Annotated in this window: 95 protein-coding genes and 1 pseudogene (2 of these 96 cut by a window edge); 49 read left to right on the top strand and 47 right to left on the bottom strand. The window is 59.6% G+C overall.

Annotated elements, in window-relative coordinates:
• A protein-coding gene (locus ACIPL2_RS00585; RefSeq protein WP_401351887.1) for a hypothetical protein crosses the window boundary here: on the top strand, positions 1-140 show its 3' portion. The gene continues 55 nt to the left of window position 1, outside the view; the window shows 140 of its 195 coding nt (coding positions 56-195); its start codon lies beyond the left edge, outside the window; its stop codon occupies positions 138-140.
• Positions 141-310: 170 nt separating this feature from the next.
• Here the strand turns inward: ACIPL2_RS00585 and ACIPL2_RS00590 are convergent, their stop codons facing one another.
• Positions 311-712 carry a hypothetical protein gene (locus ACIPL2_RS00590; protein ID WP_401351890.1) on the bottom strand — a complete coding sequence of 134 codons (402 nt, stop codon included), beginning with the start codon at positions 710-712 and terminating at the stop codon, positions 311-313.
• A gap of 115 nt (positions 713-827) precedes the next feature.
• Between ACIPL2_RS00590 and ACIPL2_RS00595 the strand changes: the two genes are divergently transcribed.
• Complete coding sequence (locus ACIPL2_RS00595) at positions 828-1,145, top strand: helix-turn-helix domain-containing protein (protein WP_401351893.1); 318 nt, start codon at positions 828-830, stop codon at positions 1,143-1,145.
• 228 nt (positions 1,146-1,373) lie between these two features.
• On the opposite strand, the gene ACIPL2_RS00600 is transcribed toward ACIPL2_RS00595, so the two are convergent.
• From ACIPL2_RS00600 to ACIPL2_RS00615, 4 genes are read right to left on the bottom strand one after another with little or no spacing between them, the layout of a single operon-like run.
• Complete coding sequence (locus ACIPL2_RS00600) at positions 1,374-1,805, bottom strand: hypothetical protein (RefSeq protein ID WP_401351895.1); 432 nt, start codon at positions 1,803-1,805, stop codon at positions 1,374-1,376.
• Complete coding sequence (locus ACIPL2_RS00605; protein ID WP_401351898.1) at positions 1,798-3,858, bottom strand: integrase; 2,061 nt, start codon at positions 3,856-3,858, stop codon at positions 1,798-1,800. The genes ACIPL2_RS00600 and ACIPL2_RS00605 overlap by 8 nt, the downstream gene beginning before the upstream one ends.
• Before the next feature lie 4 nt (positions 3,859-3,862).
• Positions 3,863-5,530: a site-specific integrase gene (locus ACIPL2_RS00610; RefSeq protein WP_401351901.1), complete on the bottom strand. Its 1,668-nt coding sequence runs from the start codon at positions 5,528-5,530 to the stop codon at positions 3,863-3,865.
• Complete coding sequence (locus ACIPL2_RS00615; RefSeq protein ID WP_401351904.1) at positions 5,527-6,738, bottom strand: tyrosine-type recombinase/integrase; 1,212 nt, start codon at positions 6,736-6,738, stop codon at positions 5,527-5,529. The genes ACIPL2_RS00610 and ACIPL2_RS00615 overlap by 4 nt, the downstream gene beginning before the upstream one ends.
• Positions 6,739-6,858: 120 nt before the next feature.
• Here ACIPL2_RS00615 and dnaQ point away from each other — a divergent pair, with 120 nt between their 5' ends.
• From dnaQ to ACIPL2_RS00630, 3 genes are all read left to right on the top strand, one after another.
• Entirely contained in the window at positions 6,859-7,635 is a 777-nt protein-coding gene (gene dnaQ / locus ACIPL2_RS00620) for a DNA polymerase III subunit epsilon (RefSeq protein WP_401351907.1), read from the top strand.
• A gap of 224 nt (positions 7,636-7,859) precedes the next feature.
• Positions 7,860-10,115, top strand: coding sequence for an Orn/Lys/Arg decarboxylase N-terminal domain-containing protein (locus tag ACIPL2_RS00625; protein WP_401351910.1), 2,256 nt, complete (start codon positions 7,860-7,862; stop codon positions 10,113-10,115).
• Positions 10,116-10,129: 14 nt separating this feature from the next.
• Positions 10,130-10,744, top strand: a complete 615-nt coding sequence (locus ACIPL2_RS00630) for a GNAT family N-acetyltransferase (RefSeq protein WP_401351912.1) — start codon at positions 10,130-10,132, stop codon at positions 10,742-10,744.
• Here the strand turns inward: ACIPL2_RS00630 and ACIPL2_RS00635 are convergent.
• Positions 10,710-11,603 (bottom strand): LysR family transcriptional regulator, encoded by an 894-nt coding sequence (locus ACIPL2_RS00635; RefSeq protein ID WP_401351915.1) that lies wholly within the window; start codon positions 11,601-11,603, stop codon positions 10,710-10,712. The two genes, ACIPL2_RS00630 and ACIPL2_RS00635, sit on opposite strands and share 35 nt — an antisense overlap.
• Positions 11,604-11,691: 88 nt before the next feature.
• Positions 11,692-11,952: a hypothetical protein gene (locus tag ACIPL2_RS00640; protein WP_401351918.1), complete on the bottom strand. Its 261-nt coding sequence runs from the start codon at positions 11,950-11,952 to the stop codon at positions 11,692-11,694.
• A gap of 177 nt (positions 11,953-12,129) precedes the next feature.
• Here ACIPL2_RS00640 and ACIPL2_RS00645 point away from each other — a divergent pair, with 177 nt between their 5' ends.
• A complete protein-coding gene (locus ACIPL2_RS00645) occupies positions 12,130-12,690 on the top strand; it encodes an NADPH-dependent FMN reductase (RefSeq protein WP_401351920.1) in 561 nt (186 codons plus the stop codon).
• Between the two features lie 144 nt (positions 12,691-12,834).
• Here the strand turns inward: ACIPL2_RS00645 and ACIPL2_RS00650 are convergent, their stop codons facing one another.
• Complete coding sequence (locus tag ACIPL2_RS00650) at positions 12,835-13,494, bottom strand: TetR/AcrR family transcriptional regulator (RefSeq protein WP_401351922.1); 660 nt, start codon at positions 13,492-13,494, stop codon at positions 12,835-12,837.
• 55 nt (positions 13,495-13,549) lie between these two features.
• On the opposite strand from ACIPL2_RS00650, the gene ACIPL2_RS00655 reads away from it, so the two are divergent.
• The 3 genes from ACIPL2_RS00655 to ACIPL2_RS00665 all read left to right on the top strand — a co-directional run bounded on the left by ACIPL2_RS00655 (position 13,550) and on the right by ACIPL2_RS00665 (position 16,551).
• Positions 13,550-14,653, top strand: a complete 1,104-nt coding sequence (locus ACIPL2_RS00655) for a DUF2855 family protein (protein ID WP_401351925.1) — start codon at positions 13,550-13,552, stop codon at positions 14,651-14,653.
• 237 nt (positions 14,654-14,890) lie between these two features.
• On the top strand, positions 14,891-15,238 hold the full coding sequence (locus ACIPL2_RS00660; RefSeq protein WP_401351927.1) for a metalloregulator ArsR/SmtB family transcription factor: 348 nt from the start codon (positions 14,891-14,893) through the stop codon (positions 15,236-15,238).
• A gap of 29 nt (positions 15,239-15,267) precedes the next feature.
• Positions 15,268-16,551 carry an arsenic transporter gene (locus ACIPL2_RS00665; RefSeq protein ID WP_401351930.1) on the top strand — a complete coding sequence of 428 codons (1,284 nt, stop codon included), beginning with the start codon at positions 15,268-15,270 and terminating at the stop codon, positions 16,549-16,551.
• 105 nt (positions 16,552-16,656) lie between these two features.
• On the opposite strand, the gene ACIPL2_RS00670 is transcribed toward ACIPL2_RS00665, so the two are convergent.
• A complete protein-coding gene (locus ACIPL2_RS00670; protein ID WP_401351933.1) occupies positions 16,657-17,607 on the bottom strand; it encodes a DUF1853 family protein in 951 nt (316 codons plus the stop codon).
• Positions 17,608-17,719: 112 nt separating this feature from the next.
• Between ACIPL2_RS00670 and ACIPL2_RS00675 the strand changes: the two genes are divergently transcribed.
• The 8 genes from ACIPL2_RS00675 to ACIPL2_RS00710 all read left to right on the top strand — a co-directional run bounded on the left by ACIPL2_RS00675 (position 17,720) and on the right by ACIPL2_RS00710 (position 28,994).
• Positions 17,720-18,610, top strand: coding sequence for an NAD(+) kinase (locus tag ACIPL2_RS00675; RefSeq protein WP_010459816.1), 891 nt, complete (start codon positions 17,720-17,722; stop codon positions 18,608-18,610).
• Positions 18,607-19,581, top strand: coding sequence for a metallophosphoesterase (locus ACIPL2_RS00680; RefSeq protein WP_401353316.1), 975 nt, complete (start codon positions 18,607-18,609; stop codon positions 19,579-19,581). The genes ACIPL2_RS00675 and ACIPL2_RS00680 overlap by 4 nt, the downstream gene beginning before the upstream one ends.
• On the top strand, positions 19,578-20,447 hold the full coding sequence (locus tag ACIPL2_RS00685; protein WP_401351936.1) for a rhomboid family intramembrane serine protease: 870 nt from the start codon (positions 19,578-19,580) through the stop codon (positions 20,445-20,447). Before ACIPL2_RS00680 ends, ACIPL2_RS00685 begins: the two co-directional genes overlap by 4 nt.
• A gap of 34 nt (positions 20,448-20,481) precedes the next feature.
• Complete coding sequence (locus ACIPL2_RS00690; RefSeq protein ID WP_090183249.1) at positions 20,482-20,742, top strand: YeaC family protein; 261 nt, start codon at positions 20,482-20,484, stop codon at positions 20,740-20,742.
• Positions 20,739-21,569, top strand: coding sequence for a DUF2797 domain-containing protein (locus tag ACIPL2_RS00695; RefSeq protein WP_401351940.1), 831 nt, complete (start codon positions 20,739-20,741; stop codon positions 21,567-21,569). Before ACIPL2_RS00690 ends, ACIPL2_RS00695 begins: the two co-directional genes overlap by 4 nt.
• Positions 21,570-21,581: 12 nt before the next feature.
• The gene (gene pepN, locus ACIPL2_RS00700) at positions 21,582-24,239 is read left to right on the top strand and encodes an aminopeptidase N (protein WP_401351943.1); all 2,658 of its coding nucleotides are present in this window, start codon (positions 21,582-21,584) and stop codon (positions 24,237-24,239) included.
• Positions 24,240-25,528: 1,289 nt separating this feature from the next.
• Positions 25,529-26,581, top strand: coding sequence for a WD40/YVTN/BNR-like repeat-containing protein (locus ACIPL2_RS00705; RefSeq protein ID WP_401351945.1), 1,053 nt, complete (start codon positions 25,529-25,531; stop codon positions 26,579-26,581).
• 28 nt (positions 26,582-26,609) lie between these two features.
• Positions 26,610-28,994: an RND family transporter gene (locus tag ACIPL2_RS00710; RefSeq protein ID WP_401351948.1), complete on the top strand. Its 2,385-nt coding sequence runs from the start codon at positions 26,610-26,612 to the stop codon at positions 28,992-28,994.
• Between the two features lie 165 nt (positions 28,995-29,159).
• Here the strand turns inward: ACIPL2_RS00710 and ACIPL2_RS00715 are convergent, their stop codons facing one another.
• Together ACIPL2_RS00715 and ACIPL2_RS00720 are read right to left on the bottom strand one after the other, a co-directional pair.
• Positions 29,160-29,891: a FadR/GntR family transcriptional regulator gene (locus ACIPL2_RS00715; RefSeq protein ID WP_401353318.1), complete on the bottom strand. Its 732-nt coding sequence runs from the start codon at positions 29,889-29,891 to the stop codon at positions 29,160-29,162.
• A gap of 185 nt (positions 29,892-30,076) precedes the next feature.
• The gene (locus ACIPL2_RS00720; protein ID WP_401351949.1) at positions 30,077-31,813 is read right to left on the bottom strand and encodes an IlvD/Edd family dehydratase; all 1,737 of its coding nucleotides are present in this window, start codon (positions 31,811-31,813) and stop codon (positions 30,077-30,079) included.
• Positions 31,814-32,006: 193 nt separating this feature from the next.
• On the opposite strand from ACIPL2_RS00720, the gene ACIPL2_RS00725 reads away from it, so the two are divergent.
• The 8 genes from ACIPL2_RS00725 (at position 32,007) to ACIPL2_RS00760 (ending at position 37,416) form a co-directional block, all read left to right on the top strand.
• The gene (locus ACIPL2_RS00725) at positions 32,007-33,329 is read left to right on the top strand and encodes an MFS transporter (RefSeq protein ID WP_401351952.1); all 1,323 of its coding nucleotides are present in this window, start codon (positions 32,007-32,009) and stop codon (positions 33,327-33,329) included.
• A gap of 159 nt (positions 33,330-33,488) precedes the next feature.
• On the top strand, positions 33,489-34,481 hold the full coding sequence (gene araD1 / locus ACIPL2_RS00730) for an AraD1 family protein (RefSeq protein WP_401351955.1): 993 nt from the start codon (positions 33,489-33,491) through the stop codon (positions 34,479-34,481).
• Positions 34,482-34,704: 223 nt separating this feature from the next.
• Entirely contained in the window at positions 34,705-35,001 is a 297-nt protein-coding gene (locus ACIPL2_RS00735; RefSeq protein WP_401351957.1) for a DUF5629 family protein, read from the top strand.
• On the top strand, positions 34,994-36,163 hold the full coding sequence (locus tag ACIPL2_RS00740; protein WP_401353320.1) for a lactonase family protein: 1,170 nt from the start codon (positions 34,994-34,996) through the stop codon (positions 36,161-36,163). Before ACIPL2_RS00735 ends, ACIPL2_RS00740 begins: the two co-directional genes overlap by 8 nt.
• Positions 36,164-36,318: 155 nt before the next feature.
• Positions 36,319-36,498: a hypothetical protein gene (locus ACIPL2_RS00745; RefSeq protein WP_031318838.1), complete on the top strand. Its 180-nt coding sequence runs from the start codon at positions 36,319-36,321 to the stop codon at positions 36,496-36,498.
• Positions 36,499-36,708: 210 nt separating this feature from the next.
• A complete protein-coding gene (locus ACIPL2_RS00750; protein ID WP_255141673.1) occupies positions 36,709-36,834 on the top strand; it encodes a hypothetical protein in 126 nt (41 codons plus the stop codon).
• A 115-nt stretch (positions 36,835-36,949) separates the two neighbouring features.
• Entirely contained in the window at positions 36,950-37,162 is a 213-nt protein-coding gene (locus tag ACIPL2_RS00755; protein WP_401351961.1) for a hypothetical protein, read from the top strand.
• Positions 37,159-37,416: a hypothetical protein gene (locus tag ACIPL2_RS00760; RefSeq protein ID WP_401351964.1), complete on the top strand. Its 258-nt coding sequence runs from the start codon at positions 37,159-37,161 to the stop codon at positions 37,414-37,416. The genes ACIPL2_RS00755 and ACIPL2_RS00760 overlap by 4 nt, the downstream gene beginning before the upstream one ends.
• 100 nt (positions 37,417-37,516) lie before the next feature.
• Here the strand turns inward: ACIPL2_RS00760 and ACIPL2_RS00765 are convergent, their stop codons facing one another.
• The 10 genes from ACIPL2_RS00765 to ACIPL2_RS00810 all read right to left on the bottom strand — a co-directional run bounded on the left by ACIPL2_RS00765 (position 37,517) and on the right by ACIPL2_RS00810 (position 50,622).
• Entirely contained in the window at positions 37,517-38,113 is a 597-nt protein-coding gene (locus ACIPL2_RS00765) for a glutathione S-transferase (RefSeq protein WP_401351967.1), read from the bottom strand.
• Positions 38,110-41,751 carry an AAA family ATPase gene (locus ACIPL2_RS00770; protein WP_401351969.1) on the bottom strand — a complete coding sequence of 1,214 codons (3,642 nt, stop codon included), beginning with the start codon at positions 41,749-41,751 and terminating at the stop codon, positions 38,110-38,112. Before ACIPL2_RS00770 ends, ACIPL2_RS00765 begins: the two co-directional genes overlap by 4 nt.
• Complete coding sequence (locus ACIPL2_RS00775) at positions 41,748-42,992, bottom strand: exonuclease SbcCD subunit D C-terminal domain-containing protein (protein WP_401351972.1); 1,245 nt, start codon at positions 42,990-42,992, stop codon at positions 41,748-41,750. The genes ACIPL2_RS00770 and ACIPL2_RS00775 overlap by 4 nt, the downstream gene beginning before the upstream one ends.
• Positions 42,993-43,171: 179 nt before the next feature.
• Positions 43,172-44,812, bottom strand: a complete 1,641-nt coding sequence (locus tag ACIPL2_RS00780; protein WP_401351975.1) for a BatD family protein — start codon at positions 44,810-44,812, stop codon at positions 43,172-43,174.
• Positions 44,809-46,539 (bottom strand): tetratricopeptide repeat protein, encoded by a 1,731-nt coding sequence (locus ACIPL2_RS00785; protein WP_401351978.1) that lies wholly within the window; start codon positions 46,537-46,539, stop codon positions 44,809-44,811. The genes ACIPL2_RS00780 and ACIPL2_RS00785 overlap by 4 nt, the downstream gene beginning before the upstream one ends.
• Complete coding sequence (locus ACIPL2_RS00790) at positions 46,536-47,615, bottom strand: vWA domain-containing protein (protein WP_401351980.1); 1,080 nt, start codon at positions 47,613-47,615, stop codon at positions 46,536-46,538. The genes ACIPL2_RS00785 and ACIPL2_RS00790 overlap by 4 nt, the downstream gene beginning before the upstream one ends.
• Positions 47,608-48,102, bottom strand: a complete 495-nt coding sequence (locus ACIPL2_RS00795; protein ID WP_401351982.1) for a DUF4381 domain-containing protein — start codon at positions 48,100-48,102, stop codon at positions 47,608-47,610. Before ACIPL2_RS00795 ends, ACIPL2_RS00790 begins: the two co-directional genes overlap by 8 nt.
• Entirely contained in the window at positions 48,099-49,043 is a 945-nt protein-coding gene (locus ACIPL2_RS00800) for a DUF58 domain-containing protein (RefSeq protein WP_059403501.1), read from the bottom strand. The genes ACIPL2_RS00795 and ACIPL2_RS00800 overlap by 4 nt, the downstream gene beginning before the upstream one ends.
• Before the next feature lie 5 nt (positions 49,044-49,048).
• Positions 49,049-50,008 carry a MoxR family ATPase gene (locus ACIPL2_RS00805; RefSeq protein ID WP_008150800.1) on the bottom strand — a complete coding sequence of 320 codons (960 nt, stop codon included), beginning with the start codon at positions 50,006-50,008 and terminating at the stop codon, positions 49,049-49,051.
• Positions 50,009-50,268: 260 nt separating this feature from the next.
• Positions 50,269-50,622 carry a hypothetical protein gene (locus ACIPL2_RS00810; protein WP_401351986.1) on the bottom strand — a complete coding sequence of 118 codons (354 nt, stop codon included), beginning with the start codon at positions 50,620-50,622 and terminating at the stop codon, positions 50,269-50,271.
• Positions 50,623-50,794: 172 nt separating this feature from the next.
• Between ACIPL2_RS00810 and ACIPL2_RS00815 the strand changes: the two genes are divergently transcribed.
• From ACIPL2_RS00815 to pelG, 11 genes and pseudogenes are all read left to right on the top strand, one after another.
• Complete coding sequence (locus tag ACIPL2_RS00815) at positions 50,795-51,865, top strand: RHS repeat-associated core domain-containing protein (RefSeq protein WP_401351989.1); 1,071 nt, start codon at positions 50,795-50,797, stop codon at positions 51,863-51,865.
• Positions 51,866-52,353: 488 nt separating this feature from the next.
• Positions 52,354-57,246: an NAD-glutamate dehydrogenase gene (locus tag ACIPL2_RS00820; protein ID WP_401351990.1), complete on the top strand. Its 4,893-nt coding sequence runs from the start codon at positions 52,354-52,356 to the stop codon at positions 57,244-57,246.
• A gap of 68 nt (positions 57,247-57,314) precedes the next feature.
• Positions 57,315-57,483, top strand: a pseudogene (locus ACIPL2_RS00825) (type II toxin-antitoxin system HipA family toxin); the annotation flags it as partial.
• Positions 57,484-57,769: 286 nt separating this feature from the next.
• Positions 57,770-58,702, top strand: a complete 933-nt coding sequence (locus tag ACIPL2_RS00830) for an NAD-dependent epimerase/dehydratase family protein (protein ID WP_401351992.1) — start codon at positions 57,770-57,772, stop codon at positions 58,700-58,702.
• A gap of 62 nt (positions 58,703-58,764) precedes the next feature.
• A complete protein-coding gene (locus ACIPL2_RS00835) occupies positions 58,765-61,578 on the top strand; it encodes a bifunctional glycoside hydrolase 114/ polysaccharide deacetylase family protein (protein WP_401351994.1) in 2,814 nt (937 codons plus the stop codon).
• Positions 61,556-65,194, top strand: coding sequence for a tetratricopeptide repeat protein (locus tag ACIPL2_RS00840; RefSeq protein ID WP_401351996.1), 3,639 nt, complete (start codon positions 61,556-61,558; stop codon positions 65,192-65,194). The genes ACIPL2_RS00835 and ACIPL2_RS00840 overlap by 23 nt, the downstream gene beginning before the upstream one ends.
• Positions 65,195-65,222: 28 nt before the next feature.
• Positions 65,223-65,741, top strand: coding sequence for a penicillin-binding protein activator LpoB (locus tag ACIPL2_RS00845; protein ID WP_401351998.1), 519 nt, complete (start codon positions 65,223-65,225; stop codon positions 65,739-65,741).
• 5 nt (positions 65,742-65,746) lie between these two features.
• A complete protein-coding gene (locus ACIPL2_RS00850) occupies positions 65,747-67,111 on the top strand; it encodes a PelD GGDEF domain-containing protein (protein WP_401352000.1) in 1,365 nt (454 codons plus the stop codon).
• Entirely contained in the window at positions 67,089-68,078 is a 990-nt protein-coding gene (locus tag ACIPL2_RS00855) for a HEAT repeat domain-containing protein (protein WP_401352002.1), read from the top strand. The genes ACIPL2_RS00850 and ACIPL2_RS00855 overlap by 23 nt, the downstream gene beginning before the upstream one ends.
• Complete coding sequence (gene pelF / locus ACIPL2_RS00860) at positions 68,075-69,589, top strand: GT4 family glycosyltransferase PelF (RefSeq protein ID WP_401352004.1); 1,515 nt, start codon at positions 68,075-68,077, stop codon at positions 69,587-69,589. Before ACIPL2_RS00855 ends, pelF begins: the two co-directional genes overlap by 4 nt.
• On the top strand, positions 69,590-70,960 hold the full coding sequence (pelG, locus tag ACIPL2_RS00865; RefSeq protein ID WP_056854942.1) for an exopolysaccharide Pel transporter PelG: 1,371 nt from the start codon (positions 69,590-69,592) through the stop codon (positions 70,958-70,960).
• Positions 70,961-71,062: 102 nt separating this feature from the next.
• Here the strand turns inward: pelG and ACIPL2_RS00870 are convergent, their stop codons facing one another.
• The 6 genes from ACIPL2_RS00870 to ACIPL2_RS00895 form a co-directional block, all read right to left on the bottom strand.
• Entirely contained in the window at positions 71,063-71,326 is a 264-nt protein-coding gene (locus ACIPL2_RS00870; RefSeq protein ID WP_401352007.1) for a hypothetical protein, read from the bottom strand.
• A 43-nt stretch (positions 71,327-71,369) separates the two neighbouring features.
• Positions 71,370-71,567 (bottom strand): hypothetical protein, encoded by a 198-nt coding sequence (locus ACIPL2_RS00875; protein WP_401352009.1) that lies wholly within the window; start codon positions 71,565-71,567, stop codon positions 71,370-71,372.
• A 334-nt stretch (positions 71,568-71,901) separates the two neighbouring features.
• Positions 71,902-72,612 carry an ATPase gene (locus tag ACIPL2_RS00880; RefSeq protein ID WP_401352011.1) on the bottom strand — a complete coding sequence of 237 codons (711 nt, stop codon included), beginning with the start codon at positions 72,610-72,612 and terminating at the stop codon, positions 71,902-71,904.
• A 230-nt stretch (positions 72,613-72,842) separates the two neighbouring features.
• Positions 72,843-73,262, bottom strand: coding sequence for a cupin domain-containing protein (locus ACIPL2_RS00885; protein ID WP_401352013.1), 420 nt, complete (start codon positions 73,260-73,262; stop codon positions 72,843-72,845).
• A 187-nt stretch (positions 73,263-73,449) separates the two neighbouring features.
• On the bottom strand, positions 73,450-73,746 hold the full coding sequence (locus ACIPL2_RS00890; protein ID WP_401352014.1) for a putative quinol monooxygenase: 297 nt from the start codon (positions 73,744-73,746) through the stop codon (positions 73,450-73,452).
• A gap of 122 nt (positions 73,747-73,868) precedes the next feature.
• Entirely contained in the window at positions 73,869-75,302 is a 1,434-nt protein-coding gene (locus tag ACIPL2_RS00895) for a PLP-dependent aminotransferase family protein (protein WP_401352016.1), read from the bottom strand.
• A 206-nt stretch (positions 75,303-75,508) separates the two neighbouring features.
• Here ACIPL2_RS00895 and ACIPL2_RS00900 point away from each other — a divergent pair, with 206 nt between their 5' ends.
• The 3 genes from ACIPL2_RS00900 (at position 75,509) to ACIPL2_RS00910 (ending at position 77,797) form a co-directional block, all read left to right on the top strand.
• Positions 75,509-75,949 (top strand): carboxymuconolactone decarboxylase family protein, encoded by a 441-nt coding sequence (locus tag ACIPL2_RS00900; protein ID WP_401352018.1) that lies wholly within the window; start codon positions 75,509-75,511, stop codon positions 75,947-75,949.
• 74 nt (positions 75,950-76,023) lie between these two features.
• Complete coding sequence (locus tag ACIPL2_RS00905; RefSeq protein WP_401352021.1) at positions 76,024-77,004, top strand: LysR substrate-binding domain-containing protein; 981 nt, start codon at positions 76,024-76,026, stop codon at positions 77,002-77,004.
• A gap of 271 nt (positions 77,005-77,275) precedes the next feature.
• A complete protein-coding gene (locus ACIPL2_RS00910) occupies positions 77,276-77,797 on the top strand; it encodes a GNAT family N-acetyltransferase (protein WP_401352023.1) in 522 nt (173 codons plus the stop codon).
• Between the two features lies 1 nt (position 77,798).
• On the opposite strand, the gene ACIPL2_RS00915 is transcribed toward ACIPL2_RS00910, so the two are convergent.
• The gene (locus ACIPL2_RS00915; RefSeq protein ID WP_401352025.1) at positions 77,799-78,491 is read right to left on the bottom strand and encodes an aspartate/glutamate racemase family protein; all 693 of its coding nucleotides are present in this window, start codon (positions 78,489-78,491) and stop codon (positions 77,799-77,801) included.
• A gap of 78 nt (positions 78,492-78,569) precedes the next feature.
• Between ACIPL2_RS00915 and ACIPL2_RS00920 the strand changes: the two genes are divergently transcribed.
• Both ACIPL2_RS00920 and ACIPL2_RS00925 read left to right on the top strand, forming a co-directional pair.
• On the top strand, positions 78,570-79,346 hold the full coding sequence (locus ACIPL2_RS00920) for a helix-turn-helix domain-containing protein (RefSeq protein WP_401352027.1): 777 nt from the start codon (positions 78,570-78,572) through the stop codon (positions 79,344-79,346).
• 70 nt (positions 79,347-79,416) lie between these two features.
• Entirely contained in the window at positions 79,417-79,911 is a 495-nt protein-coding gene (locus ACIPL2_RS00925) for a hypothetical protein (protein ID WP_059403489.1), read from the top strand.
• A 130-nt stretch (positions 79,912-80,041) separates the two neighbouring features.
• Here the strand turns inward: ACIPL2_RS00925 and ACIPL2_RS00930 are convergent, their stop codons facing one another.
• Positions 80,042-80,263, bottom strand: a complete 222-nt coding sequence (locus ACIPL2_RS00930) for a cbb3-type cytochrome c oxidase subunit 3 (protein ID WP_401352029.1) — start codon at positions 80,261-80,263, stop codon at positions 80,042-80,044.
• 15 nt (positions 80,264-80,278) lie between these two features.
• Positions 80,279-81,706 (bottom strand): cytochrome-c oxidase, cbb3-type subunit I, encoded by a 1,428-nt coding sequence (ccoN, locus tag ACIPL2_RS00935; protein ID WP_401352031.1) that lies wholly within the window; start codon positions 81,704-81,706, stop codon positions 80,279-80,281.
• Positions 81,707-82,008: 302 nt separating this feature from the next.
• On the opposite strand from ccoN, the gene ACIPL2_RS00940 reads away from it, so the two are divergent.
• Entirely contained in the window at positions 82,009-83,682 is a 1,674-nt protein-coding gene (locus ACIPL2_RS00940) for a nitrite/sulfite reductase (RefSeq protein WP_401352034.1), read from the top strand.
• Positions 83,679-84,161, top strand: a complete 483-nt coding sequence (locus tag ACIPL2_RS00945) for a DUF934 domain-containing protein (RefSeq protein WP_401352037.1) — start codon at positions 83,679-83,681, stop codon at positions 84,159-84,161. The genes ACIPL2_RS00940 and ACIPL2_RS00945 overlap by 4 nt, the downstream gene beginning before the upstream one ends.
• A gap of 50 nt (positions 84,162-84,211) precedes the next feature.
• Here the strand turns inward: ACIPL2_RS00945 and ACIPL2_RS00950 are convergent, their stop codons facing one another.
• Positions 84,212-84,712 carry a hypothetical protein gene (locus ACIPL2_RS00950; RefSeq protein WP_401352039.1) on the bottom strand — a complete coding sequence of 167 codons (501 nt, stop codon included), beginning with the start codon at positions 84,710-84,712 and terminating at the stop codon, positions 84,212-84,214.
• 337 nt (positions 84,713-85,049) lie between these two features.
• Complete coding sequence (locus ACIPL2_RS00955; protein WP_401352041.1) at positions 85,050-87,410, bottom strand: tetratricopeptide repeat protein; 2,361 nt, start codon at positions 87,408-87,410, stop codon at positions 85,050-85,052.
• Positions 87,411-87,623: 213 nt separating this feature from the next.
• On the opposite strand from ACIPL2_RS00955, the gene ACIPL2_RS00960 reads away from it, so the two are divergent.
• Positions 87,624-88,295, top strand: coding sequence for a DUF3313 domain-containing protein (locus tag ACIPL2_RS00960; RefSeq protein WP_401352043.1), 672 nt, complete (start codon positions 87,624-87,626; stop codon positions 88,293-88,295).
• 107 nt (positions 88,296-88,402) lie between these two features.
• Here ACIPL2_RS00960 and ACIPL2_RS00965 read toward each other — a convergent pair whose 3' ends face one another.
• The 14 genes from ACIPL2_RS00965 to ACIPL2_RS01030 all read right to left on the bottom strand — a co-directional run bounded on the left by ACIPL2_RS00965 (position 88,403) and on the right by ACIPL2_RS01030 (position 105,974).
• Positions 88,403-90,916 (bottom strand): fused MFS/spermidine synthase, encoded by a 2,514-nt coding sequence (locus tag ACIPL2_RS00965; RefSeq protein ID WP_401352046.1) that lies wholly within the window; start codon positions 90,914-90,916, stop codon positions 88,403-88,405.
• A 183-nt stretch (positions 90,917-91,099) separates the two neighbouring features.
• Positions 91,100-92,686 (bottom strand): arylsulfatase, encoded by a 1,587-nt coding sequence (locus tag ACIPL2_RS00970; protein ID WP_401352049.1) that lies wholly within the window; start codon positions 92,684-92,686, stop codon positions 91,100-91,102.
• Positions 92,687-92,761: 75 nt separating this feature from the next.
• A complete protein-coding gene (locus tag ACIPL2_RS00975; protein ID WP_401352052.1) occupies positions 92,762-93,790 on the bottom strand; it encodes an HAD family hydrolase in 1,029 nt (342 codons plus the stop codon).
• Complete coding sequence (locus ACIPL2_RS00980) at positions 93,787-95,202, bottom strand: hypothetical protein (RefSeq protein ID WP_401352055.1); 1,416 nt, start codon at positions 95,200-95,202, stop codon at positions 93,787-93,789. The genes ACIPL2_RS00975 and ACIPL2_RS00980 overlap by 4 nt, the downstream gene beginning before the upstream one ends.
• The gene (locus ACIPL2_RS00985) at positions 95,199-96,779 is read right to left on the bottom strand and encodes a VWA domain-containing protein (RefSeq protein WP_401352057.1); all 1,581 of its coding nucleotides are present in this window, start codon (positions 96,777-96,779) and stop codon (positions 95,199-95,201) included. Before ACIPL2_RS00985 ends, ACIPL2_RS00980 begins: the two co-directional genes overlap by 4 nt.
• 1 nt (position 96,780) lies before the next feature.
• The gene (locus ACIPL2_RS00990; protein WP_401352059.1) at positions 96,781-97,773 is read right to left on the bottom strand and encodes a vWA domain-containing protein; all 993 of its coding nucleotides are present in this window, start codon (positions 97,771-97,773) and stop codon (positions 96,781-96,783) included.
• Positions 97,760-98,341, bottom strand: a complete 582-nt coding sequence (locus tag ACIPL2_RS00995; RefSeq protein ID WP_401352062.1) for a DUF4381 domain-containing protein — start codon at positions 98,339-98,341, stop codon at positions 97,760-97,762. The genes ACIPL2_RS00990 and ACIPL2_RS00995 overlap by 14 nt, the downstream gene beginning before the upstream one ends.
• Positions 98,338-99,276, bottom strand: a complete 939-nt coding sequence (locus ACIPL2_RS01000; RefSeq protein WP_401352064.1) for a DUF58 domain-containing protein — start codon at positions 99,274-99,276, stop codon at positions 98,338-98,340. Before ACIPL2_RS01000 ends, ACIPL2_RS00995 begins: the two co-directional genes overlap by 4 nt.
• Positions 99,277-99,284: 8 nt before the next feature.
• Positions 99,285-100,265 carry an AAA family ATPase gene (locus tag ACIPL2_RS01005; RefSeq protein ID WP_401352067.1) on the bottom strand — a complete coding sequence of 327 codons (981 nt, stop codon included), beginning with the start codon at positions 100,263-100,265 and terminating at the stop codon, positions 99,285-99,287.
• Between the two features lie 14 nt (positions 100,266-100,279).
• Positions 100,280-101,323 carry a hypothetical protein gene (locus ACIPL2_RS01010; protein WP_401352070.1) on the bottom strand — a complete coding sequence of 348 codons (1,044 nt, stop codon included), beginning with the start codon at positions 101,321-101,323 and terminating at the stop codon, positions 100,280-100,282.
• Positions 101,324-101,336: 13 nt separating this feature from the next.
• Entirely contained in the window at positions 101,337-102,284 is a 948-nt protein-coding gene (locus tag ACIPL2_RS01015) for a transporter (protein WP_401352073.1), read from the bottom strand.
• Between the two features lie 12 nt (positions 102,285-102,296).
• Positions 102,297-103,700, bottom strand: coding sequence for a DUF1254 domain-containing protein (locus ACIPL2_RS01020; protein ID WP_401352076.1), 1,404 nt, complete (start codon positions 103,698-103,700; stop codon positions 102,297-102,299).
• A gap of 26 nt (positions 103,701-103,726) precedes the next feature.
• Positions 103,727-105,178: a DUF1254 domain-containing protein gene (locus tag ACIPL2_RS01025; protein WP_401352079.1), complete on the bottom strand. Its 1,452-nt coding sequence runs from the start codon at positions 105,176-105,178 to the stop codon at positions 103,727-103,729.
• A gap of 10 nt (positions 105,179-105,188) precedes the next feature.
• Positions 105,189-105,974, bottom strand: a complete 786-nt coding sequence (locus ACIPL2_RS01030) for a hypothetical protein (RefSeq protein ID WP_401353322.1) — start codon at positions 105,972-105,974, stop codon at positions 105,189-105,191.
• A gap of 448 nt (positions 105,975-106,422) precedes the next feature.
• Here ACIPL2_RS01030 and ACIPL2_RS01035 point away from each other — a divergent pair, with 448 nt between their 5' ends.
• Positions 106,423-107,256 carry a DNA/RNA non-specific endonuclease gene (locus ACIPL2_RS01035; protein WP_401352081.1) on the top strand — a complete coding sequence of 278 codons (834 nt, stop codon included), beginning with the start codon at positions 106,423-106,425 and terminating at the stop codon, positions 107,254-107,256.
• 133 nt (positions 107,257-107,389) lie between these two features.
• On the opposite strand, the gene ACIPL2_RS01040 is transcribed toward ACIPL2_RS01035, so the two are convergent.
• A complete protein-coding gene (locus ACIPL2_RS01040) occupies positions 107,390-107,812 on the bottom strand; it encodes a YciI family protein (protein WP_401352084.1) in 423 nt (140 codons plus the stop codon).
• Between the two features lie 379 nt (positions 107,813-108,191).
• Between ACIPL2_RS01040 and tpx the strand changes: the two genes are divergently transcribed.
• The 4 genes from tpx to ACIPL2_RS01060 all read left to right on the top strand — a co-directional run.
• Positions 108,192-108,692 (top strand): thiol peroxidase, encoded by a 501-nt coding sequence (gene tpx, locus ACIPL2_RS01045; RefSeq protein ID WP_208668605.1) that lies wholly within the window; start codon positions 108,192-108,194, stop codon positions 108,690-108,692.
• Positions 108,693-108,870: 178 nt separating this feature from the next.
• On the top strand, positions 108,871-110,187 hold the full coding sequence (locus tag ACIPL2_RS01050; RefSeq protein WP_401352087.1) for an MdtA/MuxA family multidrug efflux RND transporter periplasmic adaptor subunit: 1,317 nt from the start codon (positions 108,871-108,873) through the stop codon (positions 110,185-110,187).
• Positions 110,184-113,288, top strand: coding sequence for an MdtB/MuxB family multidrug efflux RND transporter permease subunit (locus ACIPL2_RS01055; protein ID WP_401352090.1), 3,105 nt, complete (start codon positions 110,184-110,186; stop codon positions 113,286-113,288). The genes ACIPL2_RS01050 and ACIPL2_RS01055 overlap by 4 nt, the downstream gene beginning before the upstream one ends.
• On the top strand, positions 113,285-115,343 hold the 5' portion of the coding sequence (locus ACIPL2_RS01060; protein ID WP_401352092.1) for an efflux RND transporter permease subunit. It continues 1,049 nt past the right edge of the window; the window shows 2,059 of its 3,108 coding nt (coding positions 1-2,059); its start codon is at positions 113,285-113,287; its stop codon lies beyond the right edge, outside the window. The genes ACIPL2_RS01055 and ACIPL2_RS01060 overlap by 4 nt, the downstream gene beginning before the upstream one ends.

The raw sequence follows: 115,343 nt of genomic DNA on the forward strand, positions 1-115,343 counted from the left end.
GTCTACAAAAATCATCCAAGTATCGTAGTTTTTTTAACGTCGATGCTGTTGATGCTTTTAGTAAGGTAGAAGGTACCGCCTTCGCCGGCAATCCCTTGAAGTTCACGAAGATTTTGAGCGATCCATCGCCACGTGACTGATAACCGATGATGTGAAACATCGGAACTAGCTTGGTTCAGGTGGCGAATTTTTGTGGTCGCATCACTGCGGAAAGATTACGTTGTATACCGCATCCGAGTAAGTCAGAGCTGAACGAGCAAGGCAGACCTCCACGACTGAGGCGCAGCCCACCTACAAAAAATCAGTCATATCAGTCCGTTTTGTGGGTGAACAATACCTTAACGTTCGTGAAGTCTATCTCGGTGCTGATGTCCATTGGCGAATACGTCCGCCCCGCAACTGTCAAAATGGGTATTTTCTCTCCACTCTGACCGATCGCTTCGCTCGCCTCCAGAAGAGGCTCCATGCACCACTGACCAGTTTTGTTGACAAAACTAGGGGTGACATAGTGGATAGACCGGATTCGAAAGGAGTCATGCTGCTGTTCAAGGATATCTTTCAGAGAGTCAAACGAAGGGACCATGAGCATCTCACCCACGATCTCCTTGCCTTCACGAACCTCCGCTTGCAGATAAAACCATGGACACATTACCGTCTGTCGAACGAAGGGGCGGGCAAGAAAATCGTCGTTGAATAGGCTGGAAAAGATCATCGATCGTCCATGGTCCCGTTTCATAGCAAACCTCTCCGCATCACAAATGACCAATATATGTTGTAGTCATATATTGTGCAATGAAGCCTTATCGTTCCTTTTGTGAGATTGCAAAATGGAACTGAGAAAAGCATTTGGGGCAACGCTGAGGCAGGTTCGCCTTCAGAAAAGCCTCACGCAGGAGGATTTTGCGCTTGTCAGTAGTCGAACTAATGTCAGCTTGCTCGAGCGAGGTGGCACCAGTCCGACGCTTGATAAGCTCGAAGAGCTGTGCAGCGTTCTAGCCATCCATCCGGTCAGCTTGGTGGCGGCATGCTATATGCGGAAAGAAAACACCGGGGATGTCAGGAGATTCCTATCCCGCGTGCAAGAGGAGCTTCAACTAATGGAGCTGCCATCAAACGTTGACAAAGGGGGCAGGGGTGACATTTGAATCTTTCGTCGTAGGGCGATGGAGTCGATCAATTAGGTAGCAATTTATTCGAATTATCAAAGTGCTAACGGCGGGTTCAAAAATTAGCACCTAGGCCTCCCTCGCGGTGTATTAGTGATGCGGCTATGTCTAAACGCTGTGTGCGAAACCTTGAGGCTGCCTCACTTCGAGATCCAGACGGCGTACTAGGTCAGAAAATACAAGAGTTACTTTCAACGATCACTGAATTCACATTTTGCGTGGCTGTGGTTCACGAATTGTCGGAAGGGGCGCCATCAGTCGCTCTCGTGTAAGGCCTGCAATGGTTGCGTTGTAGATGAGTCTGTTTGCGATTTCGGCCATCCTAGCAAGCTCTGCCTTTAATTCATCATTCTCTGCCTGAAGTCTAGAAATCTTTTTCATGGCATCCAGCGTGCTCCGTGGCCTTGGCATGTCCGAGAGCTTCTGTTTTTCTATCTTAAGATATTGTTTCTTATTTTTATAAGCGACTTTTATCGCTATTTTTTTGTCGAGTGCCTGACGTGTTGGAGGTTTATCCCACCCCAATATGCTTTGTGCAGCAGTGCAGACAGCATTCCAATCCAGCGCATTCTCGACTGCCCAATTACGGATCGTCTGAGCAATTTTTCTTTCATGCTGCTCTGTGATAGTTTTAGGCATTATCGGAACTCCTAAGTAACTCCAGGCAAGCCAGTAGACCATCGCCGTAAGTAATGCGTAGTTTATTCTTGTCTAGCAACTTTACGCCTGCTGCTTCAGCTTTCTCGGACACAATCAATCTTTCATGACTGAAGTCTTCTCCGGCCATTTCGATAGGGCTGCCGTCAGGTATTTCAGGGTTGTGCAGGATGGCAAGCAGTTGGTTGAGTCTATCAATCTGCGGTCCTGCCTTCTCAGTCCAGAGCGAGGCAGCCCGCTCGCCTTCCGCTATCGCCTGTTGTGCGGCCGTGTAAGTCAGTACGAGATTGTCCCGATCCAATTTGATAATTTTGGCGGCTATTCTGTCGCCCTTGCACATAAGTAGTTCTGAGCAATTGAGGCAGTCGGCGAATTTGTTGCAGGGCCCAGCTCTCCAGCTTCGTCGACATATACCATAGCGGCTGCGATGGAATGGCCCTTGACCATAATGCTCTACTTCTTCATTGGAAACAGGTTCCATGGGGGCCTGCTCTTGAGCGGTCCCGAGCAGAACAGCTCCTTTCGAGGCCGCTTTAATCGGGTCGTCGTGCAGGTAAGTGCGTGTCTGCTGTGAATGGGCGCGACTACTCCATTCGGTAAGCATGTCTACTGAGATGCCGCTGCTGCGCCCGAGCCTGTTGAGAAGGTGGCGGAGGGTATGAGATAAAAGCTTTATGTTGCCATAGCCGTTCCTGTTGAAGAAATTCATGGACTCAGCAGCCTTGCCCTCGGTCGCTAAGTGTTGCCCATAGGTGAGATTGGTGTACGGCGCCAATAATACAGGGCTAGTCGTAAGCTTCGCCAACTGTAATCGCCTAAAGCACATCAGGGAATCTGACATTCTGAGAGGTAGTTGCACTGAATTGTATGGAGCTTCTTGGAATGGAAAATGTGGGTTACGTGCGCGGTGTTCGATCAGCACTATTTTCCACAAGGAATCCAGAGTGAATCCTGTCAACGAGTAGCTGTTGGTGTGCTTCTTTATAAAATCCTCACTACTTTTCCGGCTTGCAAAGCCAAGCGCTTTGGCCACTTGATCGCGGCTAAGTTCTTGGTCATCAGGGACATTGGGGCAATCGGTGTGTCGGTAGAAGTGGAGTGGATCAGTCTCCATATAACGCGCTAATAGGCGCCCATCCATGGTGATTTCGCTGAGCCGTTTAATGGCCTCTTTGGTGATCGCAGACATTGTCTTCGGGATAGCCTTGCGGGCGAAGTGTCGCGACTTCGGTACCCAGTATGCCAGGTAGTATTGAAGATCCCCATTTTTGTCCATGGCCTCGTGCAAGCAATCAGTACGAAGGCGCAGAGTCTCACCAATTCGCATAGGTGCGCTTAATAGAATCCCTGTTACGCAAGTAACCATTATATCGCTGTCCTCTTGCGATGCATTTGTGCCTTGCGAAAACACCTCGGCAATGGCCAATAGTGTGTCTTGTTCCGGTGCTTTCTTCGATCTCGCTTCGTTCGGTGCATTTGTCCCGTTCGCGGCGTTATAACCATTCAAGCGCCGGTAAGGATGCTTCCAGAAGCTCGGGTCGACCGTTAGTATGCAAAAATCTGCAAGTGTCTTCAAAATGGTGAGGATGAAACAACAGGTTTCTTGGCGAGTGGTTAAAGGTTCAAGGGTGCTTACCGCCGCTTCCCAGTGACGTTGCCCAAACTTAGTGATATCGGGCACTAACATGTCTTGGCGTAATACGTATTCTATCGTCCGAAGCGCTAGCATCTCGGCCTGGCCTCTTTTTTGTGGGCGCAGAGTACATTTATAGCGTAAATAAGCTTTGGCAACCTCGGCAAATTCAGGATGCATCACTTGGTGCTTTTCGGGGTATCTGCTGGGATGCAAATTTCGGTGTTCAAAGCAAGTGAAACGGATGGCAGTATCTGTTGTTGGCCATCTGACTGAGTCCCAAGCGAAACCTTCCAGATCAGCCCAAAGCGTCAGGCTTTCTCTTGCCATAACAATGAAGTCGCGAAGATTCTGCTGAGCAGACAGCTCGTGTTTTGGAGTGAAATTAACGATTTTGCTCATAGGTTCATCGCCCTTTTTCGATAGTGCGCGCATTGCAACGGGCAATGCAATTTTCTACAGCGTGGATGTCAGCTGAGAGATCTATAGGGATTAGAAGATTTCTCGAGCCTCCAATTTTAATTACTTGTTTTTCGGCTGCTTGTCGCTGTATCAGCGCCTCTAGTACCTCCTGATGTGGCGCATCGACAAAAGGTTCGAAATGTTTGCAGCGGTAGCAGGGAATAGGTATTGAGGTTGTTGCGCAAAAGCTGAGTTTTCCACAGTGACCTACACTTTTGAGTTTCCCTTCGTGGTCGAACTCCAACTTGCTAGATTGATCTCTAGGTCTAGAAACCTGATCGGTGGAGTCGATTAAAGTTCCTGCAAACGCCATTGCAAATGGTGCTAATGCTGGTGCCATTGCTTCGTCCAGTTGCCGCGCTTGTTCGGCAGGATCGTTGTAATAGGCGGCCAGAGAATGCTCAGACGAATGCCCCAGCCAGTGAGAAAGCATGTGATGGGGTATGCCCTGTCGAGCGAGCTGTCTTGCACGGGTATGGCGCATTCGTGTGGCACTCACAACCATTGCTTGGCCAGTGCGAGCGCTGATCGGTGGCTTTGCAGGTAACAATCGGTAGGATTTTGATGCACCATAGCTGCTAATCGGAGAGTTACCTGCCCATCTGAGAATGTAAGAAATACAAGACTTCCGCAGATGAAATAGCTCGCTGTCTAGGTTTTCTAAAATATTGATTTGAAGTTGACCTGCAATTATTTTTAGAGCCTGCTTGGCGCGCGGCTCGCTGCAAAATAGAGGTAGTTTGTTAAGTTGATCGTGCGTGAGAGAAAATCCCAAGATATTCTCGTAGAGGGATTTGACCTCCCGACATTGAATATGGCATAGATCCCACAAGTGGTCGGCGAGAGGATGGGGTTCGAATTTACTGTCGCGAAAACCTGTTACTGAAGTTGAGTCTTTTGCACCCGGAAAAAAAATGAATTTTCCCTTAAGTCCAGTGTTGTTCGATTCAGCATGTTTCCGGATATCTCCGATTTTAAGATATGCGATCTGTATAGGTCTTCGTGCGTACTGCATCGATAGCAGTTTGATGAGCGTCACCTGCGTGCCGGAAATACCCTTGTCATAATTATTCCATACAGCTCCCAGCAAGCATTCATACTCTTGTTCGGTAAGCCAGCTTTTTGTTGGGTCGTCTGAAAGTACGTTACGTGGTCCTGCGCGCTTGGGATTAGTGTCCTTTAACAATCGCAGCGCATCTGTACTGATCACCGTATTATCACGTTCTTGCCATAGCAGGAAAAATTCAACGATTGCCCACTTGCTTCTATGAAACGATGGGCAGGTCAAGGCTTTTGCTATCCAGTTAGTGTCAAAGGAACTGGTGGGGTATGTTTTTAATCCTCTTGCCAGCGCTGAGATGATCCCTCTGTAAGTGCATTTCGCATAACAGCCATTGCTCGAAAATAATATTAAGTGCTGTTTGAATGACTCTTTTAGTGATGGGTTGAGTTTCATTAGTGCCTTGGTGAAAATAAATCTATCCTGACCTGTATGAACAAGAACATCGCCACCCCAATAAAGTTGCATATTTTGCAAGTCTGAACGCTCAGTGCGCGTGAGATCGGAATCAAAAAACATAGGTGTGTCTGTTAACGAAGCTTTAATTTTCATTTTGAAATCCGTGAAGTGTCAGACGCGATTTTTCGGCCTATTTCATTTGATTTTTCTTCAATATGGCGGCTGTCGTAGCGCCTTGACATGGGCGAACCTGGTACCCAACCCATCAGTTGTTCCCTAATAACCCTCTCTTCCTCAAATGGGATGCCTTCTCTATCTGCTAGCTGAGAAAAGCGATAATTCCAGTCGTGTCGTAGGAGATGAGGATGAATAGGAGTAAGTGCATAAAACACTTGTTTGAGGTTGGCAAGTCCTGTGCTGAATGATGTCTTGGGAAGCGCATTTCCCTGGCTGCGCCCACCGCGATGGACGACAAAAATAAAGCTTTCTTCCAAGAATCCTACGTTTAATATTTCTGCTCGCCAGTTGTCTCGATACTCAATCAGCTGCTCTTCGAGGCACTTCGAGATCGGTACCCTGCGGCCCATAGTTTTAGCAACTGGTTGATTTAACCGAGTATCTAACTCATCATGGTGGTTGCGCTCAATGTCTAAGTACGCGCTATCACCGCCACCGGCTTCGATGAAATGCCTGAGTTTCAGGCTTAACAGTTCGCCGAATCGCATTCCAGTTTCGTATAGAACACGCAGCATCAAAACATTGCGAAGTCTAGCGCCTGAGTTTCGTACTTGCTGAAGGCTCTCAAAGGGGCTGTCGAACAGATCTAGTAGCCGATTATGAGTTTCGGCAGGTAGTTTCAACGCGACAATCCGTTGCTCCCTTCCGGCTCTCGATCCTGCCCTGCGCCTTTTTCTTCGGAGAAGCATGGTGTGTTGCTCCTCAACGGCATTCCTTACCTTGTCTGTGTTGGAGTCGGTTATAACTTGCTGCGTGAGCCAGCGAATGTATCCAGATGCATAGGAAAGATACGTGTTGTACTTAGTGCTGCTGATGACCTCTCCCTTACCTCGAGACTTACTGGCACGCAGATAACTCGTTAGATCATCAATCTCCGCAGCGCTGAGAAATTTGCGGTTGTGGAAATTCATGGCCAGGTCGATTTTCCTGCTGGACTCCCATTCACAGACTCTTTTGAGCGCTGCAAGGTATACCTTTTGAGTTTCGTGAGTAGTGACGGACCTGAGCGAGCGGACAATGAAAGCGGTTGGGTAAAATAAAGGAAAGCCTGGGGCATCTGCTTCGTAGAGTTGAGAGAACCGTTCGCCGCCACTCGCAATGAAGGTCTTAACCGTATAATTCATATTTACACCTCGGCGTAGTGGAAGAGAATGTCAACTGCTGTTTACGACTGATCGTACGTTCGTGCGGCGATTTTCTGACGATATGTTAAGATTTAACGCGTATTTAGAGGCGACGATGCGATGACGGTTAACAAAACTATAGCTAACAGGATGGTAGTACTCGATACCGAAACCACCGGCATGCCGGTGACCGACGGCCACCGGATTATCGAAATCGGTTGTGTCGAGTTGATCGGTCGGCGCCTGACGGGCCGGCATTTCCACGTTTACCTGCAACCGGATCGCGAAAGTGACGAAGGCGCCATCGGCGTCCACGGCATCACCAACGAATTCCTGGTGGGCAAACCGCGTTTCACCGAAGTGGCCGATGAGTTTTTCGAATTCATCAAGGGCGCACAGCTGATCATCCATAACGCGGCGTTCGACGTTGGTTTCATCAACAACGAATTCGCCCTGATGGGCCAGCACGATCGCGCGGACATCACCCAGCACTGCTCGATCCTCGACACCTTGATGATGGCCCGGGAACGTCACCCCGGGCAGCGCAACAGCCTCGATGCCTTGTGCAAACGCTATGGCGTCGACAACTCCGGCCGTGAACTCCACGGCGCCTTGCTCGACTCCGAGATTCTCGCCGACGTTTACCTGACCATGACCGGTGGCCAGACCAGCCTGTCCCTGGCCGGTAATGCGTCCGATGGCAATGGTTCCGGTGAAGGCGCGGACAACTCGGCGACCGAAATCCGCCGCTTGCCGGCTGACCGTCAGCCGACTCGGATCATCCCCGCCAGCGAAGACGACCTGGCGCAACACGTGGCCCGTCTGGAAGCTATCGCCAAATCGGCCGGCGCTCCGTCGTTGTGGCAGCAATTGGCCGAGGCCAAGGCTCAGGCGTAGACCCTTCGAAAAAGATCGCAGCCTCGTTTCACTCGACAGCTCCTACAAGGGAATGCGTAACCCTGTAGGAGCTGTCGAGTAAAACGAGGCTGCGATCTTTTGATCTTAAGCGTGCCGCCCCCCAACGACCCATTTCAGTGCATGACACTCGCCACATCCGCCTCAACCCTCTACCCTGAGGTGATTGGCAGGCCACAACCTGCCGCCTCAGGACACTGAGCCTCATGTATAAAGATTTGAAATTCCCGGTCCTGATCGTCCATCGCGACATCAAGGCCGACACCGTTGCCGGCGATCGCGTGCGTGGCATCGCCCGTGAGCTGGAGCAGGAAGGCTTCAGCATCGTCTCGGCGGTGAATTACACCGAAGGGCGCCTGGTCGCGTCGACCCATCACGGCCTCTCCTGCATGTTGATTGCCTCCGAAGACGCCAGCACCCACTCGCATTTGTTACAGAATATGGCCGAATTGATCGGCCTTGCGCGGGTTCGAGCGCCGGATTTGCCGATCTTCGCCCTGGGCGAGCAAGTGACCCTGGAAAACGCGCCCGCCGACGCCATGGCTGAACTCAATCAGCTGCGCGGCATCCTTTATCTGTTCGAAGACACCGTGCCATTCCTCGCCCGTCAGGTAGCCCGCGCCGCGCGCAAATACCTGGACGGTCTGTTGCCGCCGTTTTTCAAGGCGCTGGTGCAGCACACCGCCGACTCCAATTATTCGTGGCACACGCCCGGGCATGGTGGCGGCGTGGCGTATCACAAGAGCCCCGTGGGGCAGGCGTTTCACCAGTTCTTCGGCGAAAACACCCTGCGATCGGATTTGTCGGTGTCGGTGCCGGAACTCGGTTCGCTGCTCGATCACACCGGGCCGCTGGCGGAAGCGGAAGCCCGTGCGGCGCGCAACTTCGGCGCCGATCACACCTTTTTCGTGATCAATGGCACCTCAACCGCGAACAAGATCGTCTGGCACTCGATGGTTGCTCGCGACGATCTGGTACTGGTGGATCGCAACTGCCACAAGTCGGTGCTGCACTCGATCATCATGACCGGCGCGATTCCGTTGTACCTGTGCCCTGAGCGCAATGAACTGGGGATTATCGGCCCGATCCCGCTCAGCGAATTCAGCCGCGAATCTATCCAGGCCAAAATCGACGCCAGCCCGCTGACCAAGGGCCGGGCGCCCAAGGTCAAACTCGCGGTGGTGACCAATTCGACGTATGACGGCCTGTGCTACAACGCTGAGCTGATCAAGCAGCAACTGGGCAACAGCGTCGAGGTGCTGCATTTCGACGAAGCCTGGTACGCCTACGCGGCGTTTCACGAGTTCTTCGCCGGGCGTTATGGCATGGGCACTTCGCGCAGTGACGATGGCCCGCTGGTGTTCAGCACCCATTCCACGCACAAACTGCTGGCAGCGTTCAGCCAGGCCTCGATGATTCATGTCCAGGACGGCGGTGCACGGCAGCTGGACCGGGATCGCTTCAACGAAGCGTTCATGATGCACATCTCGACTTCGCCGCAGTACAGCATCATCGCTTCGCTGGATGTGGCGTCGGCGATGATGGAAGGCCCGGCGGGGCGTTCGCTGTTGCAGGAAATGTTCGACGAGGCCCTGAGTTTTCGCCGGGCGCTGGCCAATCTGCGTCAGCACATCGCCGCGGACGACTGGTGGTTTTCCATCTGGCAGCCGCCATCGGTGGAAGGCATCGACCGTGTGATTACCGAAGACTGGCTGCTGCAACCCGATGCCGACTGGCACGGCTTTGGCGGCGTAACGGACGATTATGTGCTGCTCGATCCGATCAAAGTCACCCTGGTGATGCCGGGCCTGACCGCCGGCGGTGCCTTGAGCGAGCGCGGGATTCCGGCTGCCGTCGTCAGCAAATTCCTTTGGGAGCGTGGGCTGGTGGTCGAGAAGACCGGTTTGTATTCGTTCCTGGTGCTGTTTTCCATGGGCATCACCAAAGGCAAATGGAGCACGCTGCTGACCGAATTGCTGGAGTTCAAACGCAGCTACGACGCCAACGTCAGCCTGGCGAGTTGCCTGCCGTGCGTGGCGCAAGAGAACGTTGCGCGTTATCAAGGCATGGGCCTGCGCGATCTGTGCGATCAATTGCACGCCTGTTATCGCAGCAATGCCACGGCCAAACACCTCAAGCGCATGTATACCGTGCTACCGGAAATCGCCATGAAGCCAGCGGACGCCTATGATCAGTTGGTGCGTGGTGAAGTTGAAGCCGTGTCGATCGATGCCCTGGATGGGCGAATCGCCGCGGTGATGCTGGTGCCGTACCCGCCGGGGATCCCGTTGATCATGCCCGGCGAGCGTTTTACCGAATCGACCCGTTCGATCAACGATTACCTGGCGTTTGCCCGTACGTTCGACAGCAGCTTTCCAGGGTTTGTCGCCGATGTGCACGGCTTGCAACACGAAGATGAGGGCAATGGGCGGCATTACACCGTCGATTGCATCAAGGAATGAGGACCTTTCCCAGTATGCAACCGGTTATGAATCCGAAATACCCAGGGCTGTCGGTGCGCGTTGCCGACGACGGCTTCGCAGCCTACATCTGGGGCAGTGATTTCAGTTTTGAAGTCGCCGCCTATGGCGCCGCCGAAATCGGCAGGCCGGTGGAGCAGTGGCCGGTCACGCCGATCACCCCTTATCGAAAGTGCTACGGCATTGATCCCGAGGAATTCAGCAGTTTCCGCGATGCGGCCGACAGCGAGATCTTCATGGCGTATCTCGATGATGAGCCGGTGGGTCACCTGGTGGTCAGCACCAACTGGAACGGCTTTGCTCATATCGACGAACTGGCGGTGCATGCACCGGCTCGCCGGCATGGCGTGGCCAAGGCGTTGCTGGACGTGGCGCAGTTCTGGAGTCGCAAGAAAAAACTGCCGGGGATCATGCTCGAAACCCAGAACAACAACCTGGGCGCCTGTCGATTGTATGAGCGCTGCGGTTACGTCGTGGGCGGGGTCGATCATCTGCGTTATCGCGGCATCGACCCAAACACCGCTGAAGTGGCGCTGTTCTGGTATCGCTTGTTCGATAACCCGCTGGAAAACCCGTTCAGCTCGCCAGCATCGCCGCGGCTTGTTCCGTAACGATGTCGAGCAAGGCCTGAACGGCCGGGGTGGGTTCGCCGTTCTTCAGGGTCAACGCATAGAGGCTGATCTGTACTGCCGGCGCGAGTGGGCAGGCATCCAGTCCGGCCGATTTGGCGCCAAGGGCGGTGAAGGGGTCGACGATGGCCAGGCCTTCGCCGGCCTCGACCATGCTGCGCATCATCTGGTGAGTCTGGACCCGGGTCTGGATGACCGGGGCAGGGCGCAGGGTGTGCATTTTGTGGTCGAGCGCCGGACTCAGCGGATCATGACCTTCCAGCCCGACCATCGACTGGCCGGCGAGGTCTTGCAACGAGATGTACTTCTGTTTCGGTTGCAACCAGCCGTGGGGCGCCAGCAGCTGCAATTTGCCCTGGGCAATCACCTGGCAGTGAATGTCGGCGTGATCGGGATCGTGCAGGCTCAGGCCCAGATTGCTTTCACGCAGCAGCAGGCTTCTGACGATGTCGCGGGTGGGTTGGCTCAGGAGGCTGCAAGGTACGTCGGGCAAGCGTCGACGTAGCGCAGCAATGCTCTGTGGCAACAGCTGTTGTGCCAGAGGCGGCGTGCAAATGATGCGTAGCGGCGGGGCCTGATATTGCTTGAGGCTATTGGCCAGGCGCTGCACCGGTTCGAGCGCGTCATAGACGTGGGCGATTTCAACCTGCAATTCCCGCGCCTCGCGCGTGGCCTGCAGGCGTCCACGCACGCTGGAAAACAGCATGAAACCCAACTGATCCTCGGCGTCGCGCAGAATGCGTTCGACCTCGGCCACCGGCAACTGCAACCATTCGGCAGCGGTGCCCAGGTGACCGGTCTGCAAGAGAGCCTGGATCACTTCGATATGACGTAAACGCATGCGTGAAGTCCATGTTCAGCAGGTGAGGGAGTCAGTGGCTGAATCCTACCCCAAGTCCGCGCATATGACTTCTGCTCATAACACTGGGTTATGAAGCGACGTTGGTTTCCGGCACACCCGTAACGTAGGTATCGGGTTCACGCACGATCGTGACGTCCGATTGGACCAGCAGGAACTGGTTTTCATCGAGCTTCTTGACGCGATCGCCAATGGCCAGCTTATAAGTGGTGACAGGCACCGAGCCGGTGAGACCGTCTGCCGACGGGATGGATTCCTGGAACTCATGCACGGAATAAACGCGGCCTTCCGCGTCTCTTGCATGGAACTGACCGACGAGTACTGCTGCCATCTGTTTAGAACCTCTGGAGATAAATCACTCAATTTGCGGCTCTGTAGACCGTGGTTGGGCGAGGTAAGTTTTCCTACAGGAAAAAAATAGTCAGGGGCGGTGATTTTAAGCCGTCCGCTGGGTGAATCGTCATCTATAACTACAAGTTCTTTCTATTCGGACAGTCGAGAAACTTCCATGAGCAACGTCTATACGATCGCCGTTCTGGTCGGCAGCTTGAGAAAGGAATCGATCAATCGCAAGGTGGCGCTGGCCCTGGCCGACCTGGCGCCTGCCAATCTTAAGCTCAATATCGTCGAAATTGGCGATCTGCCGCTCTACAACGAAGACATCGATGGTGCTTCACCGCCGGCAGCCTACAGCACTTTTCGGCAACAGGTGAGTTCATCCGACGCGGTGCTGTTCGTCACGCCGGAATACAACCGTTCGGTGCCGGCGCCCTTGAAGAATGCGATTGACGTGGGTTCGCGCCCCTACGGCAAGAGCGCCTGGAGCGGCAAGCCCGGCGCGGTGATCAGTGTTTCACCGGGGGCGGTCGGCGGTTTTGGCGCCAACCACCACCTGCGCCAGTCGATGGTTTTCCTCGATGTGCCGTGCATGCAGCAGCCGGAAGCGTACATCAGCGGCGCCGGCACAGCGTTCGACGAAACGGGCAAGTTGTCCGAGTCGCTCAAGCCGTTCCTGCAAAAATTCATCGATGCTTACGGGCAATGGGTCGAGCAGCACAAGAAAGAGTGAACAACCGCTGTACCTGTACCTGTAGGAGCAGAGCTTGCTCGCGAAGAGGCCATCACATCCAACATCCATGTGGACTGATACACCGCTTTCGCGAGCAAGCTCTGCTCCTACAGGTACAGGTACAGGTACGGGTGGGGCGGGGGATTACGGCGAGTTCAGCAATCGGCTACAGATCATCGTTTGCATTTCCGACAACCATGCGGCGGCTTGCTCTGCCGTCGCTTGCGTCATGACGCAATACCGACGCCCGCCCCACGCCATGATCACCCAGGCGTCAATGGTTGCTGCTGACGGTTGTGTGGGCAAGTCGCTACAGGCCGCAAAGGCTTCACGCCATTTTTGCGACAGCTCCTGGTACACCCGTCGATGATGTTTGGATTCGGCGATCTGGTGTTCAAGCGCCAGCACTTCATGGTTAAACAGCGGTTGCCCGGCATCGCCAGGGTCGCAGGTCAGGCGTATCAGGCGTTCGATTCGGGTTGGCCAGTCCAGGTCGTTCGCTTGTATGACCTGTTCATCCAGGCGCGCTAGCAACGCATCCAGACAACGTCGGATGTAACCCGACAGCAAGGCTTCCTTGCTCGGGAAATAATCGTACAGCGTGCCAATGGCAACGCCGGCTTCCAGCGCCACCTCGCGAGTGGTCAACTCCGACCAGCCATCGCGCTGCCAAATCCGAACAAAGGCCTCGTAAATGGCCTCGACGGTAAAAATCGCCCGCGCCTGACGCGGCCGTTTCAGCGGCTTTGCGCGGGGATTAAGGGTCGGGGCGTTGCCCCTGGAGTTTCCGAACCCGCTCTTCATCGGCTGCCACTACTCTGGTGCTACCCGCCACATCGTCATAGCAGGAGTCTGAAAGATGCAAAGCCCAGGCACGGTAACACGGCTGATCACGCGCAAAAACGCCCTCGATGAAAGCCGAATCGAGCAGGAGCAACGTAGCCTGATTGCGAATCCCGGAGAGGTGATCGTCAAGATTGACCGGTGTGCATTGACCACCAACAACATTACCTACGCCGCTTATGGCAACTCGATGAACTACTGGGGGTTCTTTCCTACAGGGTTGGCAGACTGGGGCCACGTCCCGGCATGGGGCTTTGCCGATGTCATTGCTTCAACGGTTGAGGGCGTAGAAGTCGGAGAGCGCTTCTACGGCTATTTCCCGATTGCCAGCCATCTGTGGATGCGCCCGGAGCGGGTGACTGAACGTGGGTTTTACGATGCTGCCGAGCATCGGCAAGGTTTGACCTCGGCTTACAACCAATACACCCGTTGCAGTTGGGATTCGTACTACAGCCCCGCGACCGAAAACCTGCAGATTTTACTCAAACCGCTGTTTCTGACCTCGTCGATGCTGGCGGACTTCCTACAGGACAAACAGTTCTTTGGCGCGACTCGACTGGTGTTCTCCAGCGCTTCAAGCAAAACCGCCTACGGCACGGCGGTGTGTCTGGACAACCATCCCGGCCTGGAGCGCGTGGCGCTGACGTCTGCGGGGAACAAGGCGTTTGTCGAAAAGCTCGGTTGTTATGAGCGAACGGTGTCGTACGCGGAATTGGCGAGCCTGGAAAATGACCGTCCAACCCTTTATGTGGATTTTTCCGGCGACCTGGATCTACGTGACCGGGTGCACCAGCATTTTGCCGGGCAGCTGGTTTACAGCTGCTTTGCCGGATCGGCGCAAAGTACCGGTGAAGCTCGGCTGACAGCCATCGAGGGGCCTCAACCGGTGTTCTTTTTCGCGCCGATCCAGATCCGCAAGCGCAATGCCGACTGGGGCCCGGAAGGCGTCAGTCGGCATATCGGCGAGGGCTTGCAGCAGTTTTATCGACAGGTGACTTCGGTAGAAAACCCATTGCTGGAAGTGGTTGAGAGCAAGGGCTATGAAGCGGCGCAGAAGGTCATTTCCCGACTGTTTCATGGCCAGGCCGCCCCGATGGAAGGGCATGTAATCCGTTTTTAAACCCACCAAAGACCTCTGTAGCAGCTGGCGAAGCCTGCGTTCGGCGGCGAAGCCGTCGTAAAATCAGGCCGCGCGGTGTATCAGGAAAACCTCGCGAGCAGGATTTACGACGGCTTCGCCGCCGAACGCAGGCTTCGCCAGCGGCTACATAAGGCGCGGTGTTTTTCAGTCTTTGCTTTACTGCATATTCGAAATTCCATATATTCACGCCTCGTTTGTCCAGAGGCGTGTTCCCTCATGTCCGATCCTCGTGGTCCCGTCGATGTTTTCAAGGCCCTGGCCGATGACACGCGCAGTCGTATCGCGCTGCTGATCGCCCGTGAAGGCGAGTTGTGCGTGTGCGAGCTGACCGCCGGGCTCGACCTCAGTCAACCGAAGATCTCGCGTCATCTGGCGCAATTGCGCAGCAACGGGTTGCTGGCGGATCGTCGTCAGGGCCAGTGGGTTTTTTATCGCCTGCACCCACAACTATCACCTTGGGTCATCACCCTGTTGCAGGGCGCGCTGGCCGCCAACGTTGAATGGCTCGCCGCCGATGTCGCCCGTTTGCAAGCGATGGCTGATCGGCCGGTTCGCTGCTGCTGATTTTCTCCACTCTTTAAAGGCTGCCCCGGATGCTTGTCGCGTCGTTGATTTTCCTGCTGACCATTACGTTGGTGATCTGGCAACCCAAAGGCCTCGGCGTTGGCTGGAGCGCGGTGCTCGGCGCGGTGTTGGCGCTGATCTTCGGGGTCGTGCACCTGACGGACATTCCGCTGGTGTGGCAGATCATCTGGAATGCGACCGGCACCTTTGTCGCGCTGATCATCATCAGTCTGTTGCTGGACGAGGCCGGTTTTTTTGCCTGGGCGGCGCTGCATGTGGCGCGTTGGGGGCGGGGCAGCGGACGTAAACTGTTTGCTTATATGGTGCTGCTCGGTGCGCTGGTTTCCGCATTGTTCGCCAACGACGGGGCGGCGCTGATTCTCACGCCTATCGTGATTTCCATGCTGCTGGCGTTGCGTTTTTCCCCGGCCGCGACCCTGGCGTTCGTGATGGGTGCCGGCTTCATTGCCGACACCGCAAGCCTGCCGCTGGTGGTGTCGAACCTGGTGAACATCGTTTCCGCCGACTTCTTCCACATCGGTTTCAACCGTTATGCGGCGGTGATGGTCCCGGTCAACCTGGTCAGCGTCGCAGCAACCCTGGCCATGCTGATGTGGTTCTTCCGGCGTGACATCCCCAAGGCTTACGACCCCGAACAACTCGAGCACCCGGAAACCGCGATCCACGACAAAGCCACGTTCTACGCCGGTTGGGCGGTGCTGGTGATTCTGTTGCTCGGCTGCTTTGCTTTGGAGCCGTTGGGCATTCCGATCAGCGCGATCTCGGCGGTGTGCGCCGCGTTGCTGTTGGCCATCGCCGCCCGCGGTCACAAGATTTCCACGCGCAAGGTGATCAAGGAAGCACCGTGGCACATCGTGATTTTCTCGCTGGGCATGTACCTGGTGGTCTACGGCCTGCGCAACGCCGGGCTCACCGGGTATCTGGCCGGTTGGCTGGACGGTTTTGCCGGTTACGGCATCTGGGGCGCGGCCATGGGCACGGGCGTGCTGACGGCGCTGCTGTCGTCGATCATGAATAACTTGCCGACGGTGTTGATCGGTTTGCTGTCGATCGATGCCAGCCAGGCGACGGGTGTGGTGAAGGAGGCGATGATTTACGCCAACGTCATCGGCAGCGATTTGGGGCCGAAAATCACCCCGATTGGCAGTTTGGCGACGTTGCTGTGGTTGCATGTGCTGGAGCGCAAGAGCATTCGGATTGGCTGGGGGTATTACTTCAAGGTCGGGATTGTATTGACGGTGCCGGTCTTGTTGGTGACGTTGGCGGCGCTGGCAGTGCGGTTGTCTATTTGAACCGAGTTGGCCCCTTCGCGAGCAAGCCCGCTCCCACAGGGGAATGCATTTCAAATGTGGGAGCGGGCTTGCTCGCGAAGAGGCCCGTCCAGCCACCACAAAACTTCAACCATTGCCCGGCACATTCGGCCAAAGATCCGCCACCAGAAACAGCCGCTCCGCTTCCTCCCAATCACCATCGGCATTCTCGGTCAGTCGCACCAGCAATTGCGCCGGTGCCAGCGGTTCCAGATCGCTCAGCCAGGCATTCAGCTGTTGCGTGCTCCAGGTCTGCTCGGCCGGATAGTGCGCCGGCGCCAGCCAGGCGTGGCGGGGCAGGGGCTGCCAACGGCCGAAAGGTCGCTGCACCACAAACGCCGCCCAGTCTTTCTGATGCAACCAGCTGCCGCGCAAGTGCTGCGGATGCGCGCCGTTCGGTGGTTCGGCCGGTCCCGGCCATGGATAGAGTAAATAGCCGCCCAGCCACAAATGTGCGCTGAACTGCTGGATGTCCAGCGCCGCCAGCACCTCGCGACTCTCCGGGCGAGCGGAAATCGGCAGTTGATGCTGGGCCAGGTGCGCCAATTTGCGATCCAGCCGGTCATGGCAGCCGGGGCCGAGCCATTGCGCGGTGTCGTGGCCATCGCCGTTTTGCGGCCCGAGGTAAAGCTTGATCGCCAGTTCCAGGTGATGCACGCCGTCACGGTCACGCAGCAGCATGTCCAGCTCGCCCAGCGTGTGACCTTCGCGGCGGATCGGCATGTTGGCGGCAATCAGGTCGATCCCCGGCGCGTGGCGCACGGCGTATTGCCATAGCCGTTCATAGTACAAACCCAGGCGCCGGGTCCTGGCCTGCGCCAGCCAGTGCAGCAGGTCATAACTGTCGCGGTCGAGCTGCCGAAGCCAGTGTTCCAGCCGCTCCGGTGCCTGCACCCAGTCACTGCCGGCCAACGGATGACGCTGCGGCCACGGGGTTTCGCCAAGCATCGGCGGTGCGAGGATCACCCACGCCAGGTCACGCACTTCGGGATGGCGTAACTGGTGGGGCAACTGCAGCAAATCTGGAAATAGGATCATCTTGCGAGCATAGCCTCAATCGTGAGTACACCGTTGTGGCTGAAAGGATTTTGTCTATCCCGCGCTTTCGCCCATAATCGTGTTTTTCGTCGCCGCAGACTGTAGGGACACCATGGAGCAATTTCGTAATATCGGCATCATCGGTCGCCTGGGCAGTTCCCAGGTGCTGGATACCGTCCGCCGACTGAAACGGTTTCTGCTCGATCGTCACCTGCATGTGATCCTCGAAGACACCATCGCCGAAGTGCTGCCGGGCCACGGCCTGCAAACCTCGTCGCGCAAGATGCTCGGCGAAGTGTGTGACATGGTGATTGTGGTCGGCGGTGACGGCAGCCTGCTCGGCGCCGCTCGCGCACTGGCTCGCCATAACATTCCGGTGCTCGGGATCAACCGGGGCAGCCTGGGCTTCCTGACCGATATCCGCCCGGATGAACTGGAAGTCAAAGTCGCCGAAGTGCTCGACGGCCACTACCTGGTGGAAAACCGCTTCCTGCTGCAAGCCGAAGTCCGCCGCCACGCTGAGGCCATTGGCCAGGGCGATGCGCTGAACGACGTGGTGCTGCACCCCGGCAAATCGACCCGGATGATCGAGTTCGAACTGTACATCGACGGCCAGTTCGTCTGCAGCCAGAAGGCCGACGGCCTGATTGTCGCCACGCCCACCGGTTCGACGGCGTACGCGCTGTCGGCGGGCGGACCGATCATGCATCCCAAGCTCGACGCTATTGTGATTGTGCCGATGTACCCCCATACCTTGTCGGGTAGGCCGATTGTGGTCGACGGCAACAGTGAGCTGAAAATCGTCGTGTCCAAAGATATGCAGATTTACCCGCAAGTCTCCTGTGACGGGCAGAACCACTTCACCTGCGCGCCCGGTGACACCATCACCATCAGCAAGAAGGCGCAAAAGCTGCGGCTGATTCATCCGCTCGACCACAACTACTATGAGGTCTGCCGGACCAAGCTCGGCTGGGGCAGTCGGTTGGGTGGTGGAGGCGACTGATGCTCGATCCCGCGCGTAGCTACGACCTGATCGGTGACGTGCACGGTTGCGCTCTGACCCTTGAGCACCTGCTCGACCGGCTCGGTTATCGCAAACAAAGCGGCGTCTGGCGGCATCCGTCGCGCATGGCGGTGTTTGTCGGCGACATCATCGACCGCGGCCCGCGGATTCGCGAGGCGCTGCACATCGTCCATGACATGGTCGAGGCCGGCCAGGCGCTGTGCATTATGGGCAACCATGAATTCAATGCGCTGGGCTGGAGCACTCCGGCGCCGCCGGGCAGCGGCAAGCAATTCGTGCGCGAACACACCCCGCGCCACGCCCGTCTGCTGGGGGAAACCCTGACTCAATTTGAAGATCATCCGGGCGACTGGCATGACTTTCAGCAATGGTTCTATGAATTGCCCTTGTTTGTCGATGCCGGACGCTTCCGGGTGGTGCACGCCTGTTGGGATTCCGGCCTGATCGAACCGCTGCGCGCGTTGTTCCCCGATGGCTGCGTCGATGAGCATTTCCTCCAGGCCTCGGCGGTGCCGGGCAGCTTCGCCTGCACCGTGTTCGACCGCCTGCTGCGCGGCACCGACATGCGCTTGCCCCATGGCTTGACCATGACCAGCGGCGATGGCCTGACGCGGTCGTTCTTCCGCACCAAGTTCTGGGAAGACGACCCGCAAACCTACGGAGACATTGTGTTCCAACCCGACGCCTTGCCCGATCCGGTGGCCCGTACGCCGCTGTCGTCCACCGAAAAAAATACTTTGCTGCGCTATGGCGTCGATGAGCCGTTGTTGTTCGTTGGTCACTACTGGCGCAGCGGCAAACCGGCCCCGATCCGTCCGAACCTGGCCTGCCTGGATTACAGCGCCGTGCTCTACGGCAAACTGGTGGCCTATCGTCTGGATCAGGAAACCCGTCTCGATCCGCATAAATTCGTCTGGGTCGATGTCGAGCGGCCGGAGGTGCTGCAATGAGTGCCGTAGCGGTGTTGCGCCTGCCATTGGCGGTGGACTTGAGCGGGTTCGTCAAACTGCTGCAACGCATGCAGGTGCCGCATCGGGTCAGCGAAGAGTCAGGCGAACAAGTGCTCTGGGTGCCGGCCGATATCAGCGAAGACGTTCGTTCGTTGTACGAGCGCTTTCCGGCTGGCGATCCCGATCAGCAACTGGACATTCCGGTGGCGCAAACCCAGCGCCGCCCGGGATTTGTCGAGCAGTTGCGCTACGCCAAGGCGACCGCACTGGTGCTGTTGCTGAGCGTGATTGTCGGCGCGGTGACGCTGCTGGGCGAAAACCTCGACACGATGCGTTGGCTGACCTTCCTCGATTTCCGCGTTGTCGGCGAGTACATCCACTTTGTGCCCTTGGCCGACAGCCTGGCGGCGGGGCAGTGGTGGCGCCTGGTGACGCCGATGCTGATTCACTTCGGCATCCTGCACCTGGCCATGAACGGCATGTGGTACTGGGAACTGGGGCGGCGCATCGAGTCGCGTCAGGGCAGCATCAACCTGGTTGGCCTGACCTTGCTGTTCGCCCTGGTGTCCAATTACGCCCAGTATTATTTCAGCGGCCCGACCTTGTTCGGTGGGTTGTCCGGCGTGCTGTATGGCTTGCTCGGGCATTGCTGGATCTTCCAGGTATTGTCGCCAAACCCGGCTTATCGCCTGCCGCGCGGCGTGCTCGTGATGATGCTGGTGTGGCTGCTGCTGTGCCTGTCCGGGCTGGTCTCGATGATCGGCTTCGGTGAAATAGCCAACGCCGCCCACGTCGGCGGGTTGCTCGTCGGATGCTTGACCGGTTTGTTGGGCGGTTTGTACAACCGCCGTAAACTGGCCGTCTAAACAGTTACGTCAATCAAAGAGCGCGGAGCCCTTGATGTCCTCTTTTAATGAAATGATCCAAAACATCACGCCCGATATCTACCAGAGCCTGAAGCTGGCGGTGGAAATCGGTAAATGGTCCGACGGTGGCAAACTCACCGCCGAACAACGCGAACTGTCGCTGCAAGCGATGATCGCCTGGGAAATCCAGAACCTGCCCGAAGAAGAGCGCACCGGTTACATGGGCCCGCAGGAATGCAGTTCGAAGTCGATCAGCGTGCCGAATATTCTGTTCAAGTCGGATGCCGTCCATTGATTGAGATTGGCCGCGGTGCAATCAGCAAAATGTCGGCGCGCCTTGACGGGCCGAACGTGCAATACGCGTTTCGTCTGGGCGATACCGAGGTTCCGGTCAATCCGTTGATCGGCAGCACGGTGCGTCTGGAATACCTGGGGGCGATTTTTTGCTCCCATTGCGGGCGCAAGACCAAAACCAGTTTCAGCCAGGGTTATTGCTACCCGTGCATGACCAAACTGGCCCAGTGCGACCTCTGCATCATGAGCCCTGAGCGTTGTCACTACGACGCCGGCACCTGCCGGGAGCCGGAGTGGGGCGAGAAGTTCTGCATGACCGATCACATTGTGTACCTGTCCAATTCGTCGGGGGTGAAGGTCGGGATTACTCGCGCTACCCAGTTGCCGACCCGCTGGATCGATCAAGGCGCCCGTCAGGCCCTGCCGATCATGCGCGTCTCGACCCGTCAGCAGTCGGGTTTCGTCGAAGACCTGTTCCGTAGCCAGGTGGCCGACAAGACCAACTGGCGTGCGTTGCTCAAGGGCGAGGCGATTTCGGTGGATCTGGCGCAGGTTCGCGACCAACTGTTTGAAAGCTGCGCCGAAGGTTTGCAAGGTTTGCAGGAACGATTCGGCCTACAGGCGATCCAGACCATTGCCGATGTCGAACCGCTTGAAATCCGCTATCCGGTCGAGCAGTACCCGGCCAAGATTGTCAGCTTCAACCTGGACAAGAACCCGATTGCCGAAGGCACGCTGTTGGGGATCAAGGGCCAATACCTGATTTTCGACACTGGCGTGATCAATATTCGTAAATACACGGCCTATCAGCTCGCCGTGCATCAGTAGAAGGATTCCAGCATGCGCACCGAACAACCGAAGATGATCTATTTGAAAGACTATCAGGCGCCTGAATACCTGATCGACGAGACGCACCTGACCTTCGAGTTGTTCGAGGACCACAGCCTGGTCCATGCGCAACTGGTGATGCGCCGCAATCCTGAGCGGGGCCCGGGCCTGCCGCCGCTGGTGCTGGACGGCCAGCAACTCGACCTGCTCTCGGTCATCTTGGCGGATCGTGAACTGAGCGATGCCGACTATCAGCTGACCGAGAATCACCTGACCCTGCACCCGACCAGCACCACCTTCACGGTCGACACCAGCGTCAGGATTCACCCGGAAACCAACACCGCGCTGGAAGGCCTGTACAAGTCCGGCACGATGTTTTGCACCCAGTGCGAGGCCGAAGGCTTCCGCAAGATCACTTATTACCTCGACCGCCCGGACGTGATGAGCACGTTCACTACCACCGTGGTCGCCGAGCAGCACAGCTATCCGGTGTTGCTGTCCAACGGCAACCCGATTGCCTCGGGGCCGGGCGAAGACGGCCGGCACTGGGCGACCTGGGAAGACCCGTTCAAGAAACCGGCGTACCTGTTTGCGCTGGTGGCCGGTGACTTGTGGTGTGTCGAAGACACCTTCACGACCATGACCGACCGCTCCGTGGCGCTGCGTATCTATGTCGAGCCGGAAAACATCGACAAGTGCCAGCACGCCATGAACAGCCTGAAGAAGTCCATGCGCTGGGACGAAGAGGTCTACGGTCGTGAGTACGATCTGGACATCTTCATGATCGTCGCGGTCAATGATTTCAACATGGGCGCCATGGAGAACAAGGGCCTCAACATCTTCAATTCCAGTGCCGTGCTGGCCCGCGCCGAAACCGCGACCGATGCCGCGCACCAGCGCGTCGAAGCGATCGTGGCCCACGAATACTTCCACAACTGGTCGGGCAACCGCGTGACCTGCCGCGACTGGTTCCAGTTGTCGCTGAAGGAAGGCTTCACCGTGTTCCGTGATTCGGGTTTCTCCGCCGACATGAATTCGGCCACGGTCAAGCGCATCCAGGACGTGGCTTACCTGCGGACCCACCAGTTCGCCGAAGACGCCGGCCCGATGGCTCACGCCGTGCGTCCGGACAGCTTCATCGAAATTTCCAACTTCTACACCCTGACCGTGTACGAAAAGGGTTCGGAAGTGGTCGGCATGATCCACACCTTGCTCGGGGCCGAAGGGTTCCGCAAAGGCAGCGACCTGTACTTCGAACGCCATGACGGCCAGGCCGTGACCTGCGACGATTTCATCAAGGCGATGGAAGATGCCAACGGCGTCGACCTGACCCAATTCAAACGCTGGTACAGCCAGGCCGGTACACCGCGATTGGCGGTGAGCGAGTCTTACGACGCCGCAGCGAAAACCTACAGCCTGACCTTCCGCCAGAGCTGCCCGGCAACTCCGGACAAGGTTGAAAAACTGCCATTCGTGATTCCGGTCGAGCTGGGCCTGCTGGACAGCAAGGGCGGCGAGATTGCCCTGCGTCTGGACGGTGAAGCCGCGGCTGGCGCTACCTCCCGCGTGATCTCAGTGACCGAAGCCGAGCAGACCTTCACCTTCCTCGACATCGCTGAAAAGCCACTGCCGTCGTTGCTGCGTGGCTTCTCGGCACCGGTGAAACTGAGCTTCCCGTACGACCGCGACCAGTTGATGTTCCTGATGCAGCACGACAGCGACGGCTTCAACCGCTGGGATGCCGGTCAGCAACTGTCGGTGCAGGTGCTGCAAGAGCTGATTGCCCAGCAGCAGAAGGGCGAGACGCTGGTACTGGATCAGCGTCTGGTGTCGGCCTTGCGTACGGTGTTGGCTGACGAGACGCTCGATCAGGCCATGGTCGCGGAAATGCTTTCGCTGCCGGGTGAGGCGTATCTGACTGAAATCAGCGAAGTGGCTGATGTCGTTGCCATCCACATTGCCCGCGAGTTCGCTCGCAAGCAGTTGGCCGATGGTTTGTTCGAGGCGCTGTGGCTGCGTTACCAGGCGAATCGCGACCTGTCGAAGAAAACCCCGTATGTGGCCGAGGCCGAGCACTTCGCCCGTCGTGCGTTGCAGAACATTGCGCTTTCTTACCTGATGCTGAGTGGCAAGCCGGAAGTATTGGCCGCGACCCTTGAGCAATTTGAAACCAGCGACAACATGACCGAGCGCCTGACGGCGTTGGCGGTGTTGGTCAATTCGTCGTTCGAAGACGAGAAAGCCAAGGCGCTGGCCAGCTTTGCCGAGCACTTCAGCGACAATCCGTTGGTCATGGATCAGTGGTTCAGTGTCCAGGCAGGCAGTGTCTTGCCGGGCGGCCTGGATCGCGTGAAGGCGTTGATGGCGCATCCGGCGTTCAACATCAAGAACCCGAACAAGGTGCGGGCACTGATCGGCGCGTTTGCCGGGCAGAACCTGATCAACTTCCACGCCGCGGACGGTTCCGGGTATCGCTTCCTGGCGGACCTGGTGATCGAGCTGAACGGGTTTAACCCGCAGATCGCCTCTCGCCAACTGGCACCGCTGACGCGCTGGCGCAAGTATGACGACGCTCGTCAGGCGTTGATGAAAGGCGAGCTGGAGCGGATTCGTGCTTCGGGTCAGCTGTCGAGCGATGTGTTTGAAGTGGTGAGCAAAAGCCTGGCCTGATTCTGCTTTGCTTCTGCGGGGTTCACTCGAACCCTGTAGGAGCTTGGCTTGCCAGCGAAGGCGGCCTGATAGCCTGTCTGTTTCTTGCAGATGTACGCCGATCAAATTGTGGGAGCTGGCTTGCCTGCGATGGCGGCCTGGTAGCCGACCTGTTTTTTTGACTGAGTACATATCCATTGCTGCGGTAACGGCTGCTTATGGTTTCGCTCTTACAGCGACTCCCTTTTGCAGACGCCGGAATGCCGGCCCAGCCAAAAGGAAGCAAAACGCTTTGCCCCTCCATTCGGTGCCTCGCTTAGGCTCGGCATGCCCTCACTCCGGCATTGCTCCGGGGGCCCGCCGCCATCGGCCATCCATGGCCGGGGGCGGCTACCGCGGCATCCTTGCCGCGGTGCCCCCTGCGCAACGCCTGCGTTCGGCCTCTGGGAAAGGGGCAACAGATCAAGATCAAAAGCCGAAGCAACGGCAAGATCAAGGGCGAACGTAACGTCTGAGATCACCGTTCCCCCTGTAGGAGCGAGCTCGCTCGCGAAGGTTTTGAATGCGTGGTGTTTATCCCGTTGAAACGCGTCATCGTTAACGTCCATCGCGAGCAGGCTCGCTCCCACATTTGGGCCGGGCTCATCTGCGGGAGATGGGTTGGCTGTCAGGCCGTCTTCGCGGGCAAGCCTCGCGCCTACAGAAAATCAGAAGCAGGGCGGCGTACGCTTTGGCTTCTCACCACTCATCAGGCCGAGCGTTAGCTCGCCTTGGCTTTTGATCTTGATCTGAGCGCCCCATCGAGAGGCCGAGTGGAGGTTCTGCGCAGTGGGCAACCCGGCAGGGATGCCGGGTTAGCCGCCGCCGGCCATGGATGGCCGATGGCGGCGGGCCCACGGAGCAGGACCGGAGCGAGGGCATGCCGAGCCACAGCGAGGCACCGAACGAAAGGGGCAGAAGCCCTTGGTTACTTGGGGCTCTTCCAAGTGACTCGCCGTAAGGGCGAAACCAATAGCGGCCATAACCCAAAAAACGGATATGCACCCAAACCCCAAACCCCAAACCCCAAACCCCAATCACCCCACCTGATACCCAATCATTCACCCACCCCCCAACCTCGCCGGGTTAACAAAACATAACGTGGCGTTGATTGTCAGACCTTTGAAAACCCCGATAGGATAAGCCAGCTTCCGAAGGGGCTCTAGATTGCGCGTTTCAGGACTATGCTTCAGAAAGGTCAATCGCAATGAACACCCCTTACGGCGCCCTGAAAGGTTGAACGACCTAACAATAATAATGGGGGAAGGTCTATGAGTGAGCCTGTCATGGGTGTGGGTATCTGCCGCCCGCCGGCATTACGCAAATTCGCGTTGCTGGCTACAGCGCTCTCGCTGTTGGGCTGTGCCGCGTTGTCGGCGCCTGTACTGGCTGCCGCCGCGCCGGCATCCGATGTTGTTTATTCCGTTGAATCCGCCAAGGCCAGCAAAAGCCTGATGCTCGATGTCGTGCACGCCGGCAAGCGCCTGGTCGCGGTCGGGGATCGCGGGCACATTCTGTATTCCGATGACCAGGGCGCAACCTGGACCCAGGCCAAAGTACCGACCCGGCAAATGCTCACGTCGGTGTTTTTTGTCGACGACAAACACGGCTGGGCCGTTGGCCATGACGCACAGATCCTCGCCAGCGAGGACGGCGGCGTCACCTGGACCAAGCAATTTGAAGACCTGACACGCGAATCGCCGCTGCTCGACGTCTGGTTCCAGGACGTCAACAACGGCTTTGCCGTGGGCGCCTACGGCTCGCTGATGGCAACCACCGACGGTGGCAAAAACTGGGAAAACGTCAGCGACCGCCTCGATAACGAAGACCAGTACCACCTCAACGCCATCGCCGCCGTCAAGGACGCCGGGCTGTTCATCGTCGGCGAGCAGGGCAGCATGTTCCGCTCCGCCGATGGCGGCCAGACCTGGGAGAAACTTGAAGGCCCGTACCAAGGCTCGCTGTTCGGCGTGATCGGCACGGCTCAGGCCAATACGCTGCTGGCCTACGGGCTGCGGGGCAATCTGTTTCGCTCGACCGACTTCGGCACCACCTGGGAGCCGGTCGAGTTGAAGGCGGCTCGCGGTGCACTGGAATTCGGCCTGTCCGGCGCCACGCTGCTCGACGACGGTTCCATCGTGATCGTCGGCAACGGCGGCTCGGTGATCCGCAGCAACGACAACGGCGAAACCTTCAGCGTGTTCAACCGCCCCGATCGCATCTCCGTTTCGGCAGTCACCGCGGCGGGCAATGGCAATCTGATTCTGGCAGGACAGGGCGGCGTTCGCGCTACTTCGCCAACCGGCGCTGAGCTGGCCAAATGAGCCGGGCAAATAATAAGAAGGCGGGTCTATGACATCCCTAAGCAGTCATCACCAAGACAAGGCGACGTTTCTCGAACGCCTGATTTTCAACAACCGCCCGGCAGTGATCGTCATCTGCCTGCTGGTGAGTATTTTCCTGTTCTGGCAGGCAACGCTGATCCGGCCATCCACCAGCTTCGAAAAAATGATCCCGCTTGAGCATCCGTTCATTCAAAAGATGATGGAGCACCGCAACGATCTGGCGAACCTGGGCAACACGGTCCGCATCTCGGTTGAAGCCACCGACGGCGACATCTTCTCCAAGGAGTACATGGAGACCCTGCGTCAGATCAACGACGAGGTGTTCTACATTTCCGGTGTCGACCGTTCCGGCCTCAAGTCGCTGTGGAGCCCGAGCGTGCGCTGGACCGAGGTGACGGAGGAGGGCTTCGCCGGTGGTGAAGTGATTCCCCAGAGCTATAACGGCTCCCAGCAAAGCCTCGACCTGCTGCGCAACAACGTGCTCAAGTCCGGTCAGGTCGGGCGTCTGGTGTCCAACGATTTCAAATCGAGCATCGTCGATATCCCGCTGCTGGAGTCCTACCCGGACCCGCAGGACCAGGGCAAGCTGCTGGCGCTGGATTATCGGAAGTTCTCCCACGAACTCGAAGAAAAGATCCGCGACAAGTTTGAAGCACAGAACCCGAACGTGCAGATCCACATCGTCGGTTTCGCCAAGAAAGTCGGCGACCTGATCGATGGCCTGGTGATGGTGGTGATGTTCTTCGGCGTTGCCTTCATCATCACCCTGATCCTGCTCTACTGGTTCACCAACTGCATGCGCAGCACCGTGGCGGTGTTGAGTACGACGCTGGTGGCGGTGGTCTGGCAGCTCGGCTTGATGCACTTCTTCGGCTTTGGGCTTGATCCGTATTCGATGCTGGTACCGTTTCTGATCTTCGCCATCGGTATTTCCCACGGCGTGCAAAAGATCAACGGCATCGCATTGCAGTCCAGTGAAGCGGACAACGCGTTGACCGCCGCACGACGGACGTTCCGCCAGTTGTTCCTGCCGGGGATGATTGCGATCCTCGCGGATGCGGTGGGTTTCATTACGCTGCTGATCATCGACATCGGTGTGATTCGTGAACTGGCCATCGGTGCGTCCATCGGCGTGGCGGTGATCGTGTTCACCAACCTGATCCTGCTGCCCGTCGCGATTTCCTACGTTGGCATCAGCAAGCGCGCGGTCGAACGCAGCAAGAAAGACGCGCACCGCGAACACCCGTTCTGGCGCCTGCTGTCGAACTTCGCCAGCCCGAAAGTCGCGCCGGTATCGATCGTCCTGGCCTTGCTGGCCTTCGGCGGCGGCCTCTGGTACAGCCAGAACCTGAAAATCGGTGACCTCGATCAGGGTGCCCCGGAACTGCGTCCGGATTCGCGCTACAACAAGGACAACAACTTCATCATCAGTAACTACTCCACCAGTTCCGATGTGTTGGTGGTGATGGTCAAGACCAAGTCAGAAGGCTGCTCGCGCTACGAAGCCATGGCGCCGATCGACGAACTGATGTGGAAGATGCAGAACACCGAGGGCGTGCAGTCGGCGATTTCCCTGGTGACTGTGTCCAAGCAGATGATCAAGGGCATGAACGAGGGCAACCTGAAATGGGAAACCCTGTCGCGTAACCCGGACGTGCTGAACAACTCCATCGCTCGGGCTGACGGCTTGTACAACAACAGTTGTTCCCTGGCGCCGGTGCTGGTGTTCCTCAACGATCACAAGGCCGCCACTCTGGATCGCGCGGTCCATGCGGTGCAGGACTTCGCCAAGGAAAACAACAAGGACGGCCTGGAATTCATCCTCGCCGCCGGTAACGCCGGCATCGAAGCGGCTACTAACGAGGTGATCAAGGAATCCGAGCTGACCATCCTGGTGCTGGTGTACATCTGCGTCGCGACCATGTGCATGATCACCTTCCGTTCCTGGGCGGCGACCTTGTGCATCGTGCTGCCGCTGGTACTGACCTCGGTGCTCGGTAACGCCCTGATGGCCTTCATGGGCATCGGCGTAAAAGTCGCGACCTTGCCGGTAGTGGCACTCGGGGTGGGGATTGGCGTGGACTACGGGATCTACATCTACAGCCGCCTGGAAAGCTTCCTGCGTGCCGGCCTGCCGCTGCAAGAAGCCTATTACCAGACGCTGAAATCCACCGGTAAGGCCGTGCTGTTCACCGGCCTGTGCCTGGCGATCGGCGTGTGCACCTGGATCTTCTCGGCCATCAAGTTCCAGGCCGACATGGGCCTGATGCTGACCTTCATGCTGCTCTGGAACATGTTCGGCGCACTGTGGCTGCTGCCAGCGTTGGCGCGGTTCCTGATCAAGCCGGAAAAACTGGCAGGGCAGAAGGGCAACTCGCTGTTCGCTCACTGATCCCTGGCTGAAATGGAAAAGCCGCAACCTCAGGGTTGCGGCTTTTTTATTTCTCAAATTTCACACAAAACCCTTGTGGGAGCGGGCTTGCTCGCGAAGGCGGGGTATCAGACAACGAAAATGTTGAATGATAAACCGTCTTCGCGAGCAAGCCCGCTCCCACATTTAATTGTGGTGATCAGGAAGATCGGTGCCTAGCACGACGTCCAGTGCGTTGCGAGCATCATCCAGCTGCACCAACGTTGCATGCCGGGCGCCCAAGGCATCGCGATTCTCGATCGCCGTCAGAATCGCCTTGTGCCGTGGCAGCGCCAGTTCATGCAGGTTCGGCCGCTGGTTGGAATGCTTTAACGCCTCGGCAATTGCCACCGACAGCATGTTGCAAAGATTCGCCAGCAAATCGTTGTGGGTCGCATCGGCGATCCGGCTGTGGAAATCCAGGTCGGGTTGCAGCAACGCTTCCGGGGTCGGAGCGGCTTCCATGCGTTGGTAGGCTTCGCCGATGGACGCGATGTCCTCGTCGGTGGCGAACTGCGCAGCGAGGGCGGCTGCCGCCGGTTCGATGATGCTGCGCACGCTGGTCAGCAGACTGAAAAACTCATTCTGCGGACTGCTTTGCATCAACCAGTGCAGCACGTCCGGGTCGAGCATGTGCCATTCCCGACGCGGTTTGACCACAGTGCCCACCCGTGGACGGGAATACACCAGGCCCTTGGCGACCAAAACCCGCGTGGCTTCGCGCAGCACCGGCCGGCTGACCGCGTACTCTTCGCACAGCAGGGCTTCGGCGGGCAGTTTGTCATCCGGTTTGAAGCGCCCGGAAACGATCTGCATGCCCAGTTCCTGGACAATGCGCGAGTGCATGCTTTTGCGGTCGGAGGGTTTGCGGTAATCCATGGGGAACGGCGCGATCCTGTGCGGTAGGGTGTCGCGCATGATAACAGGCACGGCGCAATCTTGAGGCGGGCGAAAATCAAATGTGGGAGCGGGCTTGCTCGCGAAGGCGGTTTATCATCCAACATATTCGTTGTCTGACACCCCGCCTTCGCGAGCAAGCCCGCTCCCACATTAGGACGATGGGGTTAGTGAGAATGGCGCGGTACTTCGGCTCCGCGGCAACCGACCAGGAAGTCAAAATCGCAGCCTTGGTCCGCCTGCAGCACGTGGTCGATGTAGAGCTGACGGTAACCGCCCACGATCAGGTTTTGCGGCGGTTGCAGATCCGCCATGCGCGCCGCCAGTTCCGCGTCCGGAATGTCCAGATGCAAACGGCCGTTGGCGCAATCGAGCTCGATCCAGTCACCTTCCTTCACCGTCGCCAAAGGGCCGCCGGCCGCTGCTTCCGGGGCCACATGCAACACCACGGTGCCGTACGCCGTGCCGCTCATGCGCGCATCGGAGATACGCACCATGTCAGTCACGCCTTGGGCCAGCAGTTTGGCCGGCAAGCCCATGTTGCCGACTTCGGCCATGCCCGGATAACCCTTCGGCCCACAATTCTTCATCACCAGAATCGAGTGGGCATCGACGTCCAGTTCCGGGTCGTTGATCCGTGCCTTGTACATGTCGAAGTTCTCGAACACCACGGCGCGGCCGCGATGCTGCATCAACTCGGCAGTGGCGGCAGAGGGTTTGAGCACTGCACCCAGTGGTGCCAGGTTGCCGCGCAACACGCAGATGCCGCCATCGGCGCGGATCGGGTTGTCGAGGGTGCGGATCACTTCGTCCTGGCCGTAGATCGGTGCGTCCTTGGTGTTCTCGCCGAGGGTCTTGCCGTTGACGGTCAAGGCGTTCGGATGCGGAATCAGATTCGCTTCGCCGAGGCGGCGCAACACGGCTGGCAAGCCACCGGCGTAGTAGAACTCTTCCATCAGGAAGCGCCCGGACGGTTGCAGGTCGACGATGGTCGGCATGCCGCGCCCGATGCGGGTCCAGTCATCCAGTTCCAGGTCCACGCCAATACGGCCGGCGATGGCTTTCAAGTGGATCACCGCGTTGGTCGAACCGCCGATGGCCGCGTTCACGCGGATGGCGTTTTCGAAGGCTTCCTTGGTCAGGATCTTCGACAGCTTCAAGTCTTCGCGAACCATCTCCACTGCGCGCATGCCGGACATGTGCGCCAGTACATAACGCCGCGCATCCACCGCCGGAATCGCTGCGTTGTGGGGCAGGGAAGTGCCAAGTGCTTCGGCCATGCAGGCCATGGTCGACGCGGTGCCCATGGTGTTGCAGGTGCCCGCCGAACGGGACATGCCGCCCTCGGCCGCGAGGAAATCGTCGAGGGTGATGGTGCCGGCCTTGACCTGCTCGCTGAGCTGCCAGACCACTGTGCCCGAGCCGATGTCCTGGCCCTTGTGCTTGCCGTTGAGCATTGGCCCGCCGGTGACGACGATTGCCGGCACGTCACAACTGGCCGCACCCATCAGCAAGGCCGGGGTGGTTTTATCGCAGCCGGTCAGTAACACGACACCGTCAATCGGGTTGCCGCGAATGGCTTCTTCGACGTCCATGCTCGTCAGGTTGCGGGTGAACATCGCGGTCGGACGCAGATTGGATTCGCCGTTTGAGAACACCGGGAATTCCACCGGCCAGCCACCGGCCTCGATCACCCCGCGTTTGACGTGCTCGGCAATCTGGCGGAAATGCGCGTTGCACGGGGTCAGTTCGGACCAGGTATTGCAGATGCCGATGATTGGCTTGCCGTGAAACTGGTGATCGGCGATGCCCTGATTCTTCATCCAGCTGCGGTACATGAAACCGTTTTTGTCGGCGGTGCCAAACCATTGGGCGGAGCGCAGGGTGGGTTTCTTATCAGACATGATCGGCTCTCTTATTGTATGACTATATTGTTCTAGCTAAGGCGTAACATAAGCGCAAATTGGCCTGTTTGGAAGTGTTGTTGGGTAATTAGTATTACTATATAGTCGTTTTCAACGGAGGGATGGCCCTGGCCATTTTGTGCGAGAGGCGTCTCCCGAGGTTCCATAACAACAACAATCGGAGACCGATCTCATGAGCCAGGAACTGCGGCTTATTCGTCGCATCACGCTGAAACTGATTCCCTTCCTGATCCTTCTGTACCTGATCGCCTATGTGGATCGCTCCGCCGTGGGCTTCGCCAAGCTGCACATGGGCGCCGACATCGGTCTCGGGGATGCGGCCTATGGCCTGGGCGCCGGGCTGTTTTTCATTGGCTACTTCCTGTTGGAAATCCCCAGCAACCTGATGCTCGATCGCTTCGGCGCGCGGCGCTGGTTTGCGCGGATCATGCTCACCTGGGGCGCCATCACCATCGGCATGGCCTTCGTCCAGGGGCCAAACAGCTTTTACCTGATGCGCTTTCTACTCGGTGCGGCCGAGGCCGGGTTCTTTCCGGGCGTTCTCTACTACATCACTCAATGGTTCCCGGTGCGCCATCGCGGCAAGATCCTCGGGCTGTTCATCCTTTCCCAACCCATTGCGATGATGATCACCGGCCCGGTGTCCGGCGGCTTGCTCGGCATGGATGGCACCCTCGGCCTGCACGGCTGGCAGTGGCTGTTTATCGTCATCGGCACCCCGGCGATCCTGCTGACCTGGCCGGTGCTGCGTTACCTGCCGGATGGCCCGCAGCAGGTGAAATGGATGGATCAGGCCGAGAAGGACTGGTTGACCGGCGAGTTGAAAAAGGACCTTGAGGCCTACGGCCAGACCCGCCACGGCAATCCGCTGCATGCGCTCAAAGACAAACGCGTGCTGCTGCTGGCGCTGTTCTACCTGCCGGTGACCCTGAGCATTTATGGTTTGGGCCTGTGGCTGCCGACACTGATCAAACAGTTTGGCGGCACTGATCTGGTGACCGGCTTCGTATCGTCGGTGCCGTACATCTTCGGGATCATCGGTTTGCTGATCATCCCGCGCAGTTCCGATCGTTTGAATGATCGCTACGGCCACTTGGCGGTGCTTTACGTGTTGGGGGCTATCGGCCTGTTCCTCAGTGCCTGGCTGACGGTGCCGGTGCTGCAACTGGCGGCGTTGTGCCTGGTGGCCTTCTCGCTGTTTTCCTGCACGGCGGTGTTCTGGACCTTGCCGGGCCGCTTCTTTGCCGGTGCCAGTGCGGCGGCCGGGATCGCCTTGATCAACTCGGTGGGCAACCTCGGCGGCTACATCGGTCCGTTTGTGATCGGTGCGCTGAAGGAGTACACCGGCAACCTGGCGTCGGGGTTGTATTTCCTCTCTGGCGTGATGCTGTTCGGACTGGTGCTGACGGGCGTGGTTTATCGCTTGCTGGAACGCAAGCATGTGCTGCCGGCCGATCAATTCGCTGCCAGCGCCCGTGGCGCAACCCGTACCTGAATTCTGAAATCAGCCCCGATCAACTGTGGGAGCGAGCCTGCTCGCGATAGCGGTGCATCAGTCGACATCCATGTCGGATGTGATGACCTCATCGCGAGCAGGCTCGCTCCCACAGGGGGGCTGCGTTGTTTTGAAGTCGTGCGTTCAAAGGAGAAAATCATGCGTTTGGTTCAGTTCGAATTGAGTAACGGTGAGCGCCGTGTCGGCGTGGTCGAGGGCGGTCTGGTGCGTGAAGTGCAGGCGGCGCGCACGGTGCGCGACCTGGCGCTGGCGGCGATCGAGGCGGGGAGCACGCTTGAGCAGCAGGTGCAAACCCTGGGCCTGGGCATCCGTCACGACTACGCCGAGTTGCTGGCCAAGCTGCGAATCCTGCCGCCGCTGGATCACCCGGACCCGGCGCACATGCTGGTCAGCGGCACCGGCCTGACCCATTTGGGCAGCGCCTCGGCCCGGGACAAAATGCATCAGCAGGCCGGCGATGAAGCTGCGATGACTGACACCATGCGCATTTTCAAATGGGGCGTGGAGGGCGGAAAACCGGCGGCGGGGCAGGCCGGCGTGCAACCGGAATGGTTCTACAAGGGCGACGGCAGCATTGTCGTGCGCCCGGGCCAACCGTTCCCGCTGCCGCCGTTTGCCGAAGATGCCGGTGAAGAACCCGAGCTCAGTGGCCTCTACGTCATCGGCCACGACGACAAGCCGTATCGCCTCGGTTTCGCCGTGGGCAACGAATTCTCGGATCATGTGATGGAGCGCAAAAACTACCTGTACCTCGCGCATTCGAAATTGCGCAGTTGCAGCTATGGCCCGGAACTTCGGGTCGGTGAATTGCCTCAGCACCTGGCCGGCACCAGCCGCATTCTGCGCGAGGGTGAAGTGCTGTGGCAGAACGAGTTTCTGAGTGGCGAAGCCAACATGTGCCACAGCCTGGCGAACCTCGAATACCACCATTTCAAATACAGCCAGTTCCTGCGCCCCGGTGACGTGCACATTCACTTCTTCGGCACCGCGACCCTGTCCTTCGCCGACGGCATCCGCACCCGACCGGGTGACGTATTCGAAATCAGCCAGGCCGAGTTCGGCGCGCCATTGATCAACGGCATCGAGCCTGTGGGCGCGGCGTTCGAGCCCGGCACCGTCGGCACACTTTAAGCAGCGCTCTCTAACGGCCGAACACCATCCCCTGTATGAGCTGCCGAAGGCTGCGATCTTTTGATCTTGGATTTTTCGGAATCGCCGAAGATCAAAATCAAAAGATCGCAGCCTTCGGCAGCTCCTACAGTTGATTGGTGTTGTGTGCGAGTTTTGTCACCGGCATTGGGCCCCTTGTACTTTGAGCTATCATTGCGTTTTTCCCATTCAAAGATTGACTGCCATGACTGCCGCAACCGACACCTTGCTCCACACCCTCGAACACTGCGACATGGTGGAGATCGACGGGCTGCACGCCTTCGAATTCTCCCTCGATGAAGACGACAACCTGCACATCGAATGCATGGACGGTCGAGCGGCCAAGCATTGGGAGTTCACGCCGACCGAGATCGGCGCGGCGACCTTCGATCCGACCTTGCAAAGCTGGGTGATCACCGGTGCTTCCGGCGAACACCGGTTGGTGTGCATGACCGCGATTCGCGGTGATGACGACGAGGGCGACGTGAATGAGGATGCGTAAACTCTGGCCGTTACTGATGGCTGGCAGCGTCGGCGCGATGGGCTTTCAGGTAGCGTCGGCTGACGACTATCAGTTGCTGGTCGGCTCCTACACGGCCGGCCAGAGCCAGGGCATTTATCGCCTGAACTTCGACGCCGCCACCGGGCAGATCGACGCCAAGCCGCTGCAAGTGATCGAGAGTGAAAACCCGTCCTGGCTCACCGTGTCAAAGGACCAGCGCCGCCTGTACGTGGTCAACGAAAACGGTCCGGGGCAGGTTGATCCGGTAGGGCGCGTCAGCAGTTATGCGATCGATTCCAAAACCCATGCGCTGAGCCTGATCAATCAGGTGCAGAGCCTGGGCAACGAGCCGACGCATTCGAGCCTCAGCGTTGAAGGCAATCACCTGTTTGTCAGCAACTATTCGGTGGCTGAAGATCCGGGCGGTACCCTGGCGGTGATACCGGTAGGAGGCCACGGCAAGCTCAAACACGTGGTGCAAATGAGCAGCCATCCGTCGAGCCGGGTCAATCCCGAGCGGCAGATGTCGGCCCATGTGCATTCGACGGTCTCGTCACCGGATGGCAACTATGTCTTCTCGAATGATCTGGGCGCCGACAAGATCTTTGTCTACCGCTTCGATCCCAAGGCCAATCCAGACTTGCCGCTGACCGCCGCGACACCGGCGTCAGTTCAATTGCCGCCCGGCAGCGGGCCTCGGCATTTGCTGTTCAGCGCTGATGGCAAGCACGCGTGGCTGACCATGGAAATGAGCGCGCAGGTGGCGGTGTTCGACTACCAGGACGGCAAACTCGAGCAAACGCAGATGATTGATCTGGCGGCGGGGCAGCCCGCTTCCGATAAGGCCGCTGCGGCCCTGCATGCTTCGGTCGATGGCAAGTTCCTCTATGTCAGCAACCGTGGCACCGCCAATCAACTGTTGGTGTTCGCCATCGACCCGGCGAGCGGCCACCTCCAAGAGCTGCAGCGCAGAGCGGTGGAGGGCGATCACCCGCGCGAGTTCAGCCTCGATCCAAGTGGCAAGTTCTTGTTGATTGCCAACCAGAAAAGCAACCAGATTGTGGTGGTCGAGCGCGACGCCAAGAGCGGTTTGCTGGGTAAAACCGTGCAAAAACTGCCGATGGATGCCCCGAGCGATCTCAAGTTCCTGGTGCGTCAATAGGCCGCAGGCCCCGGTTGATGGGGCCTGCATCCTTCTATCAATGACGCTGATGTTTAGTAATGCTACAAAGCATTTCAGCGCGTGAACCCCCGCGGTTAAGTTTGCTTCACGGCCCCACCGGGCAAGCAAGCCAACTGACTTCGAGGAATACCGCCATGAACTTCAATCTCTTCTCCGTAATCGCCGCCTCCGCTATCTCCGCCACCGTTGCTCTGCCAGCCAGCGCCAACGTTGAAATCAGCGACAAAAAATCCCACACCCAGAGCTACACCCAGAAATACCTGCAACAAAGTGCCAACTTCTACGCGGCGCTGGATCACAAAACCCAAGCCTGAAATTCAAGCCCTGCACCTTTTATGCAGGAGCGAAGTCACTTGTGTCGATCGGGCTGAAAAGCCTCGAAAAACCTGAGTGATGTCGCTCCTGCATAACGCGTTTCCGACAGCATCATATTGATATCAAGGTATCACTTGATATCACATGGCCATGAGTTTAAATTTGACGCTGATTTTCTGACTCCTTCTCCTATCACAAGGATCGACCGCATGGCGATGCGTCTGGCCGTGGTTCTTCTGTTTCTCTATTCCACCCCCATTCTTTCGGCTGCCCAGCCCGTTCCCGACGAGCCGGATGCGGCCCGCGAGCGCTTGATGAGTTTTATTGAAGACTGAAATAGACTGGCTTAATGATCAACGAAGCTGATGGTTACTATGGATAACCCTGAGTGGTTGTCACGGCTTTTTTGATCGATTCTGTGGGCGTCGAAACATGCCTACGGAGAACACCATGGCCAGCGCAATCATCACTTATGCCAAACACGGCGCCTACCTGGCTATCGCTCTTTACGTGGCTCTGGTGTTGGTTGTCAGCCTTTCGCCGCAATCGCAACAGTCTTTCGACGCGCCGATTCAAGTCGCTCATCCTGGCATCCAGTTCGATCACCACGTCCAAAACGCGGTGATCGATCAGGCGGACGTGGCAGGAGTGGCAGGAGCATGAAAGGAGGCAAACTCTGGGTCATCGCCTTCCTGGCGTTCATGACCAATGGCGCTTCACTGTTGGGGATAGGGCAGGGCTCGGCAGGTTCCGTGGCCCGGTCCATCGAAGCCAATCACAACCTTGCACGTAATATCGAAACCGCCAAGGCCCTGGGCCTGCTGGCCGGCAACCCGCCCATCAAACGCCAGGACGATTACTTCGGCCCGTTCCACGTCGATTGCTCGGCGCTGGAGATGTGCAACGTGCTGGCCTGACAGATCGAAACACCCCTGTAGGAGCGAGGCTTGCCCGCGAAGGCGTCATCAAGGCCGCTAAAGGCTTCGCGGGCAAGCCTCGCTCCTACACAGGAAGTGGTTATTTTTGCATGATGCCGGTGAACAGGTCCGAGTCGAGGAATCGCTGTAGCCACGCCTGCAACCGCACGTATGGCGTCTGCGCGAACCACGCGCGATCGACATGGGCGAATTGCCGCACGAACGGCATCAACGCCACATCCGCCAGGCTCGGATGCGCCGCCAGCAAGTAGTCGCGCCCCTCCAGCAACTCATCGAGCTTGCGCAAAAATACCTCGCCCTCGGCGCGATAGAACGCCATCGGTTGCTCGGGATATCGCTCGGCGTACTTGTAGCGATTCAGATGCACCTTGAACGCCTGATCGTTCTCCTCGATCAGCGCGGCGATGCATGACTGCCCATGCGGATCATCCTTGAGCAGCCAATCCTGCGGATCGTTCTGCGCCAGGGCCCAGCGCATGATCTCCAGACTTTCATCGATCACCTGACCGTCGATACTCAGCACCGGCACCGTGCCTTTGCTCGACAGTGCGAGCATCTCGGCGGGTTTGGCCTTCAGGCTGACTTCGACAATGTCCAGCGTTACTCCGGCGTAGCGCAGGGCCATGCGCGCTCGCATGGCGTACGGGCAGCGGCGGAAGGAATACAGCGTGATCATTTCACCTCCAGGGTACTCAGGCCGTTGCCCTGACGGCGGACCTGAATCTGCACCGGAATCCGTTCATGCATTTCCTGTACGTGGGAAATCACCGCGACCTTGCGGCCCTGAGCCTGCAAGCCGTCGAGGGCGTCCATGGCCAGTTGCAGGGATTCCGGATCGAGGCTGCCGAAACCTTCGTCAATGAACAGAGATTCGATTTTCAACGTGCTCGACGCCATTGACGCCAGACCCAAGGCCAGCGCCAGAGACACCAGGAACGTTTCGCCACCGGACAACGAGTGCACCGAACGCAGCTCGTCGCCCATCTCGGTGTCCATCACCAGCAACCCGAGCATGCTGCCGCCACGTTTCAGGCGATAGCGTCGCACCAGTTGCCGCAGTTGGACGTTGGCATGATGCACCAGCAGGTCGAGGTTGTAGGCCTGGGCGATCTTGCGGAACGTGTCGCCGGTGGCCGAACCGATCAGCGCATTCAAGCGCGCCCAGCGCTGATACTCGGTGTAGGCGCTGGCGATCTGTTGCGCCAAGGCCTGATTGGCGTTTTGCCGGCGCTGGTCCTCGGCCTGTTCGGCGCGCAGTTCGGCGCAGCGGTGTTCGCTGGCGGCGGACTGGGTTTGCAGGTCTGCCAGCGTCGTCGCCAATTGCTCGGCGTCGAGATGACCGTTGTGTTGCGCCTGATGATTGAGCAGGACCTTATCGCGCTCCTGCAACAGGACCTTGGCTTGTTCGATGGCTTTTTCGCTGTGCTGCAACCGTTGCCTGAGTTCACTGACCTGCTGGTCGTCGACGCTCAGCAGGTCTTCCAGGCCGCCGTCATCCAGTTCTGGATGCAAGGCGCGCCAGTCGGCGATCTTGCCACTCAATTCGCGATCTTCCGATTCCAGCGCAATCAGGCGTTCTTGCTGCGCTTTCAGTTCCGCCGCCAGTTGCACCAGCCGCGTGCGCACGGTTTGCAGTTCCTGATTGGCCGCGGCTTCGGCAGCGCGCGCCTGTTCGACCGCCTGGTCCAGTTGCTGTTGCCACTGCTCGGCGCTGGCGTGTTCGCCGAGCAATTGCGACAGCTTCTCCTGGCAAGCGTGTTGCTGCTCGGCAAGGGCGGTGAACTGCTGCTGCGCGGCTTCCAGTTGCTGGGCGCGGGTCTGCTGGCGATCCTGTTCTTTCTCCAGTGTCTGCTGGCGTTGTAGCTGTTCGCTGAGCTCTTCGCGCTGCTGATCGAGCTGCTCCAGACGCTGGGCGATCTGCCCGTCGAGCTGCGTGAAAGTCGCCGCAGGTTCATTGCGCAACGCTTGCAGGGTGTCGGCCGGGAGCAGGTTGCTGAACGCTGTCAACTCTTCGTCCAGGCGCTGGCGATCACTGCTCAACTCACGTTGCTGGTTGGTCAGGTGCTGGGTCGCTTGCTGGCTCGCCGCTTCGGCGCTGCGCAGCTGCTGTTGAAGCCGCGCGGCATCCTGTTGCAGGGTGAGCAGGGCGGTTTGGCGTTGTTCGTCCTGCGTGATGCTCTGGTTCAACTGGCTGTTTTGTTGCGCGAGCCAGCTGTCGCGTTTGCTCGCGTCCTGGGCCAGCAGTTGCGTCGACAGCGGATGCGCTTCCAGGCTCGGCCCCAGGCTTTGCTGCTGAGCTGCGAGGTGTTCCTGTTGTTGCAGCAACTCCTTCTGCTGAGCAATCAAGCCACCGACTTCGGCACGCAGGTCGGTGAGCTTTTCTTTCAGCAGATCGACGGCTTTCTGGGCGTTGGCCTGTTCACTTTCATCATGCCGGCCGAGGCTTTGCAGCAGCGCTTCGGGTTGATGATAAGGATGGTCCGGGCTGCCGCAGACCGGGCACGGTTGATCGTCCTGCAACTGCGCGCGCAGTTCTTCGACGCTGGCACTGCGCGCCAGGCGCTGGCGTTCCAGCAATTCGCGGGTGACGGTCAGGGTCTGCTCGGCGACGGTCAGTTCGCTCTTGGTTTTCACCCCGTCCTGGGTCAAACGATCCCGTTCTTGCTGCGCGACGAGCTGGCGCTGCTGGAGTTCGGCGGCGCGTTTGTCCAGCTCTTGTTGACTGGCCCACAGCCGTGTCAGCTCTTCAAAGGCGCGCAATTGTTTGCGGTTGTCCTGCAACAGACTGCCAAGAATCTGCACCTGCTCGGCCACTGCTTCCGGTTCGGCACCGGCCTCTTTGTACAGCACTTCAAGGCTCTGGCGCTGGGTGGCCAGTGCTTCGGCGGCATCGCTCGCGCGCTGTTCCAAAGCGGCCAGTTCGGCCTGCCCCTGGTTCAGCCGATTGCCCACCAGCATCAGCTGTTGCAGGCGGTGGCGGTAGGCGTTCCAGGCGTCGCTCAATGGCGCCAGATGGCTGCTTTGTTCAAGCGCCCCGGCAATCCGTTGCAAGCGTTCGGTGACCTGTTTTTGTTGGTCGAGCAAACCTTGAATCGCGTTTTGGCCCTGGGTGCAGGCCAGTTCTGCCTGTTGTTTGCGTTCGGCACTGAGTGCCGCATCTTTGACCAGGCGGGCGAGGGTGCTTTGCTCTTCAAAGGCCTGACGCAGCAGCGGCACGCCTGTGGTGTGTTGGCTTTGCGCTTCGACGAGTGCGGTCTGCGCCGCGTTCAGGCTGTGTTCAAGCTGCGCCTGACGCGCGTGCAGTTCTGTTTGTTGTTGAGTGTGCAGTTGAATCTGCGCGGCCAACGGCGTGAGCTGGGCGACGAGTTCAGTCTTGCGGGCGAACTGGTGCCGCTGCGGCGCCAGTTGCTCCAGGCGGGTCAGCTTCAAGCGTTCGCCGGTGAGGCTTTCCCAGTGCAACTGAGCGCTGGTCAGCTGTTCGGTGGCGCTGAGTTGCGCATCCTGCAACTGCCGCAACTCCTTGAGCCAGGTGTGTTGCAGCTCCAGCTGTTTGAGCTGTGCCTGTTGAGTCTTGAGTTGCTGCTGAGCCTCGTTGAAGCGCTCGTCCAGTTCGGCGCGGGCTTCTGGCGACAGCGGCGTGACGCCGGTGGCCTGATCCTGCAACAGCTTGTGGGTTTCGCGCGCCTCTTTGGTCTTGTCGAAGGCGCGGCGACCGAGGCGGGTGTAGAGCGCCGTGTCGGTGAGTTTTTCCAGCAGCTCGCTGCGTTCGTTATCGTTGGCCTTGAGAAAGGCACTGAATTCGCTTTGGGCGAGCAGTACGGCACGGGTGAACTGCTCGAAGTTCAGGCCCAGGACGGATTCGAGCTGGGTTTTGAATTCGACTTTCTGACTGGCCAGCAATTGATCCAGATCGATGTCGCGCAAACTTTGACGGCTGGCTTGCAGCTTGCCGCCCGCCTTCTCGCGGGCGCGATTGGCTTCCCAGCGAGCGCGATAGCGGCGGCCATCGATGCCGACGAAATCCACTTCGGCAAAGCCTTCACCCGTGCCGCGACGCAGCAGCGTGCGCGGGTCACCGGTGCCGATTTCGCCATCGGCGTCCGGCGCTTTGGCCGACACTTGCGCATTGCTCAGTCGCGGCACGGCACCGAACAGCGCCAGGCACAAGGCATCGAGCAAGGTGCTTTTACCGGCGCCAGTAGGCCCGGTAATGGCGAACAAGCCGGCGCTGGCCAAAGGTTCAGCCGTGAAGTCGATGTCAAAAGGCCCGGCCAGTGAGGCGAGGTTTTTCAGGCGGATCGCGAGGATCTTCATGGTTGTTCGCTCTCCATCTGCACGTCCTGCAACAGCTCGGCAAAGTCCTTGAGGGTTTGCTCGTCGACCTCGCTGCCGTAGTTGTCCTGCCAGGCCCGGCTGAACAGTTCCTGGGGCGATAGCTGATCCAGTTCGATCAAGGTCGCGCCCACATCGACGCCCTCACGGCCGCCGTTGCCAGCGTACTCGGCGGCAATTCGCACCAGCCGTACGGCTTTGCCTTGCAGCGCGGTTTCCACTTGGTGACGCAGGTCCGGTTGCGGCTCGTCGAGACGCACACGGACTTCCAGCCAGGGTTGACGCTGCAGGTCGGCGAGCAAGTCGATGTTCGGCAGGTCCGCCAGTTGCAAGAGGATTTCCGCCAGCGGCGCGGGTCCGATCCGCTGCAGGTTCACCGCGCGCGGGATCAGTTTCGGTTCGACGCTGACCAGGGTTTCGCCCTTGAGTGTGATGTCGAGAATCTGATGCTGATAGCCAATCTCGGAGAACGACAACGGAATCGGCGAGCCGCTGTAGCGGATGCGCTCCTCGCCGTTGACCTTCTGCGGCTTGTGCAAGTGACCGAGGGCGACGTAGCTGATGCTCGGCCCGAACAAACTGGCGGGCAAGGCTTCGGCGTTGCCGATGATCAAGCTGCGCTCGGAGTCTTCGGACACCGAACCGCCGGCCATGTGCGCGTGACTGATGGCGATCAGCGCCTGGCCTGGTTTGCGTTTGGCGTTCGCCGCTTCGATCAGCCATTCATGAACCTGACCGATACCGCGCAGGTAGTTGTCGCCCAAGTGCGCGCCGGTCACTTCGGCCGGCCGCAGGAACGGCAGCGCCAGGCACCAGCCGGCGATTTCACCGCTGGCGTCCGGCAATGGCAGCAACAGGCGCTCGGCGTCCAGTTGTCCGTCATCCAGCCACAGCACACGGCCCAACGCATGAGTACGCAAGCGGCGCATCAACGGTGCGGGCAGTTCGATGCGCGAGCCGGAATCATGGTTGCCGGCAATCATCACGATGGTCAGCAAGGGTTGCTGCTCGTGAGCGCTGACGATGAAGTCGTAAAGGCGTTCCTGGGCTTTGACCGGCGGATTGACCGTGTCGAAGATATCGCCGGCAATCAGCAGCACGTCGGGCTGGTCCAGCTTCAGCTGACGCAGCAGCCAGTCGAGAAAACAGCCGTGCTCGAAATCGCGTTCCTGGCCGTGCAGGTTCTGCCCAAGGTGCCAGTCGGAGGTGTGAAACAGACGCAAGGCAAACTCCGTAGGAAATAAGGTAATGGCCGCGAGGAAAATGACAGCGGCGAAAAAGGAGAGAGTTTACTGGCAAACGGTCGGGAATGCCGAAAGGCGAAAAGATCGCAGCATTCGGCAGTTCCTACAGGTGTACGTATTCCCCTGTAGGCGCTGCCGAAGGCTGCGATCTTTTGATTTTATTTGGGGTATAGCGGCGGAAGGCCGCTGTCGCCCACCGGGTCCTGGACCCGTTCGGCAATCGGGATGGCCTTGATCGCCCGCCACAATTCCTCGCCTTGCCAATGCTGGCCGGTTTCGCTGTAGAGCGCGCCGTTCAGGCCGTCGAGGGCGTCGGACAGCGGGACGAAGCGGGCGGCCATGTCGGCCAGGGTTTCCGGTTGTTGCCGGGCCCAGGCGTCGAGGGCCTGGCGGGTAGCGTGGGGATCGTTGGCCTGGCAGGCACGCTTGAGATCGTCGAGCACGGTGCGCGGGCTTGGGCCGGTCTGCGCCGCCCGCAAGATCGCTGGCTGCCAGCGGGCGCGCCACCAGAGGCCGAAGCCGAGCAGGGTGGTGCACGCCAGGATCAGCGTGCTGAGCTTCCACCACCAGAGGGCTTCGTTGATAGCCGCGGCCGTGGCTTGAGGCGCGCCGGCCGGGGTGTCGATCATTAGGCTCGGATTGGTGGCCACCGGCAGGGTTCGGGCCGGCAGACTGCTGTGTTCCAGATGATCCTCGAAGGTGTTCCACCAGACCACGTCCACCGCCGGCAACTCAATGTCGCCGCTACGCGTCGGCACCAGCGCTTCACGGTCCTCGCGACTGCCAATCAAACCGCGCTCGGTGTTCTGGTTGCCCAGCACTGGTTGATCCGGGTAGCGCCGCAAGCCATTGATGTCGGTGGCCGGCAACGGCGGCAATTGCGAACTGGCCAGGCCTTCGGCTCTCAAGGTCAGGCTGCGGGTCAGTGAATCACCGACCTGGACGTGATCCGGTTCCGGGTTCCAGCTTTCGCTCAGGCTCAGGCTGCGGGCGGGCAGCCAAGGCAAGTCGGCGGGATAGCTGGCGGGTTTGGCCTTGACCGTCAGCAGGAGTTCCGAGGAGCTGACGCGCATCAACTTGCCCGATTTCGGCGCTTGGGTGGCGTTGTCCTGAGCGGGCTGTGCGTCGACCAGCGCGGCATTGAATATCTGCGCCGGAATGGTCAATACGCCGCTGTGTTGCGGATAGATCGCGTAGCGCATTTCGATCACGCCATGGCGCAGGCCGTTGATGGCTTTCTCGTAGGTCCGCGATTCGCCCAATTGTTCGATGCGAGCATCGGGGATCTGCAAGGGCGGCAGGCTGCTGTCGTCGTACAGCGAAACCGAATGGTAGATGCGCAAGGTCAGGACAGCCTGAGCCTGCACATACACGCTGTTTTGATCGAGGCTCGCATCGATGAACACGGGCGCGAGTTTGCTGGCGGTGTCCTGGGTTTCGCTCTCGATCACTTGCACGGTGATCGGCTGGCTCTGCACATCGCCCAATTGCAGCGGCGGAATCACCACGCTGCCGTTCTGCTTCGGCAGCAGGGTGATGATCCAGCGAGTGGTAGCACGGCTGTCGCCATTGAGGGTGGTCAACTGGTTGACCTGGCGTGTGCCGCGCACTTCGAACAGCGGCTCCAGTGGCGTCAGGTCAGGCTTGCCGAACTGTGTGACGTCGTCGGATTCCAGCGTCAGTTCGACCGTTTCGCCGGAGTTCAGGCGACTGCGATCGACGCTGGCGAGCAGCCCCGTAGCCTGGGCCTGAGCAGTCCAGATCAGCAGCGCGAGCGAGAAGGCGGTGAAGCGGTTCATCGAGTTTTTCCCTGATCCTGATGTTGTTGCTGTTCGTACCAGAATTTGCGTCGGAGCAATTCACCCGGATCATCCGGGATCTTGCGCAACCATTGCTCCAGCGCCTGGCGCTGTTCGCCGTCGATACTGCTGCTGGCCGGGCGCAAGGGCGGCGTGGTGTGCTGTTCATCCCCCAGTTCACTGCCGGGGACTTCGTTGGTACCCGGTTTCGGCGGCGCAGTGGACTGTTGCTCGGTGTCCGCTGTGGTTTGCTCGGCGTCGGTTTTCGGTTCGCCCGGTTGGGTGGCTGCGCCGGGTGGTGGTTCCTGCGCGGTGGCCTGGTTTTCCTCACCGGTGTTTTTGTCCGGTTCGACGGGCGGCGGTGTGTTTTTCTGCTTGATCAGGTTTTCCACCAGCGCCTTGTTGGTCAGGGCCGGGCGCAAATCCGGCTGGCGTTCCAGGGCCTGATCGTAAGCATCCAGCGCGGCTTCCAATTCACCGCTTTTGGCCAGGGCGTTGCCACGATTGTAGTGGGCATGGGCGTCATTGCCTTCGGCGAACCGCTGGGCGGCGCCACTGTAGTCGCCGGCTTCATAGAGCGCCACGCCTTGCCATTGGTGATCGTCGAAATGCGCTGCGGCTTCGGCTGGGCGTTTTTGCTTGAGCAAGTGCAGGCCCTGTTGATCGGGCCGCAGCCACAGGTCTTCGAAGTCGAAGGCATAGCTCGGTTGTGGCAGCAGGAACAGCAACGGCAGGCAGAACAGCCAGCCGCGCCGGCCAGCGCAGGCCGCCAGCAACAAAAGAGGCAGCAACAGCCAGTAACCCTGGTCGGCCCAGGTGTCGAGGCGCAGGATCTGGCCGTCGTGGCGCACGTTGCGCGGGCCGTCGAGCAAGCCGAGGGCACGCAAGTCGGTATCGCCCAGGCGCGCGTGGCGATAGCGTCCGTCCAGGCCATTGGCGAAGGCTTTCAGGCTCGGCTCGTCCAGGTGTGGCACCAGAATCGCGCCTTGTTCGTCCTTGAGGAAACTGCCGTCCTCGCGCGTAATGGGCGCACCTTCGGCGGTGCCGATACCGAGCATCAAAAACTGTGTCGCCTTACCGTCCAGCGCCCGGCGAATGCCTTGGCGTTCCTCTTCGGTCAGGGTTGAGCCGATCAGCAGAATCCGCCCGTCGCCAAGGGCGCCTTGCTCCAATAGCGCGAGGGCCTTGACCACCGCCAGATCGGCGCGATGACCGGCCTGCGGCATCAGCGACGGCTTCAGCGCATCCAGCAGGTTGCCGCTGGTGGACAGGTCATCGGACAGCGGCACCAGCGTGTGCGCGCTGCCGGCGTAGACAACGATGGCAGTCTGGGCGTCGCTGCGGTATTGCAGCAAGTCGAACAGCTTGCGTCGCGCCTGTTCCAGGCGGTTCGGCGCGACGTCGGTGGCGAGCATTTCCGGGGTCAGCTCCAGTATCACCACCAGCGGGTCGGCAGGTTTCTGACTGGTTTGCTCGACACGCTCCCAGCTCGGCCCCAGCAACGCCAGAAGGGTCAGCACCCACGCCACGCCCAGGGCGACCCAGGGCAATTTGCTGTCGCGACCGCTACCACCGCTGAGCAACGCCGCGTGGAAGGCCGGCGGCAAAATCATCTGCCAGCGCCCGGCGCGTTTCTGCCGGTGCCAGAGTTGCCAAAGCAACCAGCCGAGCACCGGCAACAGCAGCAGCCACCAGGGACGGAACCAGTAAGGCCAGAGCGCACTCATCGGCGCCTCCGCAGACGCAGGCGTTTAAGCCGTTGGCGCCAGTCAGGCAGTGGCGATTGCAGATACAGCTCCTTGGTGAACAGGCGTTGCAACGGGTTGTCCGGCCAGCGTTCACGGACCACCAGCAGCATGCTCAACAGCAACGCCATCGCCAAAGGCCAGTGGTACAACGCTTGCGCCGGGCGAGCCTGAGTCGGTTGCTGGGTTACCGGTTCCAGTTGGTCGAGGGTGGCTTTGATCGCCTGTAGTTCTTTGCCGTCGTGGGCGCGAAAGTACTGGCCACCGGTGGCTTGGGCGATGGCCTTCAAAGAAGCCTCATCGAGGTCCAGGCTCGGATTGACGCCGAGGAATCCCAGCGTGCCGCTTTGCTCCGGATCGGCGCCGATACCGATCGGGTAGATTTTCACCCCTTCAGTGGCTGCCAGTCGCGCCGCCGTGAGCGGGTCGATTTCGCCACCGTTGTTGGCGCCGTCGGTGACCAGAATCAGCACGCGGCTCTGTGCCGGGCGCATGCGCAGACGTTTGAGCGCCAGGCCAATGGCATCGCCGATGGCGGTGTTCTTGCCGGCGATGCCGATCCGCGCTTCGTCGAGCCACACGCGCACGGTGTGCCGATCAAACGTCAAGGGCGCTTGCAGATAAGCCTGGCTGCCGAACAGGATCAGGCCGACCCGATCGCCTTCGCGGCTTTCGAGGAAATCACCGAGCAAATGCTGGACCAGCGAAAGGCGGCTGACGTCTTCGTCCTGCCACTGCATGTCGGGAAAATCCATCGAGCCGGACACGTCCACGGCCACCAGCAGATCCCGGCCACTGGCGGCAATCGGCAGCGGTTCGCCGAGCCATTGCGGACGCGCCGCGGCGATCAGCAACAACAACCACAGCAGAATGAACGGCGCTTGTTGGCGCCAGGCCGGCAGGTTGGCGCGGGCACGGCGGCGGGCCAGGCCTTCGAGGTCGCTGAGGAAGCTGACTTTGAGCGCCGGCTCGCCGCTGTCGGCGACCGGCAGCACGACACGCAGCAGCCATGGCAGCGGCAGCAGGGCGAAAATCCACGGCCAAGCGAACTCAAACATGTTTGCGAATCCAGGTGTCGACGGCTTGCGTCAGGCCGGCGATGGCCTTGTCGTCGAGTTTGCATTCGGGTTTGTAAGCGCCTTCGACCAGCACCATCCAGCGGGTCAGGCCGGCAGCCGGGCAACGGTTATCGAGGAACGCCAGCCATTTGCGCCCGTTGAGGGTGTGGCTCTGGCTGTACGGATAATGGTTGCGGCACAGGCGCTTAAGCAAACCGTTGAGTTGCTGTAACCAGGCACCGGCCGGCGCGCCGTCATAGGGCTTGGGCATTAGCGCCAGTTCGGCCAGCGCGGCGACGCGCACCGGGTCCAAGGGTTGTTCGGCGCGCACGATGGGGCGTTTGCTCGGCAGGAAGCGGCGCAACTGCCATAGGCCGAAACCGATCAGCGGCAGCAATAACAGCAACAGCCACCAGCCCGGTGCCGGCGGCCAAAACTCGATGGGCGGCGGCGAAATCAACGGCTGCAGTTGATCGAGGCTGCTCATCGAGCTTTCCCCGGTTTCTGTGGGTTCAGGTACTCGCGCAGTTGCTCGACCATTTCACTCTGGGTGCTCAAAGGCATCAGCAACACGCGCAGCTTTTGTGCGAGCAATTCCCAGTGGGCGATCCGGGCTTCGGCTTGTGCGCGGTAGGTCTGGCGCAGGTCGTAATTCAGCGTGTCGAGTTCCAGTTGCGCGCCGCGTTCGGCGAATCGCAGCAGGCCAGCGGCGGGCAAGGCGTGATCGAGCGGGTCGGAGACCGGCAGCAGCAACAGGTCGCAATGACGTGACAACAGGCTCAGCTGTTGTTCGGCGCCTTCGGTCAGCGCGCGTTCGTCGCAGATGATGATCACCAGACTGCCGGGACGCAGCACTTCCCGGGCGCGGCGCAGGGCAATGTTGAAGGCATCGCGATCAGTTTCGCTTTCGGTGTGCAGCGACTGATTGACCCGCACCAGTCGGTTGAGCAATTGCAACAGGCTCTGTTTGCTGCGTCGCGGTTTGATCTCGTAGTGCTCGTTATCGCCGAACACCAGCCCGCCAACCCGGTCGTTATGACCGAGGGCGGCCCAGCCGATCAGGCTCGCGGCCTGGGCGGCAAGCACCGATTTGAACATCAGCCCCGAGCCGAAAAACAGCCGGCGGCTTTGCTCGACCATGATGAAAATCGGCCGCTCGCGCTCTTCGTGGAACAGCTTGGTGTGAGGCTCCTGGGTGCGCGCGGTGACGCGCCAGTCGATGCTTCGCACGTCATCGCCGGCCTGATAGACCCGCACCTGATCGAAGTCGACGCCACGGCCACGCAGCTTGGAGTGGTGCAGGCCGATCAGCGGGCTGCGCTGGCTCGGCGTGGAGAACAATTGCACTTCACGCACGCGATGACGCATCTCGATCAGCTCGGCGAGGCTGACACGGATGCCCGGTTCCGGCGGCAGGATCGCGTTCATCGGGGTCAAGCGACGGCTACGACGTCGAGAATCCGCTGGACCACCCGGTCCTGGTCAATCCCGGCGGCTTCGGCTTCAAAGGACAGAATGATGCGGTGACGCAGCACGTCGAACAGCACGGCTTGAATGTCTTCCGGACTGACGAAGTCGCGACCGGCGAGCCAGGCGTGGGCGCGGGCGCAGCGGTCGAGGGCAATCGAGCCACGGGGGCTGGCGCCGTAGGCGATCCATTCGGCCATCTCCGGGTCGAACTTGGCCGGGGTGCGCGTGGCCATGACCAGTTGCACCAGGTATTCCTCCACGGCGTCGGCCATGTACAGACCGAGGATTTCCTTGCGCGCAGCGAAAATGGCCTGCTGGCTGACGCGGCGTTCGGGCTTGGTTTCGCCGTTCAAGGCTTCGCCACGGGCCTGTTGCAGGATGCGGCGTTCGACGGCGGCGTCCGGAAAACCGATTTTCACGTGCATCAGGAAGCGGTCGAGCTGCGCTTCGGGCAGCGGGTACGTGCCTTCCTGCTCGATCGGGTTTTGCGTGGCCATCACCAGGAACAACGGCGACAGCTCGTAGGTGCTGCGCCCGACACTGACCTGACGCTCGCCCATGGCTTCAAGCAGCGCCGACTGAACCTTGGCCGGGGCGCGGTTGATTTCGTCCGCCAGCACCAGGTTGTGGAAGATCGGGCCTTGCTGGAACACGAAACTGCCGGTTTCCGGGCGATAGATCTCGGTGCCGGTGATGTCGGCCGGCAGCAGGTCAGGGGTGAACTGGATACGGTGGAACTGGGCTTCGATGCCTTCGGCGAGTTCTTTGATGGCCTTGGTCTTGGCCAGGCCGGGAGCGCCCTCGACCAGCATGTGGCCGTCGGCAAGCAGGGCGATGAGCAAGCGCTCGATGAGTTTTTCCTGGCCGAGAATCTGCGTTGAAAGAAAGGTTCGCAGCGCTAGCAGCGCTTCACGATGTTCCATCGATGACTGTTCCTGGAAAGGGTGACCGAAGACGTTCGAATAACGCCAGGGCTGGGGGCGTTACTTTAATCTATCGCGGGGGGCGGCGACTAACGGCATTTTGCGCAAAGTGCGGGAAATGATTGGCGATTTTGCAGGCGCTGGAGTGTTGTGGTGTTCTTTCGGGCCTCTTCGCGGGCAAGCCTCGCTCCTACAGTAACGAGGTGCCCGCGTACCTGTAGGAGCGAGGCTTGCCCGCGAAGGCGCCCGAAAGCACACCCTCAAAGCTCGCTAATGTACGTCCCGGTCCCCTTGAGAATGTTCTGCAATGTCTCTTCCACCTCGGCCAGATCGCTCGCATCGGTGCTGTGAATGATTTCCAGCGAATCATCACCATTCAGCGCATCGGCATCGCCAGCCGCGATTTCGATCAGCAGGCGGGTAGGGCTGAGGGTGACTTTCACCCCATCCAGCGTTGAAGGCTCGCCGTCGAGGGTGATTTCCAGCTCGTCTTCGTCGGGGTAGCGGGTCATCAGGAACATATCGCCCTGGTCGCTGTGGCAGGCGAGCATGGCCATGTTGTCTTCTTCGTCGTCGCACGGGTTGACGATCAAGAGGGAGGTGGTCATTTGCATGGAGGGGTTCCTGGCGCTGAGCGCGGTGTTGGCAGGCAAAGTGCGATTTTGCCAGCGTCGAAAGGATTTTGCTGAAGTGTATCGAACCTAGCACTTCTGCTAGTTGTTGTTCCTGGCAAAACAATCGACAGTAAAGGCCGTTTCCCTGATCCCGGTCTGTCGGAGATTCACCATGCCCACCCAAACGAAAGCCCCGATTATCCGATATCGATACGATGCTCAGGATCGGCTGGTCGGTCATGGTCAATCGGACACTGTCGAGCGTCAGCGCTTTTACGGTGATAGCCAGCTGACTACCGAGATAGACGGGGATGAGACACTGTCGATTGTTCAGCACGGCGACCAGTTGCTGGCACAACAACGACGTCAGGGGGGCGAGGTCCGCAACTCAGTGCTGGCCACGGACCTGCAGCGTTCTGTGCTGAGTGCGCAGCAAGCGAATTCACAACGAGCCATCGCCTATTCTCCCTACGGTTTTCACCTTTGCGATAGTGGGTTGGCCAGCGTGTTGGGCTTCAACGGTCAGCGACCGGAACCGGTAACCGGGCATTACTTGTTGGGTAATGGTTATCGGGCGTTTAATCCGGTGCTGATGCGGTTTAACAGTCCGGATAGTTTGAGTCCGTTTGGGAAGGGAGGGTTGAATGCCTATGGGTATTGCCTCGGAGATCCTGTTAATCGTAGTGATTCCACAGGCCGTATTTCTATAGGGCTAGGCGAACTTTTCTCAAGCCTGAGGACTTTTTACGAATCTTATATGGCAGGATATCCAGTTAAACCGGCAAGAAACGTTATCAGACTTTCTGAAAAAATATTTGCGTTCGAGGATACTTACAAGAACAAAACCAGGCTTACCTTTCAGGGCCATGGATCTCAGAAAACTCATCTTTTGAAATTTGACAAGCACAGAAGTATAGATGCTGCTGAGCTATATGAGGTTGCATCAAGTAAAGGCCTGCACGTTAAAAACTACGAGTATTTGCGTATAGCAGCGTGCTACTTGGGTGACCCAACAATTTTGCCTGGTGGCGATATCATTCCGTCGTTTGCTGAAAAATTTTCCGTGATTGCCAGCCGCCCAGTAAAAGCCTTTCAAGGTAGTCTCGATGGAGATGATGTGAGTAAGCTGTTTCCCGGTCTAGAGGTTGGAGGTTCTTCTAAACGCGTCAAGTATTTAGGGTTGTACAAAAAGAAGCACCCCTATAACCCTGTGATCTATGGAGCGAAAATAAGAACTTCGTAGATCATTTGATTTTGCATGCGAAACGTAATGTTGCAGTCTTCACATAAGACTGATCAGAGCGTCCATCAGGGAGCTTCACAGGATTTACAACCTCTGAACTCACCTCGTACCTGAAATCGCGCAGGCCTAAATGTTCCTGCAAAACCGCTTTTTTCTCCCCGCGGCTGCTAGTGTTATCCGATGCCCCGCCGCTCCATTGCGTACCGATGACCGAATATGTCGCAGCACCGCAAGCACGGGCCTTGCCGCACTCGTTAAGCTGCGCAACGGATGAGCACCTGTAAAGACATTGCGCCATAGGTAGGCCAGTCGTTTTTGCAGATGCCCATTCATGGAAGGTGAATGTGACCTGAGTGTCTCGTCCAGCTTCACCCACCTGTCATCCTGTTTCCTCTGCCCGAGAATCAGGAACAGGGTGACGGAACGCCCCGAAAGGGGTTTTGCACGCGACGCTTCCATCAATAACAAGCCCAAGCGGAGTACCACAGATGGCGTTCTTCACCGCAGCCAGCAAAGCCGACTTCCAGCACCAACTGCAAGCGGCACTGGCGCAGCACATCAGTGAACAGGCACTGCCACAAGTGGCGCTGTTCGCTGAACAATTTTTCGGCATCATTTCCCTGGACGAGCTGACCCAGCGTCGGTTGTCCGACCTCGCCGGCTGCACCCTTTCTGCGTGGCGCCTGCTTGAGCGCTTCGATCACGCGCAACCGCAAGTGCGCGTCTACAACCCCGATTACGAACGTCACGGCTGGCAGTCGACCCACACCGCCGTCGAAGTGCTGCACCACGACCTGCCATTCCTGGTGGACTCGGTGCGTACCGAGCTGAACCGTCGCGGCTACAGCATTCATACCCTGCAAACCACTGTGCTGAGCGTGCGTCGCGGCAGCAAGGGCGAGCTGCTGGAAATCCTGCCGAAAGGCACCCAGGGTGACGACGTTCTGCAAGAATCGTTGATGTACCTGGAAATCGACCGCTGCGCCAACCCGGCCGAATTGAACGTGCTGAGCAAAGAGCTCGAGCAGGTTCTCGGTGAAGTCCGCGTCGCGGTGGCCGATTTCGAGCCGATGAAAGCCAAGGTCCAGGAAATCCTGACCGGCCTGGACAACAGCCAGTTCAAGGTTGATCCAGAAGAAAAAGCCGAAATCAAAAGCTTCCTGGAATGGCTGGTGGGCAACCACTTCACCTTCCTCGGCTACGAAGAATTCGTGGTTCGCGATGAAGCCGACGGCGGCCACATCGTCTATGACCAGGACTCGTTCCTCGGCCTGACCAAATTGCTGCGTACCGGCCTGACCTACGATGACCTGCGCATCGAAGACTACGCCGTGAACTACCTGCGCGAACCGACCCTGTTGTCGTTCGCCAAGGCCGCGCACCCAAGCCGTGTTCACCGTCCGGCCTACCCGGACTACGTGTCGATCCGTGAAATCGACGCTGACGGCAACGTCATCAAGGAATGCCGTTTCATGGGCCTGTACACCTCGTCGGTGTATGGCGAGAGCGTGCGGGTCATCCCGTACATCCGTCGCAAGGTCGAGGAAATCGAACGCCGTTCCGGCTTCCAGGCCAAGGCTCACCTGGGCAAGGAACTGGCCCAGGTGGTCGAAGTGCTGCCGCGTGATGACCTGTTCCAGACCCCGGTCGACGAACTGTTCAGCACCGTGATGTCGATCGTGCAGATCCAGGAACGCAACAAGATTCGCGTGTTCCTGCGCAAAGACCCGTACGGCCGTTTCTGCTACTGCCTGGCCTACGTGCCGCGCGACATCTACTCCACCGAAGTGCGCCAGAAGATCCAGCAAGTGCTGATGGATCGCCTGAAAGCCTCGGATTGCGAGTTCTGGACTTTCTTCTCCGAGTCCGTACTGGCTCGCGTGCAGCTGATTCTGCGCGTCGATCCGAAAAACCGTCTGGACATCGACCCGCAGCAGTTGGAAAACGAAGTGATCCAGGCTTGCCGCAGCTGGCAGGACGACTACTCGGCACTGACCATCGAAACCTTCGGCGAAGCCCACGGCACCAACGTGCTGGCTGACTTCCCGAAAGGCTTCCCGGCCGGTTATCGCGAGCGTTTCGCAGCCCACTCGGCTGTGGTCGACATGCAGCACCTGCTGAGCCTGAACGAAAAAAATCCACTGGTGATGAGCTTCTATCAGCCATTGGGTCAGGTCTCCGGCCAGCGCGAGCTGCACTGCAAGCTGTACCACGCTGATACGCCACTGGCGTTGTCCGACGTGCTGCCGATCCTGGAAAACCTCGGCCTGCGCGTGCTGGGTGAGTTCCCGTATCGCCTGCGTCACAACAATGGCCGCGAGTTCTGGATTCACGACTTTGCGTTCACCGCCGCCGAAGGCCTGGACCTCGACATCCAGCAGCTCAACGACACCTTGCAGGACGCTTTCGTCCACATCGTGCGCGGCGATGCCGAGAACGATGCGTTCAACCGTCTGGTACTGACCGCCGGCCTGCCTTGGCGCGATGTCGCACTGCTGCGTGCCTACGCTCGCTACATGAAGCAGATCCGCCTGGGCTTCGACCTCGGCTATATCGCCAGCACCCTGAACAACCACACCGACATCGCTCGCGAGTTGACCCGGTTGTTCAAGACCCGTTTCTACCTGGCGCGCAAGCTAAGCAGCGACGACCTTGAGCTGCGTCTGGAACACGCGATTCTGACCGCTCTGGACGACGTCCAGGTGCTCAACGAAGACCGTATCCTGCGTCGCTACCTGGACCTGATCAAGGCCACTCTGCGGACCAACTTCTACCAGACCGACGCCAACGGTCAGAACAAGTCCTACTTCAGCTTCAAGTTCAACCCGCACCAGATTCCAGAGCTGCCGAAGCCTGTACCGAAGTTCGAAATCTTCGTTTACTCGCCGCGCGTCGAAGGCGTGCACCTGCGCTTCGGCAACGTCGCTCGTGGCGGTCTGCGCTGGTCCGACCGTGAAGAAGACTACCGCACCGAAGTCCTGGGCCTGGTAAAAGCCCAGCAAGTGAAGAACTCGGTCATCGTACCGGTTGGCGCCAAGGGCGGTTTCCTGCCACGTCGCTTGCCACTGGGCGGCAGCCGTGACGAGATCGCGGCCGAGGGCATCGCTTGCTACCGCATCTTCATCTCGGGCCTGTTGGACATCACCGACAACCTGAAAGACGGCGCACTGGTTCCACCGACCAACGTCGTGCGTCATGACGACGATGACCCGTACCTGGTCGTTGCAGCGGACAAGGGCACTGCAACCTTCTCTGACATCGCCAACGGTATCGCCATCGACTACGGCTTCTGGCTCGGCGACGCCTTCGCCTCCGGTGGCTCGGCCGGTTACGACCACAAAAAAATGGGTATTACCGCCAAGGGCGCGTGGGTTGGCGTACAACGTCACTTCCGCGAACGTGGCATCAATGTCCAGGAAGACAGCATCACCGTAGTGGGCGTCGGCGACATGGCCGGTGACGTGTTCGGTAACGGCTTGTTGATGTCCGACAAACTGCAACTGGTCGCTGCGTTCAACCACCTGCACATTTTTATCGACCCGAACCCGGAGCCGGCCAACAGCTTCGCTGAGCGTCAGCGCCTGTTCGACCTGCCGCGTTCGGCGTGGTCGGATTACGACACCAGCATCATGTCCGAAGGCGGCGGGATCTTCTCCCGTAGCGCAAAAAGCATCGCGATTTCCCCGCAGATGCAAGAACGCTTCGACATCACGGCCGACAAGCTGACCCCGACCGAACTGCTCAATGCCTTGCTCAAGGCCCCGGTAGACCTGTTGTGGAACGGCGGTATCGGTACTTATGTCAAGGCCAGCACCGAAAGCCACGCCGATGTCGGCGACAAGGCCAACGATGCGCTGCGCGTCAACGGTAACGAACTGCGCTGCAAAGTCGTGGGCGAGGGCGGTAACCTCGGTATGACCCAATTGGGCCGTGTCGAATTCGGCCTCAATGGCGGCGGCTCCAACACCGACTTCATCGACAACGCCGGTGGTGTGGACTGCTCCGACCACGAAGTGAACATCAAGATCCTGCTGAACGAAGTGGTTCAGGCCGGTGACATGACCGACAAGCAACGCAACCAGTTGCTGGCGAGCATGACCGACGAAGTCGGTGGTCTGGTGCTGGGCAACAACTACAAGCAGACCCAGGCGTTGTCCCTGGCCGCTCGTCGTGCCTTGCCGCGGATTGCCGAATACAAGCGTCTGATGAACGATCTGGAAGGCCGCGGCAAGCTGGATCGCGCCATCGAGTTCCTGCCGTCGGAAGAGGCGATCAACGAGCGAATCGCGGAAGGCCATGGCCTGACCCGTGCCGAGCTGTCGGTGCTGATCTCCTACAGCAAGATCGACCTCAAGGAGGCGCTGCTCAACTCCCTGGTGCCGGACGACGACTACCTGACACGCGACATGGAAACCGCTTTCCCACCGTCCCTGGTGAGCAAGTTCTCCGAAGCCATGCGCCGTCACCGTCTGAAGCGCGAGATCGTCAGCACCCAGATCGCCAACGACCTGGTCAACCACATGGGCATCACCTTCGTTCAACGACTCAAAGAGTCGACCGGCATGAGCCCGGCGAACGTGGCAGGCGCCTACGTGATCGTGCGTGACATCTTCCATCTCCCGCACTGGTTCCGTCAGATTGAGTCCCTCGATTACCAGGTTTCGGCTGACGTGCAACTGGAGCTGATGGACGAGCTGATGCGTCTGGGTCGTCGCGCGACACGCTGGTTCCTGCGTGCCCGCCGCAACGAGCAGAACGCTGCCCGTGACGTCGCTCACTTCGGTCCGCACCTGAAAGAGTTGGGCCTCAAGCTCGACGAACTGCTCAGTGGCGAGATCCGCGAGAACTGGCAGTCGCGCTATCAGGCGTACGTCGCCGCCGGTGTACCCGAGTTGCTCGCACGCATGGTGGCGGGCACGACACACCTGTACACCCTGTTGCCGATCATCGAGGCCGCCGACGTGACCGGCCAGGACCCAGCGGATGTGGCCAAGGCCTACTTCGCCGTGGGCAGCGCGCTGGACATCACCTGGTACCTGCAACAGATCAGCGCTCTGCCGGTTGAAAACAACTGGCAAGCCCTGGCCCGTGAAGCGTTCCGTGATGACGTCGACTGGCAGCAACGTGCGATCACCATCTCGGTCTTGCAACAGGGCGACGGCACTCAGGACGTGGAAACACGCCTGGCGCTGTGGATGGCGCAGCACGACGGCATGATCGAGCGCTGGCGCGCCATGCTGGTGGAAATCCGTGCCGCCAGCGGTACGGACTACGCCATGTACGCAGTGGCCAACCGTGAGCTGCTGGACCTGGCGTTGAGCGGGCAAGCGGTCGTTCCTGTTACGGCGACTGTGAGTGCAGAGCTGGAACCGGCTGCCTGATCAGCTGCTGAATGAAAAAGCCCCGCATTGAGAGATGCGGGGCTTTTTTTGTTCTTTACGGATTATCGGCTTACGACATCGTTAACACCACCGCCTATATCCCCGAGGATGTATTGGCCCTTGCTCGCCGCTGTTGAAGTGGTGATTGCGCGTTATCCACAGCATCGAGAGCAGGCAACTCATGTCGTCGCTGCCATTGAACAGGCAGCGGCACCGTTTGCTCTTACGTTTGGCTGATTCGCGCGAGCGGGAGCGTATGTTTCTCCAAATGGATCCGATTTGTGTCGTCAATAAAATGACGAATTTGCGCTTTTTTTGCCGTACGGCGGCAAAGTAGACAAGCTATTGACAGTCTCAGTGGGATCTCCCATTATCAGCCGCGTTTTGATGGCCTTGCGCCATAACCATGTCGGTGGGGACTCGGCAGTTCCCCATGGATCGCAACCGCAATACGATACAAATGCCTGCACTGTCAGCGGGCTTCAACCACGAGCGTCCGCTTGAATCTTCAGGAAGAAATTTCATGTTTGTTGAGCGCGTACTGGTTACTGGCGGAGCGGGATTCATTGGCTCGCACCTTGTAGAAGCATTGCTGGCCAAAGGTTACAGGGTTCGAGTGCTGGATAACTTGTCGACCGGCAAAGTCAGTAACCTGCCGATTGACAATGCCAACCTGAACCTGGTGGTTGGCGATGTCGCAGACAGTGCCGCAGTTGCCCAAGCCATGCGCGATTGCAATGCCGTCGTTCATTTGGCGGCGGTGGCTTCGGTGCAGGCGTCGGTGGATGATCCGGTCGGTACTCACCAAAGCAATTTCGTCGGCACTCTCAACGTTTGTGAAAGCATGTTGAAGGCCGGTATCAAGCGCGTCGTGTTCGCCTCCAGTGCTGCCATTTACGGCAACAACGGCGAAGGTTCGGCGATCGACGAAGACACGCCAAAATCGCCACTCACACCCTATGCCAGCGACAAGTTGTCCAGTGAGCATTACCTGGACTTTTATCGCCGCGAACACGGTCTCGAACCGGTCATCCTGCGCTTCTTCAACATCTTTGGGCCGCGCCAGGATCCGTCCTCGCCGTACTCGGGGGTGATCAGCATTTTCACCGAGCGGGCGTTGAAGCAACTGCCTGTGTCGATTTTCGGGGACGGTGAACAGACCCGCGACTTCGTCTATGTCCTGGACCTGGTGAGCATCCTGCTGCAAGCCGTGGAGACCCATGAGCCGCGTTCTGGAGCGGTGAACATTGGTCTCAGCCGCTCCACCAGCCTCAATGATCTGATCGCTGAACTGGGTGGTGTCACCGGCAATCCTTTGACGGTGAACAAACAGGCGCCACGCCAAGGCGACATTCGCCATTCGCGCGCCAACAATGCTCGCCTGCTCGAGCGCTTTGATCTTCCGGAACCGACTTCCATCGGCAATGGTCTAGCGCAACTCATCCGCAGTTTGTAACTCGGTCGGCTCAAGCTACCCGACGTTCAAGCAGTACTGATCTGTCATTTCAAGAGTGAGTTATGGAAATCGTTTTTCGCAGGACGCGTGCCCGCTCGGTCGCCAAGCGACTGTTAGCCGCTCTGGCGCTGTGTGTGAGTGGCCCCGCCGTGCAAGCCGCGGTATTGACGCCTCCCTCAAGCGTGACTTTCTGGTATGCCGACGAGCCGCCGATCTCTGAGCTGGCGCAGTTTGACTGGGCTGTCGTCGAACCCGGGCACATGACGTCGAGCGATGTCAAAACGTTGCGCAAGCTTGGCAGTGAACCGTTTGCCTATATGTCTGTGGGGGAGTTCGACGGTTCAAAAGCGGATATCACCAAGGCCGGCCTGGACAAGGCTGTCTCTGCGGTGCGAAACGACTCGTGGAACAGTCAGGTCATGGACCTTACGGCACCGGCCTGGCGCGAACATTTGCTCGGCCGTGCCAAGCAGTTGCAAGCCCAGGGCTATGGTGGACTTTTTCTCGATACCCTCGACAGTTTCACTCTGCTGCCAGAGGCATCACGTGAAGCCCAGCGTGCCGGTCTTGCCAGTTTTCTGCGGGAACTGCACAAGCAGCAGCCCAAACTGAAGCTGTTTTTCAATCGTGGTTTTGAAGTGCTTCCGGAGCTTGATGGCGTGGCTGCAGCGGTAGCTTTCGAGTCGCTCTATGCTGGTTGGGATGCATCCGCCAAACGATACCGTCCAGTACCAGAGGCGGACCGCCAATGGCTGCTGGGCCAGCTGCAACCGTTGCGTGCCAAAGGCATTCCACTGGTGGCGATCGACTATTTGCCACCGGAACGACGCGAAGAGGCCCGCAAGCTGGCCAAGCGTTTGCGCGATGAAGGATTCATTCCTTTCATCAGCACCCCGGAACTGAATTCGATGGGCATCAGCAACATCGAAGTGCAGCCGCGGCGTGTCGCGTTGGTTTACGACCCGCGCGAAGGTGACCTCGCCAACAATGCCGGTCACACCTATCTGGGTGGGCTGCTCGAATACCTGGGTTATCGCGTTGACTATCTGCCTGCCACCAGCTCCATGCCGGATTATCGCTTCAGTGGCTTGTATGCCGGTGTGATTACGTGGATGACCAGCGGTTCACCACAGGATGCTCCGGCATTCAACCGTTTCATCAGCGCGCGTCTGGATGAGCAGGTACCGGTGGTTTTTTTCTCCGGCTTGCCGGTTGAAGACCAGGTGCTGCTCAAGCGCATGGGCTTGAAGCGAGAAGCCCCGCCGGGTACTCAAACCCTGACAGTGACTCATCAAGACAAAGCGCTGCTCGGCGCTTTTGAAGCACCGGTGCAGCCCCGATCCCGTGACCTGACGGCGGTTTCGGTATTGCCCAAGGGGCCGACACCGGCACTCTCTCTGAGCAATACTGCGGGGCAAACTTTCGACCCGGTCGTCATTGGCGATTGGGGCGGTCTGGCGTTGGCGCCTTACATTCTTGAGGTGAACAACGAGCGCAGTCGCTGGATTCTCGACCCCTTCGCTTTCCTCAAGGCAAGCCTGCGTCTGCCTGAGCAACCACGGCCGGACACCACCACAGAAAACGGCCGTCGAATCGCCACCGTACACATCGACGGCGATGGCTTTCCATCCCGTGCCGAAGTGCGTGGAACGCCGTACGCCGGCCGTCACACGCTGGATGACTACATCAAGCCCAACCCGTTCCTGACGTCGGTGTCGATCGTCGAGGGTGAAATTTCGCCACGCGGCATGTTCCCGCACCTGGCACGCGAACTGGAGCCCATCGCCCGCGAGATCTTCGCCAATCCGAAAGTCGAAGTGGCCACCCATACCTTCAGCCATCCGTTTTTCATGCAGCCGGAAAAGGCCACTAAGCGTGAGAATTTCAAACCGGAATATGGTTTGAACATGGCTATTGCGGGCTACGACAAAATTGATTTCTATCGCGAGGTGGTCGGTTCGCGCGACTACATCAACCAGCAGCTCACCACCCCGGAAAAACCGGTGAAAATGGTGTTTTGGCCAGGTGACGCCCTGCCTTCGGCAGCGACGCTGAAGATTGCCTACGATGCCGGTCTAAAAAACGTCAACGGCGCGGAAACGATAATGACCAAGGCCGATCCGTCGCTGACCGGGTTGAACCCGCTACTGCGCCCTACCGAGGGAGGTTTGCAGTACTACGCGCCGATCATCAACGAAAACCTCTACACCAACCTGTGGAAAGGTCCGTATTACGGCTTCCGCGAAGTGATCGACACCTTCGAGCTGACCGACAGCCCGCGCCGACTGCGTGGCCTGCACCTTTACTACCACTTTTATTCAAGCACCAAGCAGGCTTCGATCAAGGCCATGCACGAGATCTACGGCTACATGCGTGACCAGCAGCCGATGTCGCTGTGGATGAGCGACTACATCGATCGATTGCATGGCTTGTATCAGGCCAGCCTGGCGCGGACCGCCGATGGCAACTGGCAGATTCGCGGCATGGATGCATTGCGCACCGTGCGCCTGGACCCGCAAATGGGCTGGCCGGATTTGCTGCGATCGCAAGGCATTGCCGGTGTTCGAGATCTACCGCAAGGGCGCTATGTGGCCCTCAGCAGCGACCGGGCACTGCTGGTGCTGCGACCTGATCGGGACAGCCGGCCGGCATTGGAGGAAGCCAATTTGCCTCTGCTGAGTTGGCAGTACCTGGATGATCAACGCGTGAGTTTTTCGTTTGCCGGGCAGTTTGATCTGACCTTCTCGGTACGGTCGGCGGGTGCCTGCCGGGTCGAAGTGGATGGACAGCGTTTTGCAGGCAAGGCATCGGCCGGTCTGTGGACTTTTCAATTACCAATGAAGCAGGTGAGTAATGGTCAGCTCTTCTGCAACTAATTCTTCAGCGAGCAAAAACAGCCGCCTGCTCAACCCGTGGGCGCTGGCGGTGGTGGCGGTTGCCGTGGGCGGTCTGCTGTGGGCGACCTTCCAGCGTGAAGAAGTATTCCAGCCGGACGGCCGCGAACCGGATGCGGTTTCCGCCAACTATGCCGAACTGCTGCTGACCGCTCACCCGGAAGACGATCACCTGCGTCTGCAATTGGTCGACCTGTTGATTCGCCTCGGTGATTACACCAAGGCACGTCAGCATCTGGAGAACTGGCCCAAGCCGAACCTGCAATTGCAGGCGTATTACCGGCTCGAACTGGATGCGCTGGAAGCGGCCAAGGGCAGCGACCTGATCACCCAGCAGGCTTTGGTCGAGCGTTTGAAAAGCTTCGATCACCGGATGCTGCCACTGCCGCAATTGCAGAACCTGGCCAAGCTCGCGCTGACCTTGCAGGCACCGGCGTTTGCCGCCAGTGTGTATGAAGAAATTGCTGCTCGCGACCCACAGCAGCGCAGCGCGGCGCTCAAGTCCGCTGCGCAATGGTATCTGGCGGGTGAGCAACCGGCGCGCGCCGCAGAAATCTATCTGCAGTTGAGAAAGGATACTGATCAGGCGGGCGAGCGTCGTGAGTACGCCCAGTTGGCCTACAACAGCCTGTTGGCTTCCGGTCAGGGCGACCAGGCTGCGCAGGTGCTTGAAGATGAAATCGACTCGCTGATCAACCCGCAAACCGACTCGGCCTGGGTCCAGCAGGGCGTCGATGTGGCCATCGCCAGCAAGCGCTTCGATCTGGCGCAGCGCTTCCTGCAACAGTGGCGCATCCTGCAACCGGACAACCCGCAGATCCTGCAGAAGGATTTCAGCATGCGTCTGGCCCTCGGCGATTTGCCGGGCGCCTGGGAAAGTGGCCAGCAACTGCTCGCCGAACATCCCGAAGATGTGCAGTTGCTTGAGCAGATGGCCCACCTCGGCGAATGGCGTGGTGAAAGCGAAGCGGCGCTCGGTTACTGGATTCGTCTGTTGAAACTGCGCGAAAGCGCGCAAACCCGTGAGCACGCCTGGCGCCTGGCCAGCCAGCAGTTCGACTTCGATCGCTCGATTCCGTTGCTTGCCGAGATCATGGAGCAGCGTGCGCTGACCGACATCGAACTCGATGCGTTGATCTACGGTCACGAATCGAGGGGTACGCCAAAAGAGGCTGAAGCCTGGCTGCACACGTATTTGCGCAAGTACCCCAAGCATCGCCTGGCCTGGACGCGCCTGCTGCAAAACCTGGAAAACACCGGGCGATATGCAGCCAAGGCCGACGTTTACAAGGATTACTCGAAACGTTTTGCGCTGACCACCACCGAGCGCGTCGATTGGGTCGATACCTATCTCAAGTTGTTCGATAACACGTCGGCATGGCAGGTGTTGCAAGTCGATAACCGCACCATCACTGATCCGAACTACTGGCGCTCCCGGGCCTCGCTGGCCTGGGACCTGGAACGGGACGATGAATTGCAGGTGTCGCTCGAGAAGCTGTTGACGCTCAAAGGCTCGCTCACCAGTGGCGACGAGAGTCAGTTGATCACCCTTTATCGCACCAGCAATCCACAGCGCGCTCTGCAGTTGATGGTCGCCAGCTGGCAGCGCAGCCACGACCAGCAGCGTTTGGTCGAGGCCTTGCAGCAAGCCCAGGAGTTGCAGGACTGGCCGCAAGTGGAGTCGCTGCTCAAGGACGCCGAGCAATACCCTGATGCCTATGGCCGGTCTCAAGTGTTGGCAGTACGCGGTGCATTGGCAGTGCACAAGGGCCAGACCGACGAAGCGCTGCGCCTGTATCAGGAAGGCCTCGCGCGGTTCCCTGACGACAACCTGTTCCGCGAACGCCTGATGTGGCTCTACGTCGATCAGGGCAACACTGCCGCACTCAAGCCGCTGCTGAGCCAATGGAAAGCCCGGGCGCGCGAAGACCGCCTGCTGTGGCTGCCGTTCGCCAGCGCCAGTCAGATGCTCGGCCGCGACAGCGAAGCGTTGGCCTGGTATCGCATGTACCTCAAGAGCAGTCCTCAGGACTGGCTGGTGCAAGCGGCCTACGCCGATGCGCTGGACAGTGCCGGCTATAAGGATGCGGCCCAGCGTCTGCGCTTGAAGCTGCTGCGCAGCCCGGAAGGCGAAAATCTTCAGCCGTCGTCTCAGCGATATGGCATCTGGTTGCGTTTGATGGCCAGCAGTTATTCACCGAAAAAGGCCCAGCAAGAAGTCCTGAAATGGAAGGACGGCTCGCCGGCAATGTTGCAGGTGTGGTTCGAGCGTTTGCTGGCACGTCTTGATGCGAGCAATCAGGAGTCGCAGAAAGACCAATGGCTGGAATGGGCGCGCAGTCAGGGCTTGAAGGTCGAGCGTTATGAGCAGATCCAGCAAGCCTTGCGCAGCCGTAACAAGGCGCAGGTCGAAACGTTGTTGGCCAGCAGCGACCTCAACCCGGCGCAACGCGCTCAGGCCCTCAGTCGTCTGGGTCGCCTGAATGAAGCCCTCGACACCAGCCTGACGGCGCTCGGTGATGAACAGCCGGAAGCGGTGCGCGAACAACTGCGCCGCCAGGCCGTGGAGATCCACGAACGCACGCCGCAAGGTGCGCAGTTGTCGTGGCATGAACAGGACTTCGGTGGCCTTGAGTTCAACGCGCCACGCCTGGAGCTTGCGCACAACCTGGGCGATAAGTGGTACGCCGATCTTGAGCTGGAGCAGGGCGACTACAGTGGTGACGAAATCGAATCATCGCGCATCGGTGAGGAGCGTAACGCTGCCCTGACCCTGCAACGTGCGGTGGAGGACGGCAGCTACAAACTGTTCGCCGATACCAGCCAGCGCAGCGACGATGACCGCAACGGCCTGGGTCTGTCCCGGACATGGCAGTTGGGTGTGAGCGATGAACTGGAAAGCGGCGTCGACTGGCATCGCAAGAGCGAAGACAGCGGCTTGATGCGCGCCTTCGGCCAACAGGACCGCGTGTATCTGGGTGGCCGCCACAGCCTGACTGCCCGCGATCAGGTCAGTTGGGAAGTCGCGCAGCGGTCGTTTTCCACCCGGGCCGGGGACGATCTGGGCGATGGTCATGCGCTGAAAATGGAGTACAACCACACGTTGGAATTCGCCGGTCCCAACTGGACCGTGCGCAGCGGTGTCGACTACCAGAAGAATCGGGTCAAGGATAAGTCGCTGGATTACCTGTCGACTAACTTTGGTGGCCCGGTCATCAGAGCGGCGCCTGTGCAGACGTTCGACCCTGACACCGGTTTGCCCGACCCGATCGATCCATTGGATATCGAAACCGTCACCGCCAGCGACCTGCTGCAAAGTCGCTACGGCCAACTGTATGTCGGCAGTTCCTGGCGTCGCGGCATACCTGGCGCGCTGGTGCGGACCAAGCCGCAGTACACCTGGCTGGTTGACCTGACGGCAGGCTGGCAATGGACCGATCAAACATTCAACTACGGCATCAATACCGGGATCGGCGTTGAAGTGCTGGGTGACGACGAACTGGCCCTGACCTTCGGCTATCAATCCGCGCCACAAGGCGGGGACGGCAAGGCCGGCGGAACACTGGGCGTGAGCTACGGCGTGCGTTTCGGACGCTGATCATGGAATTTCTACGGGAGAAAAACGTATGCAAGCAATTCGTAATCTGAGCCTGGCGCTGGCGGTCCTGGTCGTCGCTGGTTGTGCCAGTTTCACCGACGAAAGCAGCCCGAGCCTGCCGCGCACTGCGCAGTGGGGCATCGTGCCGATGGTCAACTATTCGCAGACGCCGCAGGCCGGTGAACGCAGCGAGCAAATCCTGCTCAGCGTGCTCAGCAGCCATGGCCTGCAACCACGGGTTTATCCGGCCAGCACCCAGGGTGAGCAAGCGCTGATGGATGATAACGAGCGTCTGGCCGGTGCCCTTGAGTGGGCGCGTGAGCAGAAACTCGATTACGTGGTCGCCGGTAGCGTCGAAGAATGGCAGTACAAGAACGGCCTGGACGGCGAGCCAGCAGTGGGCATCAGCCTGCGCGTGCTGGACGCCGATAGCGGCCGGGTGCTCTGGAGCAAAAGTGGCGCGCGTGCCGGTTGGTCTCGTGAAAGCCTCGCGGGTACCGCGCAAAAGGTGCTCGACAAACTTGTTGGCGCCCTTAGGTTCGAGTGATCGCAATGAATTCTCCACACATGGATTACAGCCTGGCGCCTCGCGCCAGCGGCCCGGTGTCTTGGCTGGAAACGTTCCTGGTAACCGGCCTGGTCATCGGCCTCGGCCTCTGGTTGACCCCGGACGACCCGATGCAGATGCACGGCGGGTTCCCCTGGCCGATTCTGGCGCCGCTGCTGTTGGGTGTACGTTACGGTTTTGTGCGCGGCCTGCTCAGCGCCGGTTTGTTGGTTCTGGCCGTTTTCGCCCTGCGCTCCAGCGGCCATGCCGGCTATGCACAGCTTGAACCATCGTGGATAGTCGGCGTGCTGGTATGCGGCATGCTGGTGGGCGAGGTGCGCGATCTGTGGGAGCGACGCCTGGAGCGTCTGCAGATGGCCAATGATTATCGTCAGTATCGTCTCGACGAGTTCACCCGCGCACATCAGATTCTGCGGGTCTCCCATGACCGCCTGGAACAGCGCGTGGCGGGTAGCGACCAGAGCTTGCGCAGCTCGCTGCTGGGCCTGCGCGAAAAACTGCGGGTGATGCCGGAGCATGGTGATGCACTGGCGGCATTGGCCGACCCGATCGTTGCCGTGCTTGGACAGTACGGCGCGCTGCGGGTGGCCGGGTTGTATCGGGTCGACGAGCGCGGTGAGCGAGTGTTGCCGGCGCCGCTGGCAGCCATCGGCGTCATGGGCTCGCTGGACACCGAGGACGGACTGGTCAAGTTGTGCCTGGAGCGCGGGGAGTTGGTAAGCGTGCGTCAGGAATTGATCGATGCCGGCGGCTCGGCGCAATTCTCGTCGCTGCAGGCCTGCATTCCGTTGATCGATGCCGAAGGGCGCCTGCTGGCAGTGCTGGCGGTGCGACAGATGCCGTTCTTTGCCTTCCAGGATCGTACGCTGAGCCTGCTGGCGCTGTTGGCCGGTCACATCGCCGACCTGCTGTTGCGTGACGTGCAAGTGTTGCAACTGGCCGATGCCGACGCGCAGCACTTCACACTGCAACTCAAGCGTTCGCTGGTCGACGTCGAACAGCACCAGTTGTCTGCCGGACTGTTCGCCTTCGAAATGACCCGTTCCAACGAAGAACTGACGCGCCTGCTGGAACGCAGCCAGCGCGGTCTGGATTTGCACTTGCCGTTGCGCAACAACCGCGATCACCAGTTGCTGCTGGTGCTCTTGCCGTTGACCAGCCCGCAAGGCACCGAGGGCTATCTGTCGCGTATCAAGCTGCTGGTACATGAACACTTCGGTATTGAAAGTGACTTGGACAGCCTCGGCGTGCGGGTCATGCCTTTCAACCTGGAGCCTGATGATCACAACGGGCTGCGTAACTTCCTGTTCAACGAGTGTGGTCTGAATGATCAGCAAGTGGCTGTTTAGCGGAGCCTTGTTGTTAGAGGCGGGCAGTTGGGCCAGTTTGTGGGTCGACGCGCCCGAGGCGCACCAATTGCTGGTGTTCACCCTCACTCACGGCTTGGCCAGCGTGCTGCTGTGCGGCGCGGTCTGGTTGCTGTTGCCGGCGCGTTACCGTTCGCCCCTGCCGTGGAGCCCGCTGTTCATTTTCAGCCTGGCCTTCTTCGTGCCGGTGCTCGGGACGGTGGGCGTGGTCGCGGCGATCTTTCCTGCGCTGTACCTGCCACGCAAACGCGACAAGCAGGCCTGGCAAGCGGTGGGCATTCCGAGCCTGCCGTATCGGGCGCAGATGCAATTGCATTCGCCGATCTTCGCCGATGGCGGTTTGCAGGATGTCTTGCGTCATGCACCGGATCCGGATCAGCGTCTGGCTGCATTACTGGCCACCAAACGCATGCCTGGCAAGGAAGCGGTGCCGATTCTCAAACTGGCGCTGGGCGACCCGAGCGACGATGTGCGGCTGCTGGCGTATTCAATGCTCGACAAGCAGGAAAGCGACATCAACCTGCGCATCCAGATCGCCCTCGGTCAACTGCACGGCGCCACGACCAAAGCCGCCGGTGTGCTGCATGGCACCCTGGCGCGGTGGTATTGGGAGCTGGCGTACCTGGGGCTGGCGCAGGGCAGCGTGCTCGAGCACGTCCTCAACCAGGCCAGCGAACATGCCGAACAAGGTTTGCAGGCGGGTGAGGGCGGTGAGCTGTTTCTGTTGGCCGGGCGTATTGCCCTGGAACGCGGCGACATCGCGCGCGCCGAAGTGCTGCTGACCCAGGCCCAGGAAAACGGCATGGGCGCGGCGCAGATTCTGCCGTTCCACGCGGAGCTGGCCTTCGAAGCCGGTCGCTACCATGAAATTCCGGGGTTGCTTGCAAGCCTGCCCGAGAAAACCCGCCAGCGACCCCCCTTCGCTGATCTGGTGAGGAGCTGGACATGAGTCACAAGGAAGAGGCGCCGATCGCCGACATCTGCCTGCTGCTCGAAGGTACCTGGCCTTACGTGCGTGGCGGTGTGTCGAGCTGGATTCACCAGATGATCCTCGGTTTGCCGGAGCTGACGTTCTCGGTGATGTTCATCGGCGGACAGCGTTCAGCGTATGCCGAACGACGCTATCAAGTACCGTCGAACGTGCTGCACATCGAGGAAGTGTTCCTCGAGGACGCGACCCATACGACAAACACCCGGGGTACGCCACGCGAAGCCGACCTGCAAACACTGGAAGACCTGTATCGCTTCCTGCATCACCCGGACGCGCCCGAGCCAGCACTGGGCGAAAACCTGCTCGAGTGTATCGCGCAAGGCCACTTGACCCTCGACGACGTGCTGCGCAGCCGTGCCAGTTGGGAGGCGTTGAGCGAAGGCTATCGCCTGCATTGCGCCGACCCGTCGTTCATCAACTATTTCTGGACCCTGCGTTCGATGCAGTCGCCGTTGTTGATGCTCGCAGAGTCATCCCGCCGGATGCCGCGCGCGCGCGTGCTGCATTCGATTTCCACCGGTTACGCCGGGCTGTTGGGCTGTATCCTCAAGCAGCGCTGGAACTGCACCTACCTGCTCAGCGAGCACGGGATCTACACCAAGGAACGCAAGATCGACCTGGCCCAGGCCAGCTGGATCGCCGAGAGCTCCGGACAGGCGCTCAACCGCAGCCTCGATGCCGGCTCGGGCTATATCCGGACCTTGTGGGTGCGTTTTTTCGAGCGTATCGGCCAACTGACCTACAACAGCGCCGACAACATCATTTCGCTGTATGACGGCAACCGCCAGCGGCAAATCAAGGACGGTGCCGACCCGGTTCGTACCCAGGTCATTCCCAACGGCATCGACTTGCCGCAGTGGACCACCGCCCTCGAATCCCGTGCGCCAGGCATTGCCCCGGTGGTGGGGTTGATCGGTCGTGTGGTGCCGATCAAGGATGTGAAGACTTTCCTGCGGGCCATGCGCGGCGTGATCAGCGCCATGCCCGAGGCCGAAGGCTGGATCGTCGGCCCGGAAGAGGAAGACCCGGAATACGTCAGCGAATGCCGCAGCCTGATGGCCAGCCTGGGGCTGGAGGGCAAGGTGCATTTTCTTGGCTTCCAGCGCATCCAGGAGATCCTGCCCAAGCTCGGGCTGATGGTCCTGACCTCGATCAGCGAGGCGCAACCGCTGGTTATTCTCGAAGCCTGGGCTGCCGGTACGCCAGTGGTCAGCAGTGACGTGGGCTCGTGCCGGGAAATGATCGAAGGTGGCAGTCCAGAGGACCGCGACCTGGGCCTGGCCGGAAAAGTCGTGGCCATTGCCGACCCGCAGGCTACCAGCGTGGCCATCCTCGAACTGCTGCGCAGTTCGCAACGCTGGCAAGTGGCTCAGGCCAGCGGCTTGTTGCGGGTCAACCGTTACTACACCGAAGCCTTGATGCTGCAGCGTTATCGCGACTTGTATCAAGCCGCCATGGAGAACAGTTAAATGGCCGGGATTGGCTTCGAACTTCGCAAGATCCTGTCGCGCGATTCCTACACCGCGACCTTGCATGCCTACGTCTATGCCGGGCTGATCAGCTCCGGTCCCTGGGTGCTGTCGATCATCAGCGTGATGCTGGTGGGTATCATCAGCCTGAGCCGTGTCGTGCCCAATACGCTGGTGGGACAGTTCCTGGTGACGGTGACCTACCTGATGGCCAGTTCGCTGATCATTACGGGCGGCTTGCAGCTGTTCTTTACCCGGTTCGTTTCCGACCGGTTGTTTGAGAACAAGCACGACCAGATCCTGCCCAACCTGGTGGGCGTGCTGTTGATGGTCACCATTGGTGCCGGTGTCCTGGGTATCGTCGTGCTGAGCGTGCTGTTCGACCAGCCGCTGATGTACCGGCTGCTGGTGCTGTCGAACTTCGTGGTGCTGTGCAATCTGTGGATGGTGATCATCTTCCTCTCGGGGATGAAAGCTTATAACCGCATCCTGCTGGTGATGCTGGTGGGCTACACGCTGATGGTCATCAGTGCGTATCTGCTGAGCTTCCTGGGCATAGCGGGCCTGCTGTTGGCGTTGTTGATCGGGCACAGTACGCTGCTGTTCCTGTTTCTCTACGACATCCTGCGCGAATACCGGGCCGAGAAACTGGTGGCCTTCGATTTCCTTGACCGGCGCCACGTGTTTGTCAGCCTGCTGGTGACCGGGTTTTTCTACAACTTCGGCATCTGGATCGACAAATTCATCTTCTGGTTCAACCCCGGCACCTCGAACGTGGTGATAGGCCCACTGCGGGCGTCGATCCTCTACGACCTGCCGATCTTCCTCGCGTACCTGGCGATCATTCCGGGGATGGCGGTGTTTCTGGTGCGTATCGAAACCGATTTTGCCGAGTGGTATGACCGGCTGTTCCGGGCCATCCGTGAAGGCGAGACCCTGCAGCACATCAGTTCGCTGAAGACCGAGATGACCTTGTCCATCCGCCAAGGCCTGCTGGAAATCTGCAAGGTGCAGGGGCTGACCGTGGTGCTGCTGTTCCTGTTTGCTCCGCGCTTGCTAGATTGGCTGGGCATCTCCAGCTATTACCTGCCGCTGTTCTATATTGACCTGATCGGCGTGAGCATTCAGGTGGTGTTCATGGCGTTGCTCAACGTGTTCTTCTACCTCGACAAGCGCGCCGTGGTCCTGGAGTTGTGCGTGATCTTCGCGGTGTTGAACGCCGGTTTGACGTTACTGAGCATGCACCTCGGCCCGAGCTTCTTTGGCTACGGCTTCACCCTCTCGCTGCTGGTGTGCGTGCTGTTGGGGCTGCATCGATTGTCCACCGCGCTGGAAGACCTCGAGTACGACACCTTCATGTTGTCGCGCTGAAGCATTCTGGCGGTACGAAAAAGGCACTGTCGATTACCGGCAGTGCCTTTTTTTTTAAATTGTCCAGGCAGGTTTGAGCGCTCAGTCAGAGTTTTCACCCGGTCAGTCGGGATTTCTCTCGATGATCTTCAGTTTGAACAGGAGCTCTTCCCCGCTTGTATCAGTGAAGTGGTGTCCGAAGGTGGATCTGTTTATTTTCAGCGTGTTGTTATTGCGCGACTTCAAGTAAACGCTGGCGGTGTCGGAGGACAGGTCATCGAGTGTGATGAGGTTGTGTTCGATGTCCAGCAAGTTGTAGGAAGTTGTCTGGCCGCCGGCGGCAGGCAGCGCTGCAATGGTGCCTTCATCATCCTTGCTTAAGTACAAACCGGCGGAGGAGCCATTGAGTATCTGGATGTTGTAATAGTCGTCATAACACCAGAAAATGCACCTTCATTGGAATGATCGATTTTCTGCTTCTTGCCACTGGGACGAGTTCGCCATCCAGGTAAGTAAAGGTGAACGTGGTGCCCAGGATATTGCCTGGCGGGTTGCTCTGATCTATCTCCAATTCATAGGTTGGCGTGGACAGGTAGGCAATGAACGATCTTTCCTGATCTTTATTCATAATATTTCCATTATTTATGTGGTGTGAGTGATGTTTTGCTTCCTATCTATAATGTTTTTTGAAAGGGTAGGTCGTAATTATTAATTTCTTTATGTTTGGTTAACGTATTGCAGGTGCCTCAGTTAACAGGCAGGCCGTGTTTTTTGTGGGGCGTCGCATTATGTTCACGAAAAGCCCCGTCAATACGAGGCCTTTTTGAGTTGGAGGTTTTGTAGGGTTTGGTCGAATGTCTTCGCGGGCAAGCCTCGCTCCTACAGGTTTTGTGTCGTGTGTATTTTTATGACCCACACAACCCTTGCAGGAGCGAGGCTCGCCCGCGAAGAGGCCATTACAATCAATACAACGCCCGCCCAGTATTGCTTTCTGTCATCGACACTTTATCTGTCGGTCTGGTCAATAAATTATTGAGCGACTGGTCAAACTTCTGCAGCGCCCTGACTTGCACATTCTGTTGTTCGTTAATGTCCGCGACGATCTCTTCACTGCGTTTATAGTCGGCCCATACAGGGCTCAGCGCCTTCGCATCATGCCCTTGTGCGGTGCCGATGTAGTTAAAGTTCGAATCATAAAAGTCAGCACTGACATCGGCCTGAATGTCCGAACTGCGAGATGTCATCAATTGACTGCGGCTGTCGACGATTGCCACCACATCCGGTTTTGCCGCCCGAAGGCTTTGCATGTCCGGGTACACCGTCACCGAGCCGAACTGGCGCTGCAACGAAGCCTTGACCCAGTCCACTGCCATATCGGGTTTGGAGGTGGCGACGTAGGCATCGTGAATCGATTGCACCAGCAGGCTCTGGCCGAAACCGGTGCCGGCGTTGGCCTGGTAGTCCTGAAGGTAGGCGCGGTTGGTTTGGGTGTTGCGGCTGTAGACGATGCCCAGCGAAACAGTGCTGCCGTTGGGGATGCTCGTGGCGCTGCTGCGTCCCACCGGTTGGGTAAAGATACCGTCCAGCGAAGAGACCGCAGAAGGTGCCGTTGGAATCGAACAGCCGGTTAAAAGAGCGGTCACCGTTAACGTACTGACAAGCGCGAGTTTCATGATGTTTCTCCCGTGAAACAACATTCAGTTGGAAGTTCAAGTGGCCGCCAGGGTGACGGCAGTGACTCCAGACTAAACCGGGAATGACTTAATGAAATAGCCAATGTCCGCGCTTATCAGGTGACCAATAGTTTTGTTTGGTTTAAACAACTTCGGTTAATTGCCCTGAGCAATAAAAAGGCCCGAATCGATGATTCGAGCCTGATTATTTATAGCTGGCGTAACAGCCATCAGTTTTCCAAGGGGATCAACACTTTCTCATCTGGCGACAACACCATGAACACCAACAACTTGGCCGGTTTGGTCGCGCTGGCGTTTTTCGACACCAGATGCTCCGATCCCGCTGGCTCGTACCAGTATTCACCCGTCTTGTAGGTGATCGCCTTTTCACCCTTCACTTGAGAAATGATCGAGCCCGAAAGCACGTAGGCCATGGCCGTGCCCTCGTGTTTGTGCGCGATGGACGACTGGCCGGGTTTGTAATCGACTTCGATCATCAGCGCTTTTTTACCAGGCGCGTTTTTCAGCATCTGGTCCTGCAACACCGTGACTTTTTCCGAAGGGGCACCGGTTTCGTGGGCGAATGCCGAGGCGGAAACGGTCAAGGCCAGGGCGGCGAGCGGGGCTGCAAACAAACGGACTGCGTTCATGGTTCATCACCTGCGTGGGTTAGTCGTCAGGGACCACGATAGTTCGCGCCGGTGGCTGGGCAAACCTCCAATTTTCGTGAACCCGAGGAGACCAATCAGGGGCTTTGAACGCAGAAGATCGCAGCCTCCGACGCCTTCTGCAGGGGTACCCAGTGCCCTGTAGGAGTAGCCGAAGACTGCGACCTAATCACAAAACGATAGGAAAGCTGTTGAAGTCGACGCTGTTGGCCAGGCGACTGTCGATCAAGCCGATGAAGCCTTGTACTTCAGGGCAGTTGAAATGCATCTGCATGGCCGCTTCCGATTGCCAGCGGGCGCTGACTGTCCAGCGGTTGCCGTCCTCGGGGCAGCGGTCGACCATATAGGAATCGCAGCCCGGTAGTTCGCGCAGGGTTTCGACAATCTTTTGCAGTTGCTTACCCAGTTCATCCGAGCGGCCGGCGGCGGCCTGCACCTTTACGGTATTGATCACTTCGTTGGACATTGCTCACACTCCTGAATCAGGCTGGACGAATCCTGCTCATTGAGGGATTACGCCTAAGCAGGATAGGCCTGCACCTGTGGACCGCCAATAGCCAATCAGAGGATAAAAAAGCAGACCAATCCTCACGCCACCTGCTGCAAAATGTCCCGCAGGCGATCCAGGGCAATGTCGATGTCGAGGGTTTCGATCGCGCCAAAACCGAGGAAAAGCCCGTCCCTTGGCGCTTGCTGGTAGAAAAAACTGTCGATGGGATAAACCCCGACTTCGACCTTTTTCGCCAGTTCGATCACCAATGGAATATCGATAGGCATTTTGCACATAACCACCATGTGGAATCCGGCCGTGGTGGGCACGGCTTCCAGCCACGGTGAAAGATCGCCCGCCATGCGTGCCAGAATTCGCTCCCGGCGCCCGGCATAGATCGTGTGGCAGCGCCGGATGTGCTTGAGCAGGCAGCCCTCGGCGATGAATTTGGCCAGCGCCCATTGGGGCAGGGTGGAGGTGTGCAGGTCGGTGAGCTGCTTGGCGCGGATCACCGCTTCGAGAATCGCCGGCGGCAGAATCGCATAGCCGAGTCGCAGTTCGGGCAGCAGGGTTTTCGAGAAGGTCCCGACATAGGCGACGATCCCGCGTTCGTCCATGCTTTGCAGCGAATCGGTGGGCCGGCCTTCGTAGCGAAATTCACTGTCGTAATCGTCTTCGATGATGATCGCGCCCAGTTCATGGGCCCTGGCGAGCAACGCTACCCGGCGCTCCTGGCTCATCGGCATGCCCAGCGGAAACTGGTGGGACGGCGTGACGTAAATCAGCCGCGTGCCATGGGGGATCTTGTCCACCTGAATGCCCTCGGCATCCACCGGCACTCCGATCACCGTGGCGCCGTGGCTGCCGAACAACAAGCGTGCCGGCGGGTAACCGGGGTCTTCCATGGCGACGAGGCTGCCCGGCCGGGTCAGCACCCGAGAGATCAAATCCAGTGCCTGTTGAGCGCCGTTGCACACCACCACGTCTTCGTCCTGGCAATTGACCCCGCGAGAAAACGCGATATGCCGGGCTATCGCATTGCGCAGTGCCGGCAGGCCTTCCGGCAAGCTGTAGAAGCCCTTGGAACCGGCGATCTGGCGCAACGCGTGCGAGGTGCAGCGCCGCCAGTCATCCTGGGGAAACTGCCCCTTGCTGGTGGCGCCGCCAATGAAGTCATAGCGCAACGAACCTTCCAGGGTCGGATGACGAAGGAACACCGGCAGGGTGCGCCAGGACTCGATGACGTCAAAACTCGCCAGTTCGGAATGGCTCTGTTTGCGGGTGATTTTCGACGCCCGGGCGTTGACGAAGGTGCCTTTGCCGATCACCCCGGTGAGGAAGTTCTCGTAGGTCAGTTGGGCGTAGGTGTCGGAAATGGTCTTGCGCGAAATGCCCAGCTGTTCTGCAAGTAAACGACTGGGCGGCAATTGCGTCCCGGCTGCCAGTCGGCCGGATTCGATGGCACTGCGCAGTTGGTTGTACAACTGGCCTGCCAGGTCCTTGCGGCCGTTGATGACAACATGAAGTTCCATACCGGCGTGGCTCCTGGGGCAATTGGGGCGCGTGTGCGTCGCGCCAGATTACCCGCATGAGGTGCTGCGCAATAGTTGCGTGGGCGAAAAACCGAGGATTGGTCTGCCGCCTGAGTGGTGCAGCGGTTTTTCGCTGAATTGGATCTGTAACGCCGGTGCATCAGCGTCTACCTTGGAGGTACACGTCCGATCAATCAGGTTGCCCCATGAACCCCCGTCTGGATTACTACAGCGCATCGCCCAAGGCGATGAAAGCCATGATTGCCATGGAGGCCTTGACCAGCCATCTCAGCATCGAACCGGCGCTGCTGCACCTGATCAAGATCCGTGCCTCGCAGCTCAATGGCTGCGCTTTTTGCACCGACATGCACTCGGTGGATGCGAGGCGACTCGGCGAGACTGACCGTCGGCTGTATTCGATTGTAGTCTGGCGCGACAGCGGCTTCTTCAACCCCCGGGAACGCGCAGCGCTCGCGTGGACCGAAGCGGTCACCTTGCTCTCTGAAAACCACGTACCGGACGACGTCTACGCCCTGGCCCGGGAGCAGTTCAATGAAGGCGAGATGGTCGACCTGACCATTGCCGTCACCACCATCAACAGCTGGAATCGCCTGGCGGTCAGTTTCCGCCAAACCCCGAGTGATTGAACCTGCTGTCATACCAGTTTCATGAAGGTTACGCAGGATGAAACCTTCAAGGACAGAAAGACAGGGAGTCACCGATGCCATTCATGGAAACCAGCGGCCGTCAGCGTATTGCCGAGTACCGCGCGCCCGTAGACAAAACCCCCTCCTGGCGCTCGCTGGCGGCGGGCCTTGATCCCGTGCTGGCGCATTCCTTTTGGGTCTGTGCGCGGTGCGGCTGTTTCATGCAGGCAGCCCGCAGTCTCAACATCAAGGCCACTCTGCTGCGCAAACAATTGGCGCAACTGGAAGCTCAGTTGCAGTGCTCGCTGTTCAGCCACTCAGACAATGGCTTTGCGCTCAGTCGTGACGGGTTGCAGCTGCACGCGCAATTGATTGCCCTGGCTCACGAACGCGACGTGCCGGTGATCGAACAGCCACTCATTCGTCTGGCGGTCGCCGAAACCATCCTGCATGACATCCTCGGCCGCGACCTGGTCTCGCTGTTACGCCGCAACGCCAGCGTGCGCCTGGACATCATTTCCCTGGACAGCGAGTTGTCGTTGCAGGCCGTCAGTGCCGATGTGGTGGTGTGGCTGGCGAGCCCCGACTCGCCGCTGCCAGGCCCGAGTTTTGCCACCAGCGAACCCCAACGGCTGGCGCAGCTCGACTACCTGCCGCACATCGCCAAGCGTTATTCGCGGGTCGCGGCCCGACCGGACAGCCTCGATGACCTGGCCGATTTCATGCTGGTGCAATGGCAGCATGACCATCAGGTTGAGAGTTTTCGACCGTGGAACAGCGTGGTGGATGAACGTCTGGCCGGGGTGGTGCAGTTGCATTCGTACGAATTGCTGCTGGAGATGATCCGATGCAGCGCCTGCATTGGTCTGTTGCCGCACTACATGAGCCAGTTCGACCGGGGATTGATTGCATTGCCCGGACTGTTCAGCCAGCCGATGCAACGCCAGGTATGGATGGCGGTCAATGCCGATTCTCAGGATGAGGATGGTGTGCAGGTGATTGTCGAGCTGATCCACAACACCTTCAACGAACGCCGGGAATGGTTCGAAGGCTGACCCTGTGGGAACAAGCCTGCTCGCGAAAGCGGTTTACCAGCCAACATTGAGGCTGAACATGCCGGCCTCTTCGCGAGCAAGCCCGCTCCCACACTGGATCTCCAGTCTTACGCAAAGTTGTGTTCACTGGAGATCCAATGTGGGAGCGGGCTTGCTCGCGAAGGCGGTGGATCAGCTGCATAGATGTCGACTGACACTCCCTCTTTCTCGCCACATCGCAACATTGCGTTGTAGAGTGAACGGCCATGTCTGCCTCAAGGATGAATCACCCATGACCGCCACCGAGTATGTCATTACCCTCGAACGCCTCAACGAATCCCACATCGAGGGCATCGCTGCGCTTTACCACGAACCCTCAATCGCTCGCCAAACCCTGCAAATACCGTTTCCCTCCACCGAGACCTGGCGCAAACGCCTGGTGTCGGACAACGAGCGAGTGGTGCAACTGGTGGCACTGCATCAAGGGGCGGTGATCGGCAGCCTTACCCTGGAGCAATTTTCGCGGATCCGTCGCAGCCATGCCGGGAGCTTTGGCATGGGCGTCGCACAGGCCTGGCAGGGCAAGGGCGTCGGTTCGAAACTGCTCGCGGCGGCGCTGGACATCGCCGACAACTGGATGAACCTGCGCCGGGTCGAGCTTTCGGTCTACGCCGACAACGAAACCGCCATTGCCCTGTACCGCAAATTCGGCTTCGAAAACGAAGGCGTGTTCCGCGACTACGCGGTGCGTGACGGTGTATTCGTCGATACCTTGAGCATGGCGCGTCTGCGTTCCATGCCCAAATCCTCTTAGGTCAGTCTTCCAGCGCAAACGCCACCGCCGCCTGCGCATGCAGTTCGGTGGTGTCGAGCAAGGGCAGGGCGCTGTGTTCGGATTTGATCAGCAGGCCGATTTCGGTGCAACCGAGGATGATGGCCTGGGCGCCGCGCCGGGCTAGTGATTCGATGACCTGTTGATAGACCTGGCGCGACGTCTCGCTGATCACCCCGACGCACAATTCGTCATAAATGATCCGGTGCACGGCCTGACGTTCCTCGGCCTCCGGCACCAGCACGGTCAAGCCTTGCGCGGCGAGGCGCTCCTTCAAAAAGTCCTGCTCCATGGTGAACGCCGTGCCCAGCAAACCGACCTTCAGCGCACCGGCGTCGACCGCCGCCTGACCGGCCGGGTCGGCAATGTGCAGGAACGGAATGTTGATCGCTGCCTGAATCTGCCCGGCCACCTTGTGCATGGTGTTGGTACACAGCACCACGCAATCGGCGCCGCCAGCCTCCAGCCGCCGCGCCGCCTCCACCAGGATCAACGCCGCATCGTCCCAGCGCCCGGCATGCTGGGCCTGTTCGACAGGCCCGAAGTCGACGCTGTACATTAGCAATTTGGCCGAACGCAACGGCCCGAGCCGGTCGCGCACCTGTTGGTTGATGAGGCGGTAATACTCGGCGCTGGACTCCCAGCTCATGCCGCCGATAAGGCCGATGGTGCGCATGCTGTGCTCCTGTTGTTGGCAACCCTTTGCTTGAGAGTCTCCCGTGAATCTTGGTGTCGATCTATCAGGAAATTTCACATGCCTTCAGTGCTGAGCCAGGACGTGCTGGGCGGCAAACTCTGCCTGCAACTGTTGCCTCGCGCGGCGTATAGCGCGCGGGACCCTGCGCAGTGGCAAACCCTGGGCGTGACGCTGGAGCGGCAACAAGGCGTGCATGCGATCGATTCGGATCAGCGGGTCGATTTCGACACATTGCCCGGCGTGTTGGCCTACACCCCGGTTGACGTGGAAGTGTTTTCCGAATCGGCCAGCGGTGGCGAATACCTGCTGATGCGCCTGGACCAGCAATTGGCCAGCGAGCATTTGCCCGCCGTGGGCCACCGTGTGCAGTCTTCGGGCAATCGGCAGGCGCTGAATCTGGCCCGGGAGGTGCGGCGGCTGTTGCTTTCACCGCAACCCGACACCTTGGCACTGGAGCAGTGTGCCCTGGGTTTCATCGGGCTTGCTCAACGGCACAGCGAAACCACCCACCGCGCCATGCCCAAGGCCTTCACCCGCGTACTGGATCAGATCGCCGAGCAGTTCCATCAGCCACTGACGCTGGAACAACTCGCCGCCACCTACGGGCAAAACGAGCTGCGCTTTCTGCGCGACTTCACCCGGGCGATCGGCCTGACGCCCCACGCTTACATTGTGGAAGTCCGGCTGCAAGCGGCCCGTCGGATGATCGAAACCACTGACCAGTCTCTAGCGAATATCGCTCTCGACAGCGGTTTCGCCCATCAGTCACACATGGGCAGCGCCTTCCGCAAATACCTGGCCATGACCCCCAGCCACTACCGCTCACACTTTTAGTCGTACGCCCGTTGCGCGCATCTGCCATGCTCAAAGTCCGCAGCACCGCTTCAACCAAAGGAACACCGCAATGGACGACGTACAGCAACTGGGTGAGATGCTTCGCCACTACGCAGAAAGCGAAGCGCACAAGAAACAACTGTTTGAGTCGCAATCGGCCGTGTGGGCGACGCGCATTGGTGAGCTGTTCGATCAGATCCAGCAGTGGCTGGAACCGGTCCAGGCGCCGAATCTGCTGGAAGTGAGCCGCGAAGCGTATGTCGCCTCGGGGCCGAGCGTGCCCGTCGAGACGTCGACCTTCAAGACCGAGAAGCTGTCCATTGTGATCGCTGGCAAACCGGTGGAGTTCGTTCCGGATGTGATGGGCGCGGGCGGACAGATTTCATTGGCCGTGATGGGCCTGACCGCCGCGCGTTATGGCAGCATTTCGCTGGTGTGCCTGCCGCCGTCCAGCAACTGGCAGTGGCGCAAGACCAATGGCCTGAAAGACCCGGACACCTTCGCGTTTGACGCTAACTTTCTGGCGCAGCAACTGCAGAGCCTGATCCCCCGCGAGCGCAGCTGAATGCTCTGACACTGGCACACAACCCTGTGGGAGCGGGCTTGCTCGCGAAGGCGTCGGCACAATCAACACTGATGTTGCCTGACACACCGCTTTCGCGAGCAAGCCCGCTCCCACAATGATCGGCGTTGGATCAAATTTCGAGGTTTCCCCAGCCCGGCTTGGCGACTTCAGGCGCAACGGCCTTCACCGTCTTCCCCGTTGCCAACTCCACCCGCCGCGCCACCTCCGGGTCATCGGCAAACGGAATCAGGCTGGCATCCTCCAGGCTCTGCGCCGTCTCGTGCTTCAAGCAGTATTCGACCGCCAGCCAAAGCCCGGTCACGCCCAACACATTCAGCACGATCTCCATCATCTCAAGCTCCTCGCCTCAGGCAATCTGCGCTTCACGCTCGGCCATCGCCACGTCGGCAACCCGTACCGTGCGCCAGACGTTGTAGGCCATCAGCAGCATCCCGCTGAGGAAGAACACCCCACCGACAAAGCGCACCACGAAGCCCGGATGGCTGGCCTGCAAGGCTTCGACGAAGGAATAGGTGAGCGTGCCGTCGTCGTTGATCGCCCGCCACATCAAACCCTGAGTGATGCCATTGACCCACATCGACGCGATGTAGAGAACGGTGCCGATGGTCGCCAGCCAGAAGTGCAGGTTGATCAGCGGCGTGCTGTGCATCTGCTCGCGACCAAAGACTTTCGGGATCATGTGGTACAGCGAACCGAAGGTAATCATCGCCACCCAACCGAGCGCGCCGGCATGCACGTGGCCGATGGTCCAGTCGGTGTAGTGGGAGAGGGCGTTGACGGTTTTGATCGCCATCATCGGCCCTTCGAAGGTCGACATGCCGTAGAAGGCCAGGGACAACACCAGGAAGCGCAGGATCGGGTCGGTGCGCAATTTATGCCAGGCGCCCGACAGCGTCATCATGCCGTTGATCATCCCGCCCCAGCTCGGCGCCAGCAGGATCAACGACATCGCCATGCCCAGCGATTGCGCCCAGTCCGGCAAAGCCGTGTAGTGCAAATGGTGCGGGCCAGCCCAGATGTACAGGGTGATCAGCGCCCAGAAATGCACGATCGACAACCGATAGGAATACACCGGCCGCCCGACCTGTTTCGGCACAAAGTAATACATCATCCCGAGGAAACCGGTGGTCAGGAAAAACCCCACGGCGTTGTGCCCGTACCACCACTGCACCATGGCGTCGGTGGCCCCGGAATACACCGGATAGGACTTGAACCAGTCCACCGGAATCGCCAGGTGGTTGACCACGTGTAGCATCGCAATCACCACGATGAACGCGCCAAAGAACCAGTTGCCGACGTAGATATGCCTGGTCTTGCGCTGCACCACGGTGGTGAAGAACACGATGGCGTAAGCGATCCATACCACGGTCATCCACACCGCGCCGGAGAACTCGATCTCTGCGTATTCCTTGGTGGTGGTGTAGCCCAGCGGCAAGGTGATCAGCATCACCACGATCACCGACTGCCAGCCCCAGAAAGTGAACGCGGCGAGCTTGTCGGAAAACAGCCGCACCTGGCAGGTGCGTTGTACCGCGTAATAACTGGCAGCGAATTGCGCGCTGCCGGCGAAACCGAAAATCACCAGGCTGGTGTGCAGCGGTCGCAAGCGGCCGAAGGTGGTCCACGGCAGGTCGAGGTTCATCTCGGGCCACACCAGTTGCGAGGCGATCCACACCCCCATCGCCATCCCCACGACGCCCCAGACGATGGTCGCCACGACGAATTGGCGGACGACCTTGTAGTTATAGGCCTGTCCGATTGTTGCTGTGCTCATGGTCAATGCTTCCACGGTTGCAAAGTCTTCCCAGACCACCCGGCCTGGCCTGTGATGCACTGTAGAAACCCTGCCGGAAACAAAACAGACTCAGGAAAACTTCATTTATGCGGATCAGATAGGGCGCATGCCTGCGGCGATCTGCCGCGCGCTGATATGGTTTTTTTGAACTCAGGTGAATCTGTAACGCACTGCGCCGCAGGTGCATAGTCAACCCATCGAAAACGGGCCATAGCGCTTCAAGCTCAGTGAAATCCCACAGGGGATGTGCAGAGCCCGATCAATCCTGATGAGGTAGCCACATGTATCAGTACGATGACTATGACCGGGCGCTGGTATTCGAGCGGGTTGCGCAGTTCCGCGATCAGGTCGAACGCTTCATGGCGGGTGAGTTGAGCGAGGAAGAGTTCCTGCCGTTGCGCTTGCAGAACGGGCTGTACATGCAAAAGCACGCCTACATGCTGCGCGTGGCGATTCCTTACGGAACCCTGAGTGCCCATCAGTTGCGCACGCTGGCGAGCATCGCCCGTGATTACGATCGCGGCTACGGTCACTTCACCACCCGGCAGAACATGCAGTTCAACTGGATCGAACTGGCCCAGGTGCCGGACATCCTCGAACGCCTGGCCCAGGTGGAAATGCACGCGATCCAGACCTCCGGCAACTGCGTGCGCAACATCACCACCGAAGCCTTCGCCGGGGTTGCGGCGGACGAGATGATCGACCCGCGACCGCTGGCGGAAATCCTCCGGCAATGGTCGACCATCAACCCGGAATTCCTGTTCCTGCCGCGCAAGTTCAAGATCGCCATCTGCTCGGCGGAGCAGGACCGCGCCGCGATCATGATGCACGACATCGGCCTCTACCTTTATCCGGGCGCGGACGGGCAAATGCTCCTGCGGGTGATCGTCGGTGGAGGGCTGGGGCGTACGCCGATCCTCGGTCTGCAAATCCGCGAGGGCTTGCCGTGGCAGCACCTGCTGTCCTACGTCGAGGCGGTGCTGCGGGTGTACAACCGCCACGGCCGGCGGGACAACAAATACAAGGCGCGGATCAAGATTCTGGTCAAGGCGTTGGGCATCGAGGCCTTCGCCAAAGAAGTGGAGGAGGAGTGGCAGTATCTCAAGGACGGTCCGGCGCAGTTGACCGACGTCGAGTATGAGCGTGTGGCCAGTGCCTTCGTCGCGCCGGAATACCGCACGCTGTCCGACACCGACCTGGAGTTCGGCACACGCCTGGCCGAGAATCCGGTCTTCGCCCGTTGGGTCACGCGCAATGTCCAGCCGCACAAGGTGCCGGGTTACGTCTGTGTGGTGCTGTCGACGAAACCGGGCATTGCTTCACCGCCGGGTGATGTCACAGGCGAACAAATGGACGCCGTGGCCGCCTGGTCCGAGCAATTCGGTTTCGGTGAAATTCGCATCGCTCACGAGCAGAACATCGTCCTGCCGGATGTGCGAAAGGCAGATCTGTTCGGGCTCTGGAGCCTGGCTTGCGAGCAAGGCCTGGGGTGCGCCAATGTCGGTTTACTGACCGACATCATCGCCTGCCCCGGCGGTGACTTCTGTGCGCTGGCCAACGCCAAATCGATCCCGATCGCCCAAGGGATCCAGGGCCGTTTCGAAGACCTCGACTACCTGCATGACCTGGGCGACATCAGCCTCAATATCTCCGGTTGCATGAACGCCTGCGGCCACCACCACATCGGCAATATCGGCATTCTGGGGGTCGATAAGAACGGCAGCGAGTGGTACCAGATCACCCTCGGCGGCTCGCAAGGCAAGAACAGCGCGCTGGGCAAAGTCATCGGCCCGTCCTTCAGCGCCGCTGAAGTGCCCGACGTGATCGAACGGATCATCGCCACCTTCGTCCGTTACCGCGAAAGCGAAGAACTGTTCGTCGACACCTTGCAGCGCATCGGGCTGGAGCCGTTCAAAGAGGAGGTTTATCCGAAACTGCTGGAGGTGTCGGCATGAACAATCTGCTGCGATTGGACGACGGCGTGGCGCGGATTGACGCCGACGATCCCTGGACGCTGGTGCGGGAGGTCAATGAGGAATGGCCGGCCGGTGCAGTGATTCTGCCGTTGGCCCGTTGGCTTGAAGGGCCACCGCAAAAGGGCGTGTGGCTCGGGCCGGACGACGAGGTGGAAAGCCTCAAGCCGTGGTTTGCGCACCTGCCGCTGATTGCCCTGGATTTTCCGAGTTTTCGTGACGGCCGTGCCTACAGCCAGGCGTATTTGCTGCGCACGCGATTGGGCTGGACGGGTGAGTTACGCGCGGTGGGTGATGTGTTGCGTGATCAGCTCAGCCATATGCGCCAATGCGGTTTCGACAGCTTCGCGGTGCGCGAAGACAAATCTGCGGAGGACGCGCTTAAAGGGTTGGCGGGGATGAGCGTGTTGTACGGACGTTCGGTGATTGAGCCGCGGCCGTTGTTTCGCCGACGGGGTTAAACCGTCGGCGAAGAGGGCGCATCCTTGAGCGCAGGATGCGCCGAGTGCTGTCAGTTGATACGGATCAGCGCCGCTTGGTCGCGGGGTGACAGCTGATCGATTTCTAGCAGCGTCAGCTCTTTTGGTGCTTCACCGGGCAATGGGTTGCCAAGGTTGCCTGCGGCGCCCTCGGGCAGTTTGTACATTGCGCCAGTCAACGGATCGACGACCAGCAAACCAATCAGGCCACCGATCAGAATGTTGCCCCAGTACCAGCCACTCATGCTGGTTTCCAGTGTGGTGCTGGCATCGGCGTAACCGTCTTTCTTGAAGGTAATGGTGTAGGCCTCGCCCTTGAAGTAGCCACGACCGGAAGGCAGCGTCACGGTATTGGGTGTGGAGCCGTTATGCACGACCACACCGGCCTTGTTCGTGATCGTGAAGTTGGCACCGCTTGGGGTGCTCGATACGTTCACCGGGTACTTGCTGTTCCCGACGATGCTCGCGCAGCCCGAAGTCACGAGTGTGGTGGTCAGGACGGTAACGGTAAACAGCTTGCGGAGAGCTTCCATTGTTGTTCCTTGAGACAGGGCTTTGCCGTCATTGGCCGAGGCGTGCTTCATGTAGCCTCGAAATGTTATTCAGGGGTTATTTCGCGGCAGGAACTTTATACTAGTGGCTCGGTGATATCACGCAAAATTCGAATGAATGAGTCTCCATCCGCTATCACAATCGGGTAAGAGTCGCCGACTGGGTATTTACCCCTAACCTAATCAGGGGTCGCACGGACGCCATCGCGAGCAAGCCCGCTCCCACATTTGATCGATGGTGTACACGTATCTTGTGTTCACTGGAGATCAAATGTGGGAGCGGGCTTGCTCGCGAAGGGGCCTTCGGATCCGCCCGCTATCACTTCAACGCCGGATCGCCCATGTTCATTTTCTTCCAGCCTTGCAGCAGCACCTGGGCTTTGGGTTCTTGCCCGTTGTCCAGGTAGTACTGGATCAGCGACAGCCGCGCAGTGCGATTGGCCGGCTGGACCTTTAACAACCGTTCCAGCTCTTCGCAGGCCTGGTCGATTTTGCCGCTGTCGTGCAGCGCCACGGCCAGGACGTAGCCGTATTGGGCGTTCTGCGGTTCCAGTTGCGCGGCTTTGTGCAGGGCGGTCATGGCTTGGTCCGATTTACCCGCACGCACCAGCGACAAGCCTTGGGTATGTTGCAGCAGCGCGGCGTTCGGGTGTTCCTTGAGGCTTTGCGCCAGCAGCGTTTGAGCTTCCTGGCCACGTCCGCTGGCTTCCAGCCATTGCACCAGGGTCACCAACGCCGGATAGAAGTCCGGGTCGCGCTTGAGGGCGGTGCGCAGCAGCGCTTCGACTTCACTGCTGCGACCGCTGGCCTGGTAGAGCATGGCCAGGTTGAGATTGGCTTCGGCGCGTTCGGCGAGGCTCTTCTGCACGGCTTCGTATTCGGCAATGGCCGCATTCCAGTTGTCCTGGGCGGCGCCCAAACCGGTGCGGGCCACGCTCAACAGATCCCGAGCGGCAGCGATGCGCACGGCCTTCACCGGATCGCTCAGCAACGGCGTCAACAACGGCGCACGCTGCGGTGGCGGCAGGAACGCGCTGATCGCCCGAACGGCGCTTTCACGCACGTGCGGTGCCGGGTGGCTCAAGTCCTTGGTCGCCAGTTTCAGTGCCTGTTCGCTGGGGTACATCGCCAGTTCCGCCAGCAGCGTTGCCCGTTGAATCGCTGGCAGGTTGCTGCGTTGCAGTTGCTCGTACAGGGCTTGTGCGGCGCCGGGCTGACCGTTGCGAATCAGCCACAGGCTTTCGTCATAGCGCGGCGCCTGTGCGGCGCTGGCATTGGCGGTGTTCCACAACTTGAATTGCTCGGTGACCTTGTCACCGGCCTTGCCCTGGTGACAGGTCAGGCAGGCGTCCGGCGTACCGAGTTTTTTCGCCCGCTCGGGGTTGGGAATACTGAAACTGTGGTCATGGCGGAAGTCATTGCCCATGTAGAACTTGCCGGGCATGTGGCAATCCACGCACTGCGAACCTGGCTGGCCCATGGCGTGGCGGGTGTGATCGATGGAATCATAATTTTTCGCTTGCAGGCCTTTGCCATCGACACCTTCGACGGCAGTTTTGCCGGCCGTGTTGTGGCATTGCAGGCAGACGCCATTACCCGACGCCTTCAACGCGGTGCTGTGCGGGTTGTGGCAGTTGCTGCAGCGCACGCCCTTGTCGAACATTTTGCTCTGGGCGAAGGAGCCGTGTTCGAACACTTCATCCTTGATTTTGCCGTCCAGCGCATACAACTCGCGGGTCAGGGCACTCGGCAGGTAGTCATCCATCAGACGTTTACCCGCGGTGTAACCATCACCCAACGGGGCGCGGCGGGAGTGGCAACGGGCACAGGTTTCGATTTCGACGGTGGCGTTCTTGTCCTTGAGGTCGACGACAAAACCGGCGTGGATCAGGTCAGTCTTTTTCGCCGTCCATTCCAGGTGATTGGACGCCGGGCCGTGACAGGCCTGACAGCCGACGCCGAGGCTGTTCCACTGACTGTCGAAGGTGTTTTTTACCGCATCAAAATTGCGCTTGAAGCCGGTGGTATGGCACTCGACGCACATGAAATTGGCGTTCTGGCTCGGCTTGCTCCAGTGCAGCGGGTCCTTGAAGTTCACGCCCTGGCCCGGATAGAGGTGAAACCAGCGCTGCTTCTCGGTATCCCAGGCCACGCCGAGGGCTTGCAAGCGACCGTCGCCGACCTCGATCAAATATTGCTGCAACGGTGCGATGCCGAAGGTATAGGCCACTTTGAAGTCTGCGTTCTTGCCGTCAATGCCGGGAGTGTTGACCCAGAATCCGTCATCCTTGCGCGAGAAACGGGTGGTCTCGTTTTCCGCTTTGAAGGTGACGTTGTTGAAGTCGCCGAGCAGGGTGTCGGCGCTGGCTTGCTGCATCGCCAATTGGTGATGCGAGCCCTGCCAATCCTTGACCTGTTCGCTGTGGCAGCCTTGGCATTGTTGCTCATCGACCATCTTCGCCGGCAGCGCGGCAACCGGTTGCGGTTTGACCGGCTGAACCACGGGCGCGCTGACCGGTGCATAGGTCACGGGGGCCGGGTTGCTGCTGAGCAGAAACCAGCCGATGCCCGCGACGGCCACCAGCAGAACGCCGATGATGACGGGAAACAGGTAGCGATTAATCAAGGTCGGTGGCGAACCAGGGTTTGGCTTTACAGCTTTATTGTTATGTTTCGGCATTGCGACTTCCGTAGTCCAGGTGCGTTTGCCGTCAGGCGCGCGTTCATGCGAGATGCAGCTTTGCCGGATGGCCGGCGTCTGTCAAATGACGGTTGTGGTCTCTGTGCAGCGTTAGATGAACATTGTGATTTTCAATACCAAAAAGCGCTGCATTGGCTATACCTGTACCACCCTCGCTTGTACCGTTATCGATCTACTTACAGGAGTTACAGCATGAAGCTAGCGTTAATGATGAGCACGGTGTGCATGGCCTCGATCGGATTGGTCGGCTGTGCCAGCAAAGTCGTTGAGCCGGACCAGTATTCGGGCTTTCTCAAGGACTACAGCCAGCTCAAGGAAGCCAAGTCGCCCTCGGGTGCCACGGTGATGCGCTGGGTCGATCCCAAGCTCGACGTCAGCAAATTCACCAGCGTCTACGTCGAACCGACCCAGCTTTATCCCAAGCCTCAACCGACGGTGAAAATCCCTCAGGCGACCCTCAACGGCATCACCGGTTACTACGATCAGGCGCTCAAGCGTGAAATTGGTAAATCCCTTCCACTGGCCGCAGGTCCTGGCCCCGGTGTGATCGTAGTGCGTGCGGCGATCACCGCGGTCAGCAGCAAAACCGAAGGCCTCAAGCCTTATGAAGTGATCCCGATTGCCCTGGTAGCGGCGGCGGTCAGCACGGCCAGTGGCATTCGCGATCAGGAAACCGACCTGTCGACTGAAGCGGTGTTTCTCGACGGCGGCAATAATCATGTGTTGGCCCAGGTCGTGCGCAAGGGCACCGGCAAACCGTTGGAAAACGACGCTCAGGTGATGAAGGCCGATGACGTCAAAGGCGTGATCGATGGTTGGGCGGCGGATTTGCATCAGTCGTATTTGAAGCTCAAATCCAAGTGATTTGTTGGGGCTGATGGCCTCTTCGCGGGCGAGCCTCGCTCCTACAGGTTTACGCGGTCCCTGTAGGAGCGAGGCTCGCCCGCGAAGGCGGTCTATCAGACGATGCATCACTCCCCGACAAACCACCGGTAATACGGATTCCCCCCATCCCCGCGCATCACCTCGCGAATATCCCTGGCCCAGGCATCACGGTCGCCGTCATAGGCATGCAGGCTCGCCCGATAGAACTGCATCAGGCGTTGCTGGTGCGCATTCATCCGCTCGTTGAAACCCGCATCGGCATTCACCAGCGCAGGCGCGATATGCAGGTCGAGCAGGGCCGGCAATACGCGGCTGATCTCCTTGGCCCGCACCCACGGCGCGTACTCGATACGCGGTTGATCATCGGTCACCGGTTGGGCGTCGGCGGCGAAACGTTCCAGCCCAGCGCGATCGGTCACCCAGGTCGCCAACAACGCCGCCGCTGAACCGATGCCCACGTCCTGCAAGGTGCTGCGAACGCTGTTCTGCTGAAAGCGTTGGCTGATTTTCGCCGCGTCCAGTTCGATCGGTTCAAGCGAGCCCACCAGCAGCATCTCGTGAAACTCGCTGGTCCAGAGCGTGGCGTAAGGGAAGACGTCGAGGAAGCTGCGCACCAGCGAGCGCGAGTCATCGATGTTCTGGGTCGGCAGCGGCAGCCACTGGGCGACCAGGCCTTTGTTCTCCAGGCGACTGGCGGCCAATTCGTAGAAGTCCCGGGAATACAGATTCACCACGCCAGCGGCGGAGGGCGGTGGTGGTTCAAGGGTGATCAGGTCATAACGCTGTGGGTTGCGCAGCAGCTCTTGACGTCCATCGCGCAGCCGCACATCGACCGCCGGATCGGTTGCGGCGTTGAAATTCCCCTTGAACAACGGCGCCGCTTTGACCACCGAGGGCAGCAACTCGGCGACGACGCGATGTTCCAGCCCCGGATAGCGCGTCAGCGCGCCGGCCGTGATGCCGGTGCCGAAGCCGATCACCAGCGCCGAGCGCGGTTCGCCGTTGTGGATCAGCAGCGGCAGCAGCGCCTGAATGCGCATGTAGCGCAGGGACGGCATGGCATCGCCGGTGTTGGACACGCCCTGGATGTACAAACGCTGGAATGCTTTCTGGCCCTTGCCTTGGGTGACCACGGCCACGGTGCCGCCGCGTCCTTCCTCGTAGAACGCCAGCGTCGCGTTGCGGGCGCCAGGGAGCAGGCTGGCGAGTTTGTCCACCGGGGTCAGCAGCGCGAGCGCCAGCGACAGCAGGCCGACCGCGACCACGCCCTGACGCCGGCCTTTCTTCACGCCATGGCCCTTGCGCACCGCGAAGTAACCAATCCCGGCAGCGATAATAGCCAACAATCCCAGCGTCCGAACCAGCCCCAACATCGGGATCAGCACAAACCCGCAGAGCATCACGCCGAGGATGCCGCCCAGGGTATTGAACGCCACCACCTCGCCGACATGACGCCCCACGTGGTCGCGGCCGACGCTCAGGCGCAGCGCCAGGGGGAACGCCGCGCCGAGCAGCAAGGTCGGTACGAACACGATGCTCAATGCGGCGACGGCAAACCGTGCGCTCATGCCCAGCAGTTCACTGGCGCCCAACGATAAGACCCAGGCTTCGGCGATACTTTGCGCGACGATCAGCCAGCGTCCGAGCAAAGCGATTTCCAGCAGCGCAATCAACCCCGCGCCGGCGATCAGCAAACCGAACACGCCCCAGGGATCGCGCAGGCGATCAACCCGACGGGCCAGCAAGGCACTGCCGAGAAACAGGCCGGTGAGGTACGTCGCCAGCACCACGGCAAAGGCGTAGGTGCGGGTGCTCATGAACTGCACGATGGACTGCGACCAGACCACTTCGTAACCGAGGGCCACGCCGCCCGCGATGGAATACAGCCACAGGGCCAAACGATCAGGTGTTTTGCTGGCAGGGTGTTTGACCGGGGCGTTTGCCGGCATCGAATGATGGCGTTGGAACCACACGGCGCCGGCGGCGGCCAGCAGGTTCAGCATCGCCGCCGCCAAGGCACTGCCGCGCACGCCGAGGGTGGCGATCAGCACGAACGCCGCGAGCAGCGTGCCGGCGATGGCCCCGGCGGTGTTGGCGGCGTAGAGCTGACCGCCAGCCTTGCCCAGGTGCTGTGGGTCGGCGGCCAATGAGCGAACCAGCACCGGCAACGTGCCGCCCATCAACAGCGCCGGGATGCCGACCAGGGCAAAGGGCAAGACCCAGGCCAGCGGGCCGATCTGTTGCTCCAGCCAGGCAAACGGGCTGGCCGCGAGGCTCATGGCGAAGGTCGCGCCGACGCCAAGCACGGCCACCAGCACTTCCAGCCCGGCATACAACAGGATCGGTCGCTGCAAGCGATCCGCCCAGCGTCCGAACAACAAGCCGCCCAAGGCCAGTCCGGCAAAAAACGCACTGATCCCGGTGGTGATGGCGTACACCTCGACGCCCACCACCAACGACAACTGCTTGATCCACAGCACCTGATACACCAGCGCCGCGGCGCCGGAGACGAACAGCAACAGGGCAGGGATCAACAGCGTCGGCGTGGCGACGTGGGGGGCGGGTATGGCCGACGACTTGCTGGCGACACGTGAGGACATTGCGGATTGCCTTGTTCCAGTGTGAAAAAACCTGCGACCGTAAGGACCCCTTCGCGAGCAGGCTCGCTCCCACATTTGAAATGCAGCCCCTGTGGGAGCGAGCCTGCTCGCGAAGCAGTCGACTCGGTCTCAAGCCAGAAATAAGGCCGCTCGCCGGTGAAGGCGAGCGGCGGTCGAGCGGTCTTACTGTGCAGGCTGGTTTTTCATTTTTTCAGCGATTTTTGCATCCACCGCAGCACGGATCTGGTCAATGCTGAAGCTCGCCGGTTTCTGGCTCGGCGGGTACTCGATGAACGTTTGCAGGAACTCCGCCGACTTGCCGACGGCTACCGCCGCCAGGTAGACGTTTTTGGTGTTCCAGTCATAAAACTGATCGGACACCACGTCGGCGCGCTCATACGGGTCCATCCGCAGGTTGAGGATTTTCGGCACTCGCAAGCACACGAACGGTTCACTCCAGACGCGGAAACCACCGGGTTGACGTTGCTCGCAGAACACCACTTTCCAGTTGTCGGAACGCATCGACACCAGCACGCCGTCATCGTTGAAGTAGTAGAACTCCTTGCGCTCGCCTTTAGGCTGTTGGCCGGTCAGGTACGGCAGTTGGTTGAAACCGTCCAAGTGCACTTTGAAGTTGTTGCCGCCGGACGTCGGCGCCCAGCCCTTGAGCAGCTTGTTTTTCACATCGGCATCGCCAGCCGCCGCGAGCAGGGTCGGGAACCAGTCCATGCCCGAGAACATCTCGTTGGAGACTTCACCGGCCTTGATCTTGCCCGGCCAGCGGACAATCGCCGGCACCCGGTAGGCGCCTTCCCAGTTGGAGTTCTTCTCGTTGCGGAACGGCGTGGTCGCCGCGTCCGGCCAGGAGAATTGGTTCGGGCCGTTGTCGGTGGTGTAGACGACGATGGTGTTGTCGGCGATTTTCAGGTCGTCGAGGGTTTTCAGCAGTTTGCCGACGTCGCCGTCATGCTCGAGCATGCCGTCCGCGTACTCGTTGCCGGGCATGCCGCTCTGGCCCTTCATCGACTCGCGAACGTGGGTGAACACGTGCATGCGGGTGGTGTTCATCCAGACGAAGAACGGTTTGTCCGCCTTGGCCTGTTTCTCGATGAACGCTTGCGCGGCAGCGGTGGTTTCGTCGTCGATGGTTTCCATGCGCTTGGTGGTCAGCGCGCCGGTGTCTTCGATCTTGCCGTCGGCGAAGCTGTGGATCACGCCGCGCGGGGTGTTGGCCTTGACGAACTCGGCATCGTCTTTTGGCCAGTACGGACGCTCGGGTTCTTCTTCGGCGTTGAGGTGGTACAGGTTGCCGAAGAACTCGTCGAAACCGTGGTTGGTCGGCAAGTATTCATCGCGGTCGCCGAGGTGGTTCTTGCCGAACTGGCCGGTCGCGTAGCCTTGGGATTTCAGCGCCTGGGCAATGGTGATATCGCGCTTTTGCAAGCCCACCGGAGCGCCGGGAATACCGACTTTCGACAGGCCGGTGCGCAGCGGCGTCTGGCCGGTAATGAAGGATGAACGCCCGGCGGTGCAGCTGTTCTCCGCGTAATAGTCGGTGAACATCATGCCTTCCTTGGCAATCCGGTCGATGTTTGGCGTCTTGTAGCCGACCACGCCCATCGAATAGGCGCTGATGTTGGTCTGGCCGATGTCATCGCCGAAGATCACCAGAATGTTGGGTTTTTCAGCGGCCCCGGCAGTTGCCGAAATCGCCATTACCGAGGCTGCCACCAGGGCGAATTTCGGTAACCACGTGCGTATGCGAGTCATCTGACTTGCTCCTTTTGCTTGCTAGAGTCGCTTTTGTGGCGACAAACGTTTTTTGCGGTCCTGCATGACGTCTTCTTAGTGCACTTGCTCTGCGGTGGGGGCATCGAAGGGATAGATCCGGCGCCAATCGGCGGCCATGTCCACGATCGTCCAGCCACGTGTTTTTGCTTCGTCCAGGGCCTTGTCCAGACGGCCGATCTGCGACTGTCGGTCGTAGGCCCATTCACGTTTGGCGTCGGTGTGATGCACCAGGCCCATGAGGCGTTTGCCCGGCCCGGCGGCGGTCCATTGCAGCATTTGCAAATCGCCGTCGGAGTTGCCGAACGCGAGGATCGGACGGCGTCCGATGACCGCATCGATGCTTTCCGGTTTGCCCGGGCCGTCGTCGTTATGCGCCAGTTTTGGGGTGCGCACGATCGAGGCTTTGCCGTCCTTGTACTGGAACGCGGTGACGAACGTGGTGCCGATCACTTGCTCCGGCGGGATGCCGTAGACCTTCTCGGCGAAGGCGCGCATGAACGCGGTGTCGCCACCGGAAACGATGTAGGTCTTGAAGTCCTGGCCGCGCAGGTAATCGAGCATTTCCAGCATCGGCTGGAAGATCATTTCGGTGTACGGCTTGCCGGTTTTCGGATGGCGGGCCTGGGTCAGCCAGGTCTTGGCGTAGTCGTCGAAGGCGTCGGTGGTCATGCCGGTGTGGGTCGCGCCAAAGATTTTCAGGATGCCGTCCATGCCGGTGGCGGCCAGCGCCTGGTGATCGTTTTCCAGAACGGCCTTGAACGGCTGGGTGGTTTGCCATTCCGGGTGTTGCGGCGCGGTGCGCTTGACCTCTTCCAGGGCGAACAGCAGCTCGAAGTACATCGGCTGCTCGCTCCACAAGGTGCCGTCATTGTCGAACACGGCGATGCGGTCCTCGGGTTTGACGAAATCCTTGTTACCTTGATCGGTGACCGTCTGGACGAACTCGATGATGTTCTTTTTCGCCGGGCCGTCGTTCCACGAGGGCAGCGGCTCGGCGGCGAGAGCCAGCAGCGGCAGGCTCAACGCCAGGGTCAACAACAGTTTTAGCCCGTGGCGTTGATGGCTCGGTGTCAGGTTCGTCATGGGAAATCCTTCTCGTGAGCGGGATTGAGTGGGCGCAGTGCCGGTGCGGCTGATTCTCTGTTGCTTTCGGTCTGACTATGCAGCGTAGCCAAGGATTGCTTGAGTTGGCGTAGCGCCTGATCTTCGGTTGGCTCGCGGCCGTAACACGCGCGCAACAGTGTTTGCAGGCGCGGGCCCAGATTGGTCAGTTTCAGGCCCTTGCGATGGCGCCGGGTCCACAGGTACAGGGCGCTCAATTGCGGCGGTTGGCTGTCGAGTTGCGAGGGGATCTGCTGCCAGGCGTAATCGGCGGATTCCAGCCACATGGCGTGGCGAGCGCGGCGCCGGGACTGCCAGCCAAGGTACGCACGCTGCATCACGGGGCGGGCAAACCAGGCGGCCAGCGCGACGATCAACAGCAATGCCACTACGCCAAACCCATGCCTGGAAAAATGCAGATGGCTTTGCTGGCCGAGTTTTTTCAGGTCGTCGGTGATCGAGAACACCGGTCGATAAGCACTGTTGGCCACGGCCTCGAACGTCACGGCCGGGACTCGCGCGGTACGGGTTTGCTCGCTGCTGGTGTCCCACCATTTCAACTCGATCGGCGGCAGGCTGTAATGACCTTGGGTGTCGATGCGGTAGGTCACAGTGTCGAGGCGTTGACCGCCGTTGAAGTGGCCACGACCGTCATCCAGATTGCTCACTTGCGGGCTTTTCGGGTAACGGCTGAGGCCGGCGACGTCCGCCAGTGACGGCGTCGGCAATGACATCGCCAGTGCACCGTCGGCCTGCAATGTCAGTTGCCGGGTGATGCTGTCGCCGACTTTCAGCGGGGTGGCCGAGTCGAGGACTGTTTGGCTGAAACGCAGCCCTTGTGCCACCAGCACAGGCTCACCCGGTTTGAACCCCGGCGGTTGCGCCGCCTCGAAGTGCAGCGGCGGGCTCTGGGCGCTCAACTCGGCGCTGGCCTGGCCGGGTGTGGCGCGCACGGTCAGCGGCGGGATGTCGAAGCCACGGGCCAGGTTCGGGGTGATCCGGTAGCGGTAGCGCATGCCGTTGAAGGCTTTGCCGTCGAGCGTCTGGTTCAGGTGCTCGGCGTGGCCATCGGGCGGCATGACCAGCGCGCCGGGCAGCTTGAGGTCGGGCAGGGTGGGGGCGCTGGTGAACCAGCTGTCGGTGAGGATGTCGAGTTGCAGTTCGACCATGCCGCCGACCATGGGTGGGGTGGTGGGTTGCAGGTTGGCCTGGACCCTCAGTTCGGGTTCGGCGGCCAGGGCGCCTGTGGTGATCAGGCAAAGGAGCAAGGTGCCGAGTTTTTTGGTGGATGATCTGGCGCTTTCGCGAGCAAGCCCGCTCCCACAGGAGATTTGCGGCGCACACAGATCCAGTCTGGGAGCGAGCCTGCTCGCGATGGCCGCGACTGGGTTCATGGCTTGCCCCCCACCTGATCCTGCAAGCTGAATTTCTGCTTCAAGAACTTCGCCGGGGAGGTGGTCAGATTCTGTAGCCACTGTTCATCCGACGCCGCCTGTTCAGTCTCTACAGGTTTGCTCTGGCCCTTGCCCGGCGCCTTGTCCATTTTGATCTCGTCAGGCTTGACCTCGGGCGCGTTCTGCGCGGCGCTGTCGGTGTCTTTCTGCAAGGCAATCGCCAGCGCCAGATTGGCCGTGGCCTCAGGGAACTGCGGCTGCAAATTCAACGCTTGGGTGTACGCCGCGATGGCCTCGTCGAACTTGAAACGCCGCACGTAGATATTGCCCAGATAAAAATAAGCCTGGGGTGTTTGCAAACGCGCGAAGCTGGCCAGTGCCAGGTCGAAGTCCGCCGCGTTATAGGCGGCAATGCCTTTCCAGTACGGGTCAACGAAATGCGCGGCCGCCAGAGGGAAGTGCTCATGTTCGAAGGCCCAGCGACCTTGCTGGTCGGGGGTGAAAAAGGCGTCGGTCAGCGCATTGGCTTCGGCCGGCGCCGGTTGCCATCCGATGCCGAGCGCCAACAGCCATCCGGCCATCCAGTTCAGGCTCCAACCCTTGCGCACGCTGAAGAAAGCAATCAGCAGCAACGGCCAGCACAGCCAATAACCCGCATCCTTCCAGTGCAGCTCGCGCTGCTCATCGCTGGTCGCCTGGAAATGCTGCTGGGCGTGCAATTCGATCCAGTCCAGGTCATCGTTATTGAGCGTCAAACTGCCCAACGGCGCATCGAGCTTTGATCCAAGCTGCTTGAGGGCCGCTTGATCGAAACGGCCGAGCGCCGGACGACCGTTGCTGTCGGTGCGCGGTTGGCCGTTGGCATCGTGGAGGATGCCGCCGTCCTCGCTGCCGACGGCCAGGATAATGACTTGCAGTGCGCTGCCGTCCAATAACTTGTCGAGACCATCCAGCTGCGAGGCGTCGGCACCGTCGGTGAGCAGCAGTAGAGTGCCCGGGGTTTTCTCGGCGGCCAGCAGGCGTTTGGCTTGCTCGATCACGGCGCCGACGTCTTTCCCCGGTTTGCCGATCAGGTCAGTGCTCAGGGCCTGGATGAAGGTGTCGAGCAGCGCTGGATCGTCGGTCGCTGGCAGCACCAGATGGGCGCTGCCGGCATAGGCGATCAGCGCGTTACGGGCCCCGGCGCGACGCTGGATCAGGTCGTGGAGCTTGTGTTTCGCCGCTTCCAGTCGAGTGGGCTGCACGTCGGTGGCGTCCATGGACGGCGACAGGTCAATGGCAATGATCAGCGGCGCACGGTTTTCCAGGAAGTCCGGGCGGTCCTGTTCCCAGGTCGGCCCGGCCGCAGCAACAGCGCCCAGTATCAACAGGGCACAGACCAGATGCACCGGCCGCAGCCGCTGTTGATCCTCTGGTGTAACCAGCAAATGCGCCAGCAAGTGCTCGGCGATGTTGCTGCGCAGGCGTCGTTGCAGGTCGCGACTGCGGCGCCAAAGCATCGGCAGCAGGGCGCCGAACGGCACCAGTAATAACCAGAGCGGGCGCAGGAAATGCAAGTCGCTGAGGTTGATGTCCATCTCAGGCCTCCTGCCGCTGGCGGGCGATGCTCAGGCGCGGACGGAGCAGGGCGCACAGGTGGTAAACCCCGAGCAAACCGATTGCCGCTCCCAGCGGCCACCAGAACAGGTCGCGCTTGGGCTGATGGCTGAGGGTTTTCACTTGGTGCGGAGTGAGCTTGTCGAGGGTGCTGTAGACCTGATCCAGCGCGGTACGGTCTTCGGCGCGGAAGAACTTGCCGCCGGTGGCTTCGGCGATTTGCTGCAAGCCCTGCAGGTTGACCCTGGCTTCACCTTCGGCGGTCGGGTCGCCAATGCCGATGCTGTGAATCACCACGCCTTTGGCGGCGGCCATGGACGCCGCGTGATCCGGGGTAATCGCGCTGCTGGTGTCGTTGCCGTCAGTGAGCAGGATCAGGACTTTTTCTTGTTCGTGGGCCTGGTCGAGTAGCTTCAGGCTCAGACCGATGGCGTCGCCGATCGCCGTGTTCGGCCCGGCCATGCCGATGCCGGTGTCGTCGAGCAACAGCGACAGGCTGGCGTGATCGAGGGTCAGCGGCGCTTGCGGGTAGGCGCCACTGCCGAACACGATCAGGCCGAGTCGATCGTCTTTGCGTTTGTCGATAAACCCATGCACCACGGCCTTGACCGCCGCCAGACGATTGATTTTCTCGCCGTTGCTGTCGGTGAAATCGGTGGTCTCCATGGACTGGGAAATGTCGATGGCCAGCATCAGGTCGCGCACCGGTTGCTGGCGCTCAATCGGTTTCTCGACATACACCGGGCGCGAAGCCGCCAGCAGCAACAACGCCCAGACCAGCAGATTCAGCAGCAGTTGCCAGCGATTGCTGCGGGTGCCGGCCTGACTCGGTGCCTGTCCGACCGCGCGGCTCATCGCGCCGAAAAACGGCACGCGCACGGCGCTGCGAGCCTCTCGGTAATCGGGCAGGTAGCGGTAGCCCAGCCACGGCAATGGCAGCAGCAGTAACAGCCACGGGTAATCAAGCTGCCACATGATGATGCTCCACCCAGCGTTTGCAGGTGTCGAACAGGCATTGGCGTTGTTCGCTCGGCAGGGCTCGCAACGTCGCATCCGGGGCGTAGGCCAGCGTTGCGAGTTGCTGACTGAAATCGGCCGGCAATGGCTGAGCGATGTGCTGCTGCAGGAAGGCTTGCCAATCCTCTTTCCCTAACGCCGCAGGACCTTGTAGGAGCGAGGCTTGCCCGCGAAGAACGATAACGCGGTCTACTTTGGGAACCGCGGTGACTGGTTCGCGGGCAAGCCTCGCTCCTACAGGGTTTGTGTGTGGCATGGAGAGGGCGACCCGTTTGAGCAGCTCAGGCAATTCGCGCAACGCATTCAAGTCATCACTGCGCTTTTGCAGCTGTGCCAGCCGCACCAACGCCTCGCGCCGGTAACGGTCGCGGTGCCATTGCCGATAACGCCGGGCGGCGATTATCGACGCGGTCATCACCAGCAAACCGAGCAACAGCCACCAACCCCACGTCTGCGGCGCATAGCTGACCGGTGCCGGCAGCGCCAACTCCTTGAGTTGTTCAATGCTCGGAATACTCGGGTTCATCGGCGGCCACCGCTGAGCTTGCCCAGTTCGGCGCGCAACTGTTCCTGGGCCTCGGTGGCGGTGCTGAACATCATCAGCGGCACCTGGCTGCGGCGCAGCAACGTGGCGACGTCCTTGAGCCGACCGCTGAGAAAATCCCCCAACGGCTGATGCACGCTGCGCTGCTCAACCGCCAGTTCCACCTGCAACTGGCCTTGGGTGATCAGCACGCGGCCATTCTTCGGCAGGTTCAGCGCCAAGGGGTCGTAGACCTGCATGGCGATCACGTCGTTGTGCGCCGCCAGTTGCCGCATCAATTGCAAGGTGCGTTCACCGGCGCCGGCAAAGTCGCTGACGATGCAGATCAGGTGATCGTGGCCCGCCACCGCCAGGCAATGTTGCAGGACCTTGTCTAGCTGGTCTGCACCTTCGGCGTCCGGGTTGGCGGCATTCAGTTGCTGATTCTGCCGGGCGATGCGGCTGCACAGCGCTTCGACCCGTTTGCGGCTGCGCAGCGGCGCGACGCTGTCGATACGCTGGTCGTTGAACACCAGGCCACCGACCCGGTCGCCCGCGTTGAACACCATCCACGCCGCCAGGGCACCGAGTTCGGCGGCGATGGCGGATTTGAAGCTGCGTTGCGAACCGAAGAACATCGACATGCGCTGGTCCACCAGGATCAACGCCGGGCGGTCGCGCTCTTCGGTGAAGGTCCGCACCACCGGTTTACCGGTGCGCAGCGATGCGCGCCAGTCGAGGTGACGCAAATCGTCGCCCGGCTGATAGCGGCGCAGTTCATCGAAATTCAGCCCACGACCGCGCAACCTCGAGGCATGGTTGCCGGCGAGAATGCTGCCGTGCGGCTGGCGGGCGAGGAAACTCAGGTCATGGGCCTTGAACTCCAGCGCCATCAACTGCGCCAGAGAGACATAGACCAGACCGTCGGCGCTCTTCATTTTCAACCTCAGGCGGGAATCGCGACGTTGTCGAGCAAGCGATCAAGCACCTGATCGGCCGTCACGCCGTCGGCCACCGCGTCGTAGCTCAACTGCAAGCGATGCCGCAGCACCGGATGCACCACGGCGCGAACGTTGTCCGGAGAGACGAAATCCTGCCCCTGCAACCAGGCATCGGCGCGGGCGCAACGGTCCAGGCCGATGCCGCCGCGAGGGCTGGCACCGAGGGCGATCCAGCGGCCCAGATCGGCGTCGTAATCGGCCGGGTGGCGGGTGGCATTGATCAGGTCGATCAGGTAACGGTCGATGGCCGGCGACACGTGAATCGCGCTGACTTCACGGCGCGCGGCGAAGATCACCTCCTGGGACAGCGCGAAACCCTGCACCGCAGGCGTCTTGGCACTGAGCGCCTGTTCTTCATCGCGTAGCAGCCGCAGCACCTGGCTCTCGTTTTCCGCGCTCGGGTAATCCAGCAGCACTTTCATCAGGAACCGGTCCATCTGCGCTTCCGGCAGCGGATAGGTGCCTTCCTGTTCGATCGGGTTCTGCGTCGCGACCACGATGAACAGCTCCGGCAGCACATGGCTGTTGCCGGCCACGGTGATCTGCCGTTCTTCCATGGCTTCGAGCAACGCGGCCTGCACCTTGGCCGGGGCGCGGTTGATCTCGTCAGCGAGGATCAGGTTGCCGAACAGCGGACCTGGTTGAAACTGGATCTGGTTTTTACCGTCGACCTGATGCAGCACCTCGGCGCCGGTGATGTCCGACGGCAGCAAGTCCGGGGTGAACTGGATGCGGCTCATCTTCGCGTCGAGGTGCTTGGCCAGGGCTTTGACCGTGCGGGTCTTGGCCAGGCCGGGAAGGCTTTCGAGCAACAGGTGCCCGTTGGCCAGGAGGCCGAGCAGAATCTGCCGGATCACCTCGTCCTGGCCGAGCACGGCTTCGGCGATGCTGGCATGCAGGGCTTTGAGGTCATTGAGTGCGGTCATGGAAAGTCCCTGCGTCAGAACATGAAAGTCGGAATGACGGGAATGAACGACAAGCGAAAATTCCAGCGACTGCTGATCAGATCGTCCGGGTGAATTGCCGAGTATTGAATCTCCCCGGAAATCCGCACCGGCAGCTTGCCGAAGTTGAAGATCCGCCCGGCGCCGAGGCCGATGGGGAAGGTCACTTTGTTGCCGCCCTCGGCTTTCCAGTTGACGGTGACGTTGGGCGTCATGCCGATCCGCCATTGCTCGGGGCCGGGGATGCTGCGCTGGATGAAGTACTGGATGTTGGTCAGGCTGACGTCTTTGCGTTTGCTGTCGCCGCCTACGGACCACCAGTGTTGCGGGAACAGGCCGAGGGTCCAGTCTTCGCCCAGATAAGCCGCGACGAACGCCGGGCCGAGGGCGTATTTGCCGGTGCCGAGCACGTCTTCTTCCGCAGTGGGGAACATCGCGGTGGGGCCAAACCCCCAGACCATCTTGCCGCCCCCGGCGAAGCGCACCGGTTCCTTGGGCGAGAACACACCGACATAGGCTAGGTCGCCGAAACCACTGGTGCGGTCGAACGGGTCCTGTACCACCGAGGCGAAATCACCACGGTCGCTGAGGATGTCGCTGGGGCCCATGCCGATCAGATTGCCGGCGCGGTGGTTGACCGGCGCGCTGACGTAGCTGATGGGCAAGCGGTTGATCAGGTTCCAGTCTTCGCCGAGGGAAATCGGGAAGGTCGGCATGAAGCTGTATTTGCCGAGCATGCGTGTGCCGTTGCTGTTCGGGCCTTTGAGCGCGGTGTAGTCGAACTGGTTGAACAGCAACACCAAGTTGCCCACCGGATTGTCCATCAGCTTGGCGATTTGTTCGGTGGACGGATCGCAGCCAGCGGCCACGACCTTTTTCAGGTCGATGTCGAAATCCTGTTGCAGTCGATGGCAGGTCTCGGGGTCGCCCTTGGCGGCGGGCTGCGCCGGTGTGTTGCCCAGGGCCGGTAACTCGCCGCTGGCACAGGCCAGGCTGCTGAACAGCACACTGCATAACGTCCATTTCGAATAGATGGCCATCCCTGGTCAGCTCCTAGAAAAATGCCAACGTCATATTGACGGCTTTGCCGTTGCCTTCGGGGCGGTTCTTGGTGTCGAACTCCGGTACCCAACGGAGACTGAAGTTGGCCTGTGCATCGGCGAACTTGCCGCTCCAGCCCACCACCGGGCCGGCACCCACCGAACGCCCGCGAAAGCCGCTGCTGGCACCTTCCCCAGAGTCATCGGTGAGTTGCTGGATATAGCCCGCCGCCAGACCGGCGTTCCAGCCGTTGCCGAGGCCGTGGGTCCACAGGGCATCAAGGGTGAAAATGTTGCCGTTGCGATAATCCGTGGCGTCGTTTTCGGTGTAGAACTCCAGGCCGCTCGACAGGGTGAATTCGCCGCCCTTGCCATTCAGGTGGGTGAACGCCACGGTGGGCATGAAGGTGTAATTGTTCTGCCCGGGGTTGGCCAGCCGGTCATCGTTGTAGGCGCCGGTCGGCACGTAGATCGGCAAGGACATCGACAGGTGGTTGAGTTCGTCAAAGTGGTAGCCGGCAGCGAGCGGCGTCACCAGCATGTCGGCGAATTGGGTGCCGGTATCCTCGGTGCCCAGGGTTCGGCCACGCGGGCCGGTGATGCTTGCCGTGATGTCGGTGTACTGCACCGGCACGCCGATGGCCGACGCGTAGTTCCAACGACCCTTGCCGGTGTCCCAGATATGCATGAAGTTGGCCATGGTGTAGGAAACCTTCATGTCCAGCCCGGTACTGAGTTCGCCGACGATGGGCACCTGAGTGTTGCCCTTGAGATCACCGTCGTACCAGATGCTGGTCAGGGACATCACCCAGCCGGGTTCGGGCGGGACGATCCCGGCATTGGAAAACACCTGCTGACCGGTGATCGGCCGACCGACACCGCCCTCGGCCGCCAGGACCAAAGGGCTGGCACCGAACACGCACAAGGCCAGTAAAGGACGCACAACGAAAGGCCTGAGCATGACGAACTCCGTTTATTGTTTTTGTGGGGTGACGGGTGTCAGCAACGGCATTTTCCATTGGCCACTGGCGACTTCCGGTTTCGGCAGGTACAGGCGCAACACGCCGTAGAACGGCCCGTCCGGCGCCGGCAGCCAGTTGCTTTGCAGCGCTTGGGCCGGTGGCTTGTTCTGCACGTAAAGGGTCAGCCCGCCGTCGTTGTCGAGCTTGAGGTCCGGCAACATGCGCGAGTTGATCAGGTAGCGATTCAGCGGGTTGGCCACCAGCAATTTGTTCTTGCCGTTGTACATCGTCAGGGACCAGAACGCGTCGGCCGGGGGCAGGGCGCCCTTGTCGAAGTGCAGGGTGTAATCGTGTTTCGAGGCATCGACCGGCTGGCCATTCTTGTCGACGAAATAGCCGATGTAATTCGCCTCTTCGGCGGAGTTGCCAAAGATCCCCGTGTTGGCGCCGGCGTAGCGGTACAGGTAGTTGCCCTTGAGGTGATCGCGGGTGCCGAACAAGTCGCCACTGCTGACCTGGTGAGTATCGACCTGGTCTTTTTTGAACTGTTCGAACGCGGCCTTGGCATCGGCGATGCCGTCCTCCAGCGCTTTGCGTTGATCGAACGTTAGTGTGGTCAGATTGAACGGTTTGCCGGCTTCGATGCCGATTGTCTTGAAGCGCCCGAGCAGGTCTTTTTCCACGTCCTGCGCCGGGGTAAACGCCAGCATGAAGTTCAGGTAGCGGAACAGGTCGGGCGTGTCGCTCATGCCCGGCAGGGGTTTTGGCCAGTCGATCGTCGGCGCGGCAGCCGGGGCCTTGTGCCCGACATAGCGGCTCAGCGGCTCGACCTTGTAACCCTTCTGGATGTCCTTGACCTTGCCCAGGTCTTTGTCATCGAACAGCTGGGTGCGGTACAGCGCATAGGCGATGTTGCTTTCACTGCGCAGCAACCGATCGATTTTCACCGGTTGCTGACCTTGCCAGTCCGGCCCGGCGATCATGAAATTGCCGCCCTTGTTGCCGGTGCTGCGGGTGCCCAGGTACGCAAAATTCTGCGTGTAGGCATCGATCAGTTGCACGGAATAGTAACGGTGCTCGTCGATGGGCGGCAGGGTCAGGACCAGGGGTTCGGCGCGCAGGTCCATCCAGACAAAGGAGTAGGGCGTGTCGGCATTCGGCGTGACAAACGCGGTGTCCTTGGCGGTAAACGCCTTGGCGGTGTTGCCGATCTGGTTGAACGGCGCTTTGAAGTTCGGGCTGCTCTGGTCAACGGCCTGGGTGTAGAGGGTCTTGTACATTTCCACCACCGGGAAGCCGTACAAATAGGCTTCCTTGGCGATGCCTCGGGCTTCTTCCGGCGTGGCGGTGAAGTCGGCCCAGGCGCTGGTGCTCAGGGTGAGAGAAAGTGCAGTGAGCAACATGCGGTTATTCATAACATTCCTTATTGAACCTTTGGGCGTCATTCCACAGCCGTGATGTCGTCGAGTTTCCAGCTTTTGTCGAAGTAGGCTTCGGTCGGGGCGTACAAACGGAAATAGCTGAACCAGTGTTTGCCCGGTACGGTTTGCACCCAGTTGTTTTCGAACCCTGCCGGCGCGGTGGGGCCGAAGTACAGGTCCACCGAGCCGTCGGCGTTCTTTTTCAAGTCCTGACGGGACGACAGGTCGGCCTTGCGCTGCGGATTGTCGATCAGGCAACGGCTGTCGATGTCGTACACGGTCATCGACCAGAACTGCTTGGCCGGCGGATTGGCGCCGACGTGCAGGCGATAATTCTTGCCGCCGTCAAGCCAGTTGCCCTTGGCGTCGGTGTAGGCGCCGAGGTAGGTCTGGCCCAGGCCAGGGGTCTTGGAAACCATGCCTTTGGTGTTGGTCACCGCTTCGTAGAACCAGGCGCTGCGTTCCCACAATTGGTCGTAATAGGCCACGCGTTGCGACGGTTCAGCGATGTTCAGCACGGTGTCCCACTGGCGGTCCGGCCAGTACTGCGAATCAGAAAAACGCTTGGCGAAGGTGTTGGCCTTGGCGATCAACTCGCCGACCTGTGCCCCTTGTTCCAGTGCCTTGCGTTGGTTGTCGTTAGGGTTGAAGGGTTTGTCCTTCTCGATTCCCAGACTGGCGAGCATCGCCATGTAGAAACGGTCACGTTCGTTGACCGGTTCTTTCTGGATGATCTGGTGCAACCGTTCCCAGTACGCCAGGCCACGTGGCTGGGTGCCCGACCAGGCTTTGCCGCCGGGGGAGAGCAGTTGGGTCTTGCCGGGTTCGGCGCGTTTGGCGTACGGGTACATCTTGAATTGCTCGACCAGCGCCTTGCCCTTGGCCGGGTCCGGATCAAGCACACGAAAACCGACCAGCACGTTCATGGTTTCCGATTTGGCCAGGTAATACTTGCCGGCATCGGCCGGCGGCTCGGCGCCCGGTGGCAGCACCAGGTACTTGCCGCCCTTGCCTTTGTCCGGGCCGGTCTGGCCCATGTCAATGATCGCCCGCTGCCAGAAATCACCGACGCCGCCCGCCGTCGGGCCGGGTGGCAATTCGATCACCAGCGGGCCGGTTTCATTGAGGTCGACGAAGCCGAGGATGTAGGGCGTGGTGGCGTTGGCGGTGATCACACCGAGTTTGTCTTCGTAACTGTTGAGCACCATCAGGTCACCGCTGTGGGCGCCGAGCTTGTCGCGGAATTCTTCCTGCCATTGCGCGTAGGAAACCAGCGGCAACGCCCACAAATAACTCTGGGTCGCCTGTTGGAAATCCAGCTCGGCGTACAGTTTGGCAATGGACTCATGGGCCGGCAGTTCGCCGTCCATCGCGACCTTGCCGATAGGGGTGTCGAGATCCAGAGCGCCCACGCCACAGCTGACGAACATAGTCATCAGGCTGAAACCGGCTGCGCGGATGGCAACGTGCATAGCGAATTCCTTATTTACCGAACGTGACGTTGATCCCGGCGAACAGCGTGAACTGCGGCAGGCCATCGCCTTTGCGCTCCACGGTCCATTGCGGTTCGATGAAGGCGTTGAGGATATTGGAACCGGATTTCCACACTTTTCCGCCACCCAAACCGAGTGGGATGTAGTGGGTGTCGTTCTTCAGGTCGAAGGTCCAGATACCCGTCGAGCGCAGGTACCAGCCTTTGGCCAGGTTATGAATGATGAAGGGCTGCATCGTCGCGGTTTCGACGTGGGCGCGGTCATGGTCGTCCGCGAAGGAACTCTGGTATTGCACCAGCGCACCGAGCAAACCGCGGGGCGAGGAATCGATCGCAATGGCGGCCAGGCCGGCCTGCCATTTACCGGTGCCCAGTTCATCCTGTTCAGCGGTGGGCGCCGTGATCTGCGGGCCGATGCCCAACTGCACGCCATCGGTCTTGAGCAGGAAAATATCGAACAGGTTCAGATCGCCCATACCGGTGCTGTAGCCGTTATGCGGATCGGGGCGGGTGCTGATCGGCAGTGTCGCGCGCAGCAATTGCGGCACCCCAATGAAATCGCCCGGCGCAATCGGCAAGGTGCCACGCAGCAGGGCGTCATTGGTGTGGGCATTGCTGTCGAACAGCTTGGGCGTGTAGTAATCCTGAAGGTTGGCGCCGGGCGCCAGGTTCAGCGGGTTGTTACTTTTGTTGGCGGTATCAGCGTTGTCCGCAAGGGCACAAACGACAGGCGCAAAAGAGGCCGCCAACAGCAAGGCGTGTGTTCCCAATCTCATCGACATGATTCCCCGGTTCCTTGGTGGCTCATTGGACGACTCGGCACTTCTCGGCCGTTACTACGTAAGCTTTTTCCTATCAAGCCGTAGGACGCGTCCATTCAAGTTAGCAGCTAACCGTGAGTTGGCCAGTCAGGGGCGGTGATTTTTCCGGTTTTTGCACAAATTCGTGTACTAAAAAGTTAATACGGATCATTGGGTTGGGGGTGATAGTTGCTGTCAATTCGATAGGTTTGCTGTCTGATGTGCTCGCGAAAAACGATGACGCGTTGATGCACGCTAGCGACTCAAATTTTCAACCTGACGAATTTTAATCTCCTGATGATTAAGGGTCTGCTAATTCTAATAATGTTACGTATGCATTGTTTATAGGTATTTTGTCGTTGGTTAGGATCTCTGCTGGCTTGAAATCATTGTTTTAATTGAAAGAGTTAATGGAGATCTATTTATGCATTGGAAGCAAGGACTGAAACTTGTAATAGTGGTAATAATTCCGCTTGTTTCTGCGTGCACTTCGATGGCGCAGAGAGAGATTGAACCACCTGTTCAGCCGGAGTTGATTCTAATGACGAAGAATTGCGCGGTGGGGTGTCCTTCCGGTGGCAGTGCGCGAACCCTGGATAGAGCGGCTTACACCTTGAATAATAACGGGACGACCAAATTTGCCAACTGGGTGGCGTACACGATCACTAAGACCACCAGCGCCAATGGGCGCGCGCGCGACTGGCAGGCTGATCCGGACATTCCCGCAGATGAAACCCTTGCACCCGAGGATTTCGCGGGTGCCAACGCCGCCCTCAAGGTCGATCGAGGGCATCAGGCCAATCTCGCGTCCATGGGCGGCACGCCTGATTGGGAAGCGCTGAACTACCTGTCGAACATCACCCCGCAAAAAGCCAACTTGAATCAGGGGCCCTGGGCGCGACTGGAGGAAAAAGAAAGAAACTTGAGTAAGGTTCCAGGTATCGGTTCGGTCAGCGTCATTACCGGTCCGCTGTATGAGCACTTTGTTGGTACGCTTCCCGGTACGCAAAAGCCTCACAAGATCCCAAGCGGATACTGGAAGATTATCTTTGTTGGCAGCACACCGGAAAACGGACTTTATGCATCATTTGTCATGGATCAAGAGACGCCGCACGGGGCCGATTATTGTCACTATCAAGTTGGCATTAATGAGATCGAAAGCCGCTCCGGGTTGAAAGTGTGGCGTGGGTTGCCCGAAGCTGTTCAGGCATCATTGAAATCCAAAACCGGATCGCTGCCGGCAAAACTTGGCTGTTAAATAATGAGCCTCTGTGACGCTGGAAGGCAGGGTCGAAAACACGATTACCAGCAAGCCTGGCGGCTACAGCCCATGATTTTTTGCCGCCAGACTTGCCCGTGGTAAACGTTGGAGCCGTGCTTTCAGGTGGGCATCAATGTTTGCCTTTGCCAAACGCCCGCTCTTCCTGCGCGCGCAGCTCCGGCGTGAACTCCTCCCCGAAATCCTCCATCTCAAACACCTGACGAATTTCAATCTCGGCGTCAGTGCCCGGCATCGGATTGGGGCAGCGCTTGACCCACTCAATCGCCTCTTCTTTTGATTTCACCTGCCACAACCAGAAGCCGGCGATCAGTTCCTTGGTTTCGGCGAACGGACCGTCGATCACCGTGCGTTTGTCGCCCGAGAAACGCACGCGGGCGCCTTTGCTGCTGGGGTGCAGGCCTTCGCCCGCGAGGAGGATGCCGGCCTTGGCCAATTCTTCGTTGTAATTGCCCATCGCGGTGAGCAGTTCTTCGCTGGGCATCACACCGGCCTCGGAATCCTGGCTGGCCTTGATAATGATCATGAATCGCATGGTGGTCTCTCCGCTGGATATGAATGAGTCACTTTATAGTCGTGTGACGGAGCGCCAAATCGACAGGGCTTCAATAAAAATCGCGGACAGGCCTGCCTTTCGTCACGAACACCGAGTGGCGATGGGCAACAGCGGTACGCTTTGTATCGACTGACCTTGTAGGAGCGAGGCTTGCCCGCGAATTGGGCGCCGCGATGCTACAGGCAGACTGCGTTATCGTTCTTCGCGGGCAAGCCTCGCTCCTACAGGGAGTTCGGTTGTATCCAGTTCGGGCGCCAAGACTTCACAATTTGTATCCGCCCATAGGTCGTCGGGCAATTTCGTGGTTAACTTCCGCCTCTTCAAAATTCTCCACAACAACGACAGAAGGACTCCGTTCATGGCTCAAGTCACTCTTAAAGGCAACCCGGTTCAAGTCAACGGCCAACTGCCACAAGCCGGTTCCAAGGCGCCAGCCTTTTCCCTGGTTGCCGGCAATCTGTCCGACGTGACCCTGGCGAACTTCGCCGGCAAGCGCAAAGTGCTGAACATCTTCCCAAGCGTCGACACCCCAACCTGCGCCACCTCGGTTCGCAAGTTCAACGCCCAGGCCAATGATGTCGCCAACACCGTGGTGCTGTGCATCTCCGCTGACCTGCCGTTCGCCCAAGCCCGTTTCTGCGGCGCCGAAGGTCTGGAAAACGTACAGAACCTGTCGACCCTGCGCGGTGCCGAGTTCATCGAGAACTACGGAGTTGCCATCGCTGACGGCCCACTCAAAGGGCTGACCGCCCGTGCCGTCGTGGTGCTGGACGAAAACGACAACGTGCTGCACAGCGAACTGGTCAAGGAAATCGCTGAAGAACCGAACTACGAAGCGGCACTCGCTGTTCTGAAATAAGCGCGGCTTTACAATTGTTAACGGCCTGGCCCTGTCCAGGCCGTTTTCATTTGTGCTTCAGTGTCTTAGCCAAACATCCTGTTACGTAAGCCGAAGGTAAATTGCCGGTAAAGGCGCTTTGCTTAATACCCGCCAGTGCTTATCGTTCAGCCTCCAGTAGAAAAAGCCCACGCGCCCAATGGTTGATCATTCAATGCAATCCTCCGCTTCCCGTAGTCCTCGCCGCTGGCTGTTTGGCCTGCTTGTCCTGTTGGTCATCGCTGGCCTGTGCTGGAAATTCTGGCCCGGCAGCGCTACGCCAAAAGAAGGCGCTGGGCAAAAAGCCGTGGCCGGGCACACCGGCCGTTCAGGCGCGATGCGCCCGGGTTTCGGTGGGGCATCCGGTCCGGTTCCGGTGCGTGTGGCGCCAGCGGTGAAGGGCGACTTCCCGTTGTACTACAAGGCCCTCGGCACAGTGACCGCGCTGAATACGATCAATGTGCGCAGCCGAGTCGGCGGCGAATTGATCAAGATTTCGTTCGAAGAAGGGCAGATGGTCAAGGCGGGCGATCTGCTGGCTGAGATCGACCCGCGTCCGTACCAGAACGCCTTGCTGCAAGCCGAAGGCACGTTGCTGCAGAATCAGGCACAACTGAAAAACGCCCAGGTCGACGTCGAGCGCTACCGCGGCCTGTACCGCGAAGACAGTATCGCCAAGCAGACTCTGGACACCGCCGAAGCCTTGGTCGGCCAGTATCAGGGCACGGTCAAGACCAATCAGGCGGCAGTCAACGACGCCAAGCTCAATCTCGAATTCACCAGGATCCGCGCGCCGATTACCGGCCGCGTCGGCCTGCGTCAGCTGGACGTCGGCAACCTCGTCGCGGCCAACGACACTACGGCGCTGGCGATCATCACCCAGACTCAACCAATCAGCGTTGCTTTCACCTTGCCGGAAAACAGCCTTGACGTGGTGCTGGCCCGCTACCGCACCGGCGCCAAACTGCCCGCCGAAGCCTGGGACCGTGGCGACACCAAATTGCAGGCCACCGGCGTATTGCAGAGCCTGGATAACCAGATCGACGTCACCACCGGCACCCTGAAATTCAAGGCGCGCTACGAGAACCGTGATCAATCGCTGTTCCCCAATCAGTTCGTCAATGTCCACTTGCTGGCCGACACCCTGAAAGACGTGGTGCTCGCGCCCTCGGCGGCGATCCAGTTCGGCACCAACGGCACGTTCGTCTACGCGATGGACGGCGACAAGAAGGTCAAGATTCGTCAGTTGAAAGTCGGCGCCAGTGACGGTGACAACACCGTCATTACCGAAGGCCTCGCCGCCGGTGACCGCGTGGTCCTGGAGGGCACCGATCGCCTGAAGGACGGCAGTGATGTCGAGGTCGTCAACGACACCAAGGATGTACCGACCACCCCGACCGGGCACCTGCAAGGCAAATCGGCGGCCGACGCGACTGAGCCGGCGCCCGCCGACAAGGCGAAAAAGGGCGGCGCATGAACATCTCGCGGCTGTTCATCCTTCGCCCGGTAGCCACCACCCTGAGCATGCTGGCGATTATCCTGGCCGGCGTGATCGCCTATCGGCTGCTGCCGGTGTCGGCGTTGCCTCAGGTCGATTACCCAACCATTCGCGTCATGACGCTGTACCCCGGCGCCAGCCCGGATGTCATGACCAGCGCGGTGACTGCACCCCTTGAACGTCAGTTCGGGCAGATGCCGGGCCTGACCCAAATGGCCTCGACCAGTTCGGGCGGCGCCTCGGTGCTGACCTTGCGTTTCAGCCTCGACATCAACATGGACGTCGCCGAGCAGCAGGTACAGGCGGCCATCAACGCCGCGACCAATTTGCTGCCCAAGGACCTGCCGGCACCGCCGGTGTACAACAAGGTCAACCCGGCGGACACCCCGGTGCTGACCCTGGCGATCACCTCCAAAACCATGCTGTTGCCCAAGCTCAACGACTTGGTCGACACCCGCATGGCGCAGAAAATCGCCCAGATCAGCGGCGTCGGCATGGTCAGCATCGCCGGTGGCCAGCGTCAGGCGGTGCGGATCAAGGTCAACCCCGAAGCCTTGGCGGCCAACGGCTTGAACTTGTCGGACGTGCGCACCCTGATCGGCGCGTCCAACGTCAACCAGCCCAAGGGTAACTTCGACGGCCCGACCCGGGTGTCGATGCTCGACGCCAACGACCAGCTGACCTCGCCCAAGGATTACGCCAACCTGATCCTGGCCTATGCCAACGGCGCGCCGTTGCGGCTCAAGGACGTGGCAGAAATCGTCGACGGTGCCGAGAACGAACGTCTGGCGGCGTGGGCCAACGAAAACCAGGCGGTGTTGCTGAACATCCAGCGGCAGCCCGGCGCCAACGTCATCGAAGTGGTCGACCGGATCAAGGCCTTGCTGCCGAGCATCACCGACAACCTGCCGGCCGGCCTCGAAGTCACAGTGCTCACCGACCGTACACAAACCATCCGCGCTTCCGTCACCGACGTGCAACACGAGCTGCTGATCGCCATCGCGTTGGTGGTCATGGTGACGTTCCTGTTCCTGCGTCGCGCCAGCGCCACGATCATTCCGTCGGTCGCCGTGCCGTTGTCGCTGATCGGCACCTTCGGCGTGATGTACCTCGCAGGTTTCTCGGTCAATAACCTGACCCTGATGGCCCTGACCATTGCCACCGGTTTTGTGGTGGACGATGCGATCGTCATGCTGGAGAACATTTCCCGCTTTATCGAAGAGGGCGACAGTCCCTTGAACGCGGCGCTCAAGGGCGCCAAGCAGATTGGCTTTACCCTGATTTCCCTGACCCTGTCGCTGATCGCGGTGCTGATTCCGCTGCTGTTCATGGCGGACGTGGTGGGCCGGTTGTTCCGCGAATTTGCGATCACGCTAGCCGTGGCGATCCTTATTTCGCTGGTGGTGTCCCTGACCCTGACGCCAATGATGTGCGCGCGGTTGCTCAAGCGCGAACCCAAGGAAGAAGAGCAGGGCCGTTTCTACCGGGCTAGCGGCGCAACAATTGATTGGATGATCGCGGCTTACGGGCGCAAGTTAAAGTGGGTTCTCAAGCACCAACCGCTGACTCTGCTGGTGGCCATCGGCACCCTGGCGCTGACGGTGTTCCTTTACATGGTCGTGCCCAAGGGCTTCTTTCCGGTGCAGGACACCGGAGTGATCCAGGGGATTTCCGAGGCGCCGCAGTCGATTTCCTTCGCGGCGATGAGCGAACGGCAGCAGGAACTGGCTAAAGTGATCCTGGCCGATCCAGCCGTAGAGAGCCTGTCGTCCTACATTGGTGTGGACGGTGACAACTCGACGCTCAACAGCGGCCGCATGCTGATCAACCTCAAGCCTCACAGTGCGCGGGACCTCAGCGCCACCCAAATCATTGCCCGCCTGCAACCGGAGGTGGACAAACTGGTCGGCATTCGCCTGTTCATGCAGCCGGTGCAGGACCTGACCATCGAAGATCGGGTCAGCCGCACGCAGTATCAGTTCAGCATGTCATCGCCGGATTCCGAGTTGCTGAGCCTGTGGAGTGGCCGTCTGGTCGAAGCCCTGGCGCAGCGCCCCGAACTGACGGACGTCGCCAGCGATTTGCAGGACAAGGGTTTGCAGGTGTATCTGGTGATCGATCGCGATGCGGCGTCGCGGGTCGGTGTCTCGGTGTCGAACATCACCGATGCGCTGTACGACGCCTTCGGTCAGCGACAGATTTCCACCATCTACACCCAGGCCAGCCAGTACCGCGTGGTACTGCAGTCGCAGTCCGGCGAGAAGATCGGCCCGGACGCGCTGAATCAGATTCACGTGAAAACCACTGACGGCGGTCAGGTTCGCCTGTCGAGTCTGGCCCACATGGAGGAGCGTCAGGCGCAACTGGCGATCACCCACATCGGCCAGTTCCCGGCGGTGATGATGTCGTTCAACCTGGCGCCCGGCGTGGCGTTGGGGCATGCGGTGGAAATCATCGACCAGGTGCAGAAAGACATCGGCATGCCAATCGGCGTGCAGACCCAGTTCCAGGGCGCGGCCGAAGCGTTCCAGGCCTCGCTGTCGAGCACTTTGCTGCTGATCCTGGCGGCAGTGGTGACCATGTACATCGTGCTGGGCGTGCTGTACGAGAGCTACATCCACCCGATCACCATTCTCTCGACCTTGCCCTCGGCGGCGGTCGGCGCCTTGTTGGCTCTGCTGTTGAGCGGCAATGACCTGGGGATGATCGCGATCATCGGCATCATCCTGCTGATCGGTATCGTTAAAAAGAACGCGATCATGATGATCGACTTCGCCCTCGACGCTGAACGCAATCAGGGGCTGGACCCGGAAACGGCGATCTATCAGGCGGCGCTGCTGCGCTTCCGGCCGATCCTGATGACCACCCTGGCGGCCTTGTTCGGCGCGGTGCCATTGATGCTGGCCACCGGTTCCGGCGCTGAGTTGCGTCAGCCGCTGGGTCTGGTGATGGTCGGTGGTTTGCTGGTGAGTCAGGTGCTGACGTTGTTCACCACGCCGGTGATTTACCTGTACTTCGACCGTCTCGGTCGGCGCTGGGGCCGCAGCTCTCAATCCGTGGAAGCGGTAGAGCAGCCATGAACCTTTCCGGACCTTTCATCAAGCGCCCGGTAGCGACCATGCTGCTGAGCCTGGCAATCATTTTGCTGGGCGGTGTGAGTTTCGGTTTATTGCCGGTGTCGCCGCTGCCGCAAATGGACTTCCCGGTGATCGTGGTCCAGGCCAGCCTGCCCGGTGCGAGCCCGGAGGTGATGGCGTCGACGGTGGCCACGCCGCTGGAACGCTCCTTCGGCGCCATCGCCGGGGTCAACACCATGAGCAGCCGCTCCAGCCAGGGCTCGACCCGGGTCATCCTGCAGTTCGACCTCGACCGCGACATCAATGGCGCGGCGCGGGAAGTGCAAGCGGCGATCAACGCCTCGCGCAACCTGCTGCCGAGCGGGATGCGCAGCATGCCGACCTATAAAAAGGTCAACCCGTCCCAGGCGCCGATCATGGTGCTGTCGCTGACCTCGGATGTGCTGGAAAAAGGCCAGCTCTACGATTTGGCCTCGACGATCCTGTCCCAGAGCCTGTCCCAGGTGCAGGGCGTGGGGGAAGTGCAGATCGGTGGCAGTTCCCTGCCGGCGGTGCGCATCGAACTCGAACCCCAGGCGCTGAACCAGTACGGCGTGGCCCTGGACGATGTGCGCAACACCATCGCCAACGCCAACGTGCGTCGGCCCAAGGGTTCGGTCGAAGACGGCCAGCGCTTGTGGCAAGTCCAGGCCAACGATCAACTGGAGAAAGCCAAGGACTACGAGTCGCTGATCATTCACTACAACGGCGGCGCAGCCCTGCGCCTGAAGGATGTGGCCAAGGTCAGCGATGGCGTCGAGGACCGCTACAACAGCGGTTTCTTCAACGATGACGCGGCGGTGTTGCTGGTGATCAACCGGCAGGCCGGCGCCAACATCATCGAGACGGTCAACGAGATCAAGGCCCAGTTGCCGGCGTTGCAGGCCGTTCTGCCGGCCAGTGTCAAACTGAACCTGGCCATGGACCGTTCGCCGGTGATCAAGGCGACCTTGCACGAAGCGGAAATGACACTGCTGATCGCCGTGGCGCTGGTGATTCTGGTGGTGTTCCTGTTCCTCGGTAACTTCCGTGCCTCGTTGATTCCGACGTTGGCGGTGCCGGTGTCGTTGGTGGGCACGTTCGCGGTGATGTACCTCTATGGGTTCTCGCTGAACAACCTGTCGCTGATGGCGCTGATCTTGGCCACCGGGTTGGTGGTGGACGACGCCATCGTAGTGCTGGAGAACATTTCCCGGCACATCGACAAAGGCGTGCCCCCAATGAAAGCCGCCTACCTTGGGGCGCAGGAAGTCGGTTTCACCTTGCTCTCGATGAACGTCTCGCTGGTGGCGGTGTTCCTGTCGATCCTGTTCATGGGCGGGATCATCGAAAGCCTGTTCCGCGAGTTTTCCATCACCCTGGCGGCGTCCATCGTGGTGTCGCTGGTGGTTTCGTTGACGCTGACCCCGATGCTCTGTGCCCGATGGCTCAAGCCGCATACACCGGGCCAGGAAAACCGCCTGCAACGCTGGAGTCAGCGCGCCAACGAGTGGATGGTAGGAAAATACGCGACCAGCCTCGACTGGGTGCTGCGTCATCGCCGGCTGACATTGCTTAGTCTGTTGTTAACTATTGGGGTGAACATTGCGCTGTATGTTGTTGTTCCTAAAACATTTTTACCTCAGCAAGACACCGGTCAGCTGATCGGTTTCGTGCGCGGCGACGATGGCCTGTCGTTCAGCGTGATGCAGCCAAAAATGGAAACCTTCCGCCGTGCCGTGCTCAAGGATGATGCGGTGCAAAGCGTCGCCGGGTTCATCGGCGGTACCAACGGTACCAACAACGCCTTCATGCTGGTACGTCTGAAGCCGATCAAGGAACGCAACATTTCCGCGCAGAAAGTCATCGAACGCCTGCGCAAGGAAATGCCCAAGGTTGCTGGCGCGCAGTTGATGCTGATGGCGGATCAGGACCTGCAATTCGGTGGTGGTCGTGAACAAACCACCGCGCAGTATTCCTACATCCTGCAAAGCGGTGATTTGGGCGCGTTGCGCGAGTGGTACCCGAAAGTCGTCACGG

This window comes from Pseudomonas sp. NPDC086251, from assembly GCF_044746405.1.
Taxonomy (GTDB): Bacteria; Pseudomonadota; Gammaproteobacteria; order Pseudomonadales; family Pseudomonadaceae; genus Aquipseudomonas.

Bases quoted from the DNA above. Each gene is read 5' to 3' on its own strand.
- ACIPL2_RS00590 (WP_401351890.1), bottom strand. From the start codon at position 712: ATGATCTTTTCCAGCCTATTCAACGACGATTTTCTTGCCCGCCCCTTC.
- ACIPL2_RS00595 (WP_401351893.1), top strand. From the start codon at position 828: ATGGAACTGAGAAAAGCATTTGGGGCAACGCTGAGGCAGGTTCGCCTT.
- ACIPL2_RS00600 (WP_401351895.1), bottom strand. From the start codon at position 1,805: ATGCCTAAAACTATCACAGAGCAGCATGAAAGAAAAATTGCTCAGACG.
- ACIPL2_RS00605 (WP_401351898.1), bottom strand. From the start codon at position 3,858: ATGAGCAAAATCGTTAATTTCACTCCAAAACACGAGCTGTCTGCTCAG.
- ACIPL2_RS00610 (WP_401351901.1), bottom strand. From the start codon at position 5,530: ATGAAAATTAAAGCTTCGTTAACAGACACACCTATGTTTTTTGATTCC.
- ACIPL2_RS00615 (WP_401351904.1), bottom strand. From the start codon at position 6,738: ATGAATTATACGGTTAAGACCTTCATTGCGAGTGGCGGCGAACGGTTC.
- dnaQ (WP_401351907.1), top strand. From the start codon at position 6,859: ATGACGGTTAACAAAACTATAGCTAACAGGATGGTAGTACTCGATACC.
- ACIPL2_RS00625 (WP_401351910.1), top strand. From the start codon at position 7,860: ATGTATAAAGATTTGAAATTCCCGGTCCTGATCGTCCATCGCGACATC.
- ACIPL2_RS00630 (WP_401351912.1), top strand. From the start codon at position 10,130: ATGCAACCGGTTATGAATCCGAAATACCCAGGGCTGTCGGTGCGCGTT.
- ACIPL2_RS00635 (WP_401351915.1), bottom strand. From the start codon at position 11,603: ATGCGTTTACGTCATATCGAAGTGATCCAGGCTCTCTTGCAGACCGGT.
- ACIPL2_RS00640 (WP_401351918.1), bottom strand. From the start codon at position 11,952: ATGGCAGCAGTACTCGTCGGTCAGTTCCATGCAAGAGACGCGGAAGGC.
- ACIPL2_RS00645 (WP_401351920.1), top strand. From the start codon at position 12,130: ATGAGCAACGTCTATACGATCGCCGTTCTGGTCGGCAGCTTGAGAAAG.
- ACIPL2_RS00650 (WP_401351922.1), bottom strand. From the start codon at position 13,494: ATGAAGAGCGGGTTCGGAAACTCCAGGGGCAACGCCCCGACCCTTAAT.
- ACIPL2_RS00655 (WP_401351925.1), top strand. From the start codon at position 13,550: ATGCAAAGCCCAGGCACGGTAACACGGCTGATCACGCGCAAAAACGCC.
- ACIPL2_RS00660 (WP_401351927.1), top strand. From the start codon at position 14,891: ATGTCCGATCCTCGTGGTCCCGTCGATGTTTTCAAGGCCCTGGCCGAT.
- ACIPL2_RS00665 (WP_401351930.1), top strand. From the start codon at position 15,268: ATGCTTGTCGCGTCGTTGATTTTCCTGCTGACCATTACGTTGGTGATC.
- ACIPL2_RS00670 (WP_401351933.1), bottom strand. From the start codon at position 17,607: ATGATCCTATTTCCAGATTTGCTGCAGTTGCCCCACCAGTTACGCCAT.
- ACIPL2_RS00675 (WP_010459816.1), top strand. From the start codon at position 17,720: ATGGAGCAATTTCGTAATATCGGCATCATCGGTCGCCTGGGCAGTTCC.
- ACIPL2_RS00685 (WP_401351936.1), top strand. From the start codon at position 19,578: ATGAGTGCCGTAGCGGTGTTGCGCCTGCCATTGGCGGTGGACTTGAGC.
- ACIPL2_RS00690 (WP_090183249.1), top strand. From the start codon at position 20,482: ATGTCCTCTTTTAATGAAATGATCCAAAACATCACGCCCGATATCTAC.
- pepN (WP_401351943.1), top strand. From the start codon at position 21,582: ATGCGCACCGAACAACCGAAGATGATCTATTTGAAAGACTATCAGGCG.
- ACIPL2_RS00705 (WP_401351945.1), top strand. From the start codon at position 25,529: ATGAGTGAGCCTGTCATGGGTGTGGGTATCTGCCGCCCGCCGGCATTA.
- ACIPL2_RS00710 (WP_401351948.1), top strand. From the start codon at position 26,610: ATGACATCCCTAAGCAGTCATCACCAAGACAAGGCGACGTTTCTCGAA.
- ACIPL2_RS00715 (WP_401353318.1), bottom strand. From the start codon at position 29,891: ATGGATTACCGCAAACCCTCCGACCGCAAAAGCATGCACTCGCGCATT.
- ACIPL2_RS00720 (WP_401351949.1), bottom strand. From the start codon at position 31,813: ATGTCTGATAAGAAACCCACCCTGCGCTCCGCCCAATGGTTTGGCACC.
- ACIPL2_RS00725 (WP_401351952.1), top strand. From the start codon at position 32,007: ATGAGCCAGGAACTGCGGCTTATTCGTCGCATCACGCTGAAACTGATT.
- araD1 (WP_401351955.1), top strand. From the start codon at position 33,489: ATGCGTTTGGTTCAGTTCGAATTGAGTAACGGTGAGCGCCGTGTCGGC.
- ACIPL2_RS00735 (WP_401351957.1), top strand. From the start codon at position 34,705: ATGACTGCCGCAACCGACACCTTGCTCCACACCCTCGAACACTGCGAC.
- ACIPL2_RS00740 (WP_401353320.1), top strand. From the start codon at position 34,994: ATGCGTAAACTCTGGCCGTTACTGATGGCTGGCAGCGTCGGCGCGATG.
- ACIPL2_RS00745 (WP_031318838.1), top strand. From the start codon at position 36,319: ATGAACTTCAATCTCTTCTCCGTAATCGCCGCCTCCGCTATCTCCGCC.
- ACIPL2_RS00750 (WP_255141673.1), top strand. From the start codon at position 36,709: ATGGCGATGCGTCTGGCCGTGGTTCTTCTGTTTCTCTATTCCACCCCC.
- ACIPL2_RS00755 (WP_401351961.1), top strand. From the start codon at position 36,950: ATGGCCAGCGCAATCATCACTTATGCCAAACACGGCGCCTACCTGGCT.
- ACIPL2_RS00760 (WP_401351964.1), top strand. From the start codon at position 37,159: ATGAAAGGAGGCAAACTCTGGGTCATCGCCTTCCTGGCGTTCATGACC.
- ACIPL2_RS00765 (WP_401351967.1), bottom strand. From the start codon at position 38,113: ATGATCACGCTGTATTCCTTCCGCCGCTGCCCGTACGCCATGCGAGCG.
- ACIPL2_RS00770 (WP_401351969.1), bottom strand. From the start codon at position 41,751: ATGAAGATCCTCGCGATCCGCCTGAAAAACCTCGCCTCACTGGCCGGG.
- ACIPL2_RS00780 (WP_401351975.1), bottom strand. From the start codon at position 44,812: ATGAACCGCTTCACCGCCTTCTCGCTCGCGCTGCTGATCTGGACTGCT.
- ACIPL2_RS00785 (WP_401351978.1), bottom strand. From the start codon at position 46,539: ATGAGTGCGCTCTGGCCTTACTGGTTCCGTCCCTGGTGGCTGCTGCTG.
- ACIPL2_RS00790 (WP_401351980.1), bottom strand. From the start codon at position 47,615: ATGTTTGAGTTCGCTTGGCCGTGGATTTTCGCCCTGCTGCCGCTGCCA.
- ACIPL2_RS00795 (WP_401351982.1), bottom strand. From the start codon at position 48,102: ATGAGCAGCCTCGATCAACTGCAGCCGTTGATTTCGCCGCCGCCCATC.
- ACIPL2_RS00800 (WP_059403501.1), bottom strand. From the start codon at position 49,043: ATGAACGCGATCCTGCCGCCGGAACCGGGCATCCGTGTCAGCCTCGCC.
- ACIPL2_RS00805 (WP_008150800.1), bottom strand. From the start codon at position 50,008: ATGGAACATCGTGAAGCGCTGCTAGCGCTGCGAACCTTTCTTTCAACG.
- ACIPL2_RS00810 (WP_401351986.1), bottom strand. From the start codon at position 50,622: ATGCAAATGACCACCTCCCTCTTGATCGTCAACCCGTGCGACGACGAA.
- ACIPL2_RS00815 (WP_401351989.1), top strand. From the start codon at position 50,795: ATGCCCACCCAAACGAAAGCCCCGATTATCCGATATCGATACGATGCT.
- ACIPL2_RS00820 (WP_401351990.1), top strand. From the start codon at position 52,354: ATGGCGTTCTTCACCGCAGCCAGCAAAGCCGACTTCCAGCACCAACTG.
- ACIPL2_RS00830 (WP_401351992.1), top strand. From the start codon at position 57,770: ATGTTTGTTGAGCGCGTACTGGTTACTGGCGGAGCGGGATTCATTGGC.
- ACIPL2_RS00835 (WP_401351994.1), top strand. From the start codon at position 58,765: ATGGAAATCGTTTTTCGCAGGACGCGTGCCCGCTCGGTCGCCAAGCGA.
- ACIPL2_RS00840 (WP_401351996.1), top strand. From the start codon at position 61,556: ATGGTCAGCTCTTCTGCAACTAATTCTTCAGCGAGCAAAAACAGCCGC.
- ACIPL2_RS00845 (WP_401351998.1), top strand. From the start codon at position 65,223: ATGCAAGCAATTCGTAATCTGAGCCTGGCGCTGGCGGTCCTGGTCGTC.
- ACIPL2_RS00850 (WP_401352000.1), top strand. From the start codon at position 65,747: ATGAATTCTCCACACATGGATTACAGCCTGGCGCCTCGCGCCAGCGGC.
- ACIPL2_RS00855 (WP_401352002.1), top strand. From the start codon at position 67,089: ATGATCAGCAAGTGGCTGTTTAGCGGAGCCTTGTTGTTAGAGGCGGGC.
- pelF (WP_401352004.1), top strand. From the start codon at position 68,075: ATGAGTCACAAGGAAGAGGCGCCGATCGCCGACATCTGCCTGCTGCTC.
- pelG (WP_056854942.1), top strand. From the start codon at position 69,590: ATGGCCGGGATTGGCTTCGAACTTCGCAAGATCCTGTCGCGCGATTCC.
- ACIPL2_RS00875 (WP_401352009.1), bottom strand. From the start codon at position 71,567: ATGAATAAAGATCAGGAAAGATCGTTCATTGCCTACCTGTCCACGCCA.
- ACIPL2_RS00880 (WP_401352011.1), bottom strand. From the start codon at position 72,612: ATGAAACTCGCGCTTGTCAGTACGTTAACGGTGACCGCTCTTTTAACC.
- ACIPL2_RS00885 (WP_401352013.1), bottom strand. From the start codon at position 73,262: ATGAACGCAGTCCGTTTGTTTGCAGCCCCGCTCGCCGCCCTGGCCTTG.
- ACIPL2_RS00890 (WP_401352014.1), bottom strand. From the start codon at position 73,746: ATGTCCAACGAAGTGATCAATACCGTAAAGGTGCAGGCCGCCGCCGGC.
- ACIPL2_RS00895 (WP_401352016.1), bottom strand. From the start codon at position 75,302: ATGGAACTTCATGTTGTCATCAACGGCCGCAAGGACCTGGCAGGCCAG.
- ACIPL2_RS00900 (WP_401352018.1), top strand. From the start codon at position 75,509: ATGAACCCCCGTCTGGATTACTACAGCGCATCGCCCAAGGCGATGAAA.
- ACIPL2_RS00905 (WP_401352021.1), top strand. From the start codon at position 76,024: ATGCCATTCATGGAAACCAGCGGCCGTCAGCGTATTGCCGAGTACCGC.
- ACIPL2_RS00910 (WP_401352023.1), top strand. From the start codon at position 77,276: ATGACCGCCACCGAGTATGTCATTACCCTCGAACGCCTCAACGAATCC.
- ACIPL2_RS00915 (WP_401352025.1), bottom strand. From the start codon at position 78,491: ATGCGCACCATCGGCCTTATCGGCGGCATGAGCTGGGAGTCCAGCGCC.
- ACIPL2_RS00920 (WP_401352027.1), top strand. From the start codon at position 78,570: ATGCCTTCAGTGCTGAGCCAGGACGTGCTGGGCGGCAAACTCTGCCTG.
- ACIPL2_RS00925 (WP_059403489.1), top strand. From the start codon at position 79,417: ATGGACGACGTACAGCAACTGGGTGAGATGCTTCGCCACTACGCAGAA.
- ACIPL2_RS00930 (WP_401352029.1), bottom strand. From the start codon at position 80,263: ATGATGGAGATCGTGCTGAATGTGTTGGGCGTGACCGGGCTTTGGCTG.
- ccoN (WP_401352031.1), bottom strand. From the start codon at position 81,706: ATGAGCACAGCAACAATCGGACAGGCCTATAACTACAAGGTCGTCCGC.
- ACIPL2_RS00940 (WP_401352034.1), top strand. From the start codon at position 82,009: ATGTATCAGTACGATGACTATGACCGGGCGCTGGTATTCGAGCGGGTT.
- ACIPL2_RS00945 (WP_401352037.1), top strand. From the start codon at position 83,679: ATGAACAATCTGCTGCGATTGGACGACGGCGTGGCGCGGATTGACGCC.
- ACIPL2_RS00950 (WP_401352039.1), bottom strand. From the start codon at position 84,712: ATGGAAGCTCTCCGCAAGCTGTTTACCGTTACCGTCCTGACCACCACA.
- ACIPL2_RS00955 (WP_401352041.1), bottom strand. From the start codon at position 87,410: ATGCCGAAACATAACAATAAAGCTGTAAAGCCAAACCCTGGTTCGCCA.
- ACIPL2_RS00960 (WP_401352043.1), top strand. From the start codon at position 87,624: ATGAAGCTAGCGTTAATGATGAGCACGGTGTGCATGGCCTCGATCGGA.
- ACIPL2_RS00965 (WP_401352046.1), bottom strand. From the start codon at position 90,916: ATGTCCTCACGTGTCGCCAGCAAGTCGTCGGCCATACCCGCCCCCCAC.
- ACIPL2_RS00970 (WP_401352049.1), bottom strand. From the start codon at position 92,686: ATGACTCGCATACGCACGTGGTTACCGAAATTCGCCCTGGTGGCAGCC.
- ACIPL2_RS00975 (WP_401352052.1), bottom strand. From the start codon at position 93,790: ATGACGAACCTGACACCGAGCCATCAACGCCACGGGCTAAAACTGTTG.
- ACIPL2_RS00980 (WP_401352055.1), bottom strand. From the start codon at position 95,202: ATGAACCCAGTCGCGGCCATCGCGAGCAGGCTCGCTCCCAGACTGGAT.
- ACIPL2_RS00985 (WP_401352057.1), bottom strand. From the start codon at position 96,779: ATGGACATCAACCTCAGCGACTTGCATTTCCTGCGCCCGCTCTGGTTA.
- ACIPL2_RS00990 (WP_401352059.1), bottom strand. From the start codon at position 97,773: ATGTGGCAGCTTGATTACCCGTGGCTGTTACTGCTGCTGCCATTGCCG.
- ACIPL2_RS00995 (WP_401352062.1), bottom strand. From the start codon at position 98,341: ATGAACCCGAGTATTCCGAGCATTGAACAACTCAAGGAGTTGGCGCTG.
- ACIPL2_RS01000 (WP_401352064.1), bottom strand. From the start codon at position 99,276: ATGAAGAGCGCCGACGGTCTGGTCTATGTCTCTCTGGCGCAGTTGATG.
- ACIPL2_RS01005 (WP_401352067.1), bottom strand. From the start codon at position 100,265: ATGACCGCACTCAATGACCTCAAAGCCCTGCATGCCAGCATCGCCGAA.
- ACIPL2_RS01010 (WP_401352070.1), bottom strand. From the start codon at position 101,323: ATGGCCATCTATTCGAAATGGACGTTATGCAGTGTGCTGTTCAGCAGC.
- ACIPL2_RS01015 (WP_401352073.1), bottom strand. From the start codon at position 102,284: ATGCTCAGGCCTTTCGTTGTGCGTCCTTTACTGGCCTTGTGCGTGTTC.
- ACIPL2_RS01020 (WP_401352076.1), bottom strand. From the start codon at position 103,700: ATGAATAACCGCATGTTGCTCACTGCACTTTCTCTCACCCTGAGCACC.
- ACIPL2_RS01025 (WP_401352079.1), bottom strand. From the start codon at position 105,178: ATGCACGTTGCCATCCGCGCAGCCGGTTTCAGCCTGATGACTATGTTC.
- ACIPL2_RS01030 (WP_401353322.1), bottom strand. From the start codon at position 105,974: ATGAGATTGGGAACACACGCCTTGCTGTTGGCGGCCTCTTTTGCGCCT.
- ACIPL2_RS01035 (WP_401352081.1), top strand. From the start codon at position 106,423: ATGCATTGGAAGCAAGGACTGAAACTTGTAATAGTGGTAATAATTCCG.
- ACIPL2_RS01040 (WP_401352084.1), bottom strand. From the start codon at position 107,812: ATGCGATTCATGATCATTATCAAGGCCAGCCAGGATTCCGAGGCCGGT.
- tpx (WP_208668605.1), top strand. From the start codon at position 108,192: ATGGCTCAAGTCACTCTTAAAGGCAACCCGGTTCAAGTCAACGGCCAA.
- ACIPL2_RS01050 (WP_401352087.1), top strand. From the start codon at position 108,871: ATGGTTGATCATTCAATGCAATCCTCCGCTTCCCGTAGTCCTCGCCGC.
- ACIPL2_RS01055 (WP_401352090.1), top strand. From the start codon at position 110,184: ATGAACATCTCGCGGCTGTTCATCCTTCGCCCGGTAGCCACCACCCTG.